105 protein-coding genes (2 of these 105 running past the window's edge) are annotated in these 112184 nt (G+C 67.8%); 58 read left to right on the top strand and 47 right to left on the bottom strand.

The window, feature by feature from the left end; all coding sequences use genetic code 11:
- From E0W60_RS14210 to E0W60_RS14185, 6 genes are all read right to left on the bottom strand, one after another.
- Nucleotides 1–285: the start of a hybrid sensor histidine kinase/response regulator gene (locus E0W60_RS14210; RefSeq protein WP_135704734.1), read on the bottom strand. Its footprint begins 5700 nt before the window's first position; only the first 285 of its 5985 coding nucleotides appear in the window; the start codon lies at nucleotides 283–285; its stop codon lies beyond the left edge, outside the window.
- 139 nt (nucleotides 286–424) lie between these two features.
- Nucleotides 425–2665 carry a methyl-accepting chemotaxis protein gene (locus tag E0W60_RS14205; protein ID WP_135704732.1) on the bottom strand — a complete coding sequence of 747 codons (2241 nt, stop codon included), beginning with the start codon at nucleotides 2663–2665 and terminating at the stop codon, nucleotides 425–427.
- A gap of 104 nt (nucleotides 2666–2769) precedes the next feature.
- The gene (locus E0W60_RS14200; RefSeq protein WP_135704730.1) at nucleotides 2770–3330 is read right to left on the bottom strand and encodes a chemotaxis protein CheW; all 561 of its coding nucleotides are present in this window, start codon (nucleotides 3328–3330) and stop codon (nucleotides 2770–2772) included.
- Nucleotides 3331–3382: 52 nt separating this feature from the next.
- Complete coding sequence (locus E0W60_RS14195) at nucleotides 3383–3754, bottom strand: response regulator (RefSeq protein WP_029045760.1); 372 nt, start codon at nucleotides 3752–3754, stop codon at nucleotides 3383–3385.
- Between the two features lie 27 nt (nucleotides 3755–3781).
- Nucleotides 3782–4282: a response regulator gene (locus E0W60_RS14190; protein ID WP_133093966.1), complete on the bottom strand. Its 501-nt coding sequence runs from the start codon at nucleotides 4280–4282 to the stop codon at nucleotides 3782–3784.
- 372 nt (nucleotides 4283–4654) lie between these two features.
- Nucleotides 4655–4825, bottom strand: a complete 171-nt coding sequence (locus E0W60_RS14185) for a rubredoxin (RefSeq protein WP_010813017.1) — start codon at nucleotides 4823–4825, stop codon at nucleotides 4655–4657.
- 226 nt (nucleotides 4826–5051) lie between these two features.
- Here E0W60_RS14185 and hemL point away from each other — a divergent pair, with 226 nt between their 5' ends.
- The 4 genes from hemL (at nucleotide 5052) to E0W60_RS14165 (ending at nucleotide 8499) form a co-directional block, all read left to right on the top strand.
- Nucleotides 5052–6344: a glutamate-1-semialdehyde 2,1-aminomutase gene (gene hemL, locus E0W60_RS14180; RefSeq protein WP_135704728.1), complete on the top strand. Its 1293-nt coding sequence runs from the start codon at nucleotides 5052–5054 to the stop codon at nucleotides 6342–6344.
- A 121-nt stretch (nucleotides 6345–6465) separates the two neighbouring features.
- The gene (locus tag E0W60_RS14175; RefSeq protein ID WP_135704726.1) at nucleotides 6466–7092 is read left to right on the top strand and encodes a LemA family protein; all 627 of its coding nucleotides are present in this window, start codon (nucleotides 6466–6468) and stop codon (nucleotides 7090–7092) included.
- A gap of 10 nt (nucleotides 7093–7102) precedes the next feature.
- Nucleotides 7103–7975, top strand: coding sequence for a TPM domain-containing protein (locus E0W60_RS14170; RefSeq protein WP_135704724.1), 873 nt, complete (start codon nucleotides 7103–7105; stop codon nucleotides 7973–7975).
- A 20-nt stretch (nucleotides 7976–7995) separates the two neighbouring features.
- Entirely contained in the window at nucleotides 7996–8499 is a 504-nt protein-coding gene (locus E0W60_RS14165; protein WP_135704722.1) for a TPM domain-containing protein, read from the top strand.
- Here E0W60_RS14165 and E0W60_RS14160 read toward each other — a convergent pair.
- Nucleotides 8496–9758: an MFS transporter gene (locus E0W60_RS14160; RefSeq protein ID WP_135704720.1), complete on the bottom strand. Its 1263-nt coding sequence runs from the start codon at nucleotides 9756–9758 to the stop codon at nucleotides 8496–8498. The two genes, E0W60_RS14165 and E0W60_RS14160, sit on opposite strands and share 4 nt — an antisense overlap.
- Nucleotides 9759–9836: 78 nt before the next feature.
- Here E0W60_RS14160 and E0W60_RS14155 point away from each other — a divergent pair, with 78 nt between their 5' ends.
- From E0W60_RS14155 to E0W60_RS14150, 3 genes are all read left to right on the top strand, one after another.
- Nucleotides 9837–10805, top strand: a complete 969-nt coding sequence (locus E0W60_RS14155) for a LysR substrate-binding domain-containing protein (RefSeq protein ID WP_135704717.1) — start codon at nucleotides 9837–9839, stop codon at nucleotides 10803–10805.
- 1074 nt (nucleotides 10806–11879) lie between these two features.
- Nucleotides 11880–12056, top strand: coding sequence for a hypothetical protein (locus E0W60_RS37015; RefSeq protein ID WP_165971451.1), 177 nt, complete (start codon nucleotides 11880–11882; stop codon nucleotides 12054–12056).
- Nucleotides 12057–12080: 24 nt separating this feature from the next.
- A complete protein-coding gene (locus E0W60_RS14150; protein WP_135704715.1) occupies nucleotides 12081–13457 on the top strand; it encodes a sigma-54 dependent transcriptional regulator in 1377 nt (458 codons plus the stop codon).
- A 209-nt stretch (nucleotides 13458–13666) separates the two neighbouring features.
- Here E0W60_RS14150 and E0W60_RS14145 read toward each other — a convergent pair whose 3' ends face one another.
- Entirely contained in the window at nucleotides 13667–14677 is a 1011-nt protein-coding gene (locus E0W60_RS14145; protein WP_135704713.1) for a glycosyltransferase family 2 protein, read from the bottom strand.
- A gap of 1161 nt (nucleotides 14678–15838) precedes the next feature.
- Between E0W60_RS14145 and E0W60_RS14140 the strand changes: the two genes are divergently transcribed.
- The 15 genes from E0W60_RS14140 (at nucleotide 15839) to E0W60_RS14070 (ending at nucleotide 29534) form a co-directional block, all read left to right on the top strand.
- Entirely contained in the window at nucleotides 15839–16033 is a 195-nt protein-coding gene (locus E0W60_RS14140; protein WP_135704711.1) for a Flp family type IVb pilin, read from the top strand.
- Between the two features lie 93 nt (nucleotides 16034–16126).
- Nucleotides 16127–16300, top strand: coding sequence for a Flp family type IVb pilin (locus E0W60_RS14135; protein ID WP_135704709.1), 174 nt, complete (start codon nucleotides 16127–16129; stop codon nucleotides 16298–16300).
- A gap of 55 nt (nucleotides 16301–16355) precedes the next feature.
- Nucleotides 16356–16889, top strand: a complete 534-nt coding sequence (locus tag E0W60_RS14130) for an A24 family peptidase (protein WP_135704707.1) — start codon at nucleotides 16356–16358, stop codon at nucleotides 16887–16889.
- An 80-nt stretch (nucleotides 16890–16969) separates the two neighbouring features.
- Entirely contained in the window at nucleotides 16970–18388 is a 1419-nt protein-coding gene (locus E0W60_RS14125) for an ATP-binding protein (protein WP_135706216.1), read from the top strand.
- A 49-nt stretch (nucleotides 18389–18437) separates the two neighbouring features.
- Nucleotides 18438–19280 carry a Flp pilus assembly protein CpaB gene (gene cpaB / locus E0W60_RS14120; RefSeq protein WP_135704705.1) on the top strand — a complete coding sequence of 281 codons (843 nt, stop codon included), beginning with the start codon at nucleotides 18438–18440 and terminating at the stop codon, nucleotides 19278–19280.
- 65 nt (nucleotides 19281–19345) lie between these two features.
- Entirely contained in the window at nucleotides 19346–21235 is a 1890-nt protein-coding gene (locus E0W60_RS14115; RefSeq protein ID WP_135704704.1) for a type II and III secretion system protein family protein, read from the top strand.
- Between the two features lie 26 nt (nucleotides 21236–21261).
- A complete protein-coding gene (locus tag E0W60_RS14110) occupies nucleotides 21262–21603 on the top strand; it encodes a hypothetical protein (RefSeq protein ID WP_135704702.1) in 342 nt (113 codons plus the stop codon).
- A gap of 25 nt (nucleotides 21604–21628) precedes the next feature.
- Complete coding sequence (locus E0W60_RS14105; RefSeq protein WP_135704700.1) at nucleotides 21629–22891, top strand: pilus assembly protein TadG-related protein; 1263 nt, start codon at nucleotides 21629–21631, stop codon at nucleotides 22889–22891.
- A gap of 9 nt (nucleotides 22892–22900) precedes the next feature.
- Entirely contained in the window at nucleotides 22901–23428 is a 528-nt protein-coding gene (locus E0W60_RS14100) for a TadE/TadG family type IV pilus assembly protein (RefSeq protein ID WP_135704696.1), read from the top strand.
- Entirely contained in the window at nucleotides 23425–23883 is a 459-nt protein-coding gene (locus tag E0W60_RS14095) for a TadE/TadG family type IV pilus assembly protein (protein WP_135704694.1), read from the top strand. Before E0W60_RS14100 ends, E0W60_RS14095 begins: the two co-directional genes overlap by 4 nt.
- A gap of 23 nt (nucleotides 23884–23906) precedes the next feature.
- Nucleotides 23907–25103, top strand: a complete 1197-nt coding sequence (locus tag E0W60_RS14090; protein WP_135704693.1) for an AAA family ATPase — start codon at nucleotides 23907–23909, stop codon at nucleotides 25101–25103.
- A 25-nt stretch (nucleotides 25104–25128) separates the two neighbouring features.
- A complete protein-coding gene (locus E0W60_RS14085) occupies nucleotides 25129–26493 on the top strand; it encodes a CpaF family protein (RefSeq protein ID WP_135704691.1) in 1365 nt (454 codons plus the stop codon).
- Between the two features lie 42 nt (nucleotides 26494–26535).
- Nucleotides 26536–27513, top strand: a complete 978-nt coding sequence (locus E0W60_RS14080; protein ID WP_135704689.1) for a type II secretion system F family protein — start codon at nucleotides 26536–26538, stop codon at nucleotides 27511–27513.
- A 47-nt stretch (nucleotides 27514–27560) separates the two neighbouring features.
- Complete coding sequence (locus tag E0W60_RS14075; RefSeq protein WP_135704688.1) at nucleotides 27561–28526, top strand: type II secretion system F family protein; 966 nt, start codon at nucleotides 27561–27563, stop codon at nucleotides 28524–28526.
- 222 nt (nucleotides 28527–28748) lie between these two features.
- Nucleotides 28749–29534, top strand: coding sequence for a metallophosphoesterase (locus tag E0W60_RS14070; RefSeq protein WP_135704686.1), 786 nt, complete (start codon nucleotides 28749–28751; stop codon nucleotides 29532–29534).
- A 137-nt stretch (nucleotides 29535–29671) separates the two neighbouring features.
- On the opposite strand, the gene groL is transcribed toward E0W60_RS14070, so the two are convergent.
- The 8 genes from groL to E0W60_RS37010 form a co-directional block, all read right to left on the bottom strand.
- Entirely contained in the window at nucleotides 29672–31315 is a 1644-nt protein-coding gene (gene groL, locus E0W60_RS14065) for a chaperonin GroEL (RefSeq protein ID WP_135704684.1), read from the bottom strand.
- Between the two features lie 45 nt (nucleotides 31316–31360).
- On the bottom strand, nucleotides 31361–31651 hold the full coding sequence (gene groES / locus E0W60_RS14060; protein ID WP_063237002.1) for a co-chaperone GroES: 291 nt from the start codon (nucleotides 31649–31651) through the stop codon (nucleotides 31361–31363).
- Between the two features lie 427 nt (nucleotides 31652–32078).
- On the bottom strand, nucleotides 32079–32858 hold the full coding sequence (locus tag E0W60_RS14050; RefSeq protein WP_135704683.1) for a TorF family putative porin: 780 nt from the start codon (nucleotides 32856–32858) through the stop codon (nucleotides 32079–32081).
- Between the two features lie 191 nt (nucleotides 32859–33049).
- Nucleotides 33050–33673, bottom strand: coding sequence for a potassium-transporting ATPase subunit KdpC (gene kdpC / locus E0W60_RS14045; RefSeq protein ID WP_135704681.1), 624 nt, complete (start codon nucleotides 33671–33673; stop codon nucleotides 33050–33052).
- A gap of 27 nt (nucleotides 33674–33700) precedes the next feature.
- Nucleotides 33701–35776, bottom strand: coding sequence for a potassium-transporting ATPase subunit KdpB (gene kdpB / locus E0W60_RS14040; protein WP_240745981.1), 2076 nt, complete (start codon nucleotides 35774–35776; stop codon nucleotides 33701–33703).
- Between the two features lie 246 nt (nucleotides 35777–36022).
- The gene (gene kdpA, locus E0W60_RS14035) at nucleotides 36023–37843 is read right to left on the bottom strand and encodes a potassium-transporting ATPase subunit KdpA (RefSeq protein WP_135704677.1); all 1821 of its coding nucleotides are present in this window, start codon (nucleotides 37841–37843) and stop codon (nucleotides 36023–36025) included.
- Nucleotides 37843–37932: a K(+)-transporting ATPase subunit F gene (gene kdpF, locus E0W60_RS14030; RefSeq protein ID WP_133093934.1), complete on the bottom strand. Its 90-nt coding sequence runs from the start codon at nucleotides 37930–37932 to the stop codon at nucleotides 37843–37845. The genes kdpA and kdpF overlap by 1 nt, the downstream gene beginning before the upstream one ends.
- Nucleotides 37932–38231, bottom strand: coding sequence for a hypothetical protein (locus tag E0W60_RS37010; RefSeq protein ID WP_133093933.1), 300 nt, complete (start codon nucleotides 38229–38231; stop codon nucleotides 37932–37934). The genes kdpF and E0W60_RS37010 overlap by 1 nt, the downstream gene beginning before the upstream one ends.
- A 428-nt stretch (nucleotides 38232–38659) precedes the next feature.
- On the opposite strand from E0W60_RS37010, the gene E0W60_RS14025 reads away from it, so the two are divergent.
- Both E0W60_RS14025 and E0W60_RS14020 read left to right on the top strand, forming a co-directional pair.
- Nucleotides 38660–39010, top strand: coding sequence for a hypothetical protein (locus tag E0W60_RS14025; RefSeq protein ID WP_133093932.1), 351 nt, complete (start codon nucleotides 38660–38662; stop codon nucleotides 39008–39010).
- A 233-nt stretch (nucleotides 39011–39243) separates the two neighbouring features.
- Complete coding sequence (locus E0W60_RS14020; RefSeq protein ID WP_133093931.1) at nucleotides 39244–40791, top strand: transglycosylase SLT domain-containing protein; 1548 nt, start codon at nucleotides 39244–39246, stop codon at nucleotides 40789–40791.
- Between the two features lie 61 nt (nucleotides 40792–40852).
- On the opposite strand, the gene E0W60_RS14015 is transcribed toward E0W60_RS14020, so the two are convergent.
- From E0W60_RS14015 to E0W60_RS14005, 3 genes are all read right to left on the bottom strand, one after another.
- Nucleotides 40853–41140, bottom strand: a complete 288-nt coding sequence (locus E0W60_RS14015; RefSeq protein ID WP_133093930.1) for an ArsR family transcriptional regulator — start codon at nucleotides 41138–41140, stop codon at nucleotides 40853–40855.
- A 260-nt stretch (nucleotides 41141–41400) separates the two neighbouring features.
- Nucleotides 41401–43665: a xanthine dehydrogenase family protein molybdopterin-binding subunit gene (locus E0W60_RS14010; protein ID WP_135704675.1), complete on the bottom strand. Its 2265-nt coding sequence runs from the start codon at nucleotides 43663–43665 to the stop codon at nucleotides 41401–41403.
- Nucleotides 43666–43681: 16 nt separating this feature from the next.
- On the bottom strand, nucleotides 43682–44155 hold the full coding sequence (locus E0W60_RS14005; protein ID WP_133093928.1) for a (2Fe-2S)-binding protein: 474 nt from the start codon (nucleotides 44153–44155) through the stop codon (nucleotides 43682–43684).
- Between the two features lie 445 nt (nucleotides 44156–44600).
- On the opposite strand from E0W60_RS14005, the gene E0W60_RS14000 reads away from it, so the two are divergent.
- Nucleotides 44601–45677 carry an acyltransferase family protein gene (locus tag E0W60_RS14000; RefSeq protein WP_135706215.1) on the top strand — a complete coding sequence of 359 codons (1077 nt, stop codon included), beginning with the start codon at nucleotides 44601–44603 and terminating at the stop codon, nucleotides 45675–45677.
- Between the two features lie 18 nt (nucleotides 45678–45695).
- Here E0W60_RS14000 and E0W60_RS13995 read toward each other — a convergent pair whose 3' ends face one another.
- Nucleotides 45696–46583, bottom strand: a complete 888-nt coding sequence (locus tag E0W60_RS13995; RefSeq protein WP_135704674.1) for a c-type cytochrome — start codon at nucleotides 46581–46583, stop codon at nucleotides 45696–45698.
- A gap of 98 nt (nucleotides 46584–46681) precedes the next feature.
- On the bottom strand, nucleotides 46682–47056 hold the full coding sequence (locus E0W60_RS13990; protein WP_133094225.1) for a nuclear transport factor 2 family protein: 375 nt from the start codon (nucleotides 47054–47056) through the stop codon (nucleotides 46682–46684).
- 365 nt (nucleotides 47057–47421) lie between these two features.
- On the opposite strand from E0W60_RS13990, the gene E0W60_RS13985 reads away from it, so the two are divergent.
- Together E0W60_RS13985 and hutC are read left to right on the top strand one after the other, a co-directional pair.
- Nucleotides 47422–50811: a diguanylate cyclase gene (locus tag E0W60_RS13985; RefSeq protein ID WP_135704672.1), complete on the top strand. Its 3390-nt coding sequence runs from the start codon at nucleotides 47422–47424 to the stop codon at nucleotides 50809–50811.
- A gap of 35 nt (nucleotides 50812–50846) precedes the next feature.
- Nucleotides 50847–51563, top strand: a complete 717-nt coding sequence (hutC, locus tag E0W60_RS13980) for a histidine utilization repressor (protein WP_135704670.1) — start codon at nucleotides 50847–50849, stop codon at nucleotides 51561–51563.
- 50 nt (nucleotides 51564–51613) lie between these two features.
- Here hutC and E0W60_RS13975 read toward each other — a convergent pair whose 3' ends face one another.
- Nucleotides 51614–51985: a type II toxin-antitoxin system VapC family toxin gene (locus tag E0W60_RS13975; RefSeq protein WP_135704668.1), complete on the bottom strand. Its 372-nt coding sequence runs from the start codon at nucleotides 51983–51985 to the stop codon at nucleotides 51614–51616.
- Complete coding sequence (locus E0W60_RS13970; protein WP_133093923.1) at nucleotides 51982–52179, bottom strand: type II toxin-antitoxin system VapB family antitoxin; 198 nt, start codon at nucleotides 52177–52179, stop codon at nucleotides 51982–51984. The genes E0W60_RS13975 and E0W60_RS13970 overlap by 4 nt, the downstream gene beginning before the upstream one ends.
- 260 nt (nucleotides 52180–52439) lie before the next feature.
- Here E0W60_RS13970 and hutU point away from each other — a divergent pair, with 260 nt between their 5' ends.
- The 7 genes from hutU to E0W60_RS13935 all read left to right on the top strand — a co-directional run bounded on the left by hutU (nucleotide 52440) and on the right by E0W60_RS13935 (nucleotide 63044).
- Complete coding sequence (gene hutU, locus E0W60_RS13965; protein WP_135704666.1) at nucleotides 52440–54122, top strand: urocanate hydratase; 1683 nt, start codon at nucleotides 52440–52442, stop codon at nucleotides 54120–54122.
- A gap of 108 nt (nucleotides 54123–54230) precedes the next feature.
- A complete protein-coding gene (locus tag E0W60_RS13960; protein ID WP_133093921.1) occupies nucleotides 54231–55529 on the top strand; it encodes an MFS transporter in 1299 nt (432 codons plus the stop codon).
- Nucleotides 55526–56485 carry a formimidoylglutamase gene (gene hutG / locus E0W60_RS13955; RefSeq protein ID WP_135704664.1) on the top strand — a complete coding sequence of 320 codons (960 nt, stop codon included), beginning with the start codon at nucleotides 55526–55528 and terminating at the stop codon, nucleotides 56483–56485. The genes E0W60_RS13960 and hutG overlap by 4 nt, the downstream gene beginning before the upstream one ends.
- Before the next feature lie 725 nt (nucleotides 56486–57210).
- Nucleotides 57211–58524 carry a dicarboxylate/amino acid:cation symporter gene (locus E0W60_RS13950; protein ID WP_133093919.1) on the top strand — a complete coding sequence of 438 codons (1314 nt, stop codon included), beginning with the start codon at nucleotides 57211–57213 and terminating at the stop codon, nucleotides 58522–58524.
- Between the two features lie 191 nt (nucleotides 58525–58715).
- The gene (locus tag E0W60_RS13945) at nucleotides 58716–60659 is read left to right on the top strand and encodes a sensor histidine kinase (protein WP_135704662.1); all 1944 of its coding nucleotides are present in this window, start codon (nucleotides 58716–58718) and stop codon (nucleotides 60657–60659) included.
- Complete coding sequence (locus E0W60_RS13940; protein WP_135704660.1) at nucleotides 60649–61977, top strand: sigma-54-dependent transcriptional regulator; 1329 nt, start codon at nucleotides 60649–60651, stop codon at nucleotides 61975–61977. Before E0W60_RS13945 ends, E0W60_RS13940 begins: the two co-directional genes overlap by 11 nt.
- A 470-nt stretch (nucleotides 61978–62447) precedes the next feature.
- Nucleotides 62448–63044, top strand: coding sequence for a helix-turn-helix domain-containing protein (locus E0W60_RS13935; RefSeq protein ID WP_135704658.1), 597 nt, complete (start codon nucleotides 62448–62450; stop codon nucleotides 63042–63044).
- A gap of 46 nt (nucleotides 63045–63090) precedes the next feature.
- Here the strand turns inward: E0W60_RS13935 and E0W60_RS13930 are convergent, their stop codons facing one another.
- On the bottom strand, nucleotides 63091–64176 hold the full coding sequence (locus E0W60_RS13930; protein ID WP_135704656.1) for an ornithine cyclodeaminase: 1086 nt from the start codon (nucleotides 64174–64176) through the stop codon (nucleotides 63091–63093).
- Nucleotides 64177–64187: 11 nt separating this feature from the next.
- Nucleotides 64188–65066: a dimethylarginine dimethylaminohydrolase family protein gene (locus E0W60_RS13925; RefSeq protein ID WP_135704655.1), complete on the bottom strand. Its 879-nt coding sequence runs from the start codon at nucleotides 65064–65066 to the stop codon at nucleotides 64188–64190.
- Nucleotides 65067–65222: 156 nt separating this feature from the next.
- On the opposite strand from E0W60_RS13925, the gene E0W60_RS13920 reads away from it, so the two are divergent.
- The 7 genes from E0W60_RS13920 to E0W60_RS13890 all read left to right on the top strand — a co-directional run bounded on the left by E0W60_RS13920 (nucleotide 65223) and on the right by E0W60_RS13890 (nucleotide 72169).
- The gene (locus E0W60_RS13920) at nucleotides 65223–65642 is read left to right on the top strand and encodes an Lrp/AsnC family transcriptional regulator (RefSeq protein WP_116317273.1); all 420 of its coding nucleotides are present in this window, start codon (nucleotides 65223–65225) and stop codon (nucleotides 65640–65642) included.
- Between the two features lie 185 nt (nucleotides 65643–65827).
- Nucleotides 65828–66967, top strand: a complete 1140-nt coding sequence (locus tag E0W60_RS13915; RefSeq protein ID WP_135704653.1) for an HPP family protein — start codon at nucleotides 65828–65830, stop codon at nucleotides 66965–66967.
- A gap of 261 nt (nucleotides 66968–67228) precedes the next feature.
- A complete protein-coding gene (locus tag E0W60_RS13910; protein ID WP_135704651.1) occupies nucleotides 67229–68434 on the top strand; it encodes an AI-2E family transporter in 1206 nt (401 codons plus the stop codon).
- Nucleotides 68435–68441: 7 nt separating this feature from the next.
- Nucleotides 68442–69137, top strand: coding sequence for a paraquat-inducible protein A (locus tag E0W60_RS13905; RefSeq protein ID WP_133093895.1), 696 nt, complete (start codon nucleotides 68442–68444; stop codon nucleotides 69135–69137).
- Entirely contained in the window at nucleotides 69134–69883 is a 750-nt protein-coding gene (locus E0W60_RS13900) for a paraquat-inducible protein A (RefSeq protein ID WP_133093894.1), read from the top strand. Before E0W60_RS13905 ends, E0W60_RS13900 begins: the two co-directional genes overlap by 4 nt.
- The gene (locus tag E0W60_RS13895) at nucleotides 69870–71519 is read left to right on the top strand and encodes an intermembrane transport protein PqiB (RefSeq protein ID WP_135704649.1); all 1650 of its coding nucleotides are present in this window, start codon (nucleotides 69870–69872) and stop codon (nucleotides 71517–71519) included. Before E0W60_RS13900 ends, E0W60_RS13895 begins: the two co-directional genes overlap by 14 nt.
- Nucleotides 71519–72169 carry a PqiC family protein gene (locus tag E0W60_RS13890; protein WP_240745928.1) on the top strand — a complete coding sequence of 217 codons (651 nt, stop codon included), beginning with the start codon at nucleotides 71519–71521 and terminating at the stop codon, nucleotides 72167–72169. Before E0W60_RS13895 ends, E0W60_RS13890 begins: the two co-directional genes overlap by 1 nt.
- Before the next feature lie 139 nt (nucleotides 72170–72308).
- Here the strand turns inward: E0W60_RS13890 and E0W60_RS13885 are convergent, their stop codons facing one another.
- Complete coding sequence (locus E0W60_RS13885; RefSeq protein WP_135704647.1) at nucleotides 72309–72869, bottom strand: nucleoside 2-deoxyribosyltransferase; 561 nt, start codon at nucleotides 72867–72869, stop codon at nucleotides 72309–72311.
- 170 nt (nucleotides 72870–73039) lie between these two features.
- Between E0W60_RS13885 and E0W60_RS13880 the strand changes: the two genes are divergently transcribed.
- From E0W60_RS13880 to E0W60_RS13860, 5 genes are all read left to right on the top strand, one after another.
- Nucleotides 73040–73981: a 2-hydroxyacid dehydrogenase gene (locus E0W60_RS13880; RefSeq protein WP_135704645.1), complete on the top strand. Its 942-nt coding sequence runs from the start codon at nucleotides 73040–73042 to the stop codon at nucleotides 73979–73981.
- A 60-nt stretch (nucleotides 73982–74041) separates the two neighbouring features.
- Nucleotides 74042–74236 (top strand): DUF1059 domain-containing protein, encoded by a 195-nt coding sequence (locus tag E0W60_RS13875; protein ID WP_133093890.1) that lies wholly within the window; start codon nucleotides 74042–74044, stop codon nucleotides 74234–74236.
- Between the two features lie 215 nt (nucleotides 74237–74451).
- Nucleotides 74452–75249: a molybdate ABC transporter substrate-binding protein gene (gene modA, locus E0W60_RS13870; RefSeq protein WP_135704643.1), complete on the top strand. Its 798-nt coding sequence runs from the start codon at nucleotides 74452–74454 to the stop codon at nucleotides 75247–75249.
- 13 nt (nucleotides 75250–75262) lie between these two features.
- Entirely contained in the window at nucleotides 75263–75976 is a 714-nt protein-coding gene (gene modB, locus E0W60_RS13865; RefSeq protein ID WP_135704641.1) for a molybdate ABC transporter permease subunit, read from the top strand.
- A gap of 8 nt (nucleotides 75977–75984) precedes the next feature.
- Nucleotides 75985–76707 (top strand): ATP-binding cassette domain-containing protein, encoded by a 723-nt coding sequence (locus E0W60_RS13860; RefSeq protein WP_133093887.1) that lies wholly within the window; start codon nucleotides 75985–75987, stop codon nucleotides 76705–76707.
- A gap of 22 nt (nucleotides 76708–76729) precedes the next feature.
- On the opposite strand, the gene E0W60_RS13855 is transcribed toward E0W60_RS13860, so the two are convergent.
- The 5 genes from E0W60_RS13855 to E0W60_RS13835 all read right to left on the bottom strand — a co-directional run bounded on the left by E0W60_RS13855 (nucleotide 76730) and on the right by E0W60_RS13835 (nucleotide 80182).
- Complete coding sequence (locus E0W60_RS13855) at nucleotides 76730–77524, bottom strand: TOBE domain-containing protein (protein ID WP_135704639.1); 795 nt, start codon at nucleotides 77522–77524, stop codon at nucleotides 76730–76732.
- A 100-nt stretch (nucleotides 77525–77624) separates the two neighbouring features.
- A complete protein-coding gene (fabI, locus tag E0W60_RS13850) occupies nucleotides 77625–78404 on the bottom strand; it encodes an enoyl-ACP reductase FabI (RefSeq protein WP_133093885.1) in 780 nt (259 codons plus the stop codon).
- A gap of 59 nt (nucleotides 78405–78463) precedes the next feature.
- The gene (locus tag E0W60_RS13845) at nucleotides 78464–78769 is read right to left on the bottom strand and encodes a hypothetical protein (RefSeq protein ID WP_135704637.1); all 306 of its coding nucleotides are present in this window, start codon (nucleotides 78767–78769) and stop codon (nucleotides 78464–78466) included.
- Nucleotides 78770–79044: 275 nt separating this feature from the next.
- Complete coding sequence (locus E0W60_RS13840) at nucleotides 79045–79866, bottom strand: tyrosine-protein phosphatase (protein WP_133093883.1); 822 nt, start codon at nucleotides 79864–79866, stop codon at nucleotides 79045–79047.
- A gap of 70 nt (nucleotides 79867–79936) precedes the next feature.
- A complete protein-coding gene (locus E0W60_RS13835; protein ID WP_133094218.1) occupies nucleotides 79937–80182 on the bottom strand; it encodes an RNA-binding protein in 246 nt (81 codons plus the stop codon).
- A gap of 534 nt (nucleotides 80183–80716) precedes the next feature.
- On the opposite strand from E0W60_RS13835, the gene E0W60_RS13830 reads away from it, so the two are divergent.
- From E0W60_RS13830 to E0W60_RS13820, 3 genes are all read left to right on the top strand, one after another.
- Nucleotides 80717–82165: a DASS family sodium-coupled anion symporter gene (locus E0W60_RS13830; RefSeq protein ID WP_240745979.1), complete on the top strand. Its 1449-nt coding sequence runs from the start codon at nucleotides 80717–80719 to the stop codon at nucleotides 82163–82165.
- Nucleotides 82166–82186: 21 nt separating this feature from the next.
- The gene (locus E0W60_RS13825) at nucleotides 82187–83236 is read left to right on the top strand and encodes an Ldh family oxidoreductase (RefSeq protein ID WP_135704633.1); all 1050 of its coding nucleotides are present in this window, start codon (nucleotides 82187–82189) and stop codon (nucleotides 83234–83236) included.
- A 91-nt stretch (nucleotides 83237–83327) separates the two neighbouring features.
- Entirely contained in the window at nucleotides 83328–84023 is a 696-nt protein-coding gene (locus E0W60_RS13820; protein ID WP_135704631.1) for a transglycosylase domain-containing protein, read from the top strand.
- 90 nt (nucleotides 84024–84113) lie between these two features.
- On the opposite strand, the gene E0W60_RS13815 is transcribed toward E0W60_RS13820, so the two are convergent.
- Genes E0W60_RS13815 through E0W60_RS13795 form a run of 5 tightly spaced genes read right to left on the bottom strand, consistent with a single transcriptional unit; the run spans nucleotide 84114 to nucleotide 90270 of the window.
- Nucleotides 84114–84338: a formate dehydrogenase subunit delta gene (locus tag E0W60_RS13815; protein ID WP_133093879.1), complete on the bottom strand. Its 225-nt coding sequence runs from the start codon at nucleotides 84336–84338 to the stop codon at nucleotides 84114–84116.
- Nucleotides 84335–85207, bottom strand: coding sequence for a formate dehydrogenase accessory sulfurtransferase FdhD (fdhD, locus tag E0W60_RS13810; protein ID WP_135704630.1), 873 nt, complete (start codon nucleotides 85205–85207; stop codon nucleotides 84335–84337). The genes E0W60_RS13815 and fdhD overlap by 4 nt, the downstream gene beginning before the upstream one ends.
- Before the next feature lie 15 nt (nucleotides 85208–85222).
- Nucleotides 85223–88114 carry a formate dehydrogenase subunit alpha gene (gene fdhF, locus E0W60_RS13805; RefSeq protein WP_135704628.1) on the bottom strand — a complete coding sequence of 964 codons (2892 nt, stop codon included), beginning with the start codon at nucleotides 88112–88114 and terminating at the stop codon, nucleotides 85223–85225.
- Between the two features lie 42 nt (nucleotides 88115–88156).
- Complete coding sequence (locus E0W60_RS13800) at nucleotides 88157–89758, bottom strand: formate dehydrogenase beta subunit (RefSeq protein WP_135704626.1); 1602 nt, start codon at nucleotides 89756–89758, stop codon at nucleotides 88157–88159.
- Entirely contained in the window at nucleotides 89755–90270 is a 516-nt protein-coding gene (locus E0W60_RS13795; protein ID WP_135704625.1) for a formate dehydrogenase subunit gamma, read from the bottom strand. The genes E0W60_RS13800 and E0W60_RS13795 overlap by 4 nt, the downstream gene beginning before the upstream one ends.
- A 159-nt stretch (nucleotides 90271–90429) precedes the next feature.
- Between E0W60_RS13795 and E0W60_RS13790 the strand changes: the two genes are divergently transcribed.
- Nucleotides 90430–91524 (top strand): substrate-binding domain-containing protein, encoded by a 1095-nt coding sequence (locus tag E0W60_RS13790; protein ID WP_135704623.1) that lies wholly within the window; start codon nucleotides 90430–90432, stop codon nucleotides 91522–91524.
- On the opposite strand, the gene fdxA is transcribed toward E0W60_RS13790, so the two are convergent.
- The 3 genes from fdxA to E0W60_RS13775 all read right to left on the bottom strand — a co-directional run bounded on the left by fdxA (nucleotide 91521) and on the right by E0W60_RS13775 (nucleotide 93241).
- Nucleotides 91521–91850 carry a ferredoxin FdxA gene (fdxA, locus tag E0W60_RS13785; RefSeq protein WP_135704621.1) on the bottom strand — a complete coding sequence of 110 codons (330 nt, stop codon included), beginning with the start codon at nucleotides 91848–91850 and terminating at the stop codon, nucleotides 91521–91523. The genes E0W60_RS13790 and fdxA overlap by 4 nt on opposite strands.
- 230 nt (nucleotides 91851–92080) lie before the next feature.
- The gene (locus E0W60_RS13780; protein WP_133093872.1) at nucleotides 92081–92548 is read right to left on the bottom strand and encodes a hemerythrin domain-containing protein; all 468 of its coding nucleotides are present in this window, start codon (nucleotides 92546–92548) and stop codon (nucleotides 92081–92083) included.
- Nucleotides 92549–92983: 435 nt separating this feature from the next.
- Nucleotides 92984–93241 carry a hypothetical protein gene (locus E0W60_RS13775; RefSeq protein WP_135704619.1) on the bottom strand — a complete coding sequence of 86 codons (258 nt, stop codon included), beginning with the start codon at nucleotides 93239–93241 and terminating at the stop codon, nucleotides 92984–92986.
- A 337-nt stretch (nucleotides 93242–93578) separates the two neighbouring features.
- Between E0W60_RS13775 and E0W60_RS13770 the strand changes: the two genes are divergently transcribed.
- From E0W60_RS13770 to E0W60_RS13755, 4 genes are all read left to right on the top strand, one after another.
- Nucleotides 93579–94229 (top strand): recombinase family protein, encoded by a 651-nt coding sequence (locus E0W60_RS13770; RefSeq protein WP_135704617.1) that lies wholly within the window; start codon nucleotides 93579–93581, stop codon nucleotides 94227–94229.
- 60 nt (nucleotides 94230–94289) lie between these two features.
- A complete protein-coding gene (locus tag E0W60_RS13765; protein WP_135704616.1) occupies nucleotides 94290–95258 on the top strand; it encodes a chemotaxis protein CheB in 969 nt (322 codons plus the stop codon).
- 39 nt (nucleotides 95259–95297) lie between these two features.
- A complete protein-coding gene (locus E0W60_RS13760) occupies nucleotides 95298–99383 on the top strand; it encodes a CheR family methyltransferase (RefSeq protein WP_135704614.1) in 4086 nt (1361 codons plus the stop codon).
- Between the two features lie 264 nt (nucleotides 99384–99647).
- Entirely contained in the window at nucleotides 99648–100145 is a 498-nt protein-coding gene (locus E0W60_RS13755; protein ID WP_135704612.1) for a hypothetical protein, read from the top strand.
- A gap of 20 nt (nucleotides 100146–100165) precedes the next feature.
- Here E0W60_RS13755 and E0W60_RS13750 read toward each other — a convergent pair whose 3' ends face one another.
- From E0W60_RS13750 to E0W60_RS13715, 8 genes are all read right to left on the bottom strand, one after another.
- A complete protein-coding gene (locus E0W60_RS13750) occupies nucleotides 100166–101113 on the bottom strand; it encodes a glycosyltransferase (RefSeq protein ID WP_135704610.1) in 948 nt (315 codons plus the stop codon).
- Entirely contained in the window at nucleotides 101106–102203 is a 1098-nt protein-coding gene (locus E0W60_RS13745) for a glycosyltransferase family 9 protein (RefSeq protein WP_135706214.1), read from the bottom strand. The genes E0W60_RS13750 and E0W60_RS13745 overlap by 8 nt, the downstream gene beginning before the upstream one ends.
- A gap of 35 nt (nucleotides 102204–102238) precedes the next feature.
- Nucleotides 102239–103225, bottom strand: a complete 987-nt coding sequence (locus E0W60_RS13740) for a glycosyltransferase family 2 protein (protein WP_135704609.1) — start codon at nucleotides 103223–103225, stop codon at nucleotides 102239–102241.
- Nucleotides 103212–104981 carry a carbamoyltransferase family protein gene (locus E0W60_RS13735; RefSeq protein WP_135704608.1) on the bottom strand — a complete coding sequence of 590 codons (1770 nt, stop codon included), beginning with the start codon at nucleotides 104979–104981 and terminating at the stop codon, nucleotides 103212–103214. Before E0W60_RS13735 ends, E0W60_RS13740 begins: the two co-directional genes overlap by 14 nt.
- Nucleotides 104962–106248, bottom strand: coding sequence for a glycosyltransferase family 9 protein (locus E0W60_RS13730; protein WP_135704606.1), 1287 nt, complete (start codon nucleotides 106246–106248; stop codon nucleotides 104962–104964). Before E0W60_RS13730 ends, E0W60_RS13735 begins: the two co-directional genes overlap by 20 nt.
- Complete coding sequence (locus tag E0W60_RS13725; protein WP_135704604.1) at nucleotides 106245–106874, bottom strand: D-glycero-alpha-D-manno-heptose-1,7-bisphosphate 7-phosphatase; 630 nt, start codon at nucleotides 106872–106874, stop codon at nucleotides 106245–106247. Before E0W60_RS13725 ends, E0W60_RS13730 begins: the two co-directional genes overlap by 4 nt.
- The gene (locus tag E0W60_RS13720; RefSeq protein WP_135704602.1) at nucleotides 106871–107644 is read right to left on the bottom strand and encodes an SDR family oxidoreductase; all 774 of its coding nucleotides are present in this window, start codon (nucleotides 107642–107644) and stop codon (nucleotides 106871–106873) included. The genes E0W60_RS13725 and E0W60_RS13720 overlap by 4 nt, the downstream gene beginning before the upstream one ends.
- 155 nt (nucleotides 107645–107799) lie before the next feature.
- Nucleotides 107800–108327: a hypothetical protein gene (locus tag E0W60_RS13715; RefSeq protein WP_135704600.1), complete on the bottom strand. Its 528-nt coding sequence runs from the start codon at nucleotides 108325–108327 to the stop codon at nucleotides 107800–107802.
- Nucleotides 108328–108718: 391 nt separating this feature from the next.
- On the opposite strand from E0W60_RS13715, the gene E0W60_RS13710 reads away from it, so the two are divergent.
- The 4 genes in view from E0W60_RS13710 to E0W60_RS13695 are tightly spaced (at most 43 nt apart) and all read left to right on the top strand, a layout consistent with a single transcriptional unit that may run on beyond the window.
- Complete coding sequence (locus E0W60_RS13710) at nucleotides 108719–109990, top strand: glycosyltransferase (RefSeq protein ID WP_135704598.1); 1272 nt, start codon at nucleotides 108719–108721, stop codon at nucleotides 109988–109990.
- Nucleotides 109991–110012: 22 nt separating this feature from the next.
- Nucleotides 110013–111047 (top strand): UDP-glucuronic acid decarboxylase family protein, encoded by a 1035-nt coding sequence (locus E0W60_RS13705; RefSeq protein ID WP_135704596.1) that lies wholly within the window; start codon nucleotides 110013–110015, stop codon nucleotides 111045–111047.
- 43 nt (nucleotides 111048–111090) lie between these two features.
- Nucleotides 111091–111846 (top strand): PIG-L deacetylase family protein, encoded by a 756-nt coding sequence (locus E0W60_RS13700; protein ID WP_135704595.1) that lies wholly within the window; start codon nucleotides 111091–111093, stop codon nucleotides 111844–111846.
- A gap of 30 nt (nucleotides 111847–111876) precedes the next feature.
- On the top strand, nucleotides 111877–112184 hold the beginning of the coding sequence (locus tag E0W60_RS13695) for a glycosyltransferase family 2 protein (protein WP_135704593.1). The gene runs 586 nt beyond the window's last position; the window shows 308 of its 894 coding nt (coding positions 1–308); its start codon is at nucleotides 111877–111879; its stop codon lies off the right edge, out of view.

Below are 112184 nucleotides of genomic sequence, written 5' to 3'. Positions count from 1 at the left end.
GAGCCGCAGCGAGGTGGTATCGCGCGCGCCCAGCGCCTCGGGCGCCTGGCGGATTTCATCGACGTAGTGGCCCAGCTCCGCGGCCGCGTCTTCGAGCGCGCCGCGCAGGCTCGGCGCGAGCCACGCCAACCCGGACAGGTCGCGCGCCGCGCCGCCGGCGTCGGCCGGCGCGGCAGTGGTGGCCGATGCGGGCAGCGGCGCCGCTTCCGGTTCGGGCATGGCGGGCGCCGGCAGCGATGCGTTGGCATCGGCCGCTTCGCTCGGGAGGGGAAAATTCATGGACATGACGGCTTCCAGTGCGGCGCCGCCAGGGCGGCCGCGGGCGGCCCGCCGCGGCGGCAGGCAGGCGCTGGGTTGGCTTGTTGGCAGGCGTGGCGGCAGTTGCCGCGCTGCGCGGAAGCAGTCGCAGGCGTCATCCGGCCACTCAGGCGATCTTGAAGCGCGACACCGAGTTGCGCAGTTCCTCGGACAGCAGCGTCAGCTGGCGCACGGATTGCGCGGTCTGGCGCGTGCCGCTGGTGGTCTGCTCGGTAACCTGCAGGATGCGTTCGATATGGCGCGCCACCGTGGTGGCAAGGTCGGCCTCGTGCGAGGTGGACTGCGAGATCTGCTCGATCAGCTCCGCCAGCTGGCGCGACACGCGGCCGATCTCGACCAGCGCCGCGCCGGCGTTGTCCGACAGGCGCGCGCCTTCGACCACGCCCTGCGTGCTGCGCTCCATGGCGTGCACGGCGTCCTGGGTATCGGTCTGGATGGTGCGGATCAGCGCGCCGATCTGCTTGGTGGCCTCGCCGGAGCGTTCGGCCAGCCGCTGCACTTCCTCGGCCACCACCGAGAAGCCGCGCCCGGCTTCGCCGGCCGAGGCGGCCTGGATGGCGGCGTTCAGTGCCAGCACGTTGGTCTGCTCGGTAATGTCGGAAATCAGCTCGACGATTTCACCGATCTCCTGCGACGATTCGCCCAGGCGCTTGATCCGCTTGGAGGTTTCCTGAATCTGCTCGCGGATGTCGTTCATGCCGGAGATGGCGTTCTGCACCGCCTGCTGGCCCTGCTCGGCCGCGGTCAGCGAGGCGCGCGCCACATTGGCCGACTCGGCCGCGCCGCGCGACACCTGCGTGATGCGGTCGGCCATCTCCACCACCGATTCGCCGGTCTGGCGGATCTGGCGCGACTGCTCCTCGGTGGTCGACAGCAGCTGGGTCGAGGTGGCCTGCACCTGCCCCGACGCCTGCGTCACCTCGCCCGCGGTCTGCTGCACCCGGCCGACCAGCTCGCGCAGTTCTTCCACGGTGTAGTTGACCGAGTCGGCGATGGCACCGGTGATGTCCTCGGTCACCGTGGCCTGCCGCGTCAGGTCGCCGTCGGCGATATCCTGCAGCTCGTTCATCAGTTGCAGAATGGCCTTCTGGGTGTTGTCGTTGTTGCGCTTTTCATCGAGGCGGCGCGCTTCGGCCTCGCGTTCGCGCGCCTCGGCTTCGAGGGCGCGCATGCGCGAATCGCGCAGGTACAGCGCGGCCAGGCCGACCAGGCATAGCAGCGTCAGCAGCGCGGACACCACGGTCGCGCCCAGCGTCACCGGGCGCAGGCGCGCCGACTCCGCATACGCGCGCTGCAGGGCCGACAGCTCGCCGCGCAGCGCCTCGTTGTCGTTGAAGATCTGCTGCTGCGCGCGCTTGGCGGCGATCAGGCCGGGCAGGTTCTGCAGAATGGTCTGGGTGGTCTTCTGCACCGCGTCGAAACGCTGCGACAGCTGCTTCAGGTAGCCGCGCGTCTCTTCGTCGGTGGCGGCATTCAGGCGCAGCGCTTCGCTGCCGTTCATCAGGCCGTCGAGCGTCTCGCGGAAGGTGTTGGTGTCCTTGCCGAGCAGGAACGCGGTCTCGGGGTTGACGCCTTCGCCGGCCAGGAACTCGTTCAGGTTCTTGCCCAGGCGCTGCGTCAGCATCACCAGCTGCGCGGACGCCGCCACCTCGCGCGCATTGGCGCCGGACTGCAGCTTGATCGCGGCCACCTGCTCGGCGGCTTCCAGCAGTTCGGGGTTCGACGCGTTGAAGACCTGCAGGGTCTGGCCGATCGTTGTCAGCACAGGCCGCTGGGCCAGCACGTCGGCCGCGCTCTTCTCCGAGCGCTTCCACGACGTCATCGCGGTTTCCAGCAGCGGCGCGGCATCGCCCGTGGTGGCGCGCACGTGTTTCTCGTCGCTGCCGTCCTGCAGCGCCTTCAGGTCCTTCGCCAGCGTCTCCTTGGACTCGCGCAGCTGCGTAAAGGCCTGCGCATTGCCCAGCAGCGCCACCGGCACCGCCTTGCCCAGGCGCTGCGAGTGCATCAGCATGTCGCCGGCGATCTCGATCTGCGCCGCGGCATTGTTGGCGATGCGGTTATCCAGGTACACCGAGCCCAGCAGTGCCACCAGCGACACCACCACGCCCACGGTCAGCACCCGCTGCTGCGACGAGAACGGCATGCGGCCCATCCACGCCGACACGTGCTCCAGCGGCGTGGCGCCAAGCCCGGCGGGTGCGGCCGACGCGGCAGGTGTGGCAGATGCAGGTTCCGCGGGCGCGGCTTCCCGGCCGCCGGCATAGGCCATGTCCGGCCCGCCGCCAAGGGCGGCGGCGGCGTCGGCTGCCGGCGTACGCCGGCCCAGGCTGAATTTCTTGAAACCCATGGCACCCTCTTCCGTTCTATTCGTTGTTGTGCCCGGCGGCTCGTGCCGGGTGCGCCAGGCCGGGGCCAGCGCTTGTTTCTTGCCTGCTCGCGGCGCTGCGCGCCTCAGGCCGCGCTGCGGCCCACCTGCAGGAACGCCGGCGCGTCCAGCAGCGCGCGCACGTTGAGCACCTGCCAGTCGCGCCCGTCGCGGTCGGCAAAGCGCTGGCCCTCCCAGGCCGGCACCTCATCCAGTCCCTGCGCCGCCTCCTCGTGCGGCAGCCCCAGTTCCGTGGCATGGCGCAAGCCGGCCACGCGCGTGGCCAGGATCGCGCAGGCGCGCTCCACCTGGCGCGACAGCACCACCAGCTTGCTGCCGGGCTGCACCGGCGTGGGCGCGCCGCCGCAGAACAGGCTGAAATCGATCACGCCAAGCAGGCTGCCGCGCGCATTGACCAGGCCGCTGTACCACGGCTGCGTCAGCGGCACGCGGCTGGGCGGGCGCATGTCGAGCACCTCGCCGGTCTCCGCCAGCGGCAGCAGCCAGTGGCGCGCGCCGATCTGCAGCGCCAGGTAGCTGTCTGCGGCGGGCAGGGTGCGCGCCTCGCGCAGGCGCCGGGCCAGCATGGCCTGGTAGTCCTGCAGGCGGGTGTGGCGGGCGCGTAGGTCTTGGCGTGGCGCGTTCATGTGGCGGTCCCCGGTACTGGTGGTGGCATCCCGTACGGCCGGCGCTGGCGGCTCAGTGCGCCAGCGCGGCGATCTTGCCCAGCAGTTCCTCGCCGTCGACCGGCTTGACGATGTAGTCCGACGCGCCCTGGCGCATGCCCCAGATGCGGTCGGTGTCCAGGCCCTTGCTGGTGCACATGATCACGGGGATGTCCTTGAAGCGGTCGTCGCGCTTGATCGCGCGGGTCGCCTGGTAGCCGTTCTGGCCGGGCATCACCACGTCCATGAGGATCAGGTCGAAGCTTTCCGATTCCAGGCGCGCGAAGGCCTGGTCGCTGTTGCCGGCGACCGAGACCTTGAAGCCGCGCTTGCCGAGCAGGTCGGACATGAACAGCGCTTCGGTCGGAGAGTCGTCGACGATCAGGATCTTGTTGATGGCAGTCATGAGGTTTCCTTCGGTTCGTTCACGCCGTCAGCATGCCGGCAAGGCCTTTTCCGCCACGTCGGCGCGGACCGGCAGGCAGGCCTGCACGGCCTGCAGCAACGCCTCGCGGGTGAACGGCTTGGCTAGATGGTCATGCGCCCCCACCAGCCGGCCGCGCGAGCGGTCGAACACGCCGTCGCGCGACGACAGCATGATCACGGGGATGGCGTGGAAGCGCGGGCTTTTCTTGATCAGGGAGCAGGTCTGGTACCCGTCCAGCCGGGGCATCAGGATGTCGCAGAAGACCAGGTCCGGATGCAGCTCGCCGACCTTGGCCAGCGCCTCGAAGCCGTCCTCGGCCAGCATGACCTGGTATCCCGCCTGCGACAGGAAGATTTCCGCCGTGCGGCGGATGGTGCTGGAATCGTCGATGACCAGCACCTTGCGGCGCGCGTGCGCCTGGGTGTCCGGCATTGGTACGCCAGGCGCCGCAATGCTGGCGCCGGCGGCATTGACCCGCTGGTTTTCTTCTGTATGAGCGACCCGCATGTTGTTCCCGCGACCGGCCACGCCCTGCGGCGCGCCGGCAAGCACTAGAGAACACCCGTGCGGAGCAGCGCGACCCATGCGCGCCCCGACGGACCCCCGAAAAATGATTCTGCTTCCCTTCAAGGCCGGGCCAGACCCGGCAGTGGCGGTGCGTGGAACCCGCACCTGCCTGCCGTCTTCCCCACCAATGGCGGATGGACGGCCACATAATTTGCAACAGAGTGTGACAAGACGCCGGGGGGCCGTCAATCCGGAGCGGCGGGCCCTTGACGGCGTTCTGTCGTATCGGCGCGACGCGCGTGGCCAGTGTGGCGGCTTTCTATGAAGCTTCGATGGCGCACAAGCTGGCGTCGTGCCGGGCGGCTGCCAGCATCAGATGGCCACCATCTCGAAATCTTCCTTGCGCGCACCGCATTCCGGGCAGGTCCAGTTGATGGGCACGTCTTCCCACCGGGTACCGGGGGCGATGCCGTCTTCCGGCGCGCCTGCGGCTTCGTCGTAGATCCAGCCGCAGATCAGGCACATCCAAGTCTTGTATTCCATAACAGGCTCTGGCCACTCTCCATTAAAATCCAGCGCAGATGGTACCGAAACCGTGCCGCCCGCGCCAGCCGGCGACCGCCAGAATCGTGCCAGTTCCGCCGTGTTCGCGCATGTTAGCGCCGGATTGGCAGTCAATTGCCGTGACATTCCACGGTATTGCCTGCATGTCGACGAGACGCCGGCCGCGCCGCCACGTTCCCAGCAGTCCTTGATCCCACTCAACGCCATGTCCCGTAACCAGCAGCTCTTCGACCGCGCCCAGCAGACCATTCCTGGCGGCGTCAACTCCCCCGTGCGTGCCTTCCGCTCGGTGGGCGGCACGCCGCGCTTCATCACGCGCGCCGAAGGAGCCTATATGTGGGATGCCGATGGCCAGCGCTATATCGACTACATCGGCTCCTGGGGTCCGATGATCGTCGGCCACGCCCACCCCGAGGTGGTGCGCGCGGTGCAGGAGACCGCGGCCCACAGCTTCTCGTTCGGCGCCCCGACCGAGGCCGAGATCGCCATGGCCGAGGAAATCTGCAAGCTGGTGCCGTCGATCGAGCAGGTGCGGCTGGTGTCTTCCGGCACCGAGGCGACCATGAGCGCGCTGCGGCTGGCGCGCGGGTTTACCGGCCGCGACCTGATCATCAAGTTCGAGGGCTGCTACCACGGCCATGCCGACAGCCTGCTGGTCAAGGCCGGCTCGGGCCTGCTGACCTTTGCCGACACCACGCAGAACGCCCCCTCCTCGGCTGGCGTGCCGGCCGACGTCACCCGCCACACCATGGTGCTGGAGTACAACAACGTCGAGCAGCTGGAGCAGGCCTTCGCCAAGCACGCCGGCGAGATCGCCGCGGTGATCGTCGAGCCGGTGGCCGGCAACATGAACCTGGTGCGCGCCAGCGACGCCTTCCTGAAGGCTATGCGCGAACTGTGCAGCCGCGACGGCGCGGTGCTGATCTTCGACGAAGTGATGACCGGCTTCCGCGTGGCGCTGGGCGGCGCCCAGGCCCACTACGGCATCCGCCCGGACATGACCTGCCTGGGCAAGGTGATCGGCGGCGGCATGCCGGCGGCAGCCTTCGGCGGGCGGCGCGACATCATGGCCAAGCTGGCGCCGCTGGGCGGCGTCTACCAGGCCGGCACGCTGTCGGGCAATCCGCTGGCGGTGGCCGCCGGCCTGACCACGCTGAAGCTGATCCAGGCGCCCGGCTTCTACGACCGGCTGGCCGCGCAGACCCGCAAGCTGGCCGACGGCCTGGCCGAAGCCGCGCAGGCAGCCGGCGTGCCGTTCGCAGCGGACGCCATCGGCGGCATGTTCGGCCTGTATTTCCGCGAAGGCGTGCCGGGCAGCTTCGCCGAGGTGACCAAGAGCGACACCGCGCGCTTCAATCGCTTCTTCCATGCCATGCTGGACAACGGCGTCTACCTGGCGCCGTCGGCGTTCGAGGCCGGCTTTGTCTCGGCGCAGCACGACGACGCCATCCTGGGCGCCACCTTCGATGCCGCGCGCAAGGCGTTCGCGGCGGCCTGAGGCCATGCCGGCGGGCGACGTGCCGGGGCGTCGCCTGGGCCGTCGCCTGGCAGATGGGCGGTGCGCTACACTTGGGACTCGCCAGGCCATGCCTGCCATGCCTAACCTGCGGAGTCCCACGATGCGCGCCTCTTTCTCCCTGTCCTCGCAGCTGCGCTCGCCGCTGTCCGTGCTGCGCTGGCTGCTGCTGGCGGCCATGGCCAGCCTGCTGACCGCCTGCGGCTACAACGACTTCCAGGCCAAGGACGAGGCGGTCAAGGCGGCCTGGGGCGAGGTCATCAACCAGTACCAGCGCCGTGCCGACCTGATCCCCAACCTGGTCAACACCGTCAAGGGCTACGCCACGCACGAGCGCGAGACGCTCGAAGCGGTGACCAAGGCGCGCGCGGCCGCGACCAGCATCCAGGTCTCGCCCGAGACCCTGAACGACCCGGAAGCGTTCAAGCGCTTCCAGCAGGCGCAGGGCGAACTGTCCAGCGCGCTGTCGCGCCTGCTGGCGGTGTCCGAGAACTACCCTCAACTGAAGGCCGACGCCTCCTTCCGCGACCTGCAGTCGCAGCTGGAAGGCACCGAGAACCGCATCACCGTGGCGCGCCAGCGCTACATCGCCGCGGTCCAGGACTTCAACGTCCTGGCGCGCAGCTTCCCCACCAACCTGACCGCGATGATCTTCAAGTACCCGGTCAAGCCGTCGTTCACGGTGGACAACGAGAAGGCCATCTCGACGCCGCCGGCAGTCAAGTTCTGAGGCGGCGGCCATGGGCCTGACCACCGGCCGCTCGCAGCAGCCGTCCTCCTGGCGCACCGGCCTGGCCGCGCTGCTGCTGTGGCTGGCGGCATGGCTGTGCGCGCCGGCGCTGGCGGCCGACGGCTTCGTGCCGGTGCCGCCGCTGACCCAGCGCGTCACCGACCTGACCGGCACGCTCAGCTCGCAGCAGCGCACCGCGCTGGAAAACGTACTCGCCGAATACGAGCAGCAGCGCGGCAGCCAGATCTTCGTGCTGATGGTGCCGACCACCGAGCCCGAGCCCATCGACGCCTACAGCATCCGCGTGGCCGACGCGTGGCGCGCCGGGCGCAAGGGCATCGACGACGGCGTGATCGTCCTGATCGCCAAGAACAATCCGCCCGGGCTGCGCAAGATGCGGCTGGAGGTCGGTCGCGGCGTGCAGGGGTCGCTGACCGATGCCATGTCCAAGCGCATCCTGCAGGACGTGATGGCGCCGCATTTCCGCCAGAACGACTTCTACGGCGGGCTGGCGGCGGGCATCTCCGCCATCCAGGCCACCATCGACAAGGAAGGCCTGGCCGGGCCGCAGCCGCGCAAGGCGCAGCAATCCTCGGCGCTGGCCGACTGGCTGCCGGTGCTGTTCCCGCTGGCGATCATCTTGTTTTTCTTTATCGGCGCCATGCGGCGCTCCCGCGGGCCGCAGATCGTCACCACCCGGCGTGGCCGTGACGTGATCGCCGGCGGCCTTGGCGGGCTGGGGGGCTACGGCATGGGGCAGGGCTGGGGACGACGCGGCGGCGGCTTCGGAGGAGGTTTCGGCGGCGGTGGCGGCGGCGGTGGAGGCTTCAGCGGCGGAGGCGGCGGCGGCTTCGATGGCGGCGGCGCGTCCGGCAACTGGTGACACAAGGAGGAGCGACGACCATGCCCCATCTCCGACGCGCCCTGCATCATTTCGCCACCACCGCCGGCACCGCCCGCAAGCACTTCCCGGCCGAGGCCCAGCAGCAGCTCCAAGCGGCCGTGCATGCCGGCGAGTCGCGCCATCGCGGCGAAATCCGCGTGGTCATCGAGGCCAGCCTGCCGCTGGGCCACGCCTGGGCCGGCGTGACCCCGCGCGAGCGCGCCCGCTTCCTGTTCGGCGCGCTTGAAGTCTGGAATACCGCCGACCATACCGGCGTGCTGCTCTATATCAACCTGGCCGACCACGCCGTCGAGCTGCTGGCCGACCGCGGCATCGACGCCAGCGTAGGGCCGGCGGTCTGGCGCGAACTGTGCGATGAACTGGCGCACGGGCTGAAGCAAGACCTGTCGGTGACGCCGGTTCTGGTCACGGTGGCGCGCATCCATGAGCTGCTGGCCAGCCATTTCCCGTCGGATGGGGGGCACAACCCCAATGAACTGGACGACCGGCCGATCTTGATCTAGCGGGCGGGCGCGCGCCGCGCGCCCATCAGGTACCACACCGCCGCCAGCACCTGCAGCGCCACCAGCCCGCCCCACGCCGTCATGTGCGCCGCCTTCGGATAGTGGCCGCCGCTGGACGGCCACAAGTCCAGCACAAACCCCACCCCGACCTGGCACGCAAAGGTCGACAAGAACACCGTCAGCGTCAGCGCCGTGGTGGCCCGCCCGATCAGCGCGTCGGGGAAGCTGCGCGCCAGCACCGCATAGGTCAGGATGCCGCTGGAGCCGAACACACCGTAGGCGGCCCACAGCAGCACCGGCGGCAGCGGCACCTGCGCCATCAGCAGCGCCTGCACCACGATAAAGCCGGTCATGCCGATGCCGGCAAACGCATAAAGGCTGACGCCGATGCGCTCCAGGTGGCGCGCCGCCCAGCCCGAGCCGACGCAACCCGCCATCATCGCAAAGCCGATCACCGAGACCAGCCGCGCACTGGTGGCCGCATCGAAGCCCGGCACATCGCGCAGGAAGGCACCGACCCACAGCGTCTGCACCGCCAGGAACACGCCCTGGTTCAGCAGCGTCAGCGGCACCACGCGCCAGAAGCGCTCGCTGGCCAGGATCTGGCGCGTGCCGCGCAGTTGCTCGCGCAGGCTCTCCTTGCCGGCGCGCGGCTTGTCGGGCACGCCGAACCACAGCAGCGCCGCCATCGCCAGCGACACGACCGCCAGCCCGGCGCTGACCATGCGCCAGTCCGTCAGCGACAGCAGCCACGACAGCGGAGTGCCGACCAGCACCGCGCCGAACCCGCCGATCGCCATCACCACGCCGTTGAGCAACGGCATGCGCGACAGCGGGAACCACATCGACAGCGCCTGGATGGCGGCGCCAAGGCACACCGATACGCCCACGCCAATCAGCAGCCGGCCGGTGGCCAGCCCCGCCATGCCCGGCGCCAGCGCGAACACCAGCGAGCCGGCAACGGCCACCAGCAGCATCGTCGCCTCGGTGCGGCGCGGGCCGAAACGGTCCAGCAGGATGCCGGCGGGCAGCTGGGCACAGGCAAAGCCAAGGAAATAGAAGCTGGTGAGCAAACCCAGGTCGCCGGCATTGAGCCCCAGTTCGCGCGTCAGGTGCGGCGCGAAGCCCAGGTTGACCCCGCGGAACACATAGGACACCAGGAAGCCCAGCGAGAACACGGCCAGCACGCGCCAGCGCGCGTGGGCTTGTTCCGTTGGCGCCGGGACGGAAGACAAAGCGGATGAAGTGGTAGTCGTCATGGCCCGCATTGTCGTCCCCATTCCGGTGCAAGGCCAACGAAACATACCCGCGGCGATTGTGAGTAGAATTTGACGGCCATGTCCAGATCCCCCGGCAAACCCGCCCATCGCCCCGTCCACCTGCCCCCACTGCAAGCGCTGCGTGCGCTGGAGGCGGCCACGCGCCACCGCAGCTTCTCGCGCGCGGCCGAAGAGCTGGCGCTGACGCACAGCGCCATCAGCCACCATATCCGCGGGCTGGAAGCCAGCCTGGGCACCAAGCTGTTCCAGCGCAGCGGCAGCCGGATGACGCCGACCAGCGCTGGCGCGCGGCTGGCCGAACAGGTGCGCGCCGCGCTCGACAGCATCGAAAGCGCGCTGCGCGAGGCCGGCAACAGCGCCGCGCCGCCGGTGGTACGGCTGCAGGTCAGCGTGATGGAGGACCTGGCCAATGCCTGGCTGATCCGGCGGCTGCCCAGCCTGCATGCACAGGTGCCGTCGCTGGACCTGCATTTGCGGCTGCACGCCGAGATCAGCCCGCCCGACCCGTACAGCGTCGACGTCGGCATCTGGCACCAGCGCGTGGACCTGCCCGGCTTCGAGTGCCACAACCTGATCGAGGACCACGTCATCGCCGTAGCCAGCCCGGCGCTGCTGGCGCGCTACCCCGGCTTCACGCTGGCCGACGTGCCGCGCCTGCCGATGCTGCGCTTTGCGCTGCGCCCATGGCGCGACTGGCTGGAAGCCGCCGGCCTGCCGGGCGACGAGCCCGAACGCGGCCCGATCTTCCAGGATGCCGGGCTGATGCTGCAGTCAGCCGTGGCCGGCCTGGGCCTTGCCACCGCGCGCGCGCAGCTGGCGCATGACTACCTGTCCAGCGGCCAGCTGGTGCAGATCGGCTCGACCCGGATCCCATCCAGCCTGCACTACTGGGTCACCTGGCGCGAAGGCAACCCGCGGGAAAAGGCGATCCATGCCTTCCACGCCTGGCTGCAGGAACAAGTGCGCGGCGAAGCCACGCAAACGCATCCCACGGTCGGCGGCCAACCCTGGCAGTTTCAATCCTGAAATTGTTTCGTACGCCGATGTTGGCAATACGAATCATTTTCGATAACTCCAGGCATTTCAACGGCTGGCCGGCGATCGCAACACCGGCGTGGTGTCTCTGAACGCGCCCTTCGACTGCATCGGAAACCACCCTGAGTTTCATCGACGCAACCATTTTGCCCGCCATGCCGGCGCGCATGGATCTCCCGCGCCACCCATCCAAAAAGATGAGGCCGGGCCCTGAGCATCCTGCGCGGAACCATGCAAATGCGTGTCAACGGCCATCGCAGCAGCCTTCCAGCACGGCTACGCCTGGCTGTAAATCGCTAAAAGGCTGAGACAGTTGAGGTTTGGCAGACCTGCGCCGCTTGAAAAAGCTCGAGGCCGCTGTAAAGAAAATGCAACTTCGACGAACGGGTTGCCGCGTGCAGTATCGGAGCCATGGCGCCCGAACGTCCAAAATGCCGCCTCCCCTCTTTCGGATGGCCGCGGAGGCGTCAAGGTAGACCTTTCGGCACACGGGTTCCTAAAACTGTGACGTATGCCTGGCACGGACAAGCGCGAACTTGTTGCATCGCAGCATGAAAAAGGCCTGCGATGTATCAGGATCGGAACGTTTTCTTACAGCACGGCGGCGACGGGAACACTCGTTTTTCACGATTCTCTTTTCGAATCAACGGCTTGTACCCCACTGGCACGTTCGTCGCACTTGTGTCCCCGCGAACAGAAGCCCGACACAGGGGAAGTCTGAAACGGAAGCGGCAAACATACTGGCATGCGTTCGCCGAAGGTCAGTTTCATAACGACTCTCGCATCCCAGGGTGGGCGTCGGGCTGGTGCTGTAAGCGTTGGGCCACGCGGCAGGAACTGGCCCGCACCGGCGGGTCGTTGCAGAGGCCGCCGACAAGATTAGAGGGAGGTCTTTCAGGACACGGGCCGCGCGCTTGCGCGTGGCCCGTGCAACCTGGAAGAACCCTGCCAGCCCGGACCACCGGGCGGCGAAAACGGGATCGCGGACGCACGGCTTGCCGGCGCGTCTGGAAAGAATGGGGTGCTGACCGGCCTGCCATGCAGGCGCTGCGAGACACCGCTGCCGTGACCGATGCCATCGACATCGGCGCGGCAGCGGCGGACTACGCGGCGCATCGGCGGGACGGCAAGAACAGAATTCGGGGAGGACGCCGGTTCGAGGCATCGATGATGCAGCGACGGCGCAGGCCTTATGGCCACCGAATCCGGTGCGTGGCAACCGCCGCCGCCGGTTTCGTCTGATAAGAAGAAATCCGGGGAAATCGTATGAGCGCGTATGCCAACCGCCCGCTGCTGTACCTGTCGCAGCATCACGACGCCATGCTCTGCAGGGTCCTGTCGCAACGGGGCTGGAAGCTCAGTTTCGCGTCAAACCTGCAGGAATTGCATGCGCTGGCCCACAGCTCCCAGCCGGCCGCCGCGCTGCTCGACGTGCACAGCGGCTTCAGCGATGCCGAGCTGGAATCGTTCGAACCCTGGCTGGCCCAGCCGCAATTCGGCTGGATCGGCATCGTCGCCAGCCGCGATGCGCTGAGCGAAGCGGCACGCCGCCTGCTCGGGCTCTACTTCGTCGACTACTACACCTCCCCGTTCGAGTCCGCCGACCTGGCCCACTCGCTCGGCCATGCGCAGGGCATGGCACAGATGCGGCCCGCCGTGCAGCGCGCGGCGGCCAGCTCGCGCCCGGACGGCATGATCGGGACCTGTTCCGCCATGCAAACGCTGTTCCGCGGCATCGAGAAGGTCTCGCGCTGGGACACCCCGGTACTGATCTCGGGCGAGTCCGGCACCGGCAAGGAACTCGCCGCGCAGGCCATCCACCATGCCAGCGAACGCGCGCAAAAGCCCTTCGTTGCCGTCAACTGTGCCGCCATCCCGCCCACGCTGCTGATGTCGGAACTGTTCGGCTACGAGCGCGGCGCCTTCACTGGCGCCACCAAGCGCAAGCCGGGGCGCATCGAGATGGCACAGGGCGGCACGCTGTTCCTCGATGAAATCGGCGACATGCCGCTGGAAAGCCAGACCAGCCTGCTGCGCTTCCTGGAGACCGGACGCATCGAGCGCCTCGGCGGCACCGAATCCATCGAAGTCGACGTGCGCATCATCTCCGCAACCCACGTCGACCTCGACGCCGCCATCGCCGCCGAACGCTTCCGCGGCGACCTCTACCACCGCTTGTGCGTGCTGCGGGTACGCCAGCCGCCGCTGCGCGAACGCGGCAGCGACATCATGCTGATCGCCGAGCACGTGCTCGACGGCGTGCGCAAGCAATCGCCGGCCCGCATCCGCGGCTTCTCGCCAACCGCGCTGCGCGCGATCCAGCAGCACAACTGGCCTGGCAACGTGCGCGAGCTGATCAACCGCATCCGGCATGCGGCGGCGATGTGCGAGGACGGCGTGATCCAGCCGGCGGACCTGGAACTGGCGACGCCTGTGGAAGAACGGCCGAAGACGCTGGCGGCGATCCGCGAGGAAGCGGAACAGCATGCGATCGTCGAGGCGCTGCAGCGTAATCATGAGCGGCTGATCGATGTGGCGGCGGAACTGGGAATTTCGCGGGTGACGTTGTTCCGGCTGATGCGGGATTACAAGCTGCAGGTGAGGAAGGGGGATATGGGGATGGTGTGCGTGCAGGGAACCTGAGGCAAGAGACCGTCCACGCCAATCGCATCATAAGCTTCAGCGCACACGCCCGACTCATCCCTCTCGACATTGCTGGCGGGGTCGATTGCGATCCCGCCAGCAATGTGCCATTCATGCGTGCCGGCCCTGGGCCCCCGGCATGCTTGCCTGCCGAAAATAACCGCCCGCGAAGCCGGGCGGCCGCACCCTTGCATGCTTCGGTCAGTTTGTCAGCTGCGCTTGCCGGCCACCAGTGAAATGATCTTGCCGTCCCCGCCTGCGCGACGCAGCGGACGACGCGTATGGTAGCGGCGCTTGACCAGGTAAATCGGCCTGCCTTTTGATTCCTCGTAGATGCGCCCGATGTATTGGCCAACCAGGCCAATGCCAATCAGCTGTACGCCGCTGAAGAACAGCAGGAGCGCGATCACCGGCGCAACGCCGGGCACCTCCCCATCGCCCATTGCACTATATGCGGCGAGGTACAGGCCGTAGCAGATTGAGACGAGCGCGATGCACGAGCCAAGGTACATCCAGCCACGCAGCGGCACCGAACCAAAGCTGGCGATGTCGGCGAGCGTCGCCCTCCATCGCCCGCTTCCCTGCTCGTTCGATAAGCCTGCACGGCACTGTTCCCGCTGATACGGCACGATCACGGTATTGAAGCCCACCCAGGAGAACAGGCCTTTCATGAAGCGATGTCTTTCGGGGAGCTGCTTGATGGCATTCACTACCGCACGATCCATCAGGCGGAATTCACCGACATTGCTGGGAATGTTCAGCTCAGACAGTGCGTTGTGCAAGCGGTCGCAAACGGCGCTGGCAAACCGCTTCAGGTACGAGCCATTGCCAGGACCCGTGCATTGGGCAAGCACAACCTCCGCGCCTTGTCGCCAGCACTGGACCAGCGTCGGGATCAGCTCCGGCGGATCACGCAGGTCCGCATCGAACGGAACCACGGCGTCCCCGAGTGCCTCGTCCATGCCGGCAGTCAGGGCCGCCTGCTTGCCAAAGCAGCGCGTCAGCTCGATCACGCGAATCCGGCCATCGCGGCGCGCTGCTTCGACCAGCCTGGACAGCGTGTCGTCCGTACTACCGTCGTTGATGCAGACGATTTCGAAATGCGTGGCGTGCAGGGATTCCAGGATCGGCAGCACGCGCGCAAGGAAGCCATCTGTCGCAGCGCCGTTGTTGTGGAATGGCACCACCAGCGACAGGAGCTGGGTTTCATAGTTGGACATGACCTGGATCCTCCGATGCTGGCAACACCTGCATCAGGGGGCGTGCGCGTGTGCAACCATACCGGCTGTCGATGCGGCATCTTCCCCCTGTTTTCTTGGTCTTGTGCATGCAGTACCCCGCTGTACATAGCGGGAACGCAGCCATTCTTCCTGGCCCAGTTTTGTCGCGCACCGAACGGAAAGCAAGATGCGCGAGCGTCGGCAACGCATGGATAGCTATTCCTGAGCGGCGCTGGTGCGAGCAACGTTTCTTCCTTGAATCATGCGGCCTGCCTGGCCAGCAAGCCGCACAAATACAAGGGTTGCAGGAGATCGGGCTGACATTTCGAGACATGCCACGCGCGCCACGGAAGGTGTCGATGTTTCTATCCGGAAACGCAGGCCCGTTGTTCCCGCTTCCTCATCCATCAGGCGGCACTGCTCGCGCCGCAATCGGCAAGCACCGCAATTCCCCATCCAAGTGCCGTATGTATCGTTCTCCCCGAACCCTGCCAAATCATGCTTTTGGTTGAAGCGCCTGCCTTGGGTTGAACGCTCGCGAGCGCCAGCGCGCCGCACGCACTCATCCGTTAGTTGGTTCATCCGAAATGGCCTGCGCGGCTTGCGTTTCCCGACGGCAACGAAGTGCGGTGAAAACACCGCATACGGTGTCGATGGCCTACCGCCGTTTCAGGCACGCTTCCCGGAAAGCCTTGTGGCACAAGGGTTTCGCGTTGGCTGGCCCGTCGCTTGCCTATGTCCTGGCACCGGCACCGCCACAAAGGCGAATGCCGAGATGGCGGAGCAACTGGCCGGCATCAGAACCAAGAAAGATACGGGGAACCTTGTCATGCCTGCCGCACGCCATTTCGCGCTGACGCACTGGAACGCTTGCAACGCCGCATCCGCCCGCATGGGCGGCAGCGTGCCGTTCCGTTGCATGACACGCGCAGGCCATGCGCACCACGTAGCGCGCTGCATGCACGCTTCGGCCGAACGCCGGCTGGAGGCGCGCTGCCCGCAGGGCATGTGCGACGGTCCGGGCCGCTGGCCCTTCCATGCATGTGCTATCTGCGCTCCGCCGTGCTGCCGCGCTTCCCGGCATTGAGACCCGGTGCCAGTGCTTACCTTTCCGAAGTTACGCAGTCCTGTAGTGCTTGTTCCAAACCAAAGGAGTTAATCATGCAAAACCTGACCACTATGTTCAAGCAATTCATCCGTGATGAAGAAGGCGTGACCGCCATTGAATATGGCTTGATTGCCGCCCTGATTGCGGTTGTCATCATCGCTGCCGTCAGGCTCGTCGGCGTTGAGTTGGACAAGACGTTTGACGCGATCGGCACGGAGCTCAAGGCTGCAAACACTCCTGCCCCTTGATAGATCCGCAGGGCGCACGTGTGGGCCGCGTCTAGTCGCTGGCCATGCGTTGCGCCTGCGCATCAAGCCATCACTGTGACACCGGAGACGCCAATGTCGAAGTTCCTCGCCATATCAAAGGATCTGCTGCAAGACGACAAAGGCGTCTCCTCTATCGAATACGCGCTACTCGGCATGTTGATCGCGGTGGCCATCATCGGCTCCGTGTTCAAGATCAGCGGCGCAGTGAAAGAGATGTACGAGCTGATCGCCACCAGCATGCCCTGAGACCTCCGCCCGGCAATCCCTGACCCGCTCGCTCCAACCCTCAAGCCAACACGCCATGCAAGCCGCCACCACTCTCGCCTCCTTCGTAGGCCCTGCCACGATCGGCATCGTGCTGACCGCGGCGGCCATCGACCTGGATCGGCGCCGCATTCCGAACTGGCTGACCTTCGGCGCCTGGATCGCCGCACTGCCAGTGCAGATGACCATTCATGGCATCACCGCCGGCTCGCTGACATGGCTGTATGGCTGGCTGGTGGGCCTGGCCCTGTTTCTGCCCTTCTACCTGCTGCGCGGCATGGCCGCCGGTGACGTCAAGCTGCTGGCAGCCGTGGGCGCCTGGCTTGGCGCGACCATGATTGTGAATGTCGCCCTAGCGACCTGCGTGATAGGTGGCGTGTGGGCGCTGGTGCAGCTTCTCATCACCAGGCAGACGCTGGTGACCTTCTCAAGGGTGAGCTACATGCTCAGCATGGCGATCCAACGCCGTGCGAGGCCGGTGCAGCCTGAAGCCGAATCATCCGCTGGCTCCATACCTTACGGCGTCGCCATCGCCGCCGGCACGCTTGCGATGCTCTTTGCCGGTACCTGAGAACCAGCACGACAGCGCAGCGGGAAGCGACGCGCGCCATGAAGCACCAAAACACGCAAATCAGCAAACGGGGGATGGCAATGAACGAGCACCACGACACGGGTCACGCCTCGCGGCACCTCGAACCCGTCGCGACAGTCAGGAATACCCAGCCCGAACACGGTGCGGTACCTCTGTCCCCCTGGCACGTCCTGCCGCGCACCATCGCGGACACCGGCCTGGAAGTGGCACTGCTGCTGAGCCTGCTGATGAAGGCCGCTTACATGCACCGCACCGTCACGCTGGCGGTGCTGACCGATACGCTGAAGCTGCCGGGCACCGTGGTCAACGAGGTCGCCGCTGTTGCCGTGCGTGAGCGCCTGCTGGAGGTTGCCCACCGCGGCGCCAGCGACCTGGACGTTCGTTTCCGACTGACGGATGCCGGCTATGCGCGCGCGGCCGAAGCCTCGGCGCGCTGCAGCTACATCGGCGCTGCGCCGGTCACGCTGGACGCTTATGTCCAGGCGGTGAAGCGCCACTCGGTCGGCCAGGCATCGGTGACCAAGGCCGACGTCACCGCAGCCTTCCATGATCTGGTGATCCCGGTCCACCTGCTGGATGCCATCGGTATGTCGCTGAATACCTGCCGAGCCCTGATGATCTACGGGCCCGCCGGCAGCGGCAAGACCTACCTGGCGCAGCGCCTCGGGATGCTGCTGCCGGGCGCGGTGCCGGTGCCGCATGCCATCACCGTGGCCGGCGAGATCATCCAGGTATTCGACCCGCTGGTCCATGTGCCCTGCGATGACAGCGAAGGCTCGCTGGCACGCCGTTCGCTGGACCGCCGCTGGGTCCTCTGCCACCGCCCGGTGGTGCTGTCCGGCGGCGAACTGACGCTGTCCATGATGGACCTGCGCCACGACCCCGTCGCCGGCTTCTACCAGGCGCCGCCGCACATGAAGGCGAACAACGGCATCTACATCATCGACGACCTGGGCCGCCAGCTGGTTGGCGTCACCGACCTGCTGAACCGTTGGATCGTGCCGCTGGACCGCAACGTTGACATGTTCACGCTGCAGACGGGCGTGCGCTTCTCGGTGCCATTCGACGTCTGGCCGGTGTTCTCGAGCAACCTTGAACCGTCCGCGCTCGGCGACGATGCCTTCCTGCGCCGGCTCGGCAGCAAGCTCTATGTCGGTGCGCTGTCCGTGGACGACTATCGCGAGGTGTACCAGCGCACTGCCGCCGAATACGGACTGGCCAGCAGTGAAGCCGTGTTCGACTTCCTTATCGACAGCCTGCACTACGCCAGCGATACGCCGCTGTTCGCCTGCATCCCGCGAGACCTGCTGCGCCTGGTGGCCTCCGGCGTGCACTACCACGGCGCCGCGCCGCAAGTCACAGAGGAAGGCCTGGTGGCGGCCTGGCAAGGCTACTACGGGCTGCGCACCTCGCCCGAAGGCATGCCACAGGCCGGCAGCGCCCGCCGCTGGTCAGACAACCACCGCGCCGCGAGCTGATCGGTAGCAGCCAACGCGGAAACCATTGGGGATATTGGGGAGAGTCATCATGAAAAACATGCGCGCAATCCTGATGCTGCTGATTGCCCTGGTCGCCGGCGTGGCGGCAGTGGTGTCGGCGTCGCGATGGCTGGTGCAGCAGTCATCAAGCTCGGTCAGGCAGGTGGTGGTAGCCGCTAACGACCTGAACCTCGGGCAACCGCTCAACGGCAGCCAGCTGCGCCTGGTCAGCTGGCCGGCGGGCAGCGTTCCGCCTGGTGCGTTCCAGGACACGAAGGCGCTGGAGGGCCGCGTGGTCCGCACCAGCCTCCAGCGCGGCGAGCCGGTTCTCGATGCCAAGCTGGCGCCGATCGGCACCAAGGGCGGACTGTCCGCAGTCATCAACGACGGCAAGCGCGCGATCACGGTTCGCGTCAATGACGTGGTGGGTGTTGCCGGCTTTGCGCTGCCAGGCAACTACGTCGACGTGATCGTCAACACCAATGAAGAAGCGCGCAACGCGCAGAACAGCAACATCTCCAAGATCGTGCTGGAGAAGATCCTGGTGCTGGCGGTAGCGCAACAGGTCAGCCGTGACGACACCCAGCCCAAGGTGGTGAATGCCGTCACGCTCGAAGTGACGCCCGAGCAAGCCGAGAAGCTCGACGTGGCCCGCAGCGTCGGCACGCTGTCGCTGGTGCTGCGCAACCAGATGGATGTCGCTGACATCAACACCGGCGGCGCCACCAAGGGCACGCTGCTGGGCAAGACGCCCGAAGCGCCGCCCGCCAAGGTCGTGACCCAGACGGCCACGCGCACCGTGGTGAAGACCCGCACGGTGGCAGCGCAGCCCGCACGTGGCAACTGCATCGGTGTGCTGGCAGGCATGCAGGGCGGCGTCGAGTGCTTCTGACCACGCCTCGTACGACGTTCACGAATCCTGATCTGCATCACAGCTTCTCCGGGGGGAGATTCAAAATGAACCAGAAAAGATCCGACGCCGCAGGCGGCACCCGCATCCTGGTGTTTGCCGCCATCCTCTTCACTCCGCTGGCCGCCGCGGCGCAAGCCGCCATGGAGGCGGGCATCGTGACCAAGGCCACTGCACCAGCCGCGGCCAAGGCACCCGCGGCACCGATGCAGATGACCATCAGCATGACGCCAGGCGCCCCGACCACGGTGGCGCAGGGCTCGGCGCCTGCGCCCGCACCGGCTGCCGACGCGCGCGGCCCCAACTGCGTCGGCGCGATCCGCAGCGAATCCAGCGTGATGGTGCCGGTCGGCAAGTCGCAGCTGATCTCGCTGCAAGAGCCCGTGCGCAACCGCACGCTGGGCAATCCCAATGTCGTGCAGGCGACCATGGTCTCGCCCCAGACGCTCTACGTACTGGGCCGCAGCGTAGGCACCACCAACATGATCGTGCAAGGCCGCAGCGGCGCCTGCACCATCATCAACGTCGTGGTCAATGCCGATGCCGGCGGCCTGCAGACGTCGCTCGGCCAGCTCTTGCCCGGCGAGCCTGGCATCCGCGTGATGACCGCTGCCGATAACCTCGTGCTGACCGGCAGCGTCACCAATGCGCAGTCCGCCCAGCAGGCCATGGACATCGCCCAGGCGTATGCCAACGCGGCCCAAGGCACCGACGGCAAGAACGGGGACAAGAAGGGCGGCGTGCTTAACATGCTGTCCGTCGACAGCCCGCAGCAGGTGATGCTGGAAGTCAAGGTCGCCGAAGTGTCGAAGACGCTGCTGAACCAGCTAGGTTCCGCGGTCAACCTGCAGGGCGGCTTTGGCTCCTGGACGGGTGGTGTCGTGACGTCGCTGCTGACCGGCGCTTCGGGCGCAATCTTCGGCAGCAAGGCCAACAACCTGCCGTTCGAATTCGCCGTCGACGCGCAGAAGAACGACAGCCTGGTCAAGATCCTGGCCGAGCCCAACCTGGTCACCATCAGCGGCCAGGAAGCGAGCTTCCTCGCCGGTGGCAAGATCTACATCCCGGTGGCGCAGGCCAACGTGCTGAACGGGGCCGGCACCGTCACGCTGCAGGAAGAAGAATTCGGCGTAGGGCTGAAGTTCACGCCGACCGTGCTGGCGAACGGCCGCATCCACCTGAAGGTCTCGCCGGAAGTGTCCGAACTGTCGCCCACGGGTGCCACCATTCGCGGCGGCACGCTGGCCGGCCAGACCATCCTGCCGGTCATTACCACCCGCCGCGCTTCCACCACTGTTCAGATGCGCGATGGCGAGAGCTTTGCCATCGGCGGGCTGCTGACCGACAGCGCGCGCGGCTCGCTCAAGGCGCTGCCGGGTGCGGGCGAGGTGCCGGTGCTGGGCACGCTGTTCCGCAGCACGCAGTACCAGCAGGACCTGACCGAACTGGTGTTCGTCATCACGCCGCGCCTGGTCAAGCCGATGCAGACCAACAACTACCCGCTGCCGACCGACAGCTTCTCCACGCCTAACCCGCTGTCGTTGTACTTCATGGGCAATATGGAAGGCAGTGGCAAGCCCGCGCCGCAGCCGGCGCCGGCCCCCTCGCAGCCTGCCGCGCCAGCCGCAGCACCTGCCACGCCGCCGACGGCGCCACGCAGCGAGGGCGCGCCCACGTCGGTCTCGATGGTGCCGACGGGCCGCCCACTGGACCCGCCGGCAACTGCCGGCTCATCAGGAGCGCAGGCAGCCGCGACCGCGATGCCTCGGACCTCGGGCGTGCCGGAACCGGCCCAACCAGCTGTCCGCAATCTCGCCGCCGCACCACCTGCCGAGGACACCGCCGCGCGCATCGCCCGCATCGAAGCCACCGCCGCGCGCCTGGCGCAGGCACGAGCCGCCGGCACCGCCACGCGCACCGCCGCGGGCGGTAACTGAACCGCTGCGCACACAGGAGAACGATCATGAGCAAACAACAACTCAACCTTTCGCGCGGCGCCACCACGCTGGTGCTCGGCAGCCTGGCCTGCCTCACGCTGTCGGCCTGCATGACCTCCACGCCGGTGTGGGACGGCCAGCGCGGCGTGGCGCTCGCCACGGTCACGCAGATGCAAATCATCAACCCCGATGCGCCCGCGGGACTACCCACCGTCACGGGCGCCGACGGCAAGACCGCGGTGGCGGCCATGAGGAACTTCGACCGTTCGCTGGCCAACGGCAAGCAAGGCAGCTCGCCCTCCATGACAATCGACTTCGGCGCCGGCGGCTACGGTGGCGTGGGCATGTCAGGTGGCGGGTCGCGTTGATCCGCGCAAACCACGGAGAGCCGATATGTCACGCCCTACCACCTACCGAGGCCGGCGGACCACCTGGCGCAAGCGGCAGCGTGGCGCGATCGCCATCATCGTCGGCCTGTCGCTGGCTGTTCTGATCGGCTTCGTCGGGCTGGCGCTCGACCTGGGCAAACTCTATGTGACCAAGAGCGAGCTGCAGAACAGCGTCGATGCCTGTGCGCTGGCCGCCGCGCGCGACGTCACGGGAGCCACGCCGCTGCTCGTGTCGGAGGCAGCCGGCCTGGCCACCGGCACGAGCAACGCTGCCATGTTCCAGAACGAGGCAGTGAAAATGGTCAAGGACCTGAACGTCTCGTACAGCGACACGCCTGACGGTACCTACTACACCAAGAACGACGTACCGTACGCGCTGGACAAGGTGAAGTACGTCAAATGCACCGCCGAGCGCACGGATATTGCCCACTGGTTCATCCATCTCCTTAACCTGCTGCCCGGCATCGACATCCAGCCCAGTACCGTAAGCGCAATGGGCGTGGCCACCACCACCAGTGCGCAGACAGCCTGCGCGATCCCGGTCTATGTCTGCACGCCACCGACGGCAAATCCACCTAAGACCGCGTACAACAAGGGGGACTGGATCGCGTCCAAGGTCGATCCGAAGGATCCATACGGCCCTGGCAGCTTTGGTTGGGCTGACCTGTCGCCTCCGGGGGGTGGTGCTTCCGAGCTGGCGAACCTGATTGCCGGAAGCGGGCAGTGCGACCTGCCGGCAGTGGGATCCAAAGTTGGCGAACCAGGCGAAATCGCGGCGCTGATTGCAGCGTGGAATACCCGCTTCGGCATCTATACCGGCTCCTACAAGGGACCGGCTGACGGGACGCCGGACTTTACCGGCTTTTCCTACAGCGTCACGACATGGAATCCGCCGAACGGCGGTAACGCCTACGCTGACTTTATTCAGAAGCGCGGCGCAAACGCGCCATACCAGACGGATGCGTCCAGCGGCTTGACCACCAAGGGCACGGCATCGACACAGGAGGTGCACAAGGCCGGCGCCGACCGCAGGCTGGTACACGTGCCGATGGTGGATTGCACCGAATTCGCCTCTACCAAGCTGGCAAAGGTGGTCTCCTGGAACTGCATGCTGATGGTGCAGCCGATGCAGGAGCCCAGCGCAAAGGAAGTGGTTTACCTCGAATATCTTGGCAATTCGAAGGATGCCACCAGTCCCTGCGCGACCCAGGGCGTGCCTGGGTCCGATACGGGTTCGGGCCCCCGCGTGCCGGTGCTGGTGCAATAGGAGCGAATCATGGAGCGATGCAGACAGCGCAGGCGCAGCCAGCACAATCGGCGCAATGGGCGCGGGGTGGTGGCTGTGGAATTCGCACTGGTCCTGGTGCCGTTGCTTCTGCTGGTGAGCGGGGTGGCGGAATACGGCCGCGCCATCTACCAATACAACGCCCTGACCAAGGCCACGCGCGACGCCGCACGCTTCCTGTCGCAGTATGCGCCCAGCGAGCCTAACTATCCGCTGGCGCAGGCAAAATGCATGGCGGTCTATGGCAAGACGGTCTGCGAAGGCGACGTATTGGTGAAAGGCCTCAGCACCTCGATGGTCGTCGTCTGTGACCGCGTCGACTCGAGCGGCTGTGGCGCCAAGCAGTTCGCCAACGTTCCCATCTATGAGGGAGGCGACAGCTCGGGCCCGCAGGCCGGCACCATCAACCTGGTTGAAGTGAAAATATCGGGATATTCATACTCGCCGATCCAGACCTACATCAAGGTAGGAACCCTGGCGTTCTCCGATATCGCAACAGTGATGAGGCAAGTGCTATGACTCCGCTTCGCGCCACTCGCACGCGTCGGCAGCAGGCCGGTGCCACCGCGATCGAATTCGCGCTGGTGGCCAGCATCTTCTTCATGCTGCTGATCGGCATTGCCGAATTCTCGCGCGTGTTGTTCTACTGGAATACGGCTGGCGAGGTCACCCGCCTGGGCGCACGCATCGCGGCGGTGTGCGATGTCAAGGATACGACGATCAAAGCCAGGATGACCAATCTGATGCCCAAGCTGCAGGCCGCCAACATCCAAGTTGCCTACGAGCCCAGCGGTTGCGACGCGGATGCCGATGTCGCGCGCAACACGTGTCGCTCGGTTACCGTCAGCGTGACCAACGTCTCGGTCAAGACCTTTATCCCGGTCGTGCCACTCACGCTGGCCATGCCTTCCTTTACGACTACGCTGCCGCGGGAAAGCCTGAACTCCTCAACCGGCGGCAAGATCTGCAATTAGCACGCACAAACCAGGAGCACACCATGCTCAGAATTCTGATCGTTTCCGAGGATGCTGAAAGGTTGGGCGAGCTTTCGCGTATGGCGGACGCCTGTGGAACCTTCCAGATCATGCGGCTGCAGGATGCTCCCGCGGCACTATGCACGCATGGCAGCCACCTGCGCAGCGCGGATGCGCTCATCCTGGACCAGGACTTCCGCGGCGGCACGCAGATGCTGGGCATCGAAGCCTTGCGCCAGCAGCATCCCGACCTGCCCTGCATCCTGGTGACGTCGGCGCAGCAGCCGGATGTCCTGATCCGGGCACTGCGCGCCGGGGTGCGCGACATCCTGCCGTGGCCGCTCGACAAGGGCCAGCTGAGCGAAGCGCTCGGGCGGCTGGAGGCAAACCACGTGCCTAGGGAGCGCAACGAAGCGCGCGTGATCTCGCTGGTTTCATGCAAGGGCGGCGCCGGCACCAGCTTCATCGCCGGCAACCTGGCCTACGCACTGAGCGCCGGCGAGCGCAAGCGGGTGCTGCTGATCGACCTGAACACCCAGTTCAGCGACACCGCATTCCTGGTCAGCGACAAGACCCCGCCAGCGACCTTGCCGGACGTGTGCTCGCAGCTGGAACGCATGGACGATACCTTCCTCGATGCCTGCATGACCCACGTCGATGAGGGGTTCGACATCCTGGCCGGTGCGATTGATCCGATCAAGGCCAATGAGGTCCGCAAGGACAGGATCGACCACATCCTGTCTGTGGTCAGCTCGCGCTACGATTTCATCCTGATCGACATTGGACAGTCGATCACCCCGCTGTCGCTTGCGGCCTTCGACCGCAGCCACAGCATCTGCGTGACCGTGCAGCCCAGCATCCCCTATGTCCGCACCGGCAAGCGCCTGCTGGATATCCTGCGCGCGCTGCACTACACCGAGGACAAGATCCGGATCCTGGTGAACCGCCAGGGCCGCCGCGACGAGTTGCCGCGTGCCAAGCTGGAGGAAGTCTTCGGCATGAAGGTCTTCCACGCATTGCCCGATGATCCTGCCGCGGTGGATGAATCGATCGGCCACGGCGTTCCCGTGCTCAAGGAACAGAAGCGCAGCGCCATCGCCAGGTCGCTGCTGTCTCTAGGCGCCACGCTTGCCGCGGGCGCGGGGACCGAGCGGCAGACGCAGCCGGCCAGGCCGTCGCTGGCCAGGCTCTTCCTGCGCCCGAAGTCGACCGCCGCCTGAAACGCATCACGAACCGGAGTCCATCATGTCGATCCGCGAACAGCTTTCCCTGCCGGAGAACCCGCCGCTGCAAATGAACGGACATGCTGCGCCCGCCCGCAGCCATGGCACCACGCAGGCCTACCGGACTTTCAAGAAGACCGTTCACGACGCGGTACTGGACCGGGTCGAGCTCGAGCGGCTGGCGCGCTACCCACTGGAGCAGGTGAAGACGGAGATCGGCGTGCTGATCGACGCCATCATCGACGAAGAGCGGATCCTGATCAATGACATGGAACGCCGCCAGATGACGTCGGACATCTACGACGAGATGTTCGGCTTCGGCCCGCTCGAGCCGCTGCTGCAGGATCCGACCGTGTCCGACATCCTGGTCAACACGGCAAAGCAGACCTATGTCGAGCGGCGCGGGAAGCTGGAACTCACCGATATCGGCTTCTACGACGACGCCCACCTGATGAAGGTCATCGAGAAGATCGTGTCGCGCGTGGGGCGACGCATCGACGAGACCAGCCCGATGGTCGATGCGCGCCTGCCCGACGGTTCGCGCGTCAACGCCATCATCCCGCCATCGGCGATCGACGGACCGCTGCTGTCGATCCGCCGCTTCGCGGTCAATCCGCTGCAGGTTTCCGACCTCGTGAACCTGAGGAGCCTGACCCCGCCGATGGCCCAGATGCTGCAGGCGCTGGCGCATGCCAAGGTCAACGTGCTGGTCTCCGGCGGCACCGGCAGCGGCAAGACCACGCTGCTGAACATCCTGTCCGGCTTCATCCCCGAGGACGAGCGCGTGGTCACCATCGAGGACGCGGCGGAACTGCAGTTGCGCCAGCCACATGTGCTGCGCCTCGAGACCCGCCCGCCGAACATCGAAGGCAAGGGCGAGATCACGCAGCGCTCGCTGGTGCGCAACGCGCTGCGCATGCGCCCGGACCGGATCATCCTGGGCGAAGTGCGCGGCGGCGAGGCCCTGGACATGCTCAACGCGATGAACACTGGTCACGAAGGGTCGTTGACGACCATCCACGCCAATACCCCGCGCGACGCGCTGACGCGCCTCGAGAACATGGTCAGCATGGCGGGCCTGACCATGCCGGCCAAGGCGATACGCCAGCAGATCTCTTCAGCCATCACGGTGATCGTCCAGGCCGCACGCATGACCGACGGGCGACGCAAGATCATCAGCATTTCGGAGATCACCGGCATGGAAGGTGAAATCATCAACATGCAGGAGATCTTCACTTTCCAGCGCTCCGGCGTGGACAAGGACGGCACCGTGCGCGGCCATTTCCGCGCCACCGGGGTGTACCCCAAGTTCGCCGAGCGGCTGCGCGTGTTCGGCGTGGGCCTGCCCGATGAAACCTACGATCCGGCGCATCGCTATGAAGTGTGATCCGCGCAAGGCACGCGGCACATTCACTCGGGGGAGACGCATATGAGCACGATCTTCTATGCCTTCGGCATCCTGCTGTTCGCGGCGGTGGTGCTCTGCATCGAAGGCATCTATCTGTGGTGGAGCAATTATCACGGCCCCGCTGCCAAGCGTATCGAGGCGCGGCTGCGTGCGCTGTCCGCGGGCGGCCACGTCAATGCCGAACGCCTGTCGATCCTGAAGAAGCGCCTGCTCAGCGATTCACCGCGGATGCAGCAATGGCTGATGCGGATGCCGCGCATCGGCACGCTGGACCGCTGGCTGGCGCAGTCCGGCAGTTCCTGGTCGGTATCGCAACTGCTGGGCTACTGCGCGCTTGTGGTGCTGTGCACCGTGGCGCTGATCCCGCTGGTGCCTGTGCCCGCGCCGGTGGTGCTGGCCATTGCCGCCGTGGCTGGGCTGCTGCCGGTGCTGCACGTGATGCGCCTGCGGATCAAGCGGATCAAGCAGATGGAAAAGCAACTGCCGGACGCCGTCGACATGATCAGCCGCTCCCTGCGCGCCGGGCACTCGTTCAGCGGTGCGCTGGGCATGGTCGGCCAGGAGATCAAGGCGCCGATCGGCCCTGAGTTCCGCACCACGTTCGAAGAGATCAACTATGGCGTGGCGCTGGACGAAGCCATGACCAACCTGGCAATCCGGGTGCCGGTGGGCGACCTGCGCTACTTTGTGATCGCCGTGCTGATCCAGCGCGAAAGCGGCGGCAACCTTGCCGAGATCCTCGACACCATCGCCAACATGGTGCGCGAACGCCTGAAGCTGTTTGACAAGATCCGCGTGCTTTCGGCCGAAGGACGCCTGTCCGCATGGATTCTGGGCCTGCTGCCGTTCGCGACCGCCGGCATGATCATGGTGGTCAACCCGGACTTCATGAAGGTGCTGTGGGAAGACCCGATCGGCTGGCGCATGATCGGCGGCGCGCTGGTATCGATGGTGTTCGGCGTGCTATGGATGCGCAAGATCATCCGCATCCGTGTATGAGACAACAACAAGCCACGGCGGCACAACGGTCCTGAGGGGAGTCAATCATGCAAGGCATCATCGACGGTATTCCTGCCGAGCAGTTGGTCGTGCTCGCGCTGGTGTTCGTGGCGGCATTCGGCACAGTGCTTGCCGTGATGTACGCGTTCTCACCAAACCGCATGCACGGACGCGTCGAGCAGCTCGCCGGCCAGGCAGGCATGCCCTCCGCGCCTGACGCGCGGCAGGCCTGGATCGAGAAACTGGTGCGTCTGGCACAACCGGTGTCGCGGCTGTCCCTGCCCAAAGAGGGATGGGAAAATTCACAGCTGCGCGTGCGCTTCACCAATGCTGGCTGGCGCAGCGCTAGCGCGGCACCGCTGTACTTTGGCGCCAAGACCGTGTTGGCGGTTGTGCTGCCCATGACCGGGCTTCTTGCGCTGAATGGCAATCGGGCGTTCGACGACCAGTACACGATGTTCGCCCTGCTGGCGCTGCTGGGCGCGATTGGCTACTACCTCCCCAACGTCGTGCTGGCCCGCAAGGTTGCCGAACGCCAGCGCACGGTATTCGAGGAATTCCCCGACGTCATCGACCTGCTCACAGTGTGCGTGGAAGCCGGCCTCGGCCTGGACGCCGCGCTGATGCGTGTCGCCGACGAACTCGCGCTGCGCTGCCCGGTAATGGCCGATGAACTGCAGCTGATGCTGCTCGAACTGCGCTCCGGCTTCTCCAAGGAGAAGGCGCTGTCCAACCTGTCGCTGCGCACCGGCGTCGAGGACGTTGACAAGTTCGCCTCGATGCTGATCCAAGCCGACCGCTTCGGCACCAGCCTGGGTGAGTCGCTGCGCGTGCTGTCAGACATGCTGCGCACCAAGCGCCGTATGCTGGCCGAGGAACAGGCCGCCAAAATCGCGCTCAAGCTGCTGTTCCCCCTGATATTCACCATCTTCCCCTCGCTGCTGCTGGTGCTGCTGGGACCCGCGTTTATCCAGATCTATCGCGTCCTGTTGCCGACCATGGCAGGACAGTGAGGATAGGACTCACGGGTAACCCTGAACGGTTCCCCCGGCTGTCTCCCGGTGCAACGCCGGCCAGACAGTCCCTTGCCCGGACCTGGTTCCGGGCTTTTTTGCTTGGTGGCGGGCGTGCGGGCCGGGGACTTGACCTCGGCGCCAGGGTTCTTAAGAATGCCACTCACTGCCTTCGCCGCGGGCGCGGCGAAGGCAGCCAGAATCAATCGCCCCGGAGTCCCCATGAAACTGCGCATCCTGAGCGACCTGCATCTCGAGCACAACATGCCGCAGCAAGTGCCCGGCTGCGATGCCGACATCGTGGTGCTGGCCGGCGATATCGCCAACGGCCGCGACGGCATCGACTGGGCCGCGCACACGTTTGCGGAGCCCGTGATCTATGTGCCCGGTAACCACGAGTATTACGAGGGCAACTTCGATGCGGTCGACCGGCAGATGGCCGAAGCCGCGGCGGAGCATCCCGGCATGCACGTGCTCAACGGCGCCGTTGCCGAGTTCGACGGCGCCAACGGCCGCGTGCGGATCCTGGGCACGACCTGGTGGACGGACTACACGCTGTTCGGCCTGGACCGGCGCGAGGATTCGATGCAGGCCTGCGCAGGCGTGATGCTGGACCACAGGCTGATAGAACTCGATGGCGACGACGGCAAGGCCCGCCATTTCACGCCGGAAGACGCGCTGGCGCGCCACGAGGCCGCTTCGGCCTGGCTGGCCGCGCAGCTCGCGCAGCCGTTCGAGGGCAAGACCGTGGTCGTCACCCATCACGGCCCTGACCTGGGCAGTCTTGACCCGCGTTACTCGCATGACCTGGTATCCGGCGGGTTCCTGTCACGCCGGCCCGACCTGGTGGCGCAGGCGGACCTGTGGATCCATGGGCATACCCACACCAGTTTCGACTACTGCATCGACGATTCGCGCGTGGTGTGCAATCCGCGGGGTTATGTCAGCCGGCGCACTGGCGAGCTGGAAAACAAGGGCTTCGACTGGTGCTGCGTGGTAGAAGTCTGACCGCCCCCCCCGCCAGTCATCAAGCAGGCAAGGACCCCAAACAAAAACCCCCGCGGGCTCACACCCGCGGGGGTTTTTTGCTGTGACAGCCTGCCAGCCCGGGTTATGACACCCCGCCAGCAGTCAGTCGGCACAAATTACATCATGCCTTCCATGCCGCCCATGCCGCCCATGCCGCCCGGCATTGCCGGAGCCGACTCTTCCTTCGGCGTTTCGGCCACGGCGCAGTCGGTGGTCAGCATCAGCGAAGCCACCGAAGCGGCGTTCTGCAGCGCGGTGCGGGTGACCTTGGTCGGGTCCAGCACGCCCATTTCGACCAGGTCGCCGTACTCGCCCGAAGCAGCGTTGTAGCCGTAGTTGCCCTTGCCTTCGATGACCTTGGCAACGACGACCGAAGCTTCTTCACCAGCGTTCAGCACGATCTGGCGCAGCGGCTCTTCCATGGCGCGCAGCACGATCTTGATACCGGCGTTCTGGTCGGCATTGTCGCCGGTCAGTGCCGAGATCGCAGCGCGGGCACGCAGCAGGGCCACACCGCCGCCGGGGACGATGCCTTCTTCCACCGCAGCGCGGGTGGCGTGCAGGGCGTCTTCCACGCGGGCCTTCTTTTCCTTCATTTCGACTTCGGTGGCAGCGCCAACCTTGATCACGGCAACACCGCCGGCCAGCTTGGCCACGCGCTCTTGCAGCTTTTCACGGTCGTAGTCCGAGGTCGCTTCTTCGATCTGGGCGCGGATTTGCTTCACGCGGCCTTCGATCGCAGCGGCGTCGCCGGCGCCATCGATGATGATGGTGTTTTCCTTGCCGATCTCGATGCGCTTGGCTTGGCCCAGGTCGTTCAGGGTAGCCTTTTCCAGCGTCAGGCCGATTTCTTCGGCGATGACGGTGCCGCCGGTCAGGATGGCGATGTCTTCCAGCATGGCCTTGCGGCGGTCGCCGAAGCCCGGGGCCTTGACGGCGGCGGTCTTCAGGATGCCACGGATGTTGTTGACCACCAGGGTCGCCAGGGCTTCGCCCTCGACGTCTTCAGCGATGATCAGCAGCGGGCGGCCGGCCTTGGCCACTTGCTCCAGCACCGGCAGCAGGTCGCGGATGTTCGAAACCTTCTTGTCGAACAGCAGCACGAACGGGCTGTCCAGCTGGACAACTTGCTTTTCCGGGTTGTTGATGAAGTACGGCGACAGGTAGCCGCGGTCGAACTGCATGCCTTCCACGACTTCCAGCTCGTCGGCCAGCGACTTGCCGTCTTCAACCGTGATCACGCCTTCCTTGCCGACCTTGTCCATGGCTTCGGCGATGCGCTCACCGATCGAGGTGTCGCTGTTGGCCGAGATGGCGCCAACCTGGGCGATTTCCTTGCTGGTGGTGGTGGGCTTGCTGACCTTCTTCAGCTCTTCCACGGCGGCGGCAACAGCCTTGTCGATGCCGCGCTTCAGGTCCATCGGGTTCATGCCGGCGGCAACGAACTTCATGCCTTCGCGCACGATCGACTGGGCCAGCACGGTAGCAGTGGTGGTACCGTCACCGGCGTTGTCGCTGGTCTTGGAAGCCACTTCCTTGACCATCTGGGCGCCCATGTTCTGCAGCTTGTCCTTCAGCTCGATTTCCTTGGCCACGGACACGCCGTCCTTGGTCACGGTCGGGCCGCCGAAGCTGCGCTCCAGCACCACATTGCGGCCCTTCGGGCCCAGGGTCACTTTAACGGCGTTGGCGAGGATGTTCACGCCTTCGACCATCTTGGCACGTGCGGCGTCGCCGAACACTACGTCTTTAGCTGCCATTCTTGAAATCTCCTGAAATCTGTACGGGTGGCGGTCAGTTGGTGATTACTTGTTCACCACGGCCATGATGTCTTCTTCGCGCATGACCAGCAGTTCCTGGCCTTCCACCTTCACGCCCTGCCCGGCATACTTGCCGAACAGCACGCGGTCGCCAACCTTGACGTCGAGGGCGATGTTGTTGCCCTTGTCATCCTTCTTGCCGGGACCGACTGCCAGCACTTCGCCTTGATCGGGCTTCTCGGCAGCGTTGTCGGGAATCACGATACCGGACGCGGTCTTGGTTTCGTTGTCCAGACGCTTCACGATCACGCGGTCGTGCAGAGGACGCAGGTTCATACGGACTCCTAGATACAAAAGTGAGTGTTTAATCACAATCGGCCGGCTACCGAGGCGACGGCCGTCTGATATTTTCAGGTGTCGCAAGGGGCACAGAATGCTGTTAGCACTCACCCCCGACGAGTGCTAATTATAGGGACGGGGTATGGCCATTTCAAGACAGCGGCCAAATGGGGGTTTTCCCGGACGGAGGGAATTTGAGGTGGGAGCGGCGGGAACGGCGTGTCTCAACAGTCCCGGGGGCAACGGGTGGCAAGCCTTCAGGCCGTCAGGTGCTTGTCCCGTGCCATGGAAAGCGGAGGGAGGACAGCCATGGCTTCCTCCAGCCTCTGAACCAGCGCGGAACTTGCCGGGCGCAACGGCAGGCGGTAGATCAGGCCGACGCATTAAATCGATATCAAGAACCGGCGGCGCCGGCAAGGCGCGCTCAGAACGTCTTGGTCAGGGAAGCCCATGCGGTGCCACGGCCCATGTAGCGGCCCTTGGCATTGGTGTACACCGCCTTGTCGGCATTGGTGTCGATGTAGGCCACAGCCAGCGCGAGTCCGTTGCCCAAGTCCTTGGTCAGGCCGAGCTTCCAGTCCACGTACGAGGCATTGGCGACCTGCACCTTCTGGTAACCCACGTGGGCGTTCAGCGTGAGGTCCCAGACATCAAGCGGCACGTTGGCGGTCAGGTCTGCATACCAGCTGTGCTTGCTGTCGGCGAAGCCAAATAGATTGGTCGGCGCGTACGAGTACTTGAGCGTCACGGGACCGTAGCCCAGGGCCGCGTACACCTCGGTGGTGTATGGGCGCGTGTAGCCGGCCGGATAGTCGCCCGGGTAGTAGTACTGCAGCACGCCGACATCGTAGGTCCAGTCGCCAGCGAACGTATTCTTGTAGCCCCCGTAGAAATCCATCTCGATCGGGGCCGACACCTCGGCATTGCTGTCGCCCAGCCAGCTGATGCTCGAGTTCCAGTTGCCGAGGTAGAAGCCGCTCGCATGGCTGTAGTCGAACCCGCCCTGGATCGCCGGCCGGCGGTTCGTCTGCATCAGCCCTCGGTAGCGGTAGTCGGTAGCCACCGTGACGTTGGCCGTGAAGGTATGCGGGGATGCCTCGGTGTCAGGCTGGGATTGCGCCATGGCGGGCATGGCAGCGAAGGCGAGAACGGAAGTTGCGGAACAGGCGAGCAGTGCGGCCGCGGTATGGCGCAGGTCAGTCATTGTTGATGTGACGAGAGTTGATGGAATCCCCCGTTGCCGGGAGCCTCGCCACGATATGGGCTGACGCGTAAAAACGGCATCAAAAGCCGCTGTGCCCGTGTACAGATCCAGTAAAGGTGCCAGGATTCCGCGCAGGCGAGCCAGTGCCGCCGCGCACCTGCGCGGCATCGTCCCGCATCACCGGCACCGTGCTACTGCCGTGCGATGGCATCCAATGCAAGGTTCAGCTTCAGGACATTGACGCCTGGATCGCCCAGCACCGGCAGTAGCGGCGCGTCCGTGTTGGCGGCAACCAGTTGCTTCACCTGTTCAGTCGGTATCCCCCTGGCGCGCGCGACGCGCGCCACCTGGTATTCGGCGGCCGCAGGGCTGATGTGCGGGTCGAGCCCGCTGCCGGATGCCGTGACCAGGTCCACGGGCACCGGCGCCTGGTTTTCCGGATCCACGGCGCGCAGTGCGTCGAGGCGCGCGCGTGCGGCATCGGTCAACGCCGGGTTGGTAGGACCGAGGTTCGATCCGACCGAAGCCGCTGCGTTATACGGCATCGGCGCCGTGGCCGACAGCCGGCCCCAGAAGTACTTCGGGTCGGAGAACGGCTGGCCGATCAGTTCCGAGCCAAGCGTGCTGCCATCCTTCCCGATCAGCGAGCCGCCGGCCTGATGCGGGAACACGGCCCTGGCGATTGCCGTGATCACGCCGGGATACAGCAGGCCGGTCACCAGCGACAGGCCGACGAACACCACCAGCATTGGCCGCAACAGGCCGCCCTGCACCGGAGCCGGCAACGGCTGCCGGGATTGCACTTGCGTATTCATGAATGCTCCGAATCGTTGGAGAGGAAATCAGACCCAGCCGAACAGGGCCAGGATCATGTCGATCAGCTTGATGCCGGCAAACGGCACCAGGATGCCGCCAACACCGTAGATCAGCAGGTTGCGGCGCAGCAGTACCGCGGCGCCCAGCGGCCGGTAGACCACGCCCTTGAGCGCCAGCGGAATCAGCACGCCGATGATCAGCGCGTTGAAGATCACCGCCGACATGATGGCCGACGCCGGCGTGGCCAGCCCCATCACATTGAGCAGGTTGAGCTGCGGATACGTGGTGGCAAACGCCGCGGGAATGATCGCGAAATACTTGGCAATGTCGTTGGCCACGCTGAAGGTCGTCAGCGAGCCGCGCGTCATCAGCATCTGCTTGCCGATCTCGACGATCTCGATCAGCTTGGTCGGGTTGCTGTCCAGGTCCACCATGTTGCCGGCTTCCTTGGCCGCCTGCGTGCCGCTGTTCATCGCCACGGCCACGTCGGCCTGGGCGAGTGCGGGAGCGTCGTTGGTGCCGTCGCCGGTCATCGCGACGAGCCGCCCTTCGGCCTGGTACTGGCGGATCAGCTTGAGCTTGGCCTCCGGCGTGGCTTCGGCCAGGAAGTCGTCGACGCCTGCTTCCGCCGCGATCGAAGCCGCGGTCAGCCGGTTGTCGCCGGTGATCATCACGGTCTTGATGCCCATTTTGCGCAGCTCGCCGAAGCGCTCGCGGATGCCGGTCTTGACGATGTCCTTCAGTTCGATCACGCCCAGCACGCGCACCGAATCGCCGTTGGCGTCGGCAACCACCAGCGGCGTGCTGCCGGCGCGCGCAACCTCGTCGACCGCCTGCAACACCGCGTCTGGGAACTTGCCGGCGCGTTCCGTGACGTACCGGCGCACGGCATCGGCGGCGCCCTTGCGCACGTGGCGTTCGCCGCCGCCGTCGCGCAGGTCCACGCCGCTCATGCGCGTCTGCGCGCTGAATGGCACGAATTCCGGCTTCAGGCTTGCCATCGCCGGCGCGGCCAGCCCGGGCAGCTGGCGTGCCAGTGTGATGATGCTGCGCCCTTCCGGCGTTTCGTCGGCCAGCGACGACAGCCACGCCGCTTCCGCGAGCTGCAATGGCGATACGCCGGGCGCCGGGATAAAGCGCGAGGCCTGGCGGTTGCCATGGGTGATGGTGCCGGTCTTGTCGAGCAGCAGTACGTCCACGTCGCCGGCGGCTTCCACCGCGCGGCCCGAAGTGGCGATCACGTTCGCTTCCATCATCCGGCTCATGCCGGCCACGCCGATCGCGGAAAGCAGCCCGCCGATCGTGGTCGGGATCAGGCACACCAGCAGCGCCACCAGCACGGTGATCGTCACCGGCCCGCCCGCCTTGGCCACCAGCACGCTGTAGAGCGAGAACGGCTGCAGCGTGGCCGTGGCCAGCAGCAGGACGATGGTCAGCCCGACCAGCAGGATCGTCAGGGCCAGCTCGTTCGGCGTCTTCTGCCGCTTGGCGCCCTCGACCATCGTGATCATGCGGTCGATGAAGCTTTCGCCCGGATTGGTCGTGATGCGCACCACGATCCAGTCGGACAGCACGCGCGTACCTCCGGTCACCGACGAAAAGTCGCCGCCAGACTCGCGGATCACCGGCGCCGATTCGCCGGTGATGGCGCTTTCGTCGACCGAGGCCACGCCGTCGATCACTTCGCCGTCGCCGGGGATCATCTCGCCAGCCTCGACCAGCACTACATCGCCGCGTCGAAGCGCGGTCGCGGGGCGCGCTTCGGTGGCGCTTCCGCGTTTGCCGTCCTTCAGCACGCGTGCGGTCACCGTGGTCTTCAGCCCACGCAGCGCCTCGGCCTGTTGCTTGCTGCGGCCCTCGGCAAGCGCCTCGGCAAAGTTCGCGAACAGCACCGTGAACCACAGCCACACCGATACCGCCAGGATGAAGCCGGCGGATTCGCCGACCGCCGCCGGCGCCGCCAGTGCCTTCAGGAACAGGATGGTCGTCAGGATGCTGCCGGCGTAGACCACGAACATCACCGGGTTGCGCAACTGGTCGCGCGGCGACAGCTTGCTGAAGGCCGCGATCAGCGCGGGCTTCACCAGCTCCGGCGCGAACATGCTGCGCGCGGGCAGGCGATGATAGTGGGAACCGTGTTGCCGGTCCGACACCGGTGCGCTCTTCACCTGGGGCGTGTTGGAGGACGATGCGCCGGTCCTGTTGGCGCTGCCCTTGGCCACTGGGGCCGTCGATTCATGTTGCATGGTTTCTCCGCAATCCGCTAGAGACAGCGGCACCTGCATTGGCCGGGCCATGCAGGGGCCGAACTGGTGGCAATGCTCGCTATGTCTTCGTCAGTGATCGATCTACTTGGCTGCCGTTGCCGTCACCGCGCCCTGCAGTCGCTCGGCGACTGGACCCAGCGCCAGCGCCGGGACATAGGTCAGCGCGCCGACCAGCAGTACCGTGCCCACCAGCAGCACGACAAACAGCGGGCCGTGCGTCGGCATGGTGCCGCCGCTGGGCGGGATACGCTTCTTGGCCGCCAGCGAGCCGGCCAGCGCCAGGACGGGGATGATGATCCAGAACCTGCCGAACCACATCGCCGCGGCCAGCAGCGTGTTGTAGAACGGCGTGTTGGCGGAGAGGCCCGCAAAGGCGCTGCCGTTGTTGTTGGCCGCCGACGAGAGCGCGTACAGGATCTCCGAGAAGCCGTGCGTGCCGGGGTTGAACACACCCGCGCGTCCCGCCTCGGCCATCACCGCCACCGACGTGCCGAGCAGCACCAGCAGCGGCGTGACCAGGATCGCCACGGCCACCATCTTCATCTCATAGGTTTCGATCTTCTTGCCGAGATACTCCGGCGTGCGGCCGATCATCAGCCCGGCGATGAACACCGCCAGCACGGCGTAGACCAGCATGCCGTACAGGCCCGAGCCAACGCCGCCGAACACGACTTCGCCCAGTTGCATCAGCAGCATTGGCACCAGCCCGCCGATGGCGGTGAAGGAGTCATGCATGGCATTGACCGCGCCGCAGGATGCCGCGGTCGTGATGGTGGCGAACAAGGCCGAGGCAGCGATGCCGAAGCGTGTTTCCTTGCCTTCCATATTGCCGCCGGCCTGCAACAGCGAACTGGCATGGTCGAGCGGCAGACCCGACAACGCGGGATTGGCCATCTGCTCTGAGATCGCCGCAACGCAAGCCATCGCCACGAAGAGGACCGTCATGGAGCCCAGCACGGCCACGCCCTGCCGCCTGTCCCCAACCATCTCGCCGAAGGTGAAGCACAGTGCCGCCGGGATCAGGAAGATCGCCAGCATCTCGATGAGGTTGGCCAGGGCATTCGGGTTCTCGAACGGATGCGCCGAGTTGGCATTGAAGAAGCCGCCGCCGTTGGTGCCGAGCATCTTGATGGCTTCCTGCGAGGCCACCGGACCCATTGCCAACGTCTGCTTGTCGGTCTTCAGGTCTTCCGTCACCGGCATGCCTTGCGCATCGAGCACCGGCTGCCCGGCCGCGTCGACCTTCGGCTGGCTGTATTCGACTGGCGTGACCAGGCTCACTTCCTTGTAGGCATCGAAGTTCTGGATCACGCCCTGGCTGACCAGCGCCAGCGCGATCACCGTCGCGATCGGCGCCAGCACGTACAGCGTGACCCGGGTCATGTCGACCCAGAAATTGCCGATGGTGGCGGCGCTCTGGCGCGCAAAGCCGCGAATCAGCGCGAACACCACGGCGATGCCGGTGGCCGCGGACAGGAAGTTCTGCACGGTGAGCGCGAGCATCTGCGCCAGGTAGCCCATGGTCGACTCGCCGGCATAGCCTTGCCAGTTCGTATTGCTGACAAAGCTGATGGCCGTGTTGAAGGCCGAGTCCGGCGTGACCGCGCCAAAACCTTGCGGGTTCAGCGGCAGCATGCCTTGCACGCGCTGCAGCGCATAGACTGCCACCACCCCAAGCAGGTTGAACGCCAGGACGGCGATGGTGTACTGCTTCCACCCCATCCCGGACTCGGCACGCACGCCGCCCAGGCGATACACCAGCCGTTCCAGCGGACGGCCCCAGGCGGTCAGCGAATAATTGCCGTCCTCGACAGCGCGCCGGATATAGCGTCCGAGAAAAGGCGCGCATGCCAGCAGGACGGCGAGATAGAGGACCAGCAGGCCCACGAATTGGGAGGACATCAGAATTTCTCCGGCCGGAACAACGCAATGAGGAGGTAGACCAAAATGGCAACGGCCAGCGCGCCGCTCAACAGATCCGTCCAGCTCATCACAGCCCCCTGTCCGTTGCGCTGTTCTTGCCCAGCACCTGGTGGTGCGAGCCGGCATGTTCGCCGCCCGCGGAAGACTTCGGTGCAAGCACAGCGCAAAGCCCCAGCAGGGCCGCGCTCAGCACTGCAAAGCAGATCAATACGATCAAGTAGATCCCGTCCATGACAAAGCACCTTTGAATGGTTTCGGCTTGCAGCTTAGCGACGGGGTCGTAAAAACCGGGTAGAAAGGTGACGGGTGCGTGTAAAGAACGCATAAAGATTCGTTCGGCCGCGATGGCAACGAGATCGCCCGGCACGCCTACCGTGCCCTAGCGTTGTGCTCGGACTCGATGCACGGGACCAACCCCGGTTGTTTGCGGACCTTGGCGCGCTTGCCGCCCGCTCACTGCTGGCGGCGGCCCTTGCGCCCGCCGCCGCCGCGGTCTCGCCCAGTCGCACCATCAATTCGACGAACACGCGCAGGTGCAGCGGCTTGTCGGCATCGCGCGGCGCTGCAAAGTGGCGTCCGGCGCTCTCCATCCGGCGTTTGTTGCGGCCAGGCATCAACGCGGCCGTGTAGGAGTAACGCCGGCTCCGCATCAGCGCGCGCCCGACAGCGCAATACGGCCCCGCTGCCTAGACTGAGGGCTACCGCTGCACTGCCGCCACGGTGGCGACGCGCGGTCCCAGCCGCGCCGGGCCCCTCCACTGCCGGCGCGTCCGACAACAACTCTGGAGGTTTTCCATGGATCCGAAACAGCCCGCTCGCCTTCCCAAGATCGTCGGCGCGATTGCCGCCGGCCTGGCAGGCCTCAGCTGTGCCACCGTTTTCGCCCAGACCACGGCCGCGCCCGCGGCACCCCCGGCCGGCGCGCAAGGCGTGCCGCCCGGCATGACCCAGATCGAGCCGCCCAAGGACCCGCTGGTCGAGCGCCGCGAGGCACGCAAGCGCGCCTCCGACGAATACAAGGCGAAGAAGAAGGCCGCCAAGGGCGAGTACAAGGAAGAAGTCGGCGAGGCCAAGCAGGAGCGCAAGGTCGAGAACAAGGCCGCGGACGCCGCGGCCCGCCAGGAAATGGCAGCGCCCAAGCAATAGCGCGATCACGCAAGCCGCGAATGAGATCGATGGCCGGCGCAAGCCGGCCATCTTCTTTCCTGTCTCAACGCGTTCCTACTACTCTGCCCATGTCTGCGCTTCCTGCAGGCTGCGTACTGCCTCCCCGCTCTCGAGTCGCGCGCTTGCAAGTCCACGCTTGCAAGTCCATATTCCGCGCCTAGACTCCATATGGGCAAACCGCGCGCTTGCTTGCGCGGCTTGCAATCCCCGCCATGTCCGCTGTCCGCCCTTCCCGCTGGTTGGCAGGCCTGCTTGTGTCCGGCCTGATGGGCGCGTTCAGCCTTTGCGGACCTGCTGCCGTAGCCCAGCAAAAACCGCCATCGCAAAATCCGCCAGCCGCTGCGTCGGCCCCTGCCGCTACCGCTGCGACAGGCCAGGCAGCTCCCGCGAAGCCGCGCGGACTGAGCCTTGCCAACAAACCCCGTACCGGCGACTTCGACGTGATGCTCAAGAGCCGCGTCATCCGCGTACTGGTGCCATACAGCCGCACGCTTTACTTCAGCGACAAGGGCCGCGAGCGCGGGCTGACCGCGGAGCTGGTGCGTGACTTCGAGCGCTATCTGAACAAGAAGTACGCCGACCAGCTCGGCAAGCGCCCGCTGACCATCATCATCATCCCGACCACGCGCGACCGGCTGCTGCCCGACCTGATGGCGGGGCTTGGCGATATCGCCGCCGGCAACCTGACCGAAACCGAGAGCAGGCTGAAGCAGGTGGACTTCACCGCGCCGCGCGACCGCAAGCCGGTGCGCGAGCTGGTGGTCACCGGGCCGAAGGCGCCGCCGTTGCAGCGCCTCGACGACCTCGCGGGAAAGACCGTGCACGTGCGGCGCGCCAGCAGCTACTTTGAAAGCCTGACCGTGCTGAACGACGGCCTGCGCCACGCCGGCAAGGCGCCGATAAAACTGGTCATGCTGCCCGATGCGCTCGAAGACGAAGACGCGCTCGAGATGCTCAACGCGGGCGTGCTGCAGATCCTGGTGGTCGATGACTGGAAGGCCGCGATGTGGGCGCAGATCCTGCCGAACATCAAGGTACGCGAAGACCTGGCCGTGCGCGAAGGCGGCTATACCGGCTGGGCCTTCCGCAAGAACAGCCCGCAGCTGCGGCAGGCGATCGAAGACTTCTACGTCAATTTCGTCAAGAAACAGGGCGGTGCGGAGTACCGGCTCAAGCAGACCATGCTGCGCATCAAGCAGATCAAGAACAACACCGACGATGCGGAGTACAAGCGCTTCCAGCAGACCATCGCCTTCTTCGAGAAGTACGGCAAGGACTATGGCTTCGACCCGCTGATGCTGGCCGCGCAGGGCTTCCAGGAATCACAGCTGAACCAGGAGGCGCGCAGCCATGTCGGCGCGGTCGGCATCATGCAGATCATGCCGGCCACCGGCAAGGAGCTGAATGTCGGCAATATCCGCATGGCCGAGGCCAACGTCCACGCCGGCGCCAAGTACATGGACCGGCTGATGACGAAGTACTTCCCCGACGCGCATTTCTCGGAAGCGAACCGGCCGCTGTTCGCCTTTGCCAGCTATAACGCCGGGCCGGGCAATATCGCGAAGATGCGCAAGGAAGCGGCGGCGCGGGGACTGGATCCCGACAAGTGGTTCAACAATGTCGAGATCGTGGTGGCGGAGAAGATCGGCATCGAGACCACCACCTATGTGCGCAATATCTTCAAGTACTACGCAGCGTACCGGCTCATGCAGGACATGCAGGCGGCGCGCGATCGGGCGGTCAAGCAGATCCAGAAATAGCGGCTGGCGCGTCCCGCCAGCCGTGGCGGTCCGCGCGGCGCCCGATGCGCTTTGTGCCTGCTTAGTCAGCCAGCCCGCTGGCGTCGATGTAGCCGAGCGCTTCGGTCACGGCGCGCCGCGCCTTGAGCACGTAGCAGACCTTGCGTTCCTGGATCGACAGCGCCAGCACCTCGGCCTGCACCAGTTCCTGGAACAGGTGGCCGGCGCGCGCCAGGCTGACCTGCGCGATGTGGGCCAGGTCGGCCGCGGGCAGCCCGTTCTCGCCCGCATCGAGCAGCGCGCGGCACACGCGGGCCCGCGCGGGCTCCGTCATCAGGGCAAGGGTTAGGGTACTTTCCTGGGTCTCCATGGCCACACCTCGAACGTCCGGCGCGCCGGCCCGGTGCTGCCCGGGACGGCCGCCGCCAGTAGGCAGGGGGGCAGCGGGGCAGCCGGACGGCGCAGTGTCTCCACTTTCTACGCGGCCCGGCGCGCAAACGCAATAGGGTGCAGCCATGCCGGCGCAAACACTGGTGCGGTTACAACAAACGCACCCGCCAGCCGCGTTCGGGGGATGCGCCGGCGCGGCGCCCGGTGCAGGGCGCCACGCCACCCCTTGCGTCAGGCCGGTCAGGCCAGCACGAACGGCAATTGCCGCTGCCGCTTGCCGGTCAGCCGGAACAGCGCATTCGCCACCGCGGGCGCGATCGGCGGCACGCCCGGCTCGCCCAGGCCCGTGGGGTTGTCCTGCGACGGCACGAAGAACACCTCCACCACCGGCGCGTCGGTGATGCGCGGCGGCGGGAAGTCGGTGAAGTTGCTGTTCTTCACGGCGCCATTCTCGATCTCGATGGCAAACCCCGGCTTCGTCATCGCCAGCCCGAACACGCAGCCGCCCTGGATCTGGGCCTCGGCCGACAGCGGGTTGACCACGCGGTTGGCATGCACGCCGGCGGTCACGCGGTGCACGCGCGGCTCGCCCTTCACCAGCGACACGTCGACCACATAGGCCACCACGGTGCTGAACGACTCGTGCACCGCCACGCCCCACGCGTGCCCCTTCGGCAGCTTGCGCTTGCCGTAGCCGGACTTGTCCACCGCCAGCTGCAGCGCGGCACGGTGGCGCGCGTGCTTTTTCTCGTCGAGGCGCGCCAGCCGGAACGCCACCGGGTCCTGCTTCGCCGCGGCGGCGATTTCGTCGGCCAGCGTTTCCTTGACGAAGGCGGTATGCGTGTTGCCGACCGAGCGCCACCACAGCACCGGCACATCCACCTGCGGGTGATGCACCGACATCTGCAGCGGCAGGTCGTAGTCGTTCTCGACGATGCCCTCGGTCATGGTCGCGTCGACGCCGTTCTTGACCATGAACGGTTCGAACGGCGTGCCCTTCAGGATCGACTGCCCGACCACGGTGTGCTGCCAGCCCACCACCTTGCCCTGCGCATCGAAGCCGATGCGCGCGCGGTGCAGGTGCAGCGGACGGTAGTAGCCGCCGCGGATATCGTCCTCGCGGCTCCACATCACCTTGAGCGGCTCGGTGTGTCCCGCGGCCACCCAGGCCTTGAGCACGTTGGCCGCTTCGACGAGGTAGTCGGAAGTCGGCACCGCGCGCCGGCCGAAGCCGCCGCCGGCCATCATGGTATTGAGCACGACCTTGTCGGGCGACAGGGCGAGCGTGCGCGCGATCGCGGCCTGGTCGACGGTCTGGAACTGCGATCCCACCCACACCTTGACCGCCTGCAGCTTGCCGCCCTGCACGTCGGGCTGCAGCGTGCAGTTGAGCGGCTCCATCGGCGCGTGCGCGAGGTAGGGGAAGCGGAAGTCGGCTTCGATCTTGCGCGCGGCACTGTTGATGGCCGCACCAATATCACCCTCGCCCGCGCGCGCCACCGTGCCCGGCTGCGCGGCCAGCCTGGCGTACTCTTCGAACAGCGCCTGCGACGAGACTCTGGAGCCCGCGTCTTCCCACTGGACCTCCAGCGCATCGCGGCCCATCCTGGCCGGCCAGTAGCCGCTGCCGATCACCGCCACGCCGGTGCCGCCGCGGTCCACCGGCACCTGCATCACGCCATGCACGCCCTGCACCGCGCGCGCCTTGTCGGCGTTGAACGACTTCACCTTGCCGCCGAAGCGCGGCGGGCGCGCGACCACGGCCACCACCATCTTGTCGAGCCTGGTGTCGATGCCGAACGGCGTGGTCGCCGCCATCTTGCCGCGCGCGTCCAGCCGCGGCGTGGGCTTGCCGACGATGCGGAACTGCGCCGGGTCCTTCAGCGTGACCCGCTGCGGCACGGGCAGCTCCATCGCGGCGTGCGCCAGGTCGCCGAAGGTGGCGCGGTGGCTGCCTGAGGTCAGCACGCCCTGCTCGACCTTGATGCCGGCCGGATCGACCTGCCACTTCTGCGCGGCGGCAGTCACCAGCATGGCGCGGGCGCGCGCGCCCAGCTCGCGGTACTGCTGGAACGAATGGTTAAGCGCGGTCGAGCCGCCGGTCATCTGCATGCCGAAGGCAGGATCCTTGTACGCGTCGCCCGCGGGTGCCAGCGTTGCGCGCACGTTGCGCCAGTCGGCATCCAGTTCTTCGGCCAGCGCCATTGGCAGCGCGGTATGCACGCCCTGGCCGAATTCGAGCCGGTTCACGGCCACCGTGACGGTGTTGTCGGGCGCGATGATCAGGAACGCCTGCGGCGCCGGTGCCCTGGACCTGCCCGCGTCCTGTGCCTGTGCCTGCGCCAGCGGGGCCACGCCCAGCGCCAGCCCGCCGCCGGCCAGGCCGGTGAGTTTCAGGAAACCGCGTCGGGTGAGCGTGGCTATGCCACCGCCTTGCGCTGCGCCGCAGTTGTCGCCCTGGCCACCCTGGCCGCCGGCCAGTGCTTCAATGCCTCGGATTCGCATGATCGGCTCCTCGTGTTCAGGCCAACGACGCCAGCGCGCGCGCGGCGTCCTTGATCGCCGCGCGGATGCGCTGGTACGTGCCGCAGCGGCACAGGTTGCCGGCCATGGCCTGGTCGATATCGGCGTCGGTGGGGCGCGGCTTGCTGCGCAGCAGGCCGATGGCGCTCATCACCTGCCCGTTCTGGCAGTAGCCGCATTGCGCGACATCGTGCCTGATCCACGCGTCGAGCACGGCGCGGCCGACGCGGTCGGTGTCCACGCCTTCGATGGTGGTAATGCTGGCGCCCGCGGCGGCGGAAACCGGCGTCACGCAGCTGCGCGTCGCCTGGCCGTTGACATGCACGGTGCAGGCGCCGCACGCGGCCACGCCGCAGCCGAACTTGGTGCCGGTCATGTCGAGGTTGTCACGCAGCGCCCACAGCAGCGGCGTGGACGGATCCACGTCGACCGTGCGGGTCTTGCCGTTGACGTTGATGTCGAGGGTGGTCATGGGGGACACTCCTTGGGTACGTTTGCCCACTGGTCATGGCGTGTGCCCGGGCCCGCACGCGGCCCGCGCCAGCAGGGGCCGGCGCAGGGCGAACGCGTGGGGATGCGGGGGCACTGCCCGTGCGCGCGGCGTTGCGCACGGGACAAGTGAGGATAGTGCAATTCCGGTCACCTTGCCGGAGGCCGTGCGCCGGGCTCGGCGCAAACGCGCGTTTTGTCGGGCTTTGCACGAACTTTGTGCATCCTGCCGCGGTCCCTCATGGATTCATCGCTTGCGGATTCCTGCCGCTGAAACAGTGCCGTCGACTATTCCAGAACGCCATCATCCGGTGGCGGGTACGCCAGCACCGCCACGCGCCGTGCAGCCCGCGGCGCGCCCGTGCGGCGCCGAAGCTCCCGCCACGTCCCGCAGCGCTCCTGCCGTCTCTCCTGCCGTCTCTCCTTCCATCGCCCCTTCCATCGCCCGGCTGGACAGCATCCAGGCGCTGCGCGGCCTGGCCGCGGCCTTCGTGGTCGTCTACCACTCCGGCCTGGCGCTGGGCGGCGCCGACGCACCCGTGCTGGACTGGCTGACCGCCAACGTGATCAAGCGCGGCCATGTCGGCGTCGATGTGTTCTTCGTCATCAGCGGCTTCATCATTGCCTGGGTCGCGGTGCTGGCGCGGCCGCGCCCGGAGCGTCCGTTCAGCTTCCTGGTGCGGCGCGCGTTCCGGCTGGCGCCGCCGTACTGGGCCATGTCGGTGCTGCACGCGCTGCTGCTCAACCCGGTGACGCCGGCGCTGTTCGCCGCGTCGCTGGCATTCCTGCCCACCACCACCGCGCATGCGCCCTACTACGGCTATCCGGCGCTGTATGTGGGCTGGTCGCTCAACTACGAGATCGCGTTCTACGCCGCGTTCGCGCTCGGGCTGCTGCTGGCCGGGCGGCGCGCGCTGTGGGTGGTGCTGGCACTGTTCGCGCTGGTGACGCTGGTGCTGCCGTGGTGGCGCTTCGGCACGCTGGTCGCCGATCCCGCGCAGGGCTATCCGTTCGCATCTCCATGGCTGGCGATGGCGAGCAATCCGCTGGTGCTGGAATTCCTGCTCGGCTGCCTGCTCGCGTGGGCCTATGCGCGCTGGCGCCACCTGCTGACGCCGTCGATCGCGCTGGCGATGCTGGCCACCGGCTGCGCGGCGTTCGCGCTGTCGCTGCCGCTGGTCGGCCCGGACTTCAGCCTGGCCGGCCGCGGCCTGCCCGCGGCGCTGCTGCTGGCGGGCGCGGTCGCGGCGGAGCATACCGGCATGCTGCGCGTGCCGCGCGCGCTGGTGTGGCTGGGCGAGCTGTCATACGCGCTCTACCTGGTGCATCCCACGGTGATCGAAGGCGTCAAGCGATTGATGCCCGAACTGACGCCCGACCAGACCGGCCTGCAGCTGCTGCGCTTTGCCATCGACGCCGGGCTGGCGCTGGGCCTGGCGCTGCTGCTGCACCGCTGGGTGGAGCTGCCGGGCATCGCCGCCGGGCGCAGGCTGGCAAGGCAATGAAGCGCGGCAAGCCCGGCCTTAGCGCCGGGGCATGTCGGCGAGGAACAGGTACAGCGCGGTCAGCTCGGTATCGTTCATGCGCCCGAACGAGTCAAACGGCATCACGCGGCTGATCTGCGAGCCGTCGGGCCGCTTGCCGCTGCGCATCATCTCGATAAAGGCCCCAGCCTGGCCATAGCGCGACATGGCGCCGCCCGAGACCGGGCGCAGGTCGGCCGCCGGCGGCCAGTCGGGCGGCGCGCCGGGGATCTTGCCGCCGCTGAAATCGTGTCCGTGGCAGCCCAGGCAGGCATTGGCCACATAGCTGCCGTACTTCGCCGTGGGCGCCGGCACCTGCGCCGGCTGCACCGGCAGGCTGTGGTCGATCTTGGAAGCCGCGTCCCGCACCATGCCCACGCCGTACAGCGCCCGCACCAGCCACGGCAGGTTGACCTCGGCAGGCGCGCCCATGCCTGGCGGCAGGCTGCGCAGGTAGGCCACCAGCGCACTGAGGTCTTCGTCGCTGAGGCGGTTGTAGTCCTCGCTCGGCATGATCAGCAGCGGCCGGCCCGATGGCGCCACGCCATGGCGCACGCTGCGCACCCAGTCCTCGGCGCGGTACGCCGCGATGGCGGGGTTGCCGCGGGTCAGGTCGGGCGCACGCACGCGCAGGCCGTTGGGATCGTCGAACACCTGCTTGCCGCCGGCGCCGGCGCCGTGGCATTCCATGCAGCCGCGCGATTCATAGAGGTATTTGCCGTGGGCGATGGCGGCGGCGTCGTCGCGCAAGGCCAGCGGCGCAACCTGCACCGCCACGGTCCGCGACGCCTTGCGCTCGCCGACCCAGACCGCGGCGTAGGCCGCCACTGCCACGGCGGCGGCCACGCCGGCCAGCCCCCACGCCGCCACTCGCAGAACACGCGCCATCTTCGCTCCCCTGTCCGCCGCACTGGATGCAACAGCTTGCAGCCAGCGGGCAGGGGGCTGTCGGTGGGGCAGGCCACACAGGCACGCGCTTGCCGCGTTCAGGCCAGGCCGGCGGGGGCGCGGTCGATAAAGCCGGTCATGCGCGCCAGCCGGCCGTCGGCGCCGACGGTGGCGAAATCGGTGCCGACCACCAGCGCCGGCTCGCTCGCGGGGCCGAGCTCCCAGGTAAAGCGCAGGTGCTCGCCGTGCGCGTCGACGGGGCTGACGCGGGTGAAGCGGAAACCGGGAAACCTGCCCTGCACCGCCGCGATCATGGCATCGATGCCGGCATGGCCGTCGCCGCGCATCAGCGGATCGACATAGCTGGCCGATTCGGTCCACGCCAGCGCGATCAGCTCGCGGCGGCGCGCGGGGTCGGTTTCGTTCCAGGCGGCAAGGTAGCGGTCGGCGAGGCTGGCGGGATCGGCGGGCATGGCGGCAGCGGTGGACTGCGAGGACGGGACGGCAGCTGACATGGTGTTCTCCTGTGCTGGTTGGGTTTCCGGTCGGCCCGGCTGGCAGGCCATGGCTGCATGATGGATGCCGCCGCGCCGCGCCGCGATTACCCGCGAGGTCATCGCCGGACTGACTCCGCCACCCCGCCCCCGCCCCGCTGCCCTACCAAAAAATCGGCGCGAACACCAGTGGCAACAACGCCCACGGCAGCCCGCTGTCCGGCTTTTGCTCGGGTACCCATCCCCGTTACAGTTGCCGCTACGCTGGGCGGCAGTCCGTCCGCGCGCCTTGCCCCGATCGATTTGCACCGCCCTTTGCTCCGCCCTTTGCACCGCACCCGTCCATGACGCCCGATACGGCCCCGCCGCGCCACCAGGCCGCCACTGTCCATTCCGCCGCGCCGCGCCGCTGGCAGCCGCTGCTGCTCGCCGCTGCCGGCTATTTCGCCCTGGCGGCGGCGGGCCTGTGGCTGGCGCGGCTGCCGGGCAACGTGGCCGCGGTATGGCTGCCCAACGCCTTCGCGCTGGGGCTGCTGCTGCACCGCCCGCGCCGCGAGACGCCGTGGCTGCTGGCCGGCATGCTGGGCGCGAACCTGCTGGCCAACCATGCCGCCGGCGACAGCGCCGCGAGCGCGCTGATGCTGGCCGGCGCCAACCTGGCCGAGATCCTGTGCGCCACCGGCCTGCTGCGGCTGCTCGACCGGCACGCCGGGCTGGTCCGCCACGGGCCGCTGGCATCGTTCGCGGTGATGCTGGCGGTCGCAGGCATCGTCGCGCCGGCGCTGGGCGCCACTGCCGGCGCCGCAGCCATTGTCAAACTGCACGGCACGCCCTTTGCGTCGGTGTGGTGGACCTGGTGGCAGGCCAGCGCGCTGGGCATGGCGCTGCTGCTGCCGATGATGCTGTCGATGACACCGGCGCGCGTGCGCACCGCCTTCGCGCGGCCAGTGCTGGTGCCGCAGGCCGGCCTGCTGGCGCTGTGCCTGGCGATCGGCGCGCTCGCGCAATGGCAGGGCCACGACCCGTTTGCCGCGATGTCGCTGCCGCTGGTGCTGGTGGCGCTGGCGGGCAACCCGTTCGCCACCGCGCTGCTGACGCTGGTGGCGACGCTGTCGCTGCAGGCGCTGATGCTGGTCGGGCACGGCCATGAAGCGGTGCCGCTGTCGGCCGCGGTGATCATGGTGTTCCCGGTCTGCATCGCCTACCTGACCGAACAGAACCGCCATGGCCGCGCCAGCCTGCGCGGCAGCGAGAAGCGCTTCCGCCAGGCCATGGAGCATTCGGCGATCGGCATGGCGCTGGTTGGCATGGACGGCCGCTGGGAGATCGTCAACCGCGCCATGACCGAGCTGCTCGGCTACAGCGGCGAGGAATTGCGCGCCATCACCTTCCAGCAGGTGACCCACCCCGACGACCTGAGCGACGACCTGCGCCAGGCGGCGCTGCTGGTGGACGGCAAGATCGAGTCCTACCGCATGGAGAAGCGCTACCGCCACAAGGATGGCCAGTACCGCTGGGCGCTGCTGGCGGTCTCTCTGGTGCGCGACGAAGACACCGGCGCGCCGCTGCACTACATCGCCCAGGTGGAAGACATCCATGCGCGCAAGCTGGTGCAGGAAGAGCTGGAACGGCTGTCGCGCCGCATCCAGCTGGCGGTGGAAGCCGGCGGTGTCGGCATCTGGGAATGGGACTTCGGCAGTACCGCCATCACCTGGGATGCGCGCATGCATGCGCTGCACGGCACCGATCCCGCGCAGGGCACGCCGCAGGCCGAGCAGTGGATCGCCATGCTGCACCCCGAAGACGTCAGCCGCGTCAGCACCGAGATGCGCCAGGCCATTCGCGGCGCCGCGCCGTTCGACACCGAATACCGGATCCTGCGTCCCGGCGGCGCGGTGCGCCATGTGCGCGCCATGGCCACGGTCACGCGCGGCGCCGACGGCATCGCGCACGCACTGGTCGGCACCAACTGGGACATCACCGAGCAGCGCCGCCTGACCGAGGCGCTGTTCGAAGAGAAAGAGCGACTGCATATCACGCTGCGTTCGATCGGCGACGCGGTGATCTGCACCGACGCCAATATGCACGTCACCTTCATGAACCCGATCGCCGAGCAGCTGACCGGCTGGACCATGTGCAGCGCCGGCGGATTGCCGCTGGAGCAGGTCTTCCGCATCGTCGACGAAGCCAGCGGCGACCCGATCCCCAGCCCGGTCGAATCGTGCCTGCGTACGCTGACGCCTGCCTACCTGCAGGACGGCGCGGTGCTGCAGAGCCTGACCGGAGAACGCCACGACGTACAGGACTCCGCCGCGCCGGTGCTGACCGCCGCCGGCGAGGTGCTGGGCGCGGTGCTGGTGTTCCAGGACATCACCACCGCGCGCGCGCTGCAGCGCGAGCTGGCGCGCTCGGCCATGCACGACGCGCTCACCGGCCTGCCCAACCGCACCTGGTTCGAAAAGCGCCTGCGCGAGGCCTGCGACGCCGCGCGGCTGCATGGCCACCGCGCCGCGCTGTGCTTCATCGACCTGGACCGCTTCAAGATCGTCAACGACACCGCCGGCCACGGCGCCGGCGACGTGCTGCTGCGCGAGCTGGGCTACCTGATCCGCAACCACGTGCGCCCCGACGACCTGCTGGCGCGCCTCGGTGGCGACGAGTTCGCGCTGCTGCTCAAGGACTGCACCGTGGACCAGGCCGAGCAGGTCTGCCAGGGCGTGATCGACGCGATCCGCGGCCGCCGCTTCCCGTGGGAAGGTCGGGTCTATGACGTCGGCGCCAGCATCGGCATCGCCGCGATCGACCTCGACGTGCCGCCCGTCAGCGAATTGATGAGCCGCGCCGACGTTGCCTGCTACGCCGCCAAGGCCGCCGGCCGCAGCCGGGTCTCGGTCTACCGGCGCGACGAGAGCGACGCGCGCCGCCACCATCGCGAACTGGAAGTCGCCGCGGGCATCCACTCGGCGCTCGAAGCCAACCGCTTCCGCCTGTTCGCGCAGGAGATCCGCGCGCTGCAGCCTGCCGGCGCGGGCCGCGGCGAATCCCGCCACATCGAGATCCTGGTGCGCATGGTCGACGAGAGCGGGGACATGATCCTGCCCGGCGCCTTCATTCCCGCCGCCGAGCGCTACGACCTGATGGGCCATGTCGACCGCTGGGTCATCCACAACGTGCTGCACGGCTACGGCGAGCGGCTGCGTGCGGTGCCGGGGCTGTCGGTGTCGATCAACCTGTCGGCCAACTCGCTGGGCGAGCCGTTCCTGCTGCCCTTCCTGCATGCCGAGCTGGACGCCAGCGCGCTGCCCGCCAGCCGCATCCGGCTGGAGATCACCGAGACGGCGCTGATCAACAACATGGCGGCGGCCAACCGGCTGGTGTCGGAGATGAAGCGCGCGGGCTGCACCGTGTCGCTCGACGACTTTGGCTCGGGGCTGTCGTCGTTTGCCTACCTGAAGCAGTTCCCGGTCGATTTCCTGAAGATCGACGGCAGCTTTATCCGCCAGCTGGCGGACAACGCCGTCGACCGCGAGATCGTCAGCTCGATCAACGACATCGGCCACCGGCTCGGCGTGAAGACCGTGGCGGAGTGGGTGGAGGATGAGCGCACGCTCGAAGCGCTGCGCGCGATCGGCGTCGACTTCGCGCAGGGCTATGCGATCGGGCGGCCGACGCCGCTCGATGCGTTCCTGCAGGCGTGCGGGCCGCGCGGCGTCGAACAACGCCAGGGGGCGTGATACATTCGGCGGCTGTCGCCACCCGGGGGAAACCGTTGCCGCTCGAATCCACGCCGGCGCCGCTCTATGCGCGCGTCAAGCAACACATCAGCAGCAGGATTGCTGACGGCAGCTGGCCGCCTCACCATCGGGTGCCCTCCGAGGCCGAGCTGGTCGAAGCGCTGGGCGTCAGCCGCATGACCGTGCATCGGGCGCTGCGGGAACTGACGGCGGAGGGGATGCTGGTGCGGCTGCAGGGGGTTGGGACCTTTGTTGCGGAGCCCAAGCTGCGGACCGCGCTTTATGCGGTCAACAATATTGCGGATGACATTGCTGCTCGGGGGCATCGGCATCATGCGCGGGTGGTCAGCGTACAGGAGGAACGCGCCGGCGCGGCGCAGGCTGCTGCGCTGGATGTGCCGCTGGAGCAGCGCGTGTTTCACTCGGTCATCGTGCACTACGAAGACGATGTCGCGATCCAGCTGGAAGACCGCTACGTCAATGCCGCCGTCGCGCCGGATTACCTGGAGCAGGACTTCTCGCGCGAAACGCCCTACCAATACCTGACGCGCGTCGCGCCGCTGACCGAAGGTGAGCACGTGGTGGAGGCGGTGCTGGCGCATCCGGAGGAATGCGGGTTGCTGGACATCGACAAGGGTGAGCCGTGTTTGCTGATCCGTAGACGGACATGGTCGGCGGGGCGGGTTGTGACGTCGGTCAGGCTGGTGCATCCGGGGTCGTTGCACCGGTTGGAAGGTCGGTTCACTTCATAGCCCGGCCCCGCGATCCGCATCCTGTCCTGAGAGTTTCGGCGCAGCGCAGGCTAATGCGCAGGCCGCGCGGCCAGCCCCAAACGCTCGGCGAGCGCGAGCAGGCGACGATCCCGCGTCCATAGCGCACTGCCGGGCGTCAATCGGGTGGCGGCCAGCAGATGCGCATCCACGTAGCCAATCCCTATCCCGTAAAGCTTCTGGTCATCGATCATCCGGTCGACTTCGTCGTCCGTCGCCACGACGGCGCCTGGCAAATCACGCAAAGCGCCCAGCACCTCGTCCCGCTGCCGCAGGCTACCCAGCGCGATCTCGCCGATCACAAACGGATGCACCAGGACCCGGCTGGCGTCGAGCAAAGCCGCTAGTGCCGCGTCGCCGGTACGCAGATGGTCGATCCATACCGAAGTGTCGACCAGGATCATGCCGGCTCCGGGCGGCGGCGCGGCGCGGATTCCAGGTCGGGCTCGGTACCGCCGAGACGGCTTAGGCGCCGCGCGCTTTCGCGCTCGATCAGTGCCCGTAGCGCTTCGCGCACGAGCGAGGATTTTTCTGACAGGCCCGTCAGGGCCTGGGCCTTGCGCAGCAAATCATCGTCCAGGGCAAGCGTGGTACGCATGGAAACCTCCGTTAAGCATCTTGCATCTATTTTAGCATCAATCAATGCCTGAATTCGTGCCCGCCAGCGTCAGCTTCTTACGAAGGCTCGCCGGCAACATCACATGGCATTAGCCCGGCAGCCGAAGTTCCACATTGGCTCATCTACGGGATAACCCCGATTCATCCGTACCTGTATATACAAGAATATACATGCCTATGCGTCGCAATAAAAAGCGACACCCAAAGGCAAAGCACAGAGACACCGAAGGAGCCGTCCAAATGACCACCACCCGCTTCCGCGACACCGAAATCCGCGCCCCGCACGGCACCAAGCTCACCGCCAAGAGCTGGCTGACCGAAGCGCCCCTGCGCATGCTGATGAACAACCTCGACCCCGAGGTCGCGGAGAATCCAAAGGAACTGGTGGTCTACGGCGGCATCGGCCGCGCCGCCCGCAACTGGGAATGCTATGACCGCATCGTCGAAGCCCTGACCCGCCTGGAAGACGACCAGACCCTGCTGGTCCAGTCCGGCAAGCCGGTCGGCGTGTTCCAGACCCACCGCGACGCCCCCCGTGTGCTGATCGCCAACTCCAACCTGGTCCCCCACTGGGCCAACTGGGAACACTTCAACGAACTCGACGCCAAAGGCCTGGCCATGTACGGCCAGATGACCGCCGGCAGCTGGATCTACATCGGCAGCCAGGGCATCGTGCAGGGCACGTATGAAACCTTTGTCGAAGCCGGCCGCCAGCACTACAACGGCGAGCTGAAGGGCCGCTGGGTGCTGACCGCGGGCCTGGGCGGCATGGGCGGCGCGCAGCCGCTGGCCGCGACGCTGGCCGGCGCCTGCTCGCTCAATATCGAATGCCAGCAGAGCCGCATCGATTTCCGCCTGAAGACCCGCTACGTCGACGAGCAGGCCACCGACCTGGACGACGCGCTGGCCCGCATCGACCGCTACACCTCGCAGGGCAAGGCGATCTCGATCGCGCTGTGCGCCAATGCCGCCGAAGTGCTGCCCGAACTGGTGCGCCGCGGCGTGCGCCCCGATATGGTCACCGACCAGACCAGCGCGCACGACCCGCTCAACGGCTACCTGCCCGCCGGCTGGACCTGGGACGAATACCGCGAGCGCGCGCAGCGCGAGCCGGCCGTTGTGGTGAAGGCCGCCAAGGCCTCGATGGCCGCGCATGTGCAGGCCATGCTGGATTTCCAGAAGCTGGGCGTGCCGACCTTCGACTATGGCAACAACATCCGCCAGATGGCCAAGGAAGAAGGCGTGGCGAACGCCTTCGACTTCCCCGGCTTCGTGCCCGCGTACATCCGCCCGCTGTTCTGCCGCGGTATCGGCCCGTTCCGCTGGGCCGCGCTGTCGGGCGATCCGCAGGACATCTACAAGACCGACGCCAAGGTCAAGGAACTGATCCCCGATGACGAGCACCTGCACCGCTGGCTCGACATGGCGCGCGAGCGCATCAGCTTCCAGGGCCTGCCGGCGCGGATCTGCTGGGTCGGCCTGGGCCTGCGCGCCAAGCTGGGCCTGGCGTTCAACGAGATGGTCCGCAGCGGCGAGCTGTCGGCGCCGGTCGTGATCGGCCGCGACCACCTGGACTCGGGCTCGGTCGCCAGCCCGAATCGCGAGACCGAGGCCATGCAGGACGGCTCGGACGCCGTGTCCGACTGGCCGCTGCTGAACGCGCTGCTGAACACCGCCAGCGGCGCCACCTGGGTGTCGCTGCACCACGGCGGCGGCGTGGGCATGGGCTTCTCGCAGCATTCCGGCGTGGTGATCGTGTGCGACGGCACCGATGAAGCCGCCGCGCGCATCGCCCGCGTGCTGCACAACGACCCCGCCACCGGCGTGATGCGCCATGCCGACGCCGGCTACCAGATCGCTGTCGACTGCGCCCGCGAGCAGGGGCTGGACCTGCCGATGCTGCGTAACGAATCGCGCGGCTGATCCCGGCCGACAGGCCACTACAGGCCACTACAGGCCACCAAGAGCCGTCTTACCGGCCGGGGCGCCACGCGCGCATCCGGCCGTCGCCATACCCTTCACGGAGACACCATGTCCATCGACACCACCGCCGGCGTGGCGGTCGCGGCGCCGCAGCCGCCGCTGTCGCGCACGCGTGCCATTGCCGCCATCACCATCGGCAACGGCCTCGAGTTCTACGATTTCGTGGTCTACAGCTTCTTTGCCACGCTGATCGGCCGGCTCTACTTCCCTGTCGACAATCCCACCGGCCAGTTGCTGATGTCGTTCGCCACCTTTGGCGTCGGCTTCCTGATGCGACCGCTCGGCGGCCTGCTGATCGGCATGTACGCCGACCGCGCCGGCCGCAAGCCGGCTGTCGCGCTGACGCTGTGGCTGATGGGCCTGAGCTCGCTGATCTTCGTGGTCACGCCGCCGTACGCGCAGATCGGCATCCTCGCGCCGATCATGGTGGTGATCGCGCGGCTGGTGCAGGGCTTCGCCATCGGCGGCGAGATGGGCGCCTCCACCGCGCTGCTGCTCGAATACGCCGACGACCGCACGCGCGGCTTCTATACCGCCTGGCAGCCGTTCAGCCAGGGCCTGGCAGCGCTGCTGGGCGCGATCACCGGCCTGGTGCTGAGCAACGTGCTGGCACCGGCCGACCTTGAAGCGTGGGGCTGGCGCCTGGCCTTCCTGATCGGCATTCTGGTGATCCCGGTCGGCCTGCTGATCCGCCGCCGGCTGGAAGAAACCGCCGCGCCCGCGCGCCACGGCGAGCACGCCGCGCAATGGCCGCTGCTGCGCCGGCATGGGCGCGAGGTGATTGCCAGCATCCTGCTGATGATCGGCCTGGCCTCGTCCACCTACATCGTCGTCTACTACATCAGCAACTACGCCGTGAGCGTGCTGAAGATGCCGCTGTCGCTGAGCATCTGGGCCGCGTGCATCGCGGCGCTGGTGCAGGTGGCGCTGTCGCCGTTCGCCGGCCGGCTGGCCGACCGCATCGGCCGCAAGGCCGTGGTGCTGTGGTCGCGCGTGGCGCTGCTGGTGATGGTCTACCCCGCGTTCGTGCTGATCAATGCCGAGCCGTCGCTGGCGCGCCTGCTGCTGGTGGTGGGCTGCCTGTCGGTGCCGATGTCGATGACCGCGCCGGCGTCGATGGTGCTGGTCAGCGAGGTGCTGCCGCAGCGCCTGCGCGCCACCGGCCTGTCGATCGCCTATTGCGTGGCGATCGCGATCTTCGGCGGCTTCGCGCAGTATTTCTCGACCCGGCTGATCCAGATCACCGGTGACGCAAATGCCCCGGCGCTGTACGTGATCGGCTGCGGCCTGGTTTCGCTGATCGGCCTGGCGATGGTGCCCGAAACCCTGGGACGCCGCCTCAAATGAGCGGCCTGGCCGAACTCGTGCAGGCCGGCGACACGGTCTGGCGCGGCCGGCGCGATGCCGGCGAGGCGGGCGATACCCGCCGCCTGTTCGAAATCGTCGCCGGCCGTCACACTCCGCGCACGCCTGGCGTGCCGGTGCTGCTGGGCTTCTGCTGCGATGCCGGCGTGCTGCGCAACCAGGGCCGCCCCGGCGCCGCCGGCGGCCCGCGCGAGATCCGCCGCGCGCTGGCGGGCGTGCCGGCCCATGGCATCGGCCGCCTGATCGACGGCGGCGACATCCATTGCGAAGGCGATGCGCTGGAAGACGCGCAGCGGCGGCTGGGCCAGGCCGTCGCCGCCGAGCTGGCGGTGGGCGCCTGGCCGCTGGTGCTTGGCGGCGGCCACGAGGTGGCCTGGGGCACCTGGCAGGGCCTGCGCACGCACCTGGACGCGCACGGCGACCGCGGCCGCGTGCTGGTGGTCAACCTGGACGCGCACTTCGACCTGCGCGGCAGCCGGCCCGCCAGCTCGGGCACGCCCTTCGACCAGATCGCCATCGACTGCCAGCGCCGCGGCCTGCGCTTCGACTACGCCTGCCTGGGCGTGAGCCGGCTCGGCAATACGGCCGCGCTGTTCGCGCGCGCCAGCACGCTAGGGGTGCGGTATGTGGAGGATGTGGACCTGCAGGAGCGCCACCTCGACGCACGGCTGGCCGCGCTGGATGAATGGGTGGCGGAGGCCGACCATGTCTACCTGACGATCGACCTCGACGTGCTGCCCGCCGCGGTGATGCCCGCCGTGTCGGCACCGGCGGCCTACGGCGTGCCCTTGCCGGTGGTCGAAGCCATCGCCACGCGGCTGCGCGACAGCGGCAAACTGCGCGTGGCGGATATCGCGGAATTCAATCCGCTGTATGACCGGGATGGGTGTGGGGCGCGGGTGGCGGCAAGGTTGTGCTATCGGTTATTGGGCGGCTGAAACGCGCCCAACAAAACATCGAGCTGGCCTGAGCAAGGTGCACCCATACCGCCCGAACTAGCCTAAGCAAGGTGCACCCAAGCCGCTCGAACCAGCCTGAACAAGGTGTTCTCCCTCTCCCCTCATGGGGAGAGGGTTGGAGAGGGGTGGGCTAGCTAGGTACCACATCAAGCAAGGCCTCGGTTTTAACCCACAGGCCTCAGCCTTTGACCCTCCTGCCCTCTCCCCCAACCTCTCTTCCGCAAGCGGGAGAGGGCAGCAAACCGGCGGCAATTCAAACCCCTTCCGCCCCTCCAAATCCTCGGGTTTACACCTACATCACCGTTCGGATTCCCGAACACCACTCCGCGCCGCCCATCCGGATCTCCGAATCGTGCGCCGGAGTCACTTCAATTTCTCCTTTGAATTCAACGGGTTGCACAACCCGAAAGACCCCTCTCACCTGGCACGCCGCGTGCAATATAGGCCGCCGCTAACAGCGCCCAGACAGGTCGGCCGGCACGTTTCCCAGCGCGCCGGCCCCGCCAAAAAACAAAGGAGGAAACACATGACTGACCCCGCCTTGCCCACCCCCCCTCTCGCCGCCCCGGCGACCCGCTGGCACCTGTTGCCGCGCTGAAAAAAACCGCATGGCCGGTGCGGCGCCCTCAAAAGCCCTCCAGCCATCCCGCAATACCGACGTCCGACCCTGTCCGCGGGGAACGGACGCACAGGCCTGATCCACGATGAAACTGAATCGACTGCCCACCCTGATCTTCATTGCGATGCTGCTAGGCGTGCTGGCCGGCACCGCCGCGCACAACATGGCGCCGGACGCCGACACCGCCAAATCGATTGCGAACCACCTGTCCATCCTGACCGACATCTTCCTGCGGATGATCAAGATGATCATCGCGCCGCTGGTGTTCGCCACGCTGGTGACCGGCATCGCCAGCATGGGCGACGGCCGCGCCGTTGGCCGCATCGGCACGAAGGCGATGATGTGGTTCATCGGCGCCTCGGTCACCTCGCTGCTGCTGGGGCTGGTGATGGCCAACGTGCTGCACCCCGGCCACGGCATGAACCTGCCGCTGCCGGCCGCGGACGCCACCTCGAACCTGAAGACCGGCGCCCTGAACCTGCGCGACTTCATCGCCCACATGTTCCCCAAGAGCTTCGCCGAGGCGATGGCGCACAACGAGATCCTGCAGATCGTGGTGTTCTCGCTGTTCTTCGGCTTTGCGCTGGGTACCGTCAAGGACGGCGTGGGCAAGCCGGTGCTGCAAGGCATCGAGGGCTTGGCCGACGTGATGCTGAAGGTCACCAACTACGTGATGGCGTTCGCGCCGGTGGGCGTGTTCGGCGCAATCGCGGCGGTGATCACCGCGCAGGGCCTGGGCGTGCTGGTCGTGTACGCGAAGCTGATTGGCAGCCTGTACCTGGCGCTGGCGCTGCTGTGGGTGGCGCTGATCGCCGGCGGCTACTACTTCCTGGGCCGTGACGTGTTCCGCCTGCTCAAGCAGATGCGCGCGCCGCTGATGATCGGCTTCGCCACCGCCAGCAGCGAGTCGGCCTACCCGAAGGTGATCGACCAGCTGACCCGTTTCGGCGTCAAGGAGCGCATCACCAACTTCGTGCTGCCGCTGGGCTATTCGTTCAACCTGGACGGCTCGATCATGTACACCTCGTTCGCCGCGCTGTTCGTGGCCCAGGTGTATGGCATCGAGCTGTCGCTCTCCCAGCAGATCACCATGCTGCTGGTCCTGCTTGTCACCAGCAAGGGCATCGCCGGCGTGCCGCGCGCCTCGCTGGTGGTGGTCGCCGCCGTGCTGCCGATGTTCGGCCTGCCGGAGGCCGGCATCCTGCTGGTGCTCGGCATCGACCACGTACTCGACATGGGTCGCACCGTGACCAATGTGCTCGGCAATGCCATTGCCACCGCCGTCGTCGCCAAAAGCGAAGGCGCCATCGGCGCGCCGGTACTGTCCGACGAGGATGAACCCGTCGTCGCGGATACCACCACCAGCCTGGCATCGGTCCAGGCCGTGGCGGGCAAGTAATACAGCCTGCCAGGCGTGCCAGGGCCCGGTTGCCGACAAGGCAACCGGGCCTTTTTGCATCCATGACGCGGGCACGGTAGCGCCGGTGTGGTAAAAGTAGGCACCCGCGCCGCCCTGGTCTCCGAAAAGACTGCCATGGATCACTGCCCCGCCGGCGCGGCCGCTTCGCCCTTGCCTGACCAGACTTCCTGATGACCGGCCCGCTCCACCCTCCCGGCGACACTCCGCACGCGCCCGCCGCCACACCCGCCACGCCCTCGCGCCTGCCCCACGTCCTGCGCGGCGCCGCGCCGCTGCTGGCGTTGCTGGCGCTGGCCGTGCTGATCGGGCTGGCCGGCGCGCTCGGCTACCGCTACAGCTACGACAACGCGCTGGCGCGCCAGGCCGAGCGCGGCCAGGTGCAGCTGCGCCTGTACACGCAGGCGCTGGAAAGCGAGCTGGCGCACTACGACTACGTGCCCGGCCTGCTGTCGCTGGACGAACGCATCTCCGGACTGCTGCTGCGCCCGGACGACGCCGCGCGCGTGGCCCGCGCCAACGAATACCTGACTTCTCTCAATGCCCGTGCCGGCACGCGCGTGGTCTATGTGCTGGACGCCCACGGCAGGGTACTGGCCACCAGCAACTGGCAGCGCCCCGACAGCTACCTGGGAGAGGACCTCAGCTTCCGCCCCTACTTCCAGGCCGCCATGGAGGGCCAGCTCGGCCGCTTCTACGGGGTCGGCACCACGCGCAGCGAGTCGGGCTACTACCTGTCCGCGCCGCTGGGCGAGCGCGACAACCCGGCCGGTGTGGCGGTGGTCAAGATCGGGCTGGAGCCGCTGGAGAACCGCTGGCAGGGCGCCGACAGCCAGATGCTGCTGAGCGACGAGAACGGCGTGGTGATCCTGGCCTCGGACCCGTCATGGAAGCTGGCCGCGCTGCGCCCGCTGTCGGACGAGGCGCGCCAGCGGCTGTCGCGCAGCCTGCAGTACAACCGCGCGCCGCTGCCGCAGCTGCCGCTGGAATCGGTGCGCAAGCTTGCCAACCAAAACGGCGGCAGCAGCGACGAACTGGTGCGCCTGCGCCGCGGACCGCCGATGCTGGCGCAGCATGCCGCGCTGCCCGGCACCGACTGGCAGCTGACGCTGCTGACCAATACCTCGCAGGCGCGCGTGGCGGCGCTCAACAGCGCCGCGCTGGCGGGCGTACTGACTGCCTTCGTGCTGCTGCTGGGCGCGGCCTGGAACGTGCGCCGGCGCATCGTCAACGAGCGCCTGGCCGCGCGCGCCGCGCTGGAAGCGGCCAACAGCGAGCTGGAGCGCAAGGTGGCCGAGCGCACCGCCGACCTGTCCGCCGCCAACCACCGGCTGCAGGCCGAGGTGACCGAGCGCATCCGCGCCGAGACCGTGCTGCGCCAGGCGCAGGACGGCCTGCTGCAGGCCGGCAAGCTGGCCGCGGTGGGCCAGATGTCGACCGGCATCGCGCACGAGCTGAACCAGCCCCTGGCGGCGCTGCGCACGCTGTCCGGCAACACCGGCAAGTTCCTCGAGCGCGGCGACTATGCCACCGTGCGCACCAACCTCGACACCATCATCGGGCTGGTCGAGCGCATGGGCCGCATCACCGGCGCGCTCAAGTCGTTCGCGCGCAAGTCGGGCAACGGCCGCAACCAGGCCCGGCTGGGCGAGGCGGTGGACAATGCGCTGTTCCTGCTGCAGACGCGCGTGGACGCCGTGCAGCCCGAGCTGCAGCGCGACATCGATCCCGAACTGGCCGTGGTCTGCGACCCCAACCGGCTCGAACAGGTGCTGGTCAACCTGCTCGGCAACGCGCTCGACGCGGTCATCGGCCGGCCCGCGCCGCGCATCGCGCTGCATGCGCACGTGGGCGGCGGCATGGTCCACCTGACCGTGCGCGACAACGGCGCGGGGCTGTCCGAGGAAGCCTTCGCGCGGCTGTTCGAGCCGTTCTTCACTACCAAGCCCGCCGGGCAGGGGCTGGGGCTGGGCCTGACGCTGTCGGCCGGCATCCTCAACGAAAACGGCGGCAGCCTGTCCGCCGCCAACCACCCCGACGGCGGTGCCTGCTTCACGCTGGTGCTGCCGCTGGCGCCGCACGAGGCCAGGCCACAGGATTCCACGTATGCCGGCTGAACTGACCGTACTGATCGTCGAGGACGATGCCGACGTGCGCCTGGGCTGCGAGCAGGCGCTGCGCCTCGAAGGGCTGGCCACGCGCGGCGTGGGCAGCGCCGAGGCGGCGCTGCGCGAGGTCGGCCCCGGCTATGCCGGCGTGGTGGTCAGCGACATCCGCCTGCCCGGCATGGACGGCATGGCACTGCTGGCGCAGCTGCGCGAACGCGACCCCGCGCTGCCGGTGATCATGATCACCGGCCACGGCGACGTGGGCCTGGCGGTGCAGGCGATGAAGCAAGGCGCCTACGACTTCCTGGAAAAGCCGTTCTCGCCCGAGCAGCTGGTCGACGCCACCCGCCGCGCGCTGGAGCAGCGCCGGCTCGCGCTGGAAGTGTCAGAACTGCGCGAACGCCTGGCCGGACGCGAAAAACTCGAAACCCGCCTGATCGGCCATTCACAGGCGGTCGAGCGCTTGCGCCGGCTCATCGCCGACCTCGCCGGCACCGACGCCAACGTGCTGATCCACGGCGAGACCGGCACCGGCAAGGAGCTGGTGGCGCGCTGCCTGCACGAGGCCAGCCAGCGCCATGCGCGCCACTTCGTCGCCATCAATTGCGGCGGCCTGCCCGAACAGCTGTTCGAAAGCGAGATCTTCGGCCATGAAGCGGGCTCGTTCACCGGCGCCGCGCGCCGCCGCATCGGCAAAATCGAGCACGCCGAAGGCGGCACGCTGTTTCTCGACGAGATCGAGAGCATGCCGATGCCGCTGCAGATCAAGCTGCTGCGCGTGCTGCAGGAACGCGTGGTCGAGCGGCTCGGCTCGAACCAGCCGGTGCCGGTCAACGCGCGCGTGGTGGCGGCGACCAAGGCCGACCTGCGCGCGCTGTCCGATGCCGGCCAGTTCCGCGCCGACCTGTACTACCGCCTGAACGTGATCACGCTGGAGCTGCCGCCGCTGCGCGAGCGGCGCGAAGACGTGCCGGCGCTGTTCGAGCATTTCGTCGCGCAGGCGGCGCTGCGCTTCGAGCGCGAGGCCGTGCCCGCCAGCGCGGCCGAACTGGCGGCGCTGGTGGCCTACCCCTGGCCGGGCAATGTGCGCGAGCTGCGCAACCTGGCCGAGCGCCATGTCCTCGGGCTGGGCTGCAACCCTGGCCAGGGCACCGCCGCCCCGGAAGCGCTGCCGCTGGCGCAGGCGGTCGACCAGTTCGAGCGCGCGCTGATCGCCGATGCCATGCGCCGGCACGACGGCAACCTCAGCCGCGCCAGCGAGGCGCTTGGCGTGGCCAAGACCACGCTGTTCGACAAGGTTCGCAAGCACGGCCTGCAAGACCGGTAGCGGCCGGCCGCGCAGGCAATACATCATGTTGTGATATATATGTGCTTTGCAGCGGCCGCTGAATTCAGCGGCCGCAACAAAGACGGCAGCAGCGTGGGGAACCACCCGGGCAGCACGGTGTCTGCCAGTTACTGGCTCTCGCGTCCCGTGGAGCGGCACAGTCTTCAGTGTGCGTTGAAAAACAAAAGTGCGATGAATTTGTAGTTTTTTCTTACTGATTGCCTGGTCTTTGCGGCATATTATGGGCTTCCGGCAAATCCGGAGCCGGGACATGCAAAGCCATCAACTGCGGGCAGTCTGCGGGAAATGACAAAAACATCAAATCGACGATAAATAATCGTCCGACCAGCGGGGGAGCGGGTCAGGACACAGGGTCAGTCAACCATTGGCAGTAACAATACGCGGTGCAGGTGCCTGGCATCGCGCGCGCCTGGCCGGCGCGACCTGCCTTCAGGACTACGGGTGATTGGATGAAACTGGATCCGGCACTGGCTGAAAAGCCTTACTACAGCACGCGTACAGCGGCAAAACTGCTCAATGTCTCGCTGGGCACTGTCCAGAAGATGGTAGAGCGCGGCGAACTGGGAGCCTGGAAGACCAACGGCGGCCACCGGCGCATCCACAAGGAAACCGTGCATCGCCTGCTGGCGACGCGCATCGGGCCCGAAACCGCGGCGCCCCATGGCCTGGACCTGGTGGTGTTCCACCCCAACCACCAGGAAGCGCAGCGCATCCACGGCCAGCTGGGCAAGTGGGGGCTGCCGCTCAAGAGCCTGGTGGTCGACGACGTGCTCGACACCGTGATCACCTCGGTCAGCGCGCATCCGCGCGTGGTGCTGTACTACGTCGACGAACTGAACGACGCCGAGTCGGCCACCATCGAGAAGCTGCAGAATTTCTTTGCCAGCCAGCATGTGATCTTTGCTGTCATCACCAACCGCCAGGCCTATGACGGCGTGGCCGACGCGCTGCAGCACTGGGGCATCATGGTGTTCCTGAAGACGCCATCGCTGGAAGAGGTCAAGGGCTTCCTGCGCGCCCAGCTGATGATGGGCCGCGCCGGCTGAGTCGAGCGCTCCCCCTGAACGCTCAACCCAGGGGAGCGCATCGCGCTCAGGCCAGCGACGCCAGCCTCTGCGGCTCCAGCCCGGCCTCGCGCCCTTCGGCCTGCGCCATCATCCAGCCATAGAGATTGCGCGGGTCCGGCGGCATCGCCACCAGTTCCACCGCCCTGCCCGCCCGCCGGGCATGCGCGGCGGCATAGAGCCAGCGCAGCGCGGCGTAGTCTTCCAGCGCAAACCCCACGGAATCGAACACCGTCACTTCGTCGGCCGCGGCCCGGCCCGGCGCGGCGCCGGCCAGCACCTGCCACAGCTCGGTCACTGACGAGTCGGCGGGCAGTTGCTGGATCTCGCCTTCGATGCGCGTCTGTGGTTCGTACTCCACCACGATGCGCGCCTGGCGCAGGATGTCGGCATGCAGCTCGGTCTTGCCGGGGCAGTCGCCGCCAACCGCATTCAGGTGCATGCCCGGGCGCACCTGCGCCGGCGTGAGGATGGTGGCGCGGGTCTTGTCGGCGGTCACGGTGGACACGATGTCGGCGCCGGCCAGCGCGGCCGGCACCGACTCCGCGGCGCGGATCACCAGCCCCGGCACGCCGGCAAGGTTGCGCATCAGCCGTGCCGTGGCGGCTGGGTCGATGTCGTAGGCGGCAATCTCGCGCACGCCCAGCATGGCGTGGAAGGCAAGCACCTGAAACTCGGCCTGCGCGCCGTTGCCGATCAGCGCCATGGTGCGCGCGCCCGGCCGCGCCATCGCCTGCGCCGCCAGCGCCGAGGTGGCGGCGGTGCGCAGCGCGGTGGCCAGCGTCAGGTCGGCCAGCATCAGCGGGAACCCGGTTTCCACTTCGGCCAGCAGGCCGCACGCCATTACGGTCGGCATGCCATGCTGCGCGTTGCGCGGATGGCCGTTGACGTACTTGAACGCGTACTGGATGCCGTCGCTCACCGGCATCAGCTCGATCACGCCGCGCGCAGAATGGCTGGCCAGGCGGGCGGACTTGTCGAAGGCATCCCAGCGCAGGAAGTCCTGGCGGACATGGTCGGCCATCTGCACGATGGCGGGCTGCACGCCGACCGCGGCCACCAGCCTGGCCACGTCGTTGGCGTCGAGGAACAGCGAACGGGCGGTCTCTTTCATGATTGGCTCCATCATGCCGCGGCCGCGGCGATGCCCGGCCCGCTGCTGCGGTCGAGCCGCAGCGTCATGCAATAGGCGCCGCCGCCGGAGAGCATGAAGGGAGTCAGGTCGACCTCATGCAGCTGGTAGCCGCGCCGGCCCAGTTCGGTGCGCAGGTGCGGCGTGGTGCGGGTCATCACCACCTGGTCGTCCAGGTTGACGGCATTGACGCTGAAGTGGCGCAGGTCGTCGGCGCTGGCCTCGATGCGAAGGCGCGCCGGCAGCCGCGCGCGCAGCTCGCGCAGCGATGCTTCGCTGAATGCCGGCGGGTAATAGAGGATCTCGCCGCCGGACAGCGGGCAGAAGCATACGTCGAGGTGGTAGCTCTGTTCGGTGGCCAGTTCCAGCGCCACGACTTCCTGGCCGAAGAATTCCGACACGGCAGTGGCCGCCTCATGCGACGAGCGCGGCCCGAAACCGGCCCAGAAATGGCCGCGGCCGGCATCCCAGATGCAGTCCCCCGCGCCCTCCTGGAAGCAGCCTTCGGGCAGCAGCGCCACTTCATCGAGCAGGCCGCGCTCGCGCAGTGCGCCGAAGATTTGCGCGAACGGCGCTTCTTCGCCGCGGCGCTGCGGGTAGCGGAAGCGCGCCAGCAGTGCGCGGCCGTCGAGCACCACGGCGGCATTTGCCGGGAAAACCATGTCGGGCAGGCCGGGGGCGCCCGCGGCCACTTCCACCGCGAAGCCGGCCCGGCCCAGCGCCGTGCGCAGCGCGTCGAAGGACTGGATGGCGTCGCGGTGCATGCCGCGCGGGTCGCGCGCCCAGGCGTCGGGGTCCATCCACGGATTGATGCTGTACGACACGTCGTAGAAGGTCGGCTCGACAAGCAGGATCGTGGGGGTCTGGATCACGGCGGCTCCTTTTTTAGGGTTCTGGAAAGAATTCAGTCGATTGCATTCTGGTGCAGGCTGGTGTTAACTAATAGCCAGCAAGATGTGCAATTTGTGCGTTGCATCGAGCAAAACGCCAGACTTCATTGGCAAATCGCCAGAACACCTCTCAAGCCCATGGACGCCACCGATCAACAGCTGCTCTCCCTGCTGCGCGACAACGCGCGCACGCCGGTCACCGCGCTGGCGCAGGCGCTGCGCGTGTCGCGCGCGACCGTGCAGAACCGGATCGACAAGCTGGAGAAGGAAGGACTGATCGTCGGCTATACCGTGCGCCTGCGGCCCGAGGCCGAGGCGCATCGGATCCGCGCGTGGATGACGATCGCGGTGGAGGGCAACAAGGCGCGCACGGTGCTGCAGGCGCTGCGGGGCGAGCCCAATGTGCAGGCGCTGCATACCACCAACGGGCGCTGGGACATCATTGCGGAATTGCGCGCGGATACGCTGGAGGCATTTGACCGGACGCTGGACCGGATACGGTTGATCGAGGGGATCAGTGCGACGGAGACGAGTATTTTGCTGTCGACTTATAAGTAGCGCCGCAGGTTTGCGTGCTGCCAGCTGTGCAAGGCCTGGCGCAGGGCACGACATGGGGCGACTCCATGTTGCTCTTGTGCGGTGCATCACGCCCCAACACAGGGATGCGCTGCACCAAAGGCGGCCAAATATATCACCGCGTGATATATTACGTGCACCATTCCCAAGCCGCCCCCAGTCCAAGAATGCCAACTGCCCCCGCTGTCGCCTCGTTGGCGCAAAATACACGTGCATGGCTGCGCACTTTTGTGCCGCTGCCGGTCGCTGCCAACCGCCATGAGCGCATCAAGAGTTGCTTTGGCGCGCTGCTAGGCCTGTTCATCACCGAATGGATCAGCCACCAGACGCTGGGCGGATTCAATCCCTGGTTCGTCGCGCCGATGGGCGCCTCGGCGGTCCTGCTGTTCGCGGTGCCGTCTTCGCCACTGGCGCAGCCGTGGTCGGTCATCGGCGGCAACCTGTTTGCGGCGCTGGTGGGCGTGGCCTGCGCGCGCTGGATTCCGGACCCGGGCCTTGCCGCGGCGATAGCGGTGGCCGTGGCGATTGCCGTGATGTTCCAGTTTCGCTGCGTGCACCCGCCCAGCGGCGCCGTGGCCGTCACGGCGGTATTCGGCGGGCCGGCGGTCAGTGCGCTCGGCTTCGGCTTCGTGGTGGTGCCGGTGCTGTTCAACTCGATGCTGCTGCTGTTGATGGCGCTGGCCTTCAACAACCTGTCGCGGCGGCGCTACCCGCACCGCCCGCCCGAGCCCGCGGTGCAGCATGGCACCAAGGACGTGCCGCCGACGCAGCGCGTGGGCTTTACCCGTGCCGACCTTGACGCGGCCCTGCAGGCGCGCGGCGAATTTCTCGATATCGAAGAAGACGACCTGGAAGCCATCCTGGTGGCCGCGCAACTGCACGCGTACCGGCGCCACTTCGGCAACGTGCTGTGCGGCGAAATCATGTCGCGCGACGTCATCCTGGTGCGGCCCGAGCAGCCCGCGCACGAGGCCGGCCACCTGCTGTCGCGGCACCGCGTCAAGGCGCTGCCGGTGGTCGATGCGAACAACCGCCTCGAGGGCATCATCACGCAGAGTGACTTCTTCGCCGCGCAGCGTGATACCGGCGCGCGCCGGCTGGCCGGCACCGTGCGCGACCTGATGACGCGCGCCGTGGTCACCGCGCGCCCCGACCAGCCGATGGTGGAGCTGGCCCGAGCCTTCTCCGACGGCGGCCTGCACCATGCGCCGGTGATCGACGACAAGCACCGCGTGGTCGGCATGGTGACGCAATCCGACCTGGTTGCCGCGCTGCTCAAGAGCGGCGTGATGGCGGTGCCGGGCTGAGGCTGGCCCTTTCCCCCGGTGCCGGCCATGCCCGGCGCCTTCTAGCTCCGTTTCCGCCTCCCCGCGTTGACGCCACGGCCCGCCGCGCTGTTCAACGTCACAAAGCTATGGCACTGTGGATGCGTCCGGGCATGCTGCGCCGGCGCACCGCGGTGGTGGCGCCTGAAGCACCCTTCCAGCACCCCTTTGGCATCGCCCGCCCCGGCGTAGGCTATATTTACGCCGTTTCCGTCACACCGGCGGGCCCAGGGAGAGCCATCGATGAGTTCCGGTCAGTTAATCGAGAAGATTGCTGCAGTCTTTGCGCTGATCGTGTTGATCGGCGGCTCGCTGCTGGTGCTCGCACCGTTCACCACGGCGCTGCTGTGGGGCGCAATCCTGGCCTACAGCTCGTGGTACCCGTACACGGTGCTGTCGCGCTGGCTCGGCAACCGGCGCAGCCTGTCGGCGCTGATCTGCGTGCTGCTGGCCACGGTGATCGTGCTGGGCCCGTTCGTCTACGCTGGCGCCAGCTTTTCGGCGCACGTCGACGACCTGTCGGCGCTGGTCAACCGCTATATGGAACAGGGCATCCCGCAGCTGCCCGAATGGCTGAGCAGCCTGCCCTATGTCGGCACTTACCTGCAAAGCTCGTGGAACAGCATCATCAACGCCGACTCCGAGATGGTGGCCAACCTGCGCAAGCTGATCGCGCCGGTCGGGCATGTGCTGCTCGGCGCCGGCCTGTCGATCGGCGCGGGGCTGGGGCAGCTGGCGCTGTCGATCATCCTGGCATTCTTCTTCTATACCGGCGGCGAGTTCGCCATCGCGTGGCTGCGCGCGGGCATGCGCCGCATTGCCGGCGAGCGCGCCGACCACCTGCTGGAACTGGCCGGCAGCACGGTCAAGGGCGTGGTCTACGGCGTGCTCGGCACGGCCTTTATCCAGGCGGTGCTGGCCGCCATCGGGCTGTGGATCGCCGGCGTGCCGGGCGCGGCCATCCTCGGCTTCGTCACCTTCTTCCTGTCGGTGGTGCCGGTGGGCCCGCCGCTGGTGTGGCTGCCGGCGGCGCTGTGGCTATACCACACCGGGTCCACCGGCTGGGCCATCTTCCTGGTGATCTGGGGCGTGGGCGTGGTCAGCATGGCCGACAACATCGTCAAGCCGCTGCTGATCAGCAAGGGCACCGGCATGCCGCTGATCTGGATCATGCTGGGCGTGCTGGGCGGCGCGCTGGCGTTCGGCTTCCTGGGAGTGTTCATCGGCCCGACGCTGCTGGCGGTGGCGTATGCGCTGCTGCGCGACTGGACCATCGGCTCGCAGGAGGAGCTGAAGCAGGATCTCGCGCGCGACCTGAAGCCGGGCGGCGCGCCGGCGGTGTCCGCGGCGACGCACCCCGGCGCGGCGGCCCCGGCGGCTCCGGCAGTCCCCGCCGTGGTCGACAATCCCGACGTGCCGCCGGCGACCACCGGCAAGCACCCCGGCTGAACGGCTGATGGCAGGTCCAGACAACGCCCCCGCACCCGCCTTGCCCGATACCTCGCCCGCCGCGCTGCACCGGCTGGTGGCGTGCGAATACTGCGATGCGGTCTACGAGCGCACCCCGATCTCGCCCGGCGAGCGCGCGCTGTGCCTGCGCTGCGGCGGCGAGCTGTACCGCGAGAGCCGCCGCCATTACCGGCGCCTGCTGCCGCTGGTGGTCACCGCGCTGATCCTGTTCCTGGTTTCCAACGCCTACCCCATCGTCGAGATGGACCTCAAGGGGGTGCGCACGCAAACCACGCTGCTGGGCGCGGTGCACGCGCTGTATGAAGACCACATGGCGCTGGTGGCGGCGCTGGTGTTCGCCACCACCATATTGTTCCCGCTGTCCGAGCTGCTGATGATGATCTACCTGCTGGTGCCGATGGCGCAGCACCGCATGCCCCTGGGCTTCGACCGCATCGTGCGCGGCATCCGCCAGACGCGGCCATGGGGCATGATCGAGGTCTTCATGATCGGCGTGCTGGTCACGCTTGTGAAGCTGTCCACGATGGCGCGCGTGCTGCCCGGCATCGCGCTGTGGTCGTTCTCCGCGCTGGTGATCGTGCTGGCGGCGATGCTGTCGTTCGACCCGCGCGACCTGTGGCGCTACCTGGAGACGCCGGACGATGAGGGCGCGACAGGCGGGTCCGGCGAGGGCGGCCAATGACGAACGCGCTCCCGCCACAACCGCCACGGCCTTCGCGCCCCGACCGCCTGGCGCACCCGCGCCGGCTCGCGCGCGAAGTGGTGGCCGAACTCACCGACGACGACGAACGCACGCCGCTGCCGCAGGTGCCCACCGCCGGCCGCCTGGGCCTGCTCTCCTGCCACGCCTGCGACCTGGTCAGCCCGCGCACGCTGGAAGGCGAGCCCTGCCCGCGCTGCGGCGCCACGCTGCACCACCGCAAGCCGGACAGCCTGGCACGCACCTGGGCCTTCCTGCTGGCTGCCTTTATCCTGTACATCCCGGCCAACATGCTGCCGGTGATGGTCACACAGTCGATCCTCGGCACCCAGCGGGACACCATCCTGTCCGGCGTGATCTACCTGTGGCTGTCCGGCTCGCACATGCTGGCGGTGCTGGTGCTGATCGCCAGCATCATCGTGCCGCTGCTGAAGATGCTGATCCTTACCTTCCTGCTGCTGTCGGTGCATTTCCGCGCGACCTGGCGCATCCGGCAGCAGACCCGGCTGTACGGGCTGGTGGAAGTGATCGGCCGCTGGTCGATGCTCGATATTTTCGTGGTGGCGCTGCTGGCCTCGCTGGTGCGGGCCGGGGCGCTGGCCACCATCATCCCGGGCGGCGGCGCGCTGGCCTTCGGCGCGGTCGTGGTGCTGACCATGCTGGCCTCGCTCAGTTTCGATCCGCGCCTGCTGTGGGATTCGCTGGAAGACGACAATGCCCGACACTGAACAACATCCGCCTGATCCCGCCGCCCCGCCCGGCCCTCCCGGCCTGCCGCGGCCCGAGCGCCGGCGCCGCGCGCGCTGGCTGCCATCGCTGGTGTGGCTGATCCCGATCGTCGCGGCGGTCGTCGGCGTGTCGCTGCTGGTGCACACGCTGGCCTCGCGCGGGCCGGAGATCACCGTCAGCTTCCGCACCGCCGAGGGCCTGACGCCGGGCAAGACCGCGGTGCGCTACAAGGACGTCGATATCGGCCTGGTCAAGTCGGTGCGGCTCGCGCGCGACCGTTCGCATGTGATCGCGTCGATCGACCTGACCAAGGACGCCGAAAACTTCGCCGTGGCTGACACGCGCTTCTGGGTGGTGCGCCCGCGCTTCGCCGCCAGCGGCGTGTCGGGGCTGGAGACGCTGCTGTCCGGCGCCTATATCGGTGTCGATGCCGGCAAGTCCGGCGAGACCACACACGAATTCAAGGGACTGGAAGTGCCGCCGGTGGTGACCACCGACGCATCCGGCAAGCAGTTCGTGCTGCGCGCCTCCGAGCTGGGCTCGCTCGACATCGGTTCGCCGGTCTACTACCGCCGCGTGCTGGTAGGCCAGGTGGTGGCCTACCAGCTGGAGCCCAACGGGCGCGACATCACGCTGAGGGTGTTCGTCAACAAGCCCTATGACAAGCTGGTCACCGCCGATACGCGCTTCTGGCATGCCAGCGGCGTCGACCTCAAGCTCGATGCCGGCGGCCTCAAGCTGTCGACGCAATCACTGGTGACGGTGCTGCTGGGCGGCGTTGCGTTCCAGGCGCCGGAGCGTACCACCGCCACCGATGCCGCCGCGGAAAACACGCAATTCCTGCTGGCCGCCGACCAGTCCGAGGCGATGAAGGAGCCCGAGGAACTGGCGCCGACGCTGGCCGTGCTCAACTTCGACCAGTCCGTGCGCGGCCTGTCGCCGGGCGCGCCGGTGGACTTCCGCGGCGTGATCGTGGGCCAGGTGCGCTCGATCGGCATCGAATACCAGCGCGACAAGAAGGCCTTCCGCATGCCGGTGGTGGTCGAGCTGTACCCGTCGCGCATGGGCTTCCGCGAACGCGACGTGGAAGACCGCGCGCGCGCCCGGCAGATCATCGAGGGCCTGCTCAAGCGCGGCATGCGTGCGCAGCTGCGCACCGGCAACCTGCTGACAGGCCAGCTGTATGTGGCGCTCGACTTCTTCCCGAAGGCGCCGCCCGCCAAGGTCGACCTGGATGCGCCGATCCCCGAGTTCGCCACCACGCCGGGCACCTTCGACCAGCTGCAGGCGCAGGTCGGCGATATCGTCAACCGCATCGACAAGATCCCGTTCGACCAGATCGGCCAGGACCTGCGCACCACGGTGGCAAGCCTGAACAAGACGCTCAACACCGCCGACCAGCTGGTGCAGCAGCTCAACGGCGACGTCGCGCCGCAGGTGCTGGCGGCGCTGCAGGACGCGCGCAAGACGCTGACCGCGGCCAACGGCACGCTGGCGTCGGATGCGCCGCTGCAGCAGGACACGCGCCGCATGCTGCAGGAACTGACGCGCACCGCCACGTCGCTGCGCACGTTGACCGATTACCTCGAACGCCATCCCGAAGCGCTGCTGCGCGGCAAGCTGGAGAAAGACTGATGAAGCGCCATCCCCCAACCTCCGCACCTGCCGCCGTGCTTGCCCGCTGCGCCATTGCCGGCGCCATTGCCAGCACACTGGGCGCCGCCGTGCTGGCCGGTTGCGCCTCGCCGGAGCCGCGCTACTACACGCTGGCCCAGGGGCCTGCAGGCGTCGCCACGCTGCCGGCGGCGACGCCGGCGCCGTCGACCAGCACGCTGTGGCTGGAAGTCGCGCCGGTACGCGTGCCGGAGCGCCTCAACCGGCCGCAGCTGGTGGTGCGCGACGGCGGCAATGACGCCAGCCTGCGCCTGCTCGACCTGGCGCGCTGGTCGTCGCCGCTGCCGGATGAGTTGCGCGATGCGCTGTCACAGCGCCTGCAGGCCACGCTGGGCGCGGTCGATACCTACCAGCAGGGGCTGTCGGACGTGCAGCCGCTGTATCGGATCACGACGGAAGTACTGCGGCTCGACGCGGATGTCGGACAGCGCGCCGGCGCCACGATCAACTGGACCGTGCGGCGGTTGCCGGACGGCAAGGTGGTCAGCGGCCGCACGCAGGCGGAGTTGTCCGCGCCCGGCGAGGTCGATGGCGTGGTGGCGGCTTACCGGGAGATCGTGGCAAGCACGGCGAAGGATATTGCGGCAGGGGTGGAGGCGCTAAGGCGATAAACCGAACGCGACGGAGCTTGCCGGAAGGAAGGTGCGCCCAAGCCGCGAGATCTGGCCTAAGCAAGGTGTTCTCCCTCTCCCCTCAGCGTCCCCTCAGCGGGAGAGCAAGGGAAGCAAACCAGCGGTAGAAAAAACGCCCTCAGTCATCCCCCCACACCGCGGCATCCCGCTCGCGCCGCGCAGCCGCCTCCGCAGCGCGCCGGTGGATGGCCTCGGCCATCGCCGCCAGGCATTCCGCCGCCCCGCCCCGCACCAGCCTCACCGGGCACGCCAGCATCAGGTTCACGGGCAAGCCGAAATCCTCCACCACAAACCCGCGTGCATCCAGCGGCCGGCCTTCCGCGTCGGTCACCACCGTGGCGCGATCGCGCACCGTTCCCAGGTCCGCGCTGTAGCCCCATACCGGCTTCTGCAGCGCCACCGCAAACCCCACCTCGAAGGCCGTGCCCGAGTCCGGCTCGCCCGGCCCGCGGAAATCGTCGAGGTTGGCCATCACCATGTCCGCGCGGCGCAGCAGCGCGATATTCGCGTCATAGATCCAGCGCGCCGCGTCTGGCGCCGACAGGCCTGCCGGCGCCGCCTTGTCGAGTGGATAGAGCCCGGTGAAGCCATGCGCCGCGCACAGCAACTTGAGTTGCTCGCCCCAGGCGATGGCGTCCTTGCGGAAGACGTCGAAGCCGGCCAGGTAGATGGTTTTCATGGCGGTGTGTTCTTCAGGAAAGATACGGGATGCCGCAGCATAACCTGCCGCCGCACGAACATCGCACAAAGTTGCTCGCGCGCCGGGGCGGCAGCGGCTGTGTGGTGGCCGGCACGACGCGGGGGCTTGCGCTACCATCTCTGCTCCCTCCGCCGCTACCGCTACCCCTCATGTCCGCTTCCCAGATCCTCCAGGTCGGCCCGCTCGCGCCCCAGACCAATGCCACGCTCCAGCAACAGTACGGCGCCATCGCGCTGTGGCAGCAGGGCGATGCGCTGGCGTGGGCGCGCGAGCATGGCCAGCAAGTGCGCGTGGTGGTGACCTCGGCGCGCCATGGCTGCAGCGCCGCGCTGATCGACGCGCTGCCGGCGCTGCAGGCCATCGTCAGCTTCGGCGTGGGCTACGACTCGATCGCACTGGATGCCGCCCGCGCGCGCGGCATCCAGGTCAGCAACACGCCCGACGTGCTCAACGACTGCGTCGCCGACCTGGCTTTCGGGCTGCTGCTCGACGCGGCGCGCGGCATCGCCCACGGCGACCGCTTCGTCCGGGCCGGGCGCTGGCCGCAGGGCGGCTTTCCGTTGACGACGCGGGTCTCGGGCAAAAAGCTCGGCATCCTCGGGCTGGGCCGCATCGGCGAGATCGTGGCGCGGCGCGCGCAGGGCTTCGACATGGAGATCGCCTACAACAACCGCCGCCCGCGCGACGGCGCGCCATGGCGCTTCGAGGCCGACCTGAAGGCGCTGGCCGCGTGGTCCGACTTCCTGGTGGTGACCTGCGTGGGCGGCCCGGAAACCGCCGGGCTGGTGTCGCGCGAGATCATCGACGCGCTCGGGCCCAGGGGCATCCTCATCAATGTCTCGCGCGGCAGCGTGATCGACGAAGACGCGCTGGTGGCGGCGCTGGCCGAAGGACGCCTGGGCGGCGCCGGCCTCGATGTGTTCCGCGACGAGCCCAACGTGCCGGCCGCGCTGCAGGCGCTCGACAACGTCGTGCTCGCGCCGCACATGGCCAGCGGCACGCACGAGACCCGCGCCGCGATGACCGCGCTGACGCTGCAGAATCTCGATGCGTTCCTGGCCGATGGCAAGGTGCTGACGCCGGTGCTGTAGTGGCCGGTCCCCCTGCCTATACTGGATACGCCGGCCGCGCGGCCGGTGACAGGAGGCACCATGGGACGCAAGTTTATCGATTGCCGCGAATACCCGAGCGACATCGGCTGCACGGTTGCGATGAGCGCCGACACTGAAGACGAACTGCTCGAAGCCGCGGTCCAGCACGCGGTCGCGGTGCACCAGCACCAGGACACCCCTGAGCTGCGCGCTCAGTTGAAGTCCTTGTTCAAGGAAGGCAACCCGCCGGCCTGAAGCCGGACAAGCTGGCGCCGCAACGGCGCCAGCCCTGGCACTTCCTCGCCGCGGGGCTCATTCGCAGATCCTGATACCGCACTTGCGGCTGCCGGAATACCCATGCCGGTGGTCATGGCGCATCATTGACGCACCGCTATATACGGACGTATATTGCGCCTGACAGTCCACCCATCCCAGCGCCAGCTTTTCTGGCCGCTTCGCCGAGGATTCCCATGTCCGCGTTCCGCTCCGCCCGCACCGGGCGCCGCTCCGTTCTTGCCGGCGCCGTCGGTGCCATGCTGGCCGCCGTGGCGCTGGCCCTGCCCGCCGGGCCGGCTTTCGGCGCCGACCTGGTGGTGTCCGCCGCGGCCAGCCTGACCAACGCCTTCAGGTCGCTGGCCGAGTCGTACGAGCGCGCCCATCCCGGAACCAAGGTGGTACTGAACTTCGGTGCGTCCGACGTGCTGATGCAGCAGATCGTCAAGGGCGCGCCGGCCGATGTGTTCGCCTCGGCCGACCAGGAAGCGATGAACAAGGCCGAGACCGAGAAGGTGATTGCTCATGCCACGCGCCGCAATTTCGCCGCCAACGAGGTGGTGCTGATCGTGCCATCGGACAGCAAGCTGAACATCGGCTCGCTGCAGGACCTGAGGCGGCCGGAAGTGAAGCGCATCGCCTATGGCAACCCGGCCTCGGTGCCGGTCGGCCGCTACACCCGCGGCGCGCTGGAAGCGGCCGGGTTGTGGGACGCGGTCGCCGCCAAGGGCGTGCCGGCGCAGAACGTACGCCAGAGCCTGGACTACGTAGCGCGCGGCGAGGTCGAGGCCGGCTTCGTCTTTGCCACCGACGCCACCGTGATGCCGGACAAGGTCAAGGTCGCCGTGCGCGTGCCGAGCCGCACCCCGGTGACCTACCCCATCGCCATCACCAGCCAGACCCGCCAGCAGAAGGAAGCGGCGCAGTTCGTCCACTTCGTGGCGTCGCCGCAAGGCCAGGCGATCCTGTCGCGCTACGGCTTCCAGAAGCCCTGATTTCCGCCACGCCATGGATGCCGTCTGGGTCCCGCTGCTGTTGTCGCTGAAGGTCGCGGGCTGGGCCACGGCGCTGAACGCCGTGCTCGGCGTCGGCGCGGCGTATGCGCTGGCGCGCTGGCGCTCGCCGCTGCGCGACGTGGTCGACGCGGTGCTGACGCTGCCGCTGGTGCTGCCGCCGACCGTGCTCGGCTACTACCTGCTGGTGCTGGTGGGCCGGCGCGGCGTGTTTGGCGAGTGGCTGTCCAGCCTCGGCATCGAGCTGGTCTTCACCTGGCACGGCGCGGTGCTGGCCTCGACCATCGTCGCCTTCCCGCTGGTGCTCAAGTCGGCCCGCGCCGCCTTCGAAGGGGTCGATCATCAACTGGAAAACGCCGCGCGCGTGCTGGGTGTTTCCGAATCCGGCATCTTCTTCCGCGTGACGCTGCCGCTGGCGGCGCGCGGCATCATCGCCGGCGTGCTGCTGGCCTTTGCGCGCGCGCTGGGCGAGTTCGGCGCCACGCTGATGATCGCCGGCAACCTGCCCGGGCGCACGCAGACGCTGTCGGTGGCGATCTACGAGGCCGTGCAGGCCGGCGACGACAACACCGCCAACCTGCTGGTGCTGGTGACCTCGGTCACCTGCGTGCTGCTGCTGGTGGTCGCCGGCCGGCTGGTGCCCGCTGCGGCGCGCAATCCCGCCGAAGTGTATGAACGCCGGCGCCTGCGCCCGCGTGCCGCGCGCTGAGGAACGCCATGGGCATGCATGTCAGCATCCGCAAGCAGATGGTGTCGGCCGACCGTCAGTTTTCGCTTGATATCGATTTCGACTCCGACAGCCGCCGCATCGCGCTGTTCGGGCCGTCCGGCGCCGGCAAGAGCCTGACGCTGCGCGCCATCGCCGGGCTGCTCGCGCCCGACAGCGGCCGCATCGAGCTGAACGGGCGCACGCTGTTCGACAGCGAAGCGGGCATCGACGTCCGCCCGCAGGAACGCCGCGTGGCCTACCTGTTCCAGGAATACGCGCTGTTCCCGCACCTGACCGTGGGCCAGAACGTCGCCTTCGGGCTGGCGCGCGGCTGGCGCAACCCGCGCCGCGGCGCGATCCCGCCGGAAGCGCGGCGCTGGATCGATGCCTTCGGGCTGGACGAGATCGTCGGCAACTATCCCGCCGAGATCTCCGGCGGGCAAAAGCAGCGCGTGGCGCTGGCGCGCGCGCTGGTGGCGCAGCCCGATATCGTGCTGCTCGACGAACCGTTCTCGGCGCTCGATCCCGCCCTGCGCGCCCGCATGCGCGCCGAGTTGCGCACGCTGCAGGCAAGCCTGGAAGTGCCGATGCTGGTGATCTCGCACGATCCCGCCGATGTCGAAGCGCTGGGCGACCATGTGCTCGAGATCCGCGAAGGCCGCATCTTCGGCAGCGGCGACAGCCGCCACCATGCGCCGGTCTACGCGCCGGTGTCGGCGCGCGTGGCCTGAGCGCGCAACAGGCCTTTCTGCATTACCCCACCACCCCCAGGATCACGCTGGACGCCTTGAACACCGCCACCGCCGGCACACCCGCCGCCAGGCCCAGCGTCTCGACGCTGCCATTGGTAACGATCGCGGCGATCGTGCCGCCGCCGTCCAGTTCGATCACCACCTCCGCATTGACCGCGCCCGGCATCACGCGCGACACCACGCCCGGCAGCTGGTTGCGCGCCGACAGCCGCACGCCCGGATCGGGCAACCCAACCAGCACCGAAGACGCCTTGATCAGCGCGAACGCTTCCACGCCCGCAGCCAGCCCCAGCGTCTCGACGCTTTCATGCGTGATCGTCGCCACGATCTGCTGGCCGCCCGGCAGCGCCAGCACCACCTCGTCGTTGACCGCGCCGCCACGCACGCTGGCGACGCGGCCGAACAGCTTGTTGCGCGCGCTGGTCTTGATCATCATTCGCCTCATCAGGTGGATATCGTCGGCAGCGCCCTCGCCGAGGCGCGACAGCTGCGCGACAAAGCGCCGGTGTTCGTCCTCGAGCGCGCGGTAGGTGTGGATCAGTTGCTCGCCCCGCGCCGTCAGGCGCGTGCCGCCGCCGCCCTTGCCGCCGGCGGCACGCACCACCAGCGCTTCGCCGGCGCTGTTGTTCATCAGGTCGATGGCGTCCCACGCAGCCTTGTAGCTGATGCCGACCGCACGCGCGGCGGCGGTGATCGAGCCGTGCTCGCCGATGGCGGCGAGCAGCGCGATGCGGTCCTTGCCGCCCCAGTCCTGCGAGCCGGAGCGGAACCAGATGGCTCCCTGGAGTTCAAGCATGAGTAGCCGGCACCGCGAACCGGTGCCGTGACAGAGTGGCAAACGCGGCTATGGTAATCCCAATCCCGTTTCCAGGATCAGCACCTGCACGCCCGCTCCGCTACGCCATGATGTGCACGCCGCCATCGACGTACACCGTATTGCCCGAAATCCGCCGCGCGTACGGCGTGGCCAGGTACGCCGTGGCAAAGCCCACGTCCATGATGTCGACCACCTCGCCCAGCGGGGCGCGCCCAGCGGCATCGGCCAGCATCTGGTCGAAGTCCTTCAGCCCAGACGCTGCGCGCGTCTTCAGCGGCCCGGGCGAGATCGCATGCACGCGGATGCCCTGTGGCCCCAGTTCATGCGCCAGGTAGCGGCAGCTGGCTTCCAGCGCGGCCTTGACCGGCCCCATCAGGTCATAGTTGGGGACCACGCGGTTGGCGCCTTCATAGCTCATCGCGAACAGCGTGCCGCCGTTGTGCATCAGCGGCGCGGCCAGCCGTGCCATGCGGATGAACGAATGGCACGAGACGTCCATGGCGCGCGCGAAGCCTTCCGCGGAGGAGTTGAGCAGCCCGCCCTGCAGGTCTTCCTTCGGCGCGAAGGCGATCGAGTGGACCACCGCATCGAGCCCGCCCCATACCGCTTCGATGCGCGCGAACAGCGCGCGCATCTGCTCGTGGTCTTCCACGTTCAGCGGCATCAGGATCGGCGCCTGCACGGCCTCGGCCAGCGGCGCGACGTGCGGATATGCCTTGTCGTTCAGGTACGTCATGGCGATCTGCGCGCCGAGCTCGTGGAAGGCCCTGGCGCAGCCCCACGCGATCGAGCCGTCATTGGCGACGCCGGCCACCAGCACACGGGAACCGGCGAGCGGCGGGTTGGATAAGTTGACCATCGATGCCTCCGGGGGAAGACTTCAAGCTGGACTGGGTGGAATAGGATGACTGAAGCGGGTCACTCCGCGCACGGGTCAGCTGCCAGGCCGCGGCGCGGCCTTGCGCTGCGCCGAAGCGCGCGAAGCCGGCTTGCCTGTGCTGTCGGCAGCCTGGGGCGCCGCGTGACGATCTGCGCCGACACGGCCTTCTCCAGCGTCAGGAAGGGATTGTCCGCGAGCAGCAGCACGTAACGCTGCCAAACATCGGCGAGGTATTCCAGCGCCGGCTGGCCCGACGCTGCGAATGGATTGGCGCCATCGTCGGATGGATGCGTGGCGGTGCCGGTGTCTTGCTCGGGCGGAACGGCGGCTATGCGTGCGGTCATTCCACTTCCCCCAGTTGGCGCCGCTTGCGGGCGTTGCGCGCTGGCGGCGCAGGCCGGAGTGGCGCATGTTGCACTGCAACCAGGATTAAGCCTAGCAGCCGGCGCTGCCCGCCGCAAGGCGCCGGAGGTGTGGCGATGGCTACGCCTGCCGGATGCAGGCGCGCCAATTCCACCTGTCATCCTGCAGTCCGAATCGTCGCCTATGCGGCCCGGCGCACTTGCGCGATGCAGTATTCCTGACACCGGGCGCAACCGCTGCGGGCCGTTCCGGCGCGTCAGTCTTCGAGGTAGTGCGCGCGCAGCCGCGCGACGTCGACGCCGAGCGCGTCGGCCAGGTAGTTGTCGACGCTGCCCCAGCCCTGCTCGATCGCCTGCAGCGAGGCATCGAGATAGCTGGCACGGACCTCGAGCAGCGGCATCATGGCCTCGGCGCTCACGCCCAGCCGCGCCATGCGCGCCAGCGCGGTCTCGTTGAAGCGGGCATTGCGCTGGTTCGATTCCAGGTAGTTGGCGAGGATGTCGTCCTGCGCCACGCCCAGCGCCGACAGCAGCAGCAACGAGGCAAAGCCGGTGCGGTCCTTGCCCGCGGTGCAGTGGAACAGCAGCGTCTTCCCCTCCTGCGCGGTCTGCATGAAGCCGCCGAAGGCGTCGCGGTAGCGCACCGGGAAATCGCGGTAGACCTCGAGCATGAAGCCGTCGATCTGCGCCGGCGTGCTGGCGCGCAGGCGCGGCATCAGCACGTCCATTGCCATGCTGCCATCGAGCACCGGCACCGCCACCCAGTTGAAGCGCGCACCGAAGCCGGCCTCGTCCGGCGACTTCTCGCCGGGGGAGCGGAAATCGACCACCATGTCGAGGCCGAGCGCATGCAGCCGGTCCAGGTCGGCCGCGCTGGCCAGCGCCGGGTTGCCGCTGCGATACAGCCGGCCGCTGCGAACGCGGCGTCCGGACGCGCCGCGCAGGCCGCCGAGGTCGCGGGCATTGCTGATGGTGTCGAATGCCAGCCCGGCGTCGCCGATCATGCCGTCCAATGCCGCCGGCCCGGGCGACACGACCGTGTGGGCATGCGGAAATGCCCGGTGGAACCACTTGTTCATTATTGCTCCCTGACTGTTCTTATCGATGCGGACCCGGCAGCCGTCAGTGGCTGAGGTCGGGCGCCCAACCTCAGCGGCCGCGGTACGCCGGCACATACCAGCGCAGGTGGGAGCCCGCGATATAGCGCCGGTCCAGCCGCGCCACCAGCTTCCACACCGCCAGCGCGCCGGCGTCGATATCGACCCAGGCCCACGGGCGCTTCGGGTCGCCGGCGTCGACCAGCTCGACCGAGCGGATGCTGGCGTATTGCGCCAGTGCCTTGCGCAGCGCCGCTGCGCTGAGTCCTGCCTTCAGTCCGCGCACCAAAACCTTCATCATCGGCTCCAATTATTTCAGATCACCCTGACGCATGCATCACCTGGCTGGCCGGCTGTGGCGACGCGTCCGCCGCATCAGCCGCCAGGCCTTGTGGCGCCTGCCTTTACAGATGGGATCACGAATCCGCCGCAGGATTTCGTCGTCCGAAGCAAAACTTGATCTGAATCATTGTCGGCGCAATAAGGCCCAATGAGGCGCTTTGGAGCCTCGACATCACCCCTACCGGCTCGGACAATTCCTATCATGTCGAACGCAACGGCCAGGCCAGAAGCCCGGCCGCCGGAGCAAGCCCGACGCGGATGCCGCCTCGCGACCGACAATGCCACCGCCGGTGCAGTTGCCGGCTTGTGCACCGATCGCCAGCACGCCGTGTCGAGGTATTCGACGAGGATCATCAACACAAGGATGACGGCGATGCCCGATACCTCTCACGCTTCACCTGCCTCCCCGGCCTCCCCGGCCTCCCCGGCCACCCCCACTCCGCCCACGGCGCCCCCGACCGCTGCAACCGCCAGCGCCACCGCGCCCAGGATGACGCTGCACTGGGGCCTGTTCGTCGCCGTCGCGGTGCTGCTCGGCGTACTCGCGATCCCGCAGCCCGAAGGCCTGACCATTGCCGGCCAGCGCATGCTGGCCATCCTTGCCTTCGCCATCGTGGTGTGGATCACCGAGGCGGTCTCGTACGAGGCCAGCGCGATCATGATCACCTCGCTGATGGCGGGCCTGATCGGCTTCGCGCCAACGGTCAACGACCCCAGCGTGCAATACGGCACCTCCCGCGCGCTGGGCATGGCGCTGGCCGGCTTCTCCAACACCGCGCTGGCGCTGGTGGCCGCCGCGCTGTTCATCTCCGCGGCCATGACCGTGACCGGGCTGGACCGGCGCATCGCGCTGGTGACGCTGTCGGCGATCGGCACCAGCACGCGCCGCATCCTGGTCGGCACGATCGCCGTCACCATCGCGCTGAGCCTGGTGGTGCCCAGCGCCACCGCGCGCAGCGCCTGCGTGGTGCCGATCATGATGGGCGTGATCGCCGCGTTCGGCGTCGACAAGAAATCCAATATCGCCGCCGGCATCATGATCACGGTGGCGCAGGCGACCAGCATCTGGAACGTCGGCATCCAGACCGCCGCCGCACAGAACCTGCTGACGGTGGGCTTCATGGACAAGCTGCTGGGCGAGCGCATCACCTGGCTGCAATGGCTGATCGCCGGCGCGCCGTGGGCGATCGTCATGTCGGTGGTGCTGTACTTCCTGGTGCGCTGGCTGCTGCCGCCCGAGACCGACGCCATTCCCGGCGGCAAGGAAGCGGTGCAGCGCGAGCTGTCCGGACTGGGCCCGATGACCGGCCCGCAGAAGCGCCTGGCCGCGGTGTCGATCGGCCTGCTGCTGTTCTGGGCCACCGAAGGCAAGCTGCACAGCTTCGACACCGCCACGGTGACCTTTGTCGGGCTGGTGATCCTGATGCTGCCGCGCATCGGCGTGATGGACTGGAAGACCATGCAGCAGCGCACGCCGTGGGGCACGCTGATCGTGTTCGGCGTCGGCATCAGCCTTGGCACCGCGCTGCTGTCCACCAAGGCCGGCCAGTGGCTGGGCGAGTTCGTGGTGACGCATTCGGGCCTGGCCACGCAGGGCGCGGTGATGGTGTTCGCGATCCTGGCGGCGTTCCTGATCCTGATCCACCTGGGCTTTGCCAGCGCCACCGCGCTGACCGCGGCGCTGCTGCCGATCCTGATCTCGGTGCTGCAGACCCTGCCCGGCGACATCAACCGCGTCGGCCTGACCATGCTGCTGGGCTTTACCGTGAGCTTCGGCTTTATCCTGCCGATCAACGCCCCGCAGAACATGGTGTGCCTGGGCACCGAGACCTTCAACGGCCGCCAGTTCGCGCGCATCGGCATCCCGGTCACCATCGTCGGCTATGGCCTGATGCTGCTGTTTGCGGCCACCTACTGGCGCTGGCTGGGCTGGGTGTAAGAGGCCATGACGGAGGCCACGATGAGACTTTCCCTGGATTCCGCCCGCCGTTTCGCGCGCGACCTGCTGGTGGCGCAGTCGGTACCCGAAGACATCGCCGACGACGTCGCCGAGCACCTGGTCGAAGCCGACCGCTGCGGCTACGCCAGCCACGGCATCTCGATCCTGCCCAACTACCGCAAGGCCATCGAGACCGACAACGTCAACATTGATGGCCGCGCCACCTGCGCGCTGGACCGGGGCTCGCTGATGGTGTTCGACGGCCATCGCGGCTTCGGCCAGCACGTGGGCAAGACCGTGATGCAGGCGGCCATCGGGCGCGTACGCGAGCACGGCCATTGCATCGTCACGCTGCGCCATTCGCACCACCTCGGCCGCATGGGGCACTACGGCGAGCTGGTGGCGGCGGCCGGCTTCGTGCTGCTGAGCTTCACCAACGTAACCAACCGCCCGCCGGTGGTGGCACCGTACGGCGGCCGCGTCGCGCGCCTGACCACCAACCCGCTGTGTTTCGCCGGCCCCATGCCGAACGGCCGCCCGCCGATCGTGGTCGACATGGCCACCAGCGCGATCGCCATCAACAAGGCGCGCGTGCTGGCGGAGAAAGGCGAAGCCGCGCCGGAGAACAGCATCATCGATGCCGAAGGCAATCCCACCACCGACGCCTCGACCATGTTCGGCGAGGATCCCGGCGCGCTGCTGCCGTTCGGCCTGCACAAGGGCTATGCGCTGGGCGTGGTGGCGGAACTGCTGGCGGGCGTGCTGTCGGGCGGCGGCACCATCCAGCCGGAAAACCCGCGCGGCGGCGTGGCCACCAACAATATGTTCGCGGTGCTGGTCAATCCCGAACTGGACCTCGGCCTGAGCTGGGAAAGCGCCGAGGTGGAGGCCTTCGTCAAATACCTGCACGACACGCCGACGGCCCCGGGCTTCGACCGGGTGCAGTATCCCGGCGAGTTCGAGGCGGCCAACCGCGAGCGTGCGGCCGATGCCCTCGACATCAATCCCGCGATCTGGCGCAACCTGGAACAGCTGGCGCAGGCGGTAGGCGTGCCGGTGCCGAAGGGCTGACCGCCGCGGTGCTGCCAGCCGCCGGCCATAGGTACGGCAAGGGACAGCAGGAACTCGCCCCCCGCCGCCCGCGGCTGGCACAATACGCGGCATGAAAAGCCTCTGGTCCGCCTTCGTCAGGCTGCTGGTGCTCGCCGTGGTCGGCGGCGCGCTGCTTGCCACCGTTGCCATCCTCGCCCTCCAGCGGCAATTGCCGTCGCTCGACGCGCTGGCGGATTTTCGCCGCAGCGCTTACTATGTCCCGCTGTCGCGCTATCCGCGCGGGCTGATCGACGCCGTGGTGGCGATCGAGGACGAGCGCTTCTACGTGCATGACGGCATCGACTACGTCGGCGTGATCCGCGCGGGCGTCGCCAACCTGTCCGACGACCTGTCGCAGGGCGCTTCGACCATCACCATGCAGGTGGCGCGCAACTTCTACCTGTCGCGCGACAAGACCTATACGCGCAAGCTGTACGAGGTGCTGCTGTCGTACCGGATCGAGGACGCGCTGAGCAAGGACGAAATCCTCGAGCTGTACCTGAACAAGATCTATCTCGGCCAGGGCGCGTATGGCTTCGCCGATGCGGCGCAGACCTATTTCGGCAAGCCGCTGGCGCAACTGTCGCTGGCCGAATCCGCGATGCTGGCCGGCCTGCCCAAGGCTCCCTCGGCGAACAACCCGGTCGCCAACCCTCGCCGGGCGCGGCAGCGGCAGGTCTATATCCTGCGGCGCATGCTGGAGCTGGGCAGGATTTCGCATCCCGAATATGACGGTGCCTTGCTGGAGCCCTTGCGCCTGAAGTGATGCCTGACGGGCGGGAAGAAGCTCAAGGTCTATGCAGACGTCGACAGCGCATTCACGCAGAACTTTGCGGCCCGTCTGCGGCAAGCAACCCTATTCCAACACGCTCCGGTGCCGCGCCAGCGCCTCCTGTACGATCGCATCCAGCCCCACGCCGGATTCGCCGTCGACGTGTCCCAGCAACGCCCTGCGCATGCGCGGTTCCCAGAAGCGCTTGATATGCCCGGCGATATCGGAAACCGCCTCCTCGCGATCAGGCATCGCCTCGAAGAAGCTGCCGATCTGGTTGGCCATGGTGATCAGGTTGTCGACGTTCATACGAGGCTCGCTTCGTGTTGCAGGCCGTGTTGCAGGCGTTGTGGATGGGCATAGACCACGTGCGCGCCGGCGCGCACGAACCCGGCCAGCGTGATATTGGTCTGCTCCGCCAGCCGCACCGCCAGCGCCGTCGGCGCCGACACTGCCGCCAGTACGCCGGCGCCGATGGCGGCGGTCTTGAGCACCATTTCATAGCTGGCGCGGCTGGTGACCAGCACGGCGCCCGTGGAGATGTCCTCGCCGCTGCGCGCCAGCGCGCCGGCCAGCTTGTCGAGGGCGTTGTGGCGGCCCACGTCTTCGCGCACCAGCGATACGTGGCCATCGGCGCGCAGCCACGCGGCGGCATGCGTGGCGCCGGTGTGGCGCTGCAGTGCCTGGCGCAGCTGGAGCTGCACGAACGCGGCCTGGATCACGTCGGTATGGAAGCTGCCGTCGCTGCGCACCGGTGCCGGGGTGCGCATCACCTGCTCCAGCGATTCCGTCCCGCACAGTCCGCAACCGGTGCGCCCCGCCAGCGAGCGGCGGCGCTCCTTCAGCTGCATGAACGCTTCCGAGGCAATTTCCAGCCGCACCGCGATGCCGTGCTCGCGCGTGTCGACTTCGATGTCATAGACATCGCGCGCCGTCGGCACGATGCCTTCGCTCAGGCTGAAACCGAGCGCGAAGTCTTCCAGGTCGGCCGGCGTGGCCAGCATCACCGCATGCGAGATGCCGTTGTATTCCAGCGCGACCGGTACCTCCTCGGCCACCTCGTCGGGGCTGAGCGAGATTTCGCCCTGCCGCCAGCGGCTGACGGCAAAGGTGCTGTGGGTCGGCATCTCGTCCAGCGCCACTGGATCGGCCTGCGGTGACTGCATGCAGCGCATCATGATGTCGCCCTCCGCTTAGTTCGCCGCCTGCGCCGCGGTTTGTGCCGGATCCGCGCTGGCGGCTTCCAGCAACTGCAGCTGCTGCGTGTTGAAGTCCTGGTACTGCTGCTGCCACGCCGACGGTTGCGCCACCGGCATCACCTGCACCGCGGTGACCTTGTATTCCGGGCAGTTGGTGGCCCAGTCCGAGTTGTCGGTGGTGATCACGTTGGCGCCGGATTCCGGGAAGTGGAAGGTGGTGTAGACCACGCCCGGCTGCATGCGCTCGCTGACGATGGCCCGCAGCACCGTATCGCCCGCGCGGCTCTGCACGCCGACCCAGTCGCCGTCCTTGATGCCGCGCTCTTCCGCGTCGTGCGGATGGATTTCCAGCCGGTCCTCGGCGTGCCAGTAGACGTTGTCGGTGCGCCGCGTCTGCGCGCCCACGTTGTACTGCGACAGGATGCGCCCGGTGGTCAGGATCAGCGGGAAGGCGCGCGTGATCTTCTCGGTGGTCGGCACGTACTTGGTGATGATGAACTTGCCCTTGCCGCGCACGAAGGCGTCGATGTGCATGGTCGGCGTGCCTTCCGGCGCGTCGGCGTTGCACGGCCACTGGATGCTGCCCAGCTCGTCGAGCCGCTTGTAGCTGACGCCGGAGAACGTCGGCGTCAGGCGCGCGATCTCGTCCATGATCTGCGACGGGTGGGTGTAGTCCATCGGGTAGCCGAGCGCGTTGGCCAGCAGGATGGTGGCTTCCCAGTCGGCGTAGCCGGCCTTGGGCGGCATCACCTTGCGCACGCGCGAGATGCGGCGTTCGGCATTGGTGAAGGTGCCGTCCTTCTCCAGGAACGACGAACCCGGCAGGAACACGTGCGCGTACTTGGCGGTCTCGTTCAGGAAGATGTCCTGCACCACGATGCATTCCATCGACGAGAGCGCCGCGGACACGTGCTGCGTGTTCGGATCCGACTGGACGATGTCCTCGCCCTGGCAGTAAAGGCCCTTGAAGCTGCCACCAAGCGCGGCCTCGAACATGTTGGGAATGCGCAGGCCCGGCTCGGGGCTGATCTCGACATTCCACGCGGCCTCGAACATGCCGCGCACGGTCGAGTCCGACACGTGGCGATAGCCAGGCAGCTCATGCGGGAACGAGCCGATATCGCACGAGCCCTGCACGTTGTTCTGCCCGCGCAGCGGATTCACGCCCACGCCCTCGCGGCCGATATTGCCGGTGGCCATGGCCAGGTTGGCGATGCCCATCACGGTGGTGGAACCCTGCGCATGCTCGGTGACGCCCAGGCCGTAATAGATCGCGGCGTTGCCGCCGGTGGCATACAGGCGCGCGGCAGCGCGCAGCTGGTCGGCTGGAATGCCGGTGACGGATTCCATCGCCTCGGGCGAGTTCTCCGGCAGCGCGACAAAGTCGCGCCATTGCCCGAAGGCACGATCCTCGCAGCGTTCGGCGATAAAGGCTTCGTTGAGCAGGCCTTCGGTGACGATCACGTGGGCCAGCGACGTCACCAGCGCGACGTTGGTTCCCGGACGCAGCTGCAGGTGGAAATCAGCGCGGATATGCGGCGAGTCGACCAGGTCGATCCGGCGCGGGTCGACCACGATCAGCTTGGCGCCGGCACGCAGGCGCTTCTTCATGCGCGACGCAAACACCGGGTGGCCGTCGGTCGGGTTGGCGCCGATCACCATGATCACGTCGGCCTTCTCCACCGACTTGAAGGTCTGCGTGCCCGCCGATTCGCCCAGCGTCTGCTTCAGGCCATAGCCGGTGGGCGAATGGCACACGCGCGCGCAGGTGTCGACGTTGTTGTTGCCGAAGGCGGCGCGCACCAGCTTCTGCACCAGGTAGCCCTCTTCGTTGGTGCAGCGCGACGATACGATGCCGCCGATCGAATCCTTGCCGTGCTGCGCCTGGATGCGCTTGAACTCGGAAGCCGCGTAGCCGATCGCCTCTTCCCACGACACTTCGCGCCACGGGTCGGTGATCTTCGCGCGGATCATCGGCTTGAGGATGCGGTCCTTGTGCGTGGCGTAGCCCCAGGCAAAGCGGCCCTTGACGCAGGCGTGGCCTTCGTTGGCCTTGCCGTCCTTGTACGGCACCATGCGCACGACCTCGTTGCCCTTCATCTCCGCCTTGAACGAGCAGCCCACGCCGCAGTAGGCGCAGGTGGTGACGGTGCTGTGCGAGGCCTGGCCCAGCTTGATGACCGAGGTCTCGGTCAGCGTCGCGGTCGGGCACGCCTGCACGCAGGCGCCGCACGAGACGCAGTCCGAGTCCATGAACGACTGGCTGGTGCCGGGCGACACGCGCGAGTCAAACCCGCGGCCGCTGATGGTCAGCGCGAAGGTGCCTTGCGTTTCCTCGCAAGCGCGCACGCAGCGGTTGCAGACGATGCACTTGGACGCGTCGTAGGTGAAGTACGGGTTGGACTCGTCCTTCTTCAAAGCCGTGTGCGTGGCAATCGGCTTCGCCTCGGGGCCGCCGTCGTTGTAGCGCACCTCGCGCAGGCCCACCACGCCGGCCATGTCCTGCAGCTCGCAGTTGCCGTTGGTCGGGCAGGTCAGGCAGTCGAGCGGGTGGTCCGAGATATACAGCTCCATCACGCCGCGGCGCAGGTCGGCGAGCTTGTCGCTCTGCGTCTTCACCTTCATGCCGGCTTCCACCGGCGTGGTGCACGAGGCCGGGTAGCCGCGGCGCCCCTCGATCTCGACCAGGCACAGGCGGCACGAGCCGAAGGCCTTGAGGCTGTCGGTCGCGCACAGCTTGGGCACGGCGATCTCGGCTTCCATCGCGGCGCGCATCACCGACGTGCCGGCGGGCACGGTGACGCTGACGCCGTCGACTTCAAGGGTGACCATCTCGGTCGATTCGGTGGCGGGGGTACCGAAGTCGATTACATCGCGGCAGTCCATCTTTGTCTCCCGTGTTCTGTTCTGGCGTCAGACTGTGTCGGCTTATGCAGCCTTGGCCGCCGTCGTGGTCCGATTGGGGGCGAGGCCGAAGTCCTCGGGGAATTCATTCAGTGCGGACAGCACCGGGTACGGCGTCATGCCGCCCATGGCGCAGAGCGAGCCGTAAAGCATGGTGTCGCACAGGTCGCGCACCAGTTGCACGTGCCGGATGACGCTTTCCTGCGGTTGCTCGCCGGCGATGATGCGGTCCATCACCTCGACGCCGCGGGTCGAGCCGATCCGGCACGGCGTGCACTTGCCGCAGGATTCGATCGCGCAGAACTCCATCGCGTAGCGCGCCTGCTTTGCCATGTCGACGGTTTCGTCGAACACCACGATGCCGCCGTGGCCGACCACGCCGCCGAACGCGGCATAGGCCTCGTAGTCCAGCGGCACGTCGAAGCGCGTCTCCGGCAGGTAGGCGCCCAGCGGCCCGCCCACTTGCACCGCGCGGATGGCGCGGCCGCTGCGGGTGCCGCCGCCGTAGTCAACCAGCAGTTCGCGCAGCGTGACGCCGAACGCCTTTTCCACCAGCCCGCCTTGCTTGATATTGCCGGCCAGCTGGAACGGCAGCGTGCCGCGCGAACGGCCCATGCCGTAGTCGCGGTAGTACTGCGCGCCGCGCGCCAGGATCACCGGCACGGTGGCCAGCGAGATTACGTTGTTGATCACGGTGGGCTTGCCGAACAAGCCCTCCAGCGCCGGCAGCGGCGGCTTGGCGCGCACCACGCCGCGCTTGCCTTCCAGGCTTTCCAGCAGCGCGGTTTCCTCGCCGCAGACATAGGCGCCGGCGCCCTTGCGCACTTCGAGGTGGAAGCGCTTGCCGCTGCCGCGCAGATCGTCTCCCAGCCAGCCGGCCGCGTTGGCGATGGCAATCGCGCTTTCCAGCACGGCGATGGCGTGGGGGTATTCGGAACGGCAGTAGATGTAGCCCTGCTCGGCGCCCACCGCGAGGCCGGCGATGGTCATGCCTTCGATCAGCATGAAGGGGTCGTCTTCCATCACCATGCGGTCGGAGAACGTGCCCGAGTCGCCTTCGTCGGCATTGCAGACGATGTATTTGATGGCCGACTGCGCGCCCAGCACCGTCTTCCACTTGATGCCGGTCGGGAAGGCGGCGCCGCCGCGGCCGCGCAGGCCGGAATCGGTGACCTCCTGCACGATCTCGGCGGGCGCCATCGACAACGCGCGCTCCAGGCCGGCAAAGCCTTCGTGCGCGCGGTAGTCGTCCAGCGACAGCGGGTCGGTGATGCCGACGCGGGCGAAGGTCAGGCGCTCCTGCTTCTTCAGGAACGGGATCTCTTCGGTCAGGCCGTGCGCCAGCGCATGCGCGCCGCCCTGCAGCAGGCCCGCGTCGAACAGCGCCGGCACGTCTGCCGCGCTGACCGGGCCATAGGCCACGCGCCCCGCTTCGGTCTGCACCTCGACCAGCGGCTCCAGCCAGAACATGCCGCGCGAGCCGTTGCGGACGATTCGCACGGCTTCGCCGCGGCGGGCCGCCTCGCGTTCGATCGCGCGGGCGACTTCATCGGCGCCGAGCGCCAGCGCGGTGGAATCGCGCGGCACGAAGATGGTGTTGACGGTGGGATTGACAGCGGCGCTCATGCCTGGACCTCCGCGGTTTCGTTGGCGGCCTGCGCTTCGCGCAGCGACCGCACCAGCGCATCGAAGCGCTTCGCATCGACATAGCCGTGCAGCCGCTCGCCGACCATCACGGCCGGGCCGCACGCGCACTGGCCCAGGCAGTACACCGGCTCCAGCGTGACCGCGCCGTCGGCGGTGGTTTCATGGAAGTCGCAGCCAAGCGCCCGCCTGGCATGCTCGGCCAGCGCCTCGGCGCCGACCGCCTGGCACGCTTCGGCGCGGCACACCTGGATCACGTGGCGGCCGGCCGGCTGCTGGCGAAAGTGGTGGTAGAAGGTAATGACGCCATGCACCTCGGCGCGCGACAGGTTCAGCGCGCGGGCGATTACCGGGACAGCGGCGTCCGGTATATGGCCCTGCGTGTCCTGGATCTCGTGCAGGATCGGCAGCAATGCGCCCGGCATGTCTTGCCGCGCGGCCACGATGGCGTCAATCGTGGCCGCGCAGGCCTGGGCGTTGGGAGTATCTGGCATGGCGTCTCCTGTGGGGTCGCTTGGGGGCTCGCAGCATGGCCGCCAGGATCCCTCTATATGCTATTTTTTTCCTATTTACGGGCCTCCATCCCTGCCGTTGGGCCCGTGGATGCAATATATGAGAGTGACAACGGTCCATCAATAAGCTATTTTTTTCATATGCTTCGCATCTCGATCCTCCCCCACCTGCAAATCCGCGACGACGGCACCCCCGGCACCGAGGCCCTCGACGTGTCGCGGCTGGTCGCCCTGCTAAGCCATGTCGGGGAATCGGGCAGCATCAGTCACTCCGCGCAGGCGGTGTCGCTGTCTTACCGCTACGCCTGGGGCATCCTGCGCGATGCCGAGGCCCTGTTCGGCGGCCCGCTGATCGACAAGACCCGCGGGCGCGGCAGCGCCCTGACCCCGCTGGCGCAGCAACTGGTGTGGGCCAGCAAGCGCATCGGCGCGCGGCTGTCGCCGACGCTGGACAGCCTGGCCTCCGAGCTGGAAATCGAACTGAAGAAGCTGATGGAGCAGTCCGAGGCGGCGGTGCGGCTGCATGCCAGCCACGGCTTCGCGGTGGCGGCACTGCGCGACTTCCTCGACGAGCAGCACGTGCGGCACGACCTGAAGTACTGCGGCAGCGTCGAGGCGGTGGCGGCACTGGCCGAGGGCGCATGCGATATCGCCGGTTTCCATGTGCCGGTGGGCGAGTTCGAGCACGGCATGTGGCGCCACTTCACCACCTGGCTCAAGCCCGACACGCACTGCCTGGTGCACCTGGCGGTGCGCAGCCAGGGACTGTTCGTGCGGCCGGGCAACCCCCTCGGGATCCGCACGCTGGAAGACCTGACCCGGCGCGAGGTGCGCTTCGTCAACCGGCAGGTGGGCTCGGGCACGCGGCTGCTGCTCGACCTGATGCTGGCCGCGCGCAACATCGACCCGGCACGGATCGAGGGCTACAGCAACGGCGAGTTCACCCACGCCGCAGTGGCGGCGTACATCGGCAGCGGCATGGCGGATGTGGGCTTCGGCGTGGAAACCGCGGCGCGGCGCTTCGGGCTGGAATTCGAGCCGGTGATCAAGGAGCGCTACTTCTTCGCCATCGAGAAATCGATGCTGCGCAGCGCAGCGCTGTCGGGCGCGGTCGGCGCGCTGACCAGCGAGGCGTTCCGCCAGCGCGTCAATGCGCTGCCGGGCTATGACGGCGCGCTGACCGGCAGCGTGCTGACGCTGGACGAAGCGTTTCCCGACTACGCCGGCACGCGCTAGCGCACCAGCAGCCCCAGGCGGTCAGGATGGTCCGCCCATTGCTCGTGGCCGGCGATCGGGCCCTTGGCCTGCAGCAGCGGCGGCCAGTCGGGCCGGCGCGACAGTTCGGCGTTCAGGGCGATGAAATGGCGCTTGTCGTCGGGCAGGTCATGCTCGGAATAGATCGCGCCCACGGGGCACATCGGCACGCACATCGAGCAGTCGATGCACTGGTCGGGATCGATGGCGAGGAAGTTGGGCCCTTCATGGAAGCAGGTCATCGGGCAGACTTCGACGCAATCGGTATGGCGGCACTGGATGCAGGTATCCGTCACGACAAAGGTCATGGGCAGGACAGTACGGCGGTACGGCTGTGAAGACCGCGCCATATTAGCCGCGTGCCGGCCGCGACGGGACGCGCTGCCTTGTGCGACTCTTTCAAATCGACTGATGTCCGCCCCTTTCGGGTCTGCTCCGGAGCGAGCATTGACGGGACCGGTGGGAGTCGTCTGGCGGTTAACGAACGCGAGCGGTGGCAGTTCACCAGCCACCGCTCGCGACCGGCGCGGGAAGCCGATCAGGCGGTTTCCTGCATCAGTTCTTCCTTGCGCGCCGCCAGGGCCCGTGCCACGTCGCGCAGGTTGATTTTCTCCCTGATCACGTTCTTGAACAGTTCGCCTTCCTCCTCCTCGATATGGTGGGCGACATACTCCGAGAGCACCGTGAAGCTGGCTACGAGCATATCGCCGGCCGGGTCTTGCTCGATCGCCGCGATCAGGTCCTTGGCGACCTGGTGCTCGACCTGGGCTTCGTCCAGCATGTCGTCGATGTCATCGCTGGCGCCGCGCAGCGCCGGGTAGAAAATCTCTTCCTCGATGGTGGCATGCACGGTCAGCTGGTGACAGGCTTCGAGCGCGATCGATTCCTTTTCATCGCGGTCCTCGGTGTCCTTGAACGCCTTGAACAGCTTCTTGACCGCGCGATGATCGTCCATCAAGGCGCCGAGGGCCTCGGCCTGGTCTGCGGGGATCTTCGACTTGTCCACGATTACCTCCTGGGAGCTTGAGGGGGAAGCCGGTCGCACCCGGCTTTGCCCCCCGTCAGCAGGTTCTGTGCCCAGCCAGCGCACCGCCGGGCCGTGGCAAGGGCGGGCACGGACCCGGCACGCGTGCGCGGCAAACATTGCAATTCCTGCGCGAAAGGGTTGTTATTCGTGCCCGCCAAGGCGCGCGCCGCCGCGGCCGGGCTAAAGCGCGTGGCGCCAGGTGCGCGCAGGTGCCGACGGCGCTGCACGCGCAGGACAGGAAGACCGGAAACACTGGAACGCCGGATGGCGCGGGCGTTGGCCGCCAAGGCGCGGCCGACGCTCGAGGCACTGCCTTCGAGCTGGCCGGGATCATGACGCCAGAGGTATCGCCCTGGCTTGCGGATCAGGCTCGCGGATCAGGCTTGCTGACGATGTGTATCACCCTGGCCACGGCTACGTTCTCGCCGCGGCAGGCTTGCGCGCGCCGGCACGCACGTCGGTGTAGCCACGCACTCGCATGTCGACCCAGACCTTGCCCCAGGCTATGCCTTCGGCAATGGCACGCTCGCGCGTCGGGTGGCAGCCCAGCGGCCCGGAGCTGTTCACCGGCGCACCGTCGTGCTCGACCAGACCGGACGCTTCAAACAGCCCGTTGGCGCCCGCGTGTGCCGTGCCGTGAACGAGATAGCCGAAATAATGCTGCGCTGTCATCGCCAACTCCTTGCCGCGGAGATACCGCTGGTCATCGCGATTGCCGTCGGTGTGGGCGCAGGGCACGCCGGGCACCAAGGCATCCGGCGCAGGCCCAGCTCGCACTTATTGAACATCCTAGCCGAGGCGGGCATGTCACAGAGGGCCCAATTTAGGTACGTAAAACTTGCTTTACGTACATGTGAAGAATGCACACATCAGCACGTTAACCGTCACTATCTTGCCGCCCCCGCTGCTGGGACGAGTTTTGCTAATCAGAAGAAACAGGTCGCCTGCCGGATGCCGGGAGGGACGCCCGCCGCGCGACCGCAGACGAAAACCAGAACGAGGAATCCTCATGACGTCTACCTTCATCTACTCGAACCGCGCCCGTGACCTCGAAACGATGGAAGACGAATTGCGCATAGCCGACCGGGCCGGCTATACCGTCGACCTGCGCCGCGCCTTCTGGGAGTGCGAGCCGGCCTCGGTGCCCGCGGCCGAACGGCCGCGGCTGCTGTCGCTGCTGCAACGGGTGCGGGCCGGCGATACGCTGGTGACGATGCAGCTGAGCTGCCTGGGCTGGAGCGTGCAGGAAGTGCTGGGCACGATCCGCAGGTTCCGCCTGCTCGGGGTGGCGCTGCATTGCGTGCAGCTCAGCCGCGCCAACCTGGCCAGCGCCGCGCCGCCGGAGGCAGTCATGGTGCTGCGCGCAGTGGCCGCGCTGGAGGGCAGCACGCGCAGCGCGCGCGTGCGCGACAGCCTGGCGGCGGCCAAGGCCATGGGCCGTGCGGTCGGCCGCCCGCCCAAGCACAAGCCCGACGAGCGCGATGCCATCCTGCGCTCGCTGGCGGACGGCCAGTCGGTCAGCGAAACCGCGCGGCGCTTCAACACCTCGCGCCAGACCGTGCTGCGGATACGCGCCGCGGCGCCGGCCATCGTGCAGCCATCCGACACCGGCGCCGCTGCCGCGCCCGAAGCGCCGGCAGAGGTATCCACCGCGGAATAGACCAGCAGCCTGCCGATCCCCCTTGCTGCGGGCAGCGGCCTGAAACCAACCCGAGATCCCATGAAGCGCGACACCATAGTCCTGGGCACCTCTACCGGCGGCGTCGACGCGCTGCGGGAAATCGCCGCCGGATTGCCGCCGGACCTGGATGCGGCCGTACTGGCCGTGCTGCACATCGGCGCCAACCAGAGCATGCTGCCCGACATGCTGGCCAGCGCCGGGCCGCTGCCGGCCCGCCATGCCCGCGATGGCGAACCGCTGCGGCCCGGGGCGATCTATGTGGCGCCGCCCGACCAACACCTGATGATCGTCGACGAGCATGCGCAACTGGTGCGCGGGCCCAAGGAGAACTTCGCGCGGCCGGCGATCGACCCGCTGTTCCGCAGCGCGGCCGTGGCGCGCGGCAACCGTGTAGTGGCGGCACTGCTCACCGGCCAGCTCGACGACGGCGCGGCCGGCCTGCGCGAGGTGCGCCAGTGCGGAGGCGTGACCATCGTGCAGGATCCCGACAGCGCTTTCGCCGCCGACATGCCGCGCAACGCCATCCGCGCCTCGCCGCCCGACTACGTGCTGCCGCTGGCGGCGATCGCGCCCAAGCTGGTAGAACTGACCGGCTCCGCGGCAGGTCCGCCCGCCGACCCGCCCGAATCGCTGCGCATCGAGCACGGCGTAGCGCTGGGCCCCTCCTCGATCGAGGCCGTGGAAAAGATTGCGCTCCCGTCGGCGCTGACGTGCCCGGAATGCGGCGGCACCCTATGGCAAGTGCGCGACAGCATGCCGCCGCGCTTCCGCTGCCACACCGGCCATGCCTTCGGCATTTCAACACTGCGCCACGCCGCCAATGGCGCACTCGAACACACCCTCTTCGAGGCCTTGCGCGCGCTGCACGAACAGCGCGAGCTTTACACGCAGATTGCGGCGTATCATACGCAAGTCGGCGAAACTGGCGAATCACGCCGGTATACCGAGGCAGCGGGCCGCGCTGCAGCGTCCGCGAAGCGCATCGAAGGCTGGCTTCGCGAGGGATAGCGCCGCATCCGGCCGGCGCACTAACTTATCCACGCAGCGATGGCCAAGAATCGTGAACGCCCCCTGCCCAGCCAGCTCGCCTTTCCCGTAGTCGGGATGGGCGCGTCGGCCGGGGGTATTGAAGCCCTGATCCAGGTGTTCGATGGACTGCCCGCCAGCACCGGCGCAGCCTTTGTCCTGGTCGTCCATCTCTCTCCCGACCACGCCAGCAACCTGGCGCCCGTGCTGCAGGCACGCACCACCATGCCGGTACGGCAGGTCACCGACACCACGCGCATCGAAGCCAACCACGTCTACGTGATTGCGCCCAACCATAGCCTGACCATGATCGACGGCTACCTGCGCGTGGGCCCGCAGGAACGCCGCGACGTCCGCAGCGCGGCCATCGACCTGTTCTTCCGCTCGCTGGCCGATGCCCATCGCCAGCGCGCCGTGTGCGTGGTGTTATCCGGCGCCGGCTCCGACGGCTCGGTCGGCCTGACCCGCATCAAGGAGCTGGGCGGCATCGCCATCGCCCAGGAGCCGGAGGAAGCCGAATACTCGAGCATGCCGCGCTCAGCCATCAGCACCGGCCTGGTCGACTTTGTGATGCCGGCCAACGAGATCCCGCAGCGCCTGCTCGACCTGTGGAATACCGCCAGCCATATCCAGCTGCCCAAGCCGCCCGAGGACGAGGACGCGCCCGAGCCCGCGCCGCAATCGGAAAGCAACGAGCGCGCGCTGCGCGAGGTGATGGTGATCCTGCGCACCCGCACCTCGCATGATTTCCGCCACTACAAGCGCGCCACGGTGCTGCGCCGCATCGAGCGCCGGCTGCAGGTCAATGGCCTGACGAACCTGCAGCAATACCGCGACTACCTGCACCTGCATCCGGAAGAAACGGCACCGCTGCTTCAGGACATGCTGATCAGCGTGACCAACTTCTTCCGCGACAAGGAAGCGTTCGACGTGCTGCGCGCCGACGTGCTGCCGCGCCTGTTCCAGGACCGTCCCGACAGCGACTCGATCCGCGTGTGGGCGCCTGGCTGCGCCACCGGCGAAGAAGCGTATTCGCTGGCCATGCTGCTGCAGGAAGCTTCGTCGCAGACACCCTACCAGCTGCCCTTCCAGGTCTTTGCCACCGATATCGACGAGCGCGCCGTGGCGATCGCGCGCAACGGGCTGTACCCGGAACCGATCATCGCCGACGTCGAGCCGGCGCGGGTACGGCAGTTCTTCACCAAGGACGGCACGCACTACCGCGTGCGCAAGGAACTGCGCGAGCGCGTGCTCTTCGCACTGCACAACGTGCTCAGCGATCCGCCGTTCTCGCGGCTGGACCTGATCTGCTGCCGTAACCTGCTGATCTACCTGGACCGCGACGCGCAGGCCGAGATCCTGCGCACCTTCCATTTCGCGCTGCGCCCGGGCGGCTACCTGTTCCTGGGCAGCTCCGAAGCCGCCGACAGCGTCAGCAACCTGTTTTCGGTGGTCGACAAGAAGGCCCGCGTCTACCGCGCCAACGTCGCGGTGCGCGCCGAAACTCCGTTGCCGCTGTCGGCCGGCATGCTCAATGCGCGCTCGCCGGTGGCGGTGCTGCAGCCGTCCGGCAAGCGCAAGTTCTCCTTCGGCGACCTCCACCAGCGGCTGATCGAGCAGCACGCGCCGCCGAGCGTGCTGGTCAGCCGCGATTCCGAGATCGTGCACCTGTCGGACCGCGCCGGGCGCTTCCTGCAGTACGCCGGAGGCATGCCGTCGCACAACATCATCGGCGCGGTGCGCCAGGAACTGCGGCTGGAACTGCGTACCGCGATCTACCAGGCGCTGCAGAGCAATCACAGCGTCGAGGCCAGGCGCGTGCAGCTCGAACGCGACGGCAGGCATTTCTTCGTCAACATGACCGCGCGCCCGGTACACGACGCCGAAGCCAATGGCGACTTCGTGCTGGTGCTGTTCGACGAGGTCGAGGACAGCATGAGCGCAGCGCCGCGCGGCCAGGCCCCCGACGAGCGCGACCCGATGATCGCGCAGCTCGAACGCGAACTGCATCGCACCAGGGAACAGCTGCAGGCCACCATCGAGCAGTCCGAGACCTCGACCGAGGAGCTGAAGGCCTCCAACGAAGAACTACAGGCGATCAACGAGGAACTGCGCTCGACCACGGAGGAGCTGGAGACCAGCAAGGAAGAACTGCAGTCGATCAACGAAGAGCTGACCACCGTCAACGCCGAGCTCAAGTCCAAGGTCGAGGAAACCGGCAAGATCAACGACGACCTGCAGAACCTGATCATGGCCAACGATATCGGCACGGTCTTCGTCGATCGCAACCTGTGCATCAAGCGCTACACCCCGCGTGCCACCGACGTCTTCAGCATCATCCCGTCGGACATCGGCCGGTCGCTGCTCGATATCACCCACCGGCTCGACTACGACAAGCTTGCCGACGATGCCGGCGAAGCCTTCGACTCCCTGCGCCTGATCGAGCGCGAAGTCAAGAGCAACGACGGCCGCTGGTACCTGGCGCGCTTCCTGCCGTACCGCACCACCGAGGACCGCATCGAGGGCGCGGTGCTGTCGTTCATCGACATCACGTCGCGCCGCGCCGCCGAAGAGCGCTTGAGCGAAGGCGAGAAGCGCATGAATATCGTGGCGGAAAGCACCCGCGACTACGCCATCATCACCTACGACGACGAAGGCCACGTCACCAGCTGGAACACCGGCGCGGAACGCATCTTCGGCTATACCGAGGCGGAGATGCTCGGACAGGAGGCGGAAGCCCTGTACACGCCCGAAGACCGCGCCGCCCGCGTCGCACAGGAAGAAATGGCGCAGGCGCGCCTGTACGGCCGCGTTGAAGAAGACCGCTGGCACCAGCGCAAGGACGGCAGCCGCTTCCGCGCCAGCGGCGTGCTGTCGCGCCTGGACAAGGGCGGTTTCAGCGGCTTTGCCAAGATCATGCGCAATCTCGACGAAGTGGCGCTGACGCGGCTGGCCACGCGCACGGGGCGCCAGGTGGGCAACGAATCCGCCGACGCGCGTGCCGAGCGCGTGCGCGACGAGTTCCTGGCGGTGGTGTCGCACGAACTGAAGCATCCGCTCAACCTGATCAGCGCCAGCGCCGAGCTGATCAGCCGTTCGCCCGAAGCGCGCGGCAACCCGGTGATCCAGCGCGCCGCCGGCACCATCCGGCGCACCGTGATCGGCCAGGCGCACATCATCGACGACCTGCTCGACATGTCGCGCCTGCGCACCGGCAAGCTGTCGATCGCGCGCGCGCCGGTCGACTGGGGCGAAGTGGTCGACCGCGTCTGCCGCGCCATCGAGGAAGAGGCCGGGCGCAAGGACATCGCGCTGGAGCGCAGCTTACCGGCCCGCCCGCTGATGATCGACGCCGACCTGACCCGGGTCGAGCAAGTGGTCTGGAACCTGGTCAGCAATGCGCTCAAATACACCAGCGCCGGCGGCAAGATCACGGTCTCGCTATCCAGAGCGGGCGGCGACGGCGTGCTGGAGGTGCGCGACACCGGCGTTGGCATCGACGCGCAGAACCTGCCGCATATCTTTGACATGTTCCGCCAGGGCACTGCGCCGAGCGCGCGGCAGGGCGGCCTAGGCATTGGCCTGTCGCTGGTACGCGAACTGGTAACCATGCAGAACGGCACGGTGCGCGCGAATTCCGACGGGATCGGCAAGGGCTCGGTGTTCACGGTAACGCTGCCGCTGCGCCAAGAAATCGCTACCGACACCGCGCCGGCGCCGGCGCCCTCGCTGCCGCTGAATGGCACCGAGATCCTGCTGGTCGACGACGATTCCGGCACGGTCGAGACGTTCAAGCTGCTGCTCGAAATGGAAGGCGCCAGCGTGTCGGTCGCCACCAGCGGGCAGGAGGCACTGGACCGTCTCGGCGAGCATTGCCCCGACCTGCTGCTGTCCGACATCGGCATGCCCGGCATGTCGGGACTGGATTTCATTCGCGCCATCCGCCGCCAGCCGCACCTTCACAAGCTGACCGCGATTGCATTGAGCGGCTATGGCCGGCCGGACGATATCCGCGAGTCGATGCAGGCAGGCTTCGACGCCCACCTGACCAAGCCGGTCTCGCTGGAGGCCTTGCTGAACGCCATCCGGGAATTGCGCGTTGCCTGAAGCACCGCGGCGTACGTTTTGCGTGTGTTTTTTTTGCGTTTCGCCGGGTGCGCCAACGAACGTAGCGCCGGATTTACGCGCAACGTTGCAATAATCCCTGCAGGCCAGGCGCCGCCCTCACCGGCGCCCCGCCTGCCGTCACGATTGCGCGTTGGAACGCTCCTTGCAGCGCTACCAGTGAGCGCGCAAGCGCAACAGACTCCGGCACCGCGGCCCGACTTCATGCTTCGCATAAGTGGCAGACGCGGGCGCCGCCCCACCGCCATGACCTTCTTCCTGCATCACGACGCGCCTGCGGAGACCGAGTCCGCGACTGGCGTCACTTCCGCGCAATCCCCCGGCTTACAGCCCCACGCCAGACGCCCCGCGCGGCCCACAATATTCCTCGAAGCCCTGCTGGCGACGCGCCTGGAACTGCTGAGCCGCGACCGCGTGTGGCCCGCGCATACCATGGCGCAACGAGAGCGGGTTCTATTGACGCTCTGGGCGCAACGGCCCGAAGACCTTTTCGAGCAGCATGGCACCGCCGACAGCATCGAGCATTGCTTGCACGAGGCGTTTGCCAGCGCCGAAGCGGGCTCGAAAGTGCAGGCCGCGATGGCGTTGAAACGCGCGTACTACCTGGTTTGCTGCACGGTCTCGGCCAGTACATCGGTGCGCGGAGGCGCAAGCGCGGCGCCGGACGGCGATGGCAATGGCAATGGCAATGGCAATGGCAATGGCAGCGCCAACGGCAGTGGCCGTACCCACGACAAGCGCTGAACGGATGCGCTGCCTCCGGCTTATCCCGCCACCGTACGCAGGGCCTCGTCCCATTCCGCAACGAAGCGCCCGATGCCGAAGCGCTCGCGCGCCAGCCGGCAGCCACGCTCGCCCCATGCGCGCGCCAGCTCCGGATCGTCGAGCAGCTCGCGCATCACGCTGACCAGCACGTCCAGGCGCGTGTCGACGTAGCCGTTGCTGCCGCTCTGGATCACCGTGGCGAGTTCCGCGGTCGCCAGCCCCACCACCGGTACGCCCAGCGTCATGGCCTCCACCACGGCCAGCCCCAGGCTGGTATAGCGGATCGGATTGAAGAAGAAGCGGTAGCGCGCGACAAAGGCGGCCAGTTGCGGATTGGGTATTTCACCGAGCCCTCCCGCCTGCTGCGCCGCCATGCCGACCAGGTCCAGCGGCACCAGCTCCCGCACCTGCGCAAACACGTCCGCGCCCAGCCGGCGGCCCCGGCTCTGCAGGTTGTTGACGACGCTGATGCCGCGCGCCAGCTCGCCGCTGTATTGCACCTGGCTGTCGACGATCACGCCGTGCTCGATCACGCGCCACGGCGTCACGCCGCTGTCCCACATCAGCGCATTGAACGGTGTCACATGGACCAGCAGCACCGATGCATCCTGGACCGGATGCAGCGTATTGGTGGGATGTTCCTGCGGCGGGTCGTGCTCGAGGTAGATTGCCGGCAGCGCGCGCTGCGCGTCGCTCAGCAGTTCCACGCGATCGCGCAGGTAATGGTGCCGGTGCTGGTACAGCACGCAGTCGAACCGCCCTTGCGGCACTCTCTGGTACGGCACCTCGCGCACGTTGTTGCCCCATGCCAGCGCGCCGCCGGCGCCGGCATAGCCGGGCGTGCCGTCGTCGCGCGTCACCAGGTACAGGTCGTGCGGAATCTGCGACAGGTAGTACAGGTAGTTGCCATGGACGTGCCAGGTCAGGATGCGCAGGCGCCTAGGCATGGTCATACTCCCGCGCCGCCAGTTCCAGCGCGGTATCGACCACGCGCTTTACGCTGATGCCGGCGGCGCACGGGTGGCCGGCGACCGGGCATTGCTGGTGCATGCAGGGACGGCACGGCGGATGCTCGGCCAGCACGCGGTGCAGCGAGGCATCGAGCGGCGCCCAGCGCGCGCTGTCGCTGCCGCAGGACACCACCACGCTGGGCGTATCCATGGCCGCGGCGATATGCGAGGCGCCGGTGTCGTTGCACAGCAGCAGGCGCGCATGGCCGATCAGCGCGGCCAGCGTGCCCAGCGAAGTCTGTCCGCACAGGTTGACCACCGGCTTGCCGATGCGCCGCGCGAGCTGATCGATAAGCGCCGCTTCGTCGCGGCTGCCGGTCAGTACCACCTTCCAGTGGCGGCGCAGCGCCCTGCCGGCTTCGGCGAAGCGCTCCAGCGGCCAGCGCCGCGACAGCATGCGCGCGCCGGCGTGGATGCAGACATAGCCGGCCGGGCCGAGCCCATGCTCTTCGGCCAGCAGGCGCCAGCTGGCATGATCGAGCGGGCGCAGCGGGAACTCCAGGTGGGGATCGGCGGCGGGATAGCCCAGCGCCTGCATCAGTGACAGCAGCCGCACGACTTCATTGCCTTGCGGCCACGGTAGCAGCATGCCTTCGCGCGTGCTGCGCACGCCCGTGGTATGGGCAGCGTCATGGTCGGCTGCGTCGGGGCAGAATCCTGCCGTGCGGCGCGCACCCAGTCGCCGCACCACCGCATTGCTGAGCGAGCCGCTGCCATGCAGTTGGATCGCCAGGTCGAAGCGCGCCGCGCGCGCGGCCGCGTAGAACGGTGCGGCGGCCGCCTCGGCGTAGGACTGCTCCGGCATGCCGGGCGCACCCGGGAAGACCATCAGCGCATCCACCAGCGCGCCGAAGCGCGAGACGAACTCCTGCGCCCACGGCAGCCCGATCAGCGTGATGTGCGCATCGGGCTCGCCTTCGCGCAGCGCACGCAGCGCCGGCACCGCGCACAGCATGTCGCCCAGCTGTAGCGCGCGGAACACCGCGATGCGGCGCGCCGGCGCATGCGGCTTGCGCCGCGCGGGCATCAGCGGCAGGTTCAAAGGGGAAATGGTTGCGCTTGTCATAGGAACACCACCCGGAATGCCAGTGCGCCGCGCAGGCGCCAGAACAGCGACAGCGGCGGGATCAATACGGAAGTGAGCGCCATCTCGGCCACATGCGCGGGCGTCAGCGCCGCGCCGCGCAGCCGGCGCAGGCAGAACGACACCGTCAGCGCCAGCCACAGCAGGCCGGCGCCGGCGGCAACACGCGGCGCCCCGGCCAGCAACGCCACCGGCGCGGCCAGCAGCGCCAGCACCGCCACGTAGTAATGCCACGGCGGCGTGCGGCGGATGCGCTGCCGGTACAGGCGCGGATGCTTCTTGTACAGCAGCGCGTCGTAATACACCTTGGCCTGCGCGGCGATACTGCTGCCCCATGCCGCCGGCCGCACCGGATGCACGACGACCGCGCGCGGCGCGCGGCCGACCGGGCAGACCTCGTTCATCAGCCGGAACTGCAGGTCCGAGTCCTCGCGCCACGCGCGCGTGAAGCGTTCGTCGAAGCCGCCGATGCGCCGCAGCGCTTCACGCCGCACGAAGCAGTTGGCGGTAACGAACTCCGCCTGCGCCAGTCCGCCGGTATCGCGCTCATGATCGGTCGGCCGCGGCGGCAGCGGCACCTCGACGGCGCCGGCCACGGCGCAGCATTCGGGCTGGCGCGCCAGCGCCGCGCAGCCTTCGCGCAACCAGTGCGGATCCGGCACGGTATCGTCGTCGGTGAATGCGATCAGCGCGCTCGCAGCGCGGCGCCAGCCGGCATTGCGCGCCCCGGACGGACCCTGTGTGCCGGACACGGCCACGTAGCGCAGCGCATGCGCGGGATGCCGGGACGCCATCAGCGCCACCAGCCGTTCGATGCGCGCCTCGCAGCCGTCGTCGGCGACGATGATCTCGTACGACTGCGGCGGCAGCCGTTGCGCGCACAGCGCCTGCAGGCAGCGCGCCAGCAGCGCCGGGCGCCGCCAGGTGGGAACCACCACCGAGACCAGCGGCTCAGTCCTGTGCATGGGGTCCTCCCCGGTTGCCCGCCGCGGGCTTTTCCAGCAGGAACGAGCCGATCACCAGGGCATCCAGCGGCGAGGTCCAGAAGCACTCGACCGCATCGCGCGGCGTGCAGACGATGGGCTCGCCGCGCGTATTGAACGAGGTGTTGACCAGCACCGGCACGCCGGTGCGGCGCTCGAACGCGGCCAGCAGGTCGTAGTAGGCGGGATTCTGCTCGCGCCGCACCGTTTGCACGCGCGCGGTGCCGTCGACGTGGCAAACCGCCGGAATGCGCGGCGCCTGTTCCGGGCGCACGTCGTAGATGAACAGCATGAACGGCGCCTCGCCGCGGCCCGGCCTGGCCGCGGTGAACCAGTCGGCGGCGCGCTCCTGCATCACCACCGGCGCCACCGGGCGGAAGTCCTCGCGGTCCTTGATCTCGTTGAGCCGCTGCTGCATGCCGGCGTCGATCGGCGAGGCCAGGATCGAGCGCGCGCCCAGCGCGCGCGGGCCGAATTCCATGCGCCCCTGGAACCAGCCGATGATCTGGTTCTGCGCCAGCAGCTCGGCGGTCTGCGCGGCGATATCGTCAAGCCGGCGGTACGGCAGGTGCGCCCAGTCGAGGAACGCGGCGATCTCGTCGTCGGTATAGGCCGGGCCGAGGTAGGCGTGGTCCATCGACCACTGCCGCGCCGGCCGGCCGCGCTGCAGGAGGTCGACCCACAGCGCCGCGCCCAGCGCGGTGCCGGCATCGCCCGCGGCCGGCTGCACCCAGACTTCGTCAAAGGGGCTGCGGTCGCGCACGCGCGCGTTCATCACGCAGTTCAGCGCGACGCCGCCCGCCATCGACAGGTGGCGCTCGCCGGTCGCTTCGGCCAGCCACGTGGTCATGCCGACCACGGTTTCCTCCAGCACCTCCTGCAGCGAACGCGCGATATCGAGATGCCGGGGCCCGAACGCCTCGCCGCGCTGCCGCGGCGGTCCCAGCAGCGCCGTCAGGTCCGCTTGCGCCACGCGGTAACCGCCTTCTGCATCGCGGCTCACCATGCCGCGGAAGGCATCGAGGCAGGCCGGCTTGCCGTACGAGGCCAGCGCCATCACCTTGTACTCGTCCGACGAATGCAGGAAGCCGAGGTGCCTGGTCACCCGCTCGTACAGCAGTCCGAGCGAGTCGGGCAGGTCGATCTGCTTGATGCGGCGGTATTCCTTGCCGTCGAACACGCCGTAGCTGGTAGTGGCGCGCTCGCCGCGTCCGTCCATGGTCAGCACCGCGCAGCGCGTGAACGGCGCCGCGAGGAAGGCGCTGGCCTCGTGCGCCATGTGGTGCTCGACGAAATGCCAGCGGAACGGGCCGTCATGGGTAACGCCGCGGAAGCGCGCGGCCAGGTGGTGCGGCGCGCCGCTGGCCAGCTGGCGCGGCGCGTTGACCACGTACGTCAGGAACAGCGGGTCCCATGGCGATGCGTTGCCGGCGGGTGCGCCCTGCTTCGATGGCTCCAGCGGCAGCGTCACGGTGGCATCGTGCGTGCGCGCGCCCGGCATCAGCGCTGGGTCGAACGAGTAGGCCACGTGGTCGACGTCGCGCAGCGTGATGCCGGCTTCGGCCAGGCAATAGTCGATCGCGTGGAACGGCAGCTCCCACGCGGTGAACGGCACCGGGCGCTTGCCATGCTTGATGTGGGTGAAGCGCTCGTCTTCCGCGGCGGCGATCACCGCGCCGTCGTGCACGAGGCAGGCGGCGGAGTCATGGTACGCGGCGTTAATGCCAAGGGTGAACATGGGCAACCTCGTCGGGGCTCGGTGGATCGGCAGCCGGCACGGCCGGGGCGGCGCGTGCCGCGCCAAGGGCGGAAATGGCGGCGGGGACAAAGGGGGCAGCCGGGACAAAGCCCGCCGCCGGTTCGGTCAATGGAGCATCGGCGCCAGGCCACGGCAGCGGCTGCGCCGGCGGCGCGTCCGCATCGCCGGCAAGCAGCGCCAGCGCGGCCTGCACGGCGTGTGCGGCCGGCACGTCCTCCAGGCAGCGATGGTGGCCCTGCGGGCAGGTGCTCTTGTAGCAGTAGCGGCACGGCACGTCGGCGAACAAGGTGCGGTGCGGCACCTGCCACGGCGTGTGCTGCGGGTTGGTCAGCGCGTACAGGTCGACCACCGGCGTGCCAAGCGCGGCGGCAAGATGGACCGGACCAGTGTTGTTCGACACCAGCAGGTCGGCTGCCTCCAGCAGCGCGCCCATCTCGCCCAGCGTCAGCGCGCCCGCCAGCGGCACCACGCACGCATGGTGTGCAGCGGCGCAGACCGCCTGCACGGTTTCGCGCTCGCTGTCGGCGCCGGTCACCAGCACGTGCGCGCCGGCCTGCGTGGCGAGCGCGTGCGCGACCTCGGCAAAGCGCGCCGCAGGCCAGCGGCGCGAGGCCGCGCTGGCGCCCGGATGCACCACCACCAGCGGGCCGCTGCGGCCGCGGCGCCAGCCCGCGATGCGGGCGGCGAGCGCGGCACGGTCGGCCGCCAGCACGCGGAAGCGCAGCCGGGTATCGCGCGCGCTGGCGCCAACCTGAGCGACCAGGTCGAGCTGCCGCCGGGTCTCGTGGCGCGGGCGCTGGCCGGGCTGCATCGCAGGCTCGCGCTCGGGCACCCAGTCGGTCAGCAATGCATAGGGATTCTCGCGGCAGCAGGCGAGCCGCAGCGGGATGCCCGCCAGCGCGCACAGCATCGCGGCCGGCAACGGGCTCTGGCTGTAGACCGTGAAGATCACCGCGGCATCGAAGCGGTAGCGCGCCAGCCAGCGCGCGCAGCGCAGCATCGCAGGACCGGGCGCGACTGCCGCGGCTTCATCGTGGCGCGCCCACGGCGCATCCCACGCCAGCACGCGCCTGACCATCGGCAAATGCGGCGCGAGCGAGGCGGCGGCATTCGAGGTCAGCAGCGTCAGCCGGCGGCCGGGCATCGACTCGGCCAGCGCCTGCATCGCGGGCGTGCTCATCAGCACGTCGCCCATGTTGTCGAGCCGTACGCATAGTACCTGCCGCGCCGTCTGCCAGGTCGTCATGGCGCCACCGTTTGCATGGCGGGGACGGTGCCGCAGGCGCGCATGCGGGCGGCCACGATGCGCGCGGCAGCGTCGAGCGTGGGCACCACATAGTGCGCCTGGCGCGCTGGCGAAAGCTGCCACTCGATCTCGTTGCCGCAATCGACCAGCACGGTGCCGCAGCCGGCACGACGCCCGGCTTCGACATCGTTGAGGATGTCACCGACCATCCAGGACCGGCCCAGCGCGAAACGCAGCGCACTGGCGGCCTGCACCAGCAAGCCCGGCATCGGCTTGCGGCAAAGGCAGGCGCGCGTGTAGGCGGGGACCGTGCCCTGGGGGTGGTGCGGGCAGTAATAGAAGCCCGCGAGCGTGGCGCCGTGTTCGGCGAACATCGCCGCCAGCCGCTCGCGCACCGGCACGAGGTCGGCCTCGGCGTGATAGCCGTGCGCGACGCCCGGCTGGTTGGTCACCACCACCAGCGGCACGCCGAGGCTGCCCAGGTCGCGCAGAGCCGCCGCGGCGCCGCGCGCGAGCCGCATCCGGCCGGGATCGACGTTGTACGGCACGTCGTCGAGCAGCGTGCCGTCCTTGTCGAGCAGCACCGCGCCGGGCAATACGCACGCGTTTTGAACCGGGTCGCTCATGGCCAGGAGGTTTCCTTCATCGGCAGCACCATGACCTCGGGGATCACGGTCTCATCCGGCTGCGTCAGCACGAAGCGCACGGCGTTGGCCACGTTGGCGGGATCCTGCAGGTTGCCCTGGTCGATGTCGGGGAAACGGTCGAGCAGGAACGGCGTGCGCATGCCGCCGGCGACGATCGCCGATACCTTGATGCCATGCGGGCGCAGCTCCGCATGCAGCGCATGCGAGAAGCCGAGCAGCCCCCACTTGGTGGCGTGATAGGCCGACGCATTGGGCCAGGCGCGCTTGGATGCGGTCGACGCGATATTGACGATGTGCCCGCCGCCCTGCGCCTTCATCAGCGGCACGGCCGCATGCGACATCAGGTAGGGACCGTACAGATTGACCATCAGCACCTTGCGCCAGGTCTCGGCATCGACTTCCTCGACCGGCAGCGTGACGTCGATGGCCGCGTTGTTGACAATGCCGTCGAGCCGCTGCACCCGTTCGCGCACGGCATCGAAGGCGGCACGCACCGAACCCGGCTCCGCCACATCGAGTCGCAGCGGCCACGCCTGGCCGCCGGCTTCGGTCAAGGTCTCGGCGCTGTCGCGGGCCAGCTTGTCGTCGATATCGGCAACGATCACGCCCGCACCGGCCTGGACCAGCGTGCGGCACACGGCGGCCCCAAGGCCACGTCCGCCGCCGGTCACGAGGTAATGACGGTCCTGCAGCGGCAGCGCCGCCGCGGTGTTTGGATCGGGACGTTGCGAAGGTTGCGGAGTCTGCATGGTGAATCCTCGTGCAAAGGTGAGCGGTTGCCGCGGCGCTCATGGCGTCCGCAGATTCGGACAGCCGGAATCGGACAGCGGGTCGGACAGCCGGTCGGCCCGGCCGGGAATCACGCCGCAGCGAAATATGTGCCAAGCCCCGGCGCGAGCTTTCCTCAACCGGCCTGCGCGCGATGGCAGCACTCCTGCGCGACCCCACGCAACAGCGCCGCCACGCAGCCAGCGAAGGCTTCGTCGTACCAGGCATTGGCACCGCTTACCGCGACCACGATGCCGTCGAACACGGCCGCGCCGCCGAGCAGCGTGTCGTCGCTGCGCAACCGGTGCGGCGCGCAGTGGACCACCGCGGCGCTGGCCATGCCGGTGCGCCACGCCAGGCTGGCCTTGGCGCGCGCATACAGGCTGTAATCCGCATCCCACGCCTCGCGCGAAGGCAGCGAATGCTCGTACAGGATGGCTTCCTCGAAGGTGCAGTCGCCGGGTTGCAGCGTCGGGTCCATCACGACCACGTGCATGCATCCGCTCTCGCCGACGGCCTTGTCGCGCAGCGATGCCTCCAGCATCGGCAGCGCCAGTTCGACGGCTCGCCTCGCCGCGGCGCGATCGCTGAAGCGGCTGGCGCCGGCATGCGAGGCGCGCGGGGAAGGCTCGGCACCAGGACGTGCGTTGTCGCTCGGATTCATGGGCAGCTCCATGGTGGGTGGCATGTTTTGCGCCTTCGACGCTGCAAGCATCGCGCCCGATCCGGTATGCGCCCGGGCGTGTTGCACGCGTTCCAAGGCTCATGCCTAAATGGAAAAACTCGTAAGCGCAAATTACAACCGGCGGCGTAAGAATGACTCAATGCGGTAGCAATGCCGCAAGGCGCCTGCTTCGATACGCACAAAGCGATCTGTGATCGAGAAGCGCCGAGAATCGCTATAACGCTTCTCGGTCGGTTCCCTTCCGTCCGTCCTTTTCAACGCCTTTCGCAGTCGCGCGATCACGCCAGCGCACTGGCACGCTAGCTGCTGAGGCCAGCCCCTGTCCGAGTCGCCCGAATCCGCGGGCGGAGCGGCAACCAGGGAGACCGCCATGCGCAAGATCGCGCTTATCAGTGAACACGCTTCGCCGCTGGCCAGTGTCGGCAGCACCGATTGCGGCGGCCAGAATATCTACGTGGCACACCTGGCGCGCCAGCTTGGCACGCGCGGCTACCTGGTCGACGTGTTCACCCGCCGCGACAAGGCGCTGCTGCCCGAGGTGGTCGCCTTTGCGCCCAATGTACACGTGATCCACGTGCCCGCCGGACCACCGGTGCAGGTGCCCAAGGAGCAATTGCTGCCCTACATGGACGCCTTCGGCGAGTTCCTGGTGGAGTTCATCCGGCACGATCCGGTGGGGTACGACGTGCTGCACGCGAACTTCTTCATGTCGGGGCTGGCCGCGCTGCAGGCACGCCGGGCGCTGGGCATTCCGCTGGTGATGACCTTCCATGCGCTGGGCAAGGTGCGGCGCCTGCACCAGGGCAGCACCGACGGCTTTCCCGATGCGCGCTTCGACATCGAAGACACGCTGGTGCGCGTGTCCGACTGCGTGGTGGCGGAATGTCCGCAGGACCTGGACGACCTGGTCAGCCTGTACGGCGCCGATCCCGGCCGCATCAGCACGGTGCCATGCGGGTTCGACGGCGCCGAGTTTGCCCCGGTAGCGCGACACGCGGCGCGGCGCGAGCTGGGCTGGCAGCGCGATGCCTTCAGCGTGCTGCAGCTGGGCCGGCTGGTGCCGCGCAAGGGCATCGACAACGTCATCCGCGCGCTCGGCTGCCTGCGCCGCGACCACGGCATGCGCGCCGCGCTGTACGTGGTGGGCGGCAATGCCGAGCAGCCCAGCGTGCAGGCCACGCCCGAAATCGGCCGGCTGCAGGGCGTGGCCAAGGAAGAAGGCGTGGCCGACAGCGTGGTGTTCGTCGGCCGGCGCGGACGCGACACACTGCGCCTGTTCTACAGCGCCGCCGACGTGTTCGTCACCACGCCCTGGTACGAGCCCTTCGGCATCACGCCGGTCGAGGCGATGGCCTGCGGCGCGCCGGTGATCGGCGCCGACGTGGGCGGCATCCGTTCCACCGTGGTCGACGGGCAGACCGGCTACCTGGTGCCGCCGAAGGCGCCGGCCGCGCTGGCGGCGCGGCTGGCGACGCTGGCCACGGACCCCGCGCATGCGCGCCAGCTCGGCGAAGCGGGACGGCGCCGCGCGCAGCGCCATTTCACCTGGGCCGGCGTGGCGCAGCTGATGGAAGCCGTGTATGCCGGCGTGTGCGCCGGCGCCTGCCCCATCACGGCCGGCGCGCGCCGGGCCGCGGCGTGATCCCGGCCCAAGGAGAACAGAGATGAAGGAAAGCGACCGCAAGCGCATCCTGGTCACGGGCGGCGCGGGATTCCTTGGCTCGCACCTGTGCGAACGGCTGGTGCGGGCCGGGCAGGACGTGCTGTGCGTGGACAATTTCTATACCGGCACCAAGGAGAACATCGCGCACCTGCTCGGGCGGCCGAACTTCGAGCTGCTGCGCCACGACATTACTTTTCCGCTGTACGTCGAGGTCGACGAGATCTACAACCTTGCCTGCCCCGCCTCGCCCGTGCACTACCAGCACGACCCGGTGCAGACCACCAAGACCAGCGTCAACGGCGCGATCAACATGCTGGGGCTGGCCAAGCGGCTCAAGGCGCGCATCCTGCAGGCATCGACCAGCGAAGTCTACGGCGATCCCGAGATGCATCCGCAGCAGGAGGCATACTGGGGCCACGTCAATCCCGTCGGCATCCGCTCCTGCTATGACGAGGGCAAGCGCTGCGCCGAGACGCTGTTCATGGATTACCACCGGCAGCACCGGCTCGATGTCCGGATCGCGCGAATTTTCAACACGTATGGGCCGCGCATGCATCCCGCGGACGGCCGCGTCGTGTCCAACTTCATCACCCAAGCGTTGGCCGGAGCGCCCCTGACCGTCTATGGCGACGGCGCGCAGACGCGCGCCTTCTGCTATGTCGACGACCTGGTGGACGCGCTGGTGCTGCTGATGGAAGCACCCGCTTCCGGCATGCCGGTCAATCTCGGCAATCCGCGCGAGACGACTATGCTGGAGATTGCGCAGGAAGTGCTGCGCGCCACCGGCTCGCATTCGCCGGTCGAGATGCGCCCCCTGCCCGCCGACGACCCGCACCAGCGCTGCCCCGACATCTCGCTGGCGCAAAGCCTGCTGGGCTGGGCGCCGCGCACGTCGCTTGAAGACGGCCTGCGCCACACGGTCGATTACTTCGCGGCGCGGCTGGCGGCACAGGCGCATGCGCAGGGCGCGCCGGGCAACGTGGTGCCGGTATCCGCCACGGCACGAGAAGCCCGCGCCGTGGTGCTTAACAAATAGCGCGCGACACGAACCTGCCAGTGGCGATGGCAAGGGTGATTCGATGGTGACTGACATAGCCGGCCCGGTGACGGTGATTGCACCGCACCTGGACGATGCGGTGTTCAGCTGCGGCGGCCTGATCGCCGCGGCACGGGGCGCGCGCGTGGTGACGGTCTTCGCCGGCGTCCCGCCCGCCGATGTGCCGGCACCGGACTGGGACCGCGCCGCGGGCTTCGACAGCGCCGAGCAGGCAGTGCGCGCGCGCCGGCGCGAGGACAACCGCGCCCTTGGCATGCTGGGCGCGCAGCCGGTCTGGCTCGATTTCTGGGACAGCCAGTATGGCCGCCGTCATACGCCGCGCGAGATCGCGGACAGCCTGCAGCCCGTGCTGCTGGCGCAGACCGACGGCATGGTGGTTGCGCCGCTCGGCCTGTTCCATTCCGACCACGTGCTGGCGCATGAAGCCTGCCGCCTGCTGATGCAGGCGGCGCAGGTGCGCGCCGCGGCGTGGGCCGCGCTGCTGGTGCCATCGCGAGGGCCGGCGGGATCGGCGCTGCCGGTGCAGTGGCTGTACTACGAGGACGTGATCTACCGCCGGCTGCCCGGGGTGCTGCAGCAACGGCTGGCCGAATGCCTGGGTGCAGGACTGCAAGCGACCCCGGTCAACCTGCCGGTCAGCCAGTACCTCGCGCAGAAGAGCTACGCAGTCAATGCCTACCAGAGCCAGGTGCAGATGTTCGGCGAAGAGCAGCTGTGCGACCTGTGCGCGCCTGAGCGCTACTGGTCGCTGTCCGCCGGCGAGTCTGCGCAACGCTGATTCCCCTTCGCGATACCGATAGCGATAGCGATGCCTGCCGACCAAGCCTTGCATGCCGCGCCGCCGGGCGCCTCGCTCGACATCAGCGTGGTGGTGCTGACGCACAACCGGCGCGACACCGTGCGGCACGCCCTGCGCCAGCTCAGCGCGCTGCCGGAGCGCCCGCCCCTCGTGGTGGTCGACAACGCCTCCGACGACGGCACCAGCGCGATGGTCCGTAACGAGTTCCCGCATGCCACGCTGCTGCGCTGCCGGCGCAACCTCGGCGCCGCGGGGCGCAACCTCGGCGCAAACTGGGCGCGCACGCGCTATGTCGCCTTCTGCGACGACGATTGCTG

The organism is Cupriavidus oxalaticus, from assembly GCF_004768545.1.
Classification (GTDB): Bacteria; Pseudomonadota; Gammaproteobacteria; order Burkholderiales; family Burkholderiaceae; genus Cupriavidus; species Cupriavidus oxalaticus_A.
Note: the sequence above shows the minus strand (reverse complement) of the source record. Positions and strands in the feature narration are given on the sequence as shown.

Bases quoted from the DNA above. Each gene is read 5' to 3' on its own strand.
- E0W60_RS14205 (WP_135704732.1), bottom strand. From the start codon at position 2,665: ATGGGTTTCAAGAAATTCAGCCTGGGCCGGCGTACGCCGGCAGCCGAC.
- E0W60_RS14200 (WP_135704730.1), bottom strand. From the start codon at position 3,330: ATGAACGCGCCACGCCAAGACCTACGCGCCCGCCACACCCGCCTGCAG.
- E0W60_RS14195 (WP_029045760.1), bottom strand. From the start codon at position 3,754: ATGACTGCCATCAACAAGATCCTGATCGTCGACGACTCTCCGACCGAA.
- E0W60_RS14190 (WP_133093966.1), bottom strand. From the start codon at position 4,282: ATGCGGGTCGCTCATACAGAAGAAAACCAGCGGGTCAATGCCGCCGGC.
- E0W60_RS14185 (WP_010813017.1), bottom strand. From the start codon at position 4,825: ATGGAATACAAGACTTGGATGTGCCTGATCTGCGGCTGGATCTACGAC.
- hemL (WP_135704728.1), top strand. From the start codon at position 5,052: ATGTCCCGTAACCAGCAGCTCTTCGACCGCGCCCAGCAGACCATTCCT.
- E0W60_RS14175 (WP_135704726.1), top strand. From the start codon at position 6,466: ATGCGCGCCTCTTTCTCCCTGTCCTCGCAGCTGCGCTCGCCGCTGTCC.
- E0W60_RS14170 (WP_135704724.1), top strand. From the start codon at position 7,103: ATGGGCCTGACCACCGGCCGCTCGCAGCAGCCGTCCTCCTGGCGCACC.
- E0W60_RS14165 (WP_135704722.1), top strand. From the start codon at position 7,996: ATGCCCCATCTCCGACGCGCCCTGCATCATTTCGCCACCACCGCCGGC.
- E0W60_RS14160 (WP_135704720.1), bottom strand. From the start codon at position 9,758: ATGACGACTACCACTTCATCCGCTTTGTCTTCCGTCCCGGCGCCAACG.
- E0W60_RS14155 (WP_135704717.1), top strand. From the start codon at position 9,837: ATGTCCAGATCCCCCGGCAAACCCGCCCATCGCCCCGTCCACCTGCCC.
- E0W60_RS14150 (WP_135704715.1), top strand. From the start codon at position 12,081: ATGAGCGCGTATGCCAACCGCCCGCTGCTGTACCTGTCGCAGCATCAC.
- E0W60_RS14145 (WP_135704713.1), bottom strand. From the start codon at position 14,677: ATGTCCAACTATGAAACCCAGCTCCTGTCGCTGGTGGTGCCATTCCAC.
- E0W60_RS14140 (WP_135704711.1), top strand. From the start codon at position 15,839: ATGCAAAACCTGACCACTATGTTCAAGCAATTCATCCGTGATGAAGAA.
- E0W60_RS14135 (WP_135704709.1), top strand. From the start codon at position 16,127: ATGTCGAAGTTCCTCGCCATATCAAAGGATCTGCTGCAAGACGACAAA.
- E0W60_RS14130 (WP_135704707.1), top strand. From the start codon at position 16,356: ATGCAAGCCGCCACCACTCTCGCCTCCTTCGTAGGCCCTGCCACGATC.
- E0W60_RS14125 (WP_135706216.1), top strand. From the start codon at position 16,970: ATGAACGAGCACCACGACACGGGTCACGCCTCGCGGCACCTCGAACCC.
- cpaB (WP_135704705.1), top strand. From the start codon at position 18,438: ATGAAAAACATGCGCGCAATCCTGATGCTGCTGATTGCCCTGGTCGCC.
- E0W60_RS14115 (WP_135704704.1), top strand. From the start codon at position 19,346: ATGAACCAGAAAAGATCCGACGCCGCAGGCGGCACCCGCATCCTGGTG.
- E0W60_RS14110 (WP_135704702.1), top strand. From the start codon at position 21,262: ATGAGCAAACAACAACTCAACCTTTCGCGCGGCGCCACCACGCTGGTG.
- E0W60_RS14105 (WP_135704700.1), top strand. From the start codon at position 21,629: ATGTCACGCCCTACCACCTACCGAGGCCGGCGGACCACCTGGCGCAAG.
- E0W60_RS14100 (WP_135704696.1), top strand. From the start codon at position 22,901: ATGGAGCGATGCAGACAGCGCAGGCGCAGCCAGCACAATCGGCGCAAT.
- E0W60_RS14095 (WP_135704694.1), top strand. From the start codon at position 23,425: ATGACTCCGCTTCGCGCCACTCGCACGCGTCGGCAGCAGGCCGGTGCC.
- E0W60_RS14090 (WP_135704693.1), top strand. From the start codon at position 23,907: ATGCTCAGAATTCTGATCGTTTCCGAGGATGCTGAAAGGTTGGGCGAG.
- E0W60_RS14085 (WP_135704691.1), top strand. From the start codon at position 25,129: ATGTCGATCCGCGAACAGCTTTCCCTGCCGGAGAACCCGCCGCTGCAA.
- E0W60_RS14080 (WP_135704689.1), top strand. From the start codon at position 26,536: ATGAGCACGATCTTCTATGCCTTCGGCATCCTGCTGTTCGCGGCGGTG.
- E0W60_RS14075 (WP_135704688.1), top strand. From the start codon at position 27,561: ATGCAAGGCATCATCGACGGTATTCCTGCCGAGCAGTTGGTCGTGCTC.
- E0W60_RS14070 (WP_135704686.1), top strand. From the start codon at position 28,749: ATGAAACTGCGCATCCTGAGCGACCTGCATCTCGAGCACAACATGCCG.
- groL (WP_135704684.1), bottom strand. From the start codon at position 31,315: ATGGCAGCTAAAGACGTAGTGTTCGGCGACGCCGCACGTGCCAAGATG.
- groES (WP_063237002.1), bottom strand. From the start codon at position 31,651: ATGAACCTGCGTCCTCTGCACGACCGCGTGATCGTGAAGCGTCTGGAC.
- E0W60_RS14050 (WP_135704683.1), bottom strand. From the start codon at position 32,858: ATGACTGACCTGCGCCATACCGCGGCCGCACTGCTCGCCTGTTCCGCA.
- kdpC (WP_135704681.1), bottom strand. From the start codon at position 33,673: ATGAATACGCAAGTGCAATCCCGGCAGCCGTTGCCGGCTCCGGTGCAG.
- kdpB (WP_240745981.1), bottom strand. From the start codon at position 35,776: ATGTTCGCGCCGGAGCTGGTGAAGCCCGCGCTGATCGCGGCCTTCAGC.
- kdpA (WP_135704677.1), bottom strand. From the start codon at position 37,843: ATGTCCTCCCAATTCGTGGGCCTGCTGGTCCTCTATCTCGCCGTCCTG.
- kdpF (WP_133093934.1), bottom strand. From the start codon at position 37,932: ATGAGCTGGACGGATCTGTTGAGCGGCGCGCTGGCCGTTGCCATTTTG.
- E0W60_RS14025 (WP_133093932.1), top strand. From the start codon at position 38,660: ATGGATCCGAAACAGCCCGCTCGCCTTCCCAAGATCGTCGGCGCGATT.
- E0W60_RS14020 (WP_133093931.1), top strand. From the start codon at position 39,244: ATGTCCGCTGTCCGCCCTTCCCGCTGGTTGGCAGGCCTGCTTGTGTCC.
- E0W60_RS14015 (WP_133093930.1), bottom strand. From the start codon at position 41,140: ATGGAGACCCAGGAAAGTACCCTAACCCTTGCCCTGATGACGGAGCCC.
- E0W60_RS14010 (WP_135704675.1), bottom strand. From the start codon at position 43,665: ATGCGAATCCGAGGCATTGAAGCACTGGCCGGCGGCCAGGGTGGCCAG.
- E0W60_RS14005 (WP_133093928.1), bottom strand. From the start codon at position 44,155: ATGACCACCCTCGACATCAACGTCAACGGCAAGACCCGCACGGTCGAC.
- E0W60_RS13995 (WP_135704674.1), bottom strand. From the start codon at position 46,583: ATGGCGCGTGTTCTGCGAGTGGCGGCGTGGGGGCTGGCCGGCGTGGCC.
- E0W60_RS13990 (WP_133094225.1), bottom strand. From the start codon at position 47,056: ATGCCCGCCGATCCCGCCAGCCTCGCCGACCGCTACCTTGCCGCCTGG.
- E0W60_RS13985 (WP_135704672.1), top strand. From the start codon at position 47,422: ATGACGCCCGATACGGCCCCGCCGCGCCACCAGGCCGCCACTGTCCAT.
- E0W60_RS13975 (WP_135704668.1), bottom strand. From the start codon at position 51,985: ATGATCCTGGTCGACACTTCGGTATGGATCGACCATCTGCGTACCGGC.
- E0W60_RS13970 (WP_133093923.1), bottom strand. From the start codon at position 52,179: ATGCGTACCACGCTTGCCCTGGACGATGATTTGCTGCGCAAGGCCCAG.
- hutU (WP_135704666.1), top strand. From the start codon at position 52,440: ATGACCACCACCCGCTTCCGCGACACCGAAATCCGCGCCCCGCACGGC.
- E0W60_RS13960 (WP_133093921.1), top strand. From the start codon at position 54,231: ATGTCCATCGACACCACCGCCGGCGTGGCGGTCGCGGCGCCGCAGCCG.
- hutG (WP_135704664.1), top strand. From the start codon at position 55,526: ATGAGCGGCCTGGCCGAACTCGTGCAGGCCGGCGACACGGTCTGGCGC.
- E0W60_RS13950 (WP_133093919.1), top strand. From the start codon at position 57,211: ATGAAACTGAATCGACTGCCCACCCTGATCTTCATTGCGATGCTGCTA.
- E0W60_RS13945 (WP_135704662.1), top strand. From the start codon at position 58,716: ATGACCGGCCCGCTCCACCCTCCCGGCGACACTCCGCACGCGCCCGCC.
- E0W60_RS13940 (WP_135704660.1), top strand. From the start codon at position 60,649: ATGCCGGCTGAACTGACCGTACTGATCGTCGAGGACGATGCCGACGTG.
- E0W60_RS13935 (WP_135704658.1), top strand. From the start codon at position 62,448: ATGAAACTGGATCCGGCACTGGCTGAAAAGCCTTACTACAGCACGCGT.
- E0W60_RS13930 (WP_135704656.1), bottom strand. From the start codon at position 64,176: ATGAAAGAGACCGCCCGTTCGCTGTTCCTCGACGCCAACGACGTGGCC.
- E0W60_RS13920 (WP_116317273.1), top strand. From the start codon at position 65,223: ATGGACGCCACCGATCAACAGCTGCTCTCCCTGCTGCGCGACAACGCG.
- E0W60_RS13915 (WP_135704653.1), top strand. From the start codon at position 65,828: ATGCCAACTGCCCCCGCTGTCGCCTCGTTGGCGCAAAATACACGTGCA.
- E0W60_RS13910 (WP_135704651.1), top strand. From the start codon at position 67,229: ATGAGTTCCGGTCAGTTAATCGAGAAGATTGCTGCAGTCTTTGCGCTG.
- E0W60_RS13905 (WP_133093895.1), top strand. From the start codon at position 68,442: ATGGCAGGTCCAGACAACGCCCCCGCACCCGCCTTGCCCGATACCTCG.
- E0W60_RS13900 (WP_133093894.1), top strand. From the start codon at position 69,134: ATGACGAACGCGCTCCCGCCACAACCGCCACGGCCTTCGCGCCCCGAC.
- E0W60_RS13895 (WP_135704649.1), top strand. From the start codon at position 69,870: ATGCCCGACACTGAACAACATCCGCCTGATCCCGCCGCCCCGCCCGGC.
- E0W60_RS13890 (WP_240745928.1), top strand. From the start codon at position 71,519: ATGAAGCGCCATCCCCCAACCTCCGCACCTGCCGCCGTGCTTGCCCGC.
- E0W60_RS13885 (WP_135704647.1), bottom strand. From the start codon at position 72,869: ATGAAAACCATCTACCTGGCCGGCTTCGACGTCTTCCGCAAGGACGCC.
- E0W60_RS13880 (WP_135704645.1), top strand. From the start codon at position 73,040: ATGTCCGCTTCCCAGATCCTCCAGGTCGGCCCGCTCGCGCCCCAGACC.
- E0W60_RS13875 (WP_133093890.1), top strand. From the start codon at position 74,042: ATGGGACGCAAGTTTATCGATTGCCGCGAATACCCGAGCGACATCGGC.
- modA (WP_135704643.1), top strand. From the start codon at position 74,452: ATGTCCGCGTTCCGCTCCGCCCGCACCGGGCGCCGCTCCGTTCTTGCC.
- modB (WP_135704641.1), top strand. From the start codon at position 75,263: ATGGATGCCGTCTGGGTCCCGCTGCTGTTGTCGCTGAAGGTCGCGGGC.
- E0W60_RS13860 (WP_133093887.1), top strand. From the start codon at position 75,985: ATGGGCATGCATGTCAGCATCCGCAAGCAGATGGTGTCGGCCGACCGT.
- E0W60_RS13855 (WP_135704639.1), bottom strand. From the start codon at position 77,524: ATGCTTGAACTCCAGGGAGCCATCTGGTTCCGCTCCGGCTCGCAGGAC.
- fabI (WP_133093885.1), bottom strand. From the start codon at position 78,404: ATGGTCAACTTATCCAACCCGCCGCTCGCCGGTTCCCGTGTGCTGGTG.
- E0W60_RS13845 (WP_135704637.1), bottom strand. From the start codon at position 78,769: ATGACCGCACGCATAGCCGCCGTTCCGCCCGAGCAAGACACCGGCACC.
- E0W60_RS13840 (WP_133093883.1), bottom strand. From the start codon at position 79,866: ATGAACAAGTGGTTCCACCGGGCATTTCCGCATGCCCACACGGTCGTG.
- E0W60_RS13835 (WP_133094218.1), bottom strand. From the start codon at position 80,182: ATGAAGGTTTTGGTGCGCGGACTGAAGGCAGGACTCAGCGCAGCGGCG.
- E0W60_RS13830 (WP_240745979.1), top strand. From the start codon at position 80,717: ATGACGCTGCACTGGGGCCTGTTCGTCGCCGTCGCGGTGCTGCTCGGC.
- E0W60_RS13825 (WP_135704633.1), top strand. From the start codon at position 82,187: ATGAGACTTTCCCTGGATTCCGCCCGCCGTTTCGCGCGCGACCTGCTG.
- E0W60_RS13820 (WP_135704631.1), top strand. From the start codon at position 83,328: ATGAAAAGCCTCTGGTCCGCCTTCGTCAGGCTGCTGGTGCTCGCCGTG.
- E0W60_RS13815 (WP_133093879.1), bottom strand. From the start codon at position 84,338: ATGAACGTCGACAACCTGATCACCATGGCCAACCAGATCGGCAGCTTC.
- fdhD (WP_135704630.1), bottom strand. From the start codon at position 85,207: ATGATGCGCTGCATGCAGTCACCGCAGGCCGATCCAGTGGCGCTGGAC.
- fdhF (WP_135704628.1), bottom strand. From the start codon at position 88,114: ATGGACTGCCGCGATGTAATCGACTTCGGTACCCCCGCCACCGAATCG.
- E0W60_RS13800 (WP_135704626.1), bottom strand. From the start codon at position 89,758: ATGAGCGCCGCTGTCAATCCCACCGTCAACACCATCTTCGTGCCGCGC.
- E0W60_RS13795 (WP_135704625.1), bottom strand. From the start codon at position 90,270: ATGCCAGATACTCCCAACGCCCAGGCCTGCGCGGCCACGATTGACGCC.
- E0W60_RS13790 (WP_135704623.1), top strand. From the start codon at position 90,430: ATGCTTCGCATCTCGATCCTCCCCCACCTGCAAATCCGCGACGACGGC.
- fdxA (WP_135704621.1), bottom strand. From the start codon at position 91,850: ATGACCTTTGTCGTGACGGATACCTGCATCCAGTGCCGCCATACCGAT.
- E0W60_RS13775 (WP_135704619.1), bottom strand. From the start codon at position 93,241: ATGACAGCGCAGCATTATTTCGGCTATCTCGTTCACGGCACGGCACAC.
- E0W60_RS13770 (WP_135704617.1), top strand. From the start codon at position 93,579: ATGACGTCTACCTTCATCTACTCGAACCGCGCCCGTGACCTCGAAACG.
- E0W60_RS13765 (WP_135704616.1), top strand. From the start codon at position 94,290: ATGAAGCGCGACACCATAGTCCTGGGCACCTCTACCGGCGGCGTCGAC.
- E0W60_RS13760 (WP_135704614.1), top strand. From the start codon at position 95,298: ATGGCCAAGAATCGTGAACGCCCCCTGCCCAGCCAGCTCGCCTTTCCC.
- E0W60_RS13755 (WP_135704612.1), top strand. From the start codon at position 99,648: ATGACCTTCTTCCTGCATCACGACGCGCCTGCGGAGACCGAGTCCGCG.
- E0W60_RS13750 (WP_135704610.1), bottom strand. From the start codon at position 101,113: ATGCCTAGGCGCCTGCGCATCCTGACCTGGCACGTCCATGGCAACTAC.
- E0W60_RS13745 (WP_135706214.1), bottom strand. From the start codon at position 102,203: ATGCCCGCGCGGCGCAAGCCGCATGCGCCGGCGCGCCGCATCGCGGTG.
- E0W60_RS13740 (WP_135704609.1), bottom strand. From the start codon at position 103,225: ATGCACAGGACTGAGCCGCTGGTCTCGGTGGTGGTTCCCACCTGGCGG.
- E0W60_RS13735 (WP_135704608.1), bottom strand. From the start codon at position 104,981: ATGTTCACCCTTGGCATTAACGCCGCGTACCATGACTCCGCCGCCTGC.
- E0W60_RS13730 (WP_135704606.1), bottom strand. From the start codon at position 106,248: ATGACGACCTGGCAGACGGCGCGGCAGGTACTATGCGTACGGCTCGAC.
- E0W60_RS13725 (WP_135704604.1), bottom strand. From the start codon at position 106,874: ATGAGCGACCCGGTTCAAAACGCGTGCGTATTGCCCGGCGCGGTGCTG.
- E0W60_RS13720 (WP_135704602.1), bottom strand. From the start codon at position 107,644: ATGCAGACTCCGCAACCTTCGCAACGTCCCGATCCAAACACCGCGGCG.
- E0W60_RS13715 (WP_135704600.1), bottom strand. From the start codon at position 108,327: ATGAATCCGAGCGACAACGCACGTCCTGGTGCCGAGCCTTCCCCGCGC.
- E0W60_RS13710 (WP_135704598.1), top strand. From the start codon at position 108,719: ATGCGCAAGATCGCGCTTATCAGTGAACACGCTTCGCCGCTGGCCAGT.
- E0W60_RS13705 (WP_135704596.1), top strand. From the start codon at position 110,013: ATGAAGGAAAGCGACCGCAAGCGCATCCTGGTCACGGGCGGCGCGGGA.
- E0W60_RS13700 (WP_135704595.1), top strand. From the start codon at position 111,091: ATGGTGACTGACATAGCCGGCCCGGTGACGGTGATTGCACCGCACCTG.